Genomic DNA, 113,571 nt, shown 5'->3' on the forward strand with positions numbered 1-113,571 from the left:
TTCTTAACCCTCCCCACAAGGGGGAGGGTTAAGAATGCCGCACCGCCTCGCATCCCATCGGTGATCCCCCTTGGGGGGGGAGATGTCCGGCAGGACAGAGGGGGCGCCTCACCGCAGGCTCGGCCAGATCCAACCCCGCTTTTCGCGAAGGACCTGCCTTCCAACCCACCTCACATCACCCGATCGAGCCAGTCCATCGCATGGTCCTGCTGGTCAACCGGAAATGCATGAGCAGCACCGGGCCAAAGCCTCGTTTCGAGGCAGCGCTCCGCATCGGCGGCCGCCCAGATCGCATGAAGTTGCTCCTGCGCCGCCAAGGCGGCAGGCACCGGAAAATGCCGGTCTTCGGCGCCGCTGAAGATCAGCGCGGGTTTCGGCGCGGCGAGGCCTGCAAAATGCGGATAATCGATCTTCCCCGCAATCGGCGGATGCAGCATGGAAAAGGCCGACTGGCCGCGAAGCTGGTTGTTGCCCGGCTGCATGAGGCCTTGCAGCGTCCCCATCCAGCCGCCGGCGACGCAGGCGCTGGCATCGTCCGAAAGTGCGGCCGCCTGCCAGGCGCGCGAGCCGCCCATCGAATAGCCGAAGCTCGCCACACGGCTTCCATCGACGCCGGGCAGCGCGTGAAGCCATGCCATGGCTTCGAGGTCTTCGAGCAGGATGACGGAGGCGTAGGAAACCCCGAACTGCATGAGATTGGCGGCCAGCGCCTGCTGCGCTTCGTAACCGTTGCCTTTCCGGCTGCCCCAGCCGAGCGCGTCGGCGCAGAGCACGGTGTAACCGCGCCGGGCGAGTTCGTTGCCGACATGCCGGCCGCCATAAAGTTTCGCCGCCCATCGATCCGTGTCCGCTGCGACCTCGGAAACCTCGCCGGAGCGGCGGATCATCTTCTCCTTGCCGATCGAGAAGAACGAGCCGTGGTCGTGCAGGAGCAGCACGGCAGGCGTAACACCATTTGTATCCGGGCGAAGGAGATATGCTCTCGTCGTTTCGCCGTTCGAAAAGCCAAGTTCGAGCTCTTGGGCCCTGCATCCGTCTTCAGCCCACTCCGTGACGACGGACGCGCTTGCGGGCCCGATCCGCCCGACGCCGAGTGCCTGCCGCATCTTGGTCCGTGTGCGGTCCTTCCAGTCGGAAAAGCCTTCCGCCGCCGGCCGGAAATGCCAGTCGAACGAGAGGTTGTCGCGCAGCCTCGCTGCGAGGCTGGACATGTTCTCGCTGTCGATCATTTCTCCTGCCGCAGCCGTTCGAGCATCCGGTCGCGGCTGTCGCCCAGGTGCTTGCGCATCGCCCCGCGCGCGCCTTCCACGTCACGGGCTTCGATTGCCTTGAGGATGGCACGATGTTCTTCGTTGACGCGCGCGAGATGCACGGAGAGGCTCGCGTCATCGACCGCATGGGTCGAAAGCCGCATGCGGGGCATCAGGGTCTCGCCGAGATAGTTGAAGATACGGAAAAAATGCTCGTTATGGCTGGCGGTGGCAACGGCGCGGTGAAAATCGAAATCCGCTTGCGTATCCCGGCTTGCACGGCGGACGGCAGCATCCATCGCCTTGCAGGCCGCGGTCATGGCCTGGATATCCGCCTGGGTCCGCCGGTCGGAGGCAAGTGCTGCCGCTTCCGATTCGATGCCGATGCGCAGTTCGAGCCCCTTCACCAGGTTTTCGACCAGCATCAGGTTTTCGTCGCCAAGACGGAAAGGCGTCACACCCGCGTCCTGGCGAACGAAGACGCCGATACCGTGATGGATCGAGACGAGGCCGCTTGCCCGAAGATTGGCGATCGCCTCCCGGACGACCGTCCGGCTGACGCCCAGTTCGTCGATCAGCGCCTTTTCGGTCGGAAGCTTCGACCCGCGCGGATAGTCCCCAAGCTTGATACGCTCGGCGATCGTGCGCACGACCTGCGAACTCAGGGTCTCCCTGCGGCGCCAGGTAGCGGATGGGGCTTCGGCTGTCATCGGGCACTCCATGGCGTCTCGGATGTGAAACTCAGACAGCTTGGTCGTATTCGAGGCTCGCCTGGATCAGTTCCCGGGCATAGGGATCCTTGGCCTGACCTGTCGCCAGCACGTCTCGGCTCATCACCTCGACCACGCGACCATGCTGCATTACCGCCAGCCGCTCGCACATATGATCGATCACCGCAAGATCATGGGAAACGAAGAGATAGGTCAAGTTGCGTTTTGCACGCAGATCGGCGAGCAGATTGAGCACTTCCGCCTGCACCGAGACATCGAGCGCCGAGGTCGGCTCGTCGAGGAGCAGGATGCGCGGTTCGAGAATGAGCGCGCGCGCGATCGCCACGCGCTGGCGCTGGCCGCCGGAAAGCTCGTGCGGAAAACGCGACAGGAAGGCCGGATCGAGGCCGACATCGATCAGGGCCCGCTCCATGCGTTCGACCTGGCGGTCCATGCGATGGATGCGGAGCGGCTCCTGAAGCGCGGTGCGGATCGACTGGCGCGGATGGAGCGAACCGTAGGGATCCTGGAACACCATCTGGACCGTGCGGCAATATTCGACGAAGGGCATGTCGTTGACCGACCGCCCCTCGAGCTGGATATCGCCTTCCCAGACATTCAGAAGACGGGCGATGCAGCGCAGGATGGTCGATTTGCCGGAACCGGACTCGCCGACAAGCCCGAAGGATTCGCCAGCTTCGACCGAAAAGCAGACGTCGCCGAGAATTCGCTTCTTTGCGAGACCATAGCCGAGATCGATCGAGAGATTGCGGACGTCGATGGCGGTCATGCGCGCACCTCTTTGGTCTCTGGGGAGATGGTTTGGCGGTTCAGGACCGGAAGCGGCTTTCGGCTGCCGCCGATATGCGGCTGTGCGGCAAGCAATCCTTGGGTATAGGGATGCGTGCAGTTGCGCATGTCCCGGGCCGCCCGTTCCTCGACGACCTCGCCATGGCGCATGACCATAACCCGGTCGCAGAAATTGCGCACCAGGTTGAGGTCGTGACTGATCATGATGAGGCCGATGCCCTTGTTGGTCACCAGCTCGTTCAGGATGTTGAGGACCTGCATGCGTACCGTGACGTCGAGCGCGGAGGTCGGCTCGTCGGCGATGATGATCTGCGGCTCGGGGATCAGCATCATGGCGATCATGATGCGCTGGCCCATGCCGCCCGAGACTTCATGCGGATAAAGGCCGAACACCCGTTCCGGATCGCGGATCTTCACCGCTTCCAGCATTTCCAGCGTCTTCTGCTTCGCCGCCTGGGCCGATGCCCTGCTGTGGACGCGGTAGGCCTCGGCGATCTGATCGCCGACGCGGTGCACCGGGTTGAGCGAGAATTTCGGATCCTGGAGGATCATCGAAATGCGTCGGCCGCGGATCGTCAGCATCTGCTTTTCGCTGGCGGAGATGAGGTCGGTACCGCTGAAATCCATGCGGTCGGCCTCGATCTTCGCGGTCGGCAGCAACTTCAGCAGCGCGCGGCCGATGGTCGACTTGCCGGAGCCGGATTCGCCGACGATGCCGAGCCGCTCGCGGCCGAGATCGAAGGAGACGCCCTTGACGACGGTGTTGTAGGTCTTGCCGCTGCGATAGCTGACGCGGAGATTTTCGACCTTCAGGAGTGCCTGGCTGTTATCCATGGGGAAAATCCTAACGCTGTTTCGGATCCAGCGCGTCGCGCAGGCCGTCGCCGAGAAGGTTGAAGGCAAGGCTGACAAGCAGGATGGCGCCGCCCGGGAAGGCGACCAGCCACCAGCTGTCCAGCATGTAGCGCCGGCCGGTGGCGATCATCGCCCCCCATTCGGGCAGCGGCGGCTGGGCGCCGAGGCCGAGGAAGCCGAGGCCGGCCGCCGTCAGGATGACGGTCGCCATCGAAAGCGTGATGCGCACCAGAACAGAAGGCAGGCACATCGGCATGATCGACTTGATGATGATACGCAGTGATGACGCGCCCTGCATGCGCGAGGCCGAGATATAATCGGCGCCGCGGAAGGTCAGCGTTTCGGCGCGGGCGAGGCGGGCGATCGGCGGCCAGGTGGTCAGCCCGATGGCGATGATCGCATTTTCGAGGCCGGCACCGAGGGCCGCCACGAAGGCGAGCGACAGGATGAGGCTCGGGAAGGACAGGAAGATATCGGTGATCCGCATCATGATCGTGTCGTACCAGCCGCCGAAATAACCGGCCGTCGTGCCGACCAGCAGCCCGATCGGGCCGACGATGACCGACACGATGGTGATGATCGTCAGGCTGATGCGCGTTCCGTAGATGATGCGGCTCATGATGTCGCGGCCGAGCTCGTCGGTCCCGAACCAGTGCTCTGCGCTCGGCGGCTTCAGCGTGTTGCCGAGATCGATAACATTCGGGTCATAGGGCGCAATCAGCGGCGCGACGATCGCCGTCAGGACCAGGATGGTGATGACGACGAGGCCGAAGCCCGAAGACGGGTTGCCGAGAAGCTCGCGGATGACGGCGAGCAGCCGGCGGAAGGCCGAATTTGGGTTTGAGCGAGTACCGTTCATGGCCACGTCCTGCATGTCGAGAGATTGAGCTGCCATGTCACCGCGTCCTCGGATCGAAGATCTTGTAAAGCGCGTCGGAAAGCAGGTTGAGCGCAATGAAGATGATACCGACCAGCAGCACGCAGGTCATCACCGCGTTCATGTCGCCGATCAGCATGTTGTTGGTGATGTATTGGCCGAAGCCCGGCCAGGAAAACACGGTTTCGATGAGGACCGCTCCTTCCAGCAGGCTGCCGTAAGCGAGCGCCACGATCGTCACCAGCTGCACCCGGATATTCGCGAACGCGTGGTGCCAGATGGTGCGGCCCTTCGACAGCCCCTTCACCCGCGCCGTGGTCACGTATTCCTGGTTCAGCTGGTCCAGCATGAAACTGCGGGTCATGCGGGTGATATAGGCCATCGACGAATAGCCGAGGATGCTCGCCGGCAGCAGCAGATGGTTGACCGCATCCCGCAAGACCTCCCAGTCGCCGGCGATGATCGCGTCGATCAGCAGGAAGCCCGTCGTTTCCGGCACGAGGCCGATGTAATAATCCGACAGGCGGCCGCCGCCGCCGACCAGATCCAGCGCCGCATAAAAGATGATCAGGCCGATCATGCCGGTCCAGAAGATCGGCATGGAATGGCCGATCAGGGTGAGGAACCGGATGATGTGGTCGACCGGCCGGTTGCGGCGCACGGCTGCCAGAATGCCGAGCGGAATGCCCAGGCCCGCCCCGACGATGATCGCGAAGGTCGCAAGCTCGATCGTCGCCGGCATGACATGCAGGATGTCGTTGATGACCGGCTGCCCTGTCCGGATCGACGTCCCGAAATCGCCGTGAGCCAGGTCGCTCATATACCGAAAGAATTGCTGGTAGAGAGGAAGGTTGGCGCCGATCCGTTCCGCAACCGTGTCGTAGGTGGCCTGGTCGGCCTCTTCGCCGACAATGGCGCGGACCGGATCGACGGGCATCAGCCGTCCGATGCAGAAGGTCAGGATCAGCAACCCGAGAAGGGTTGCCAATATGGTGCCGGCCTGCCGCGTGAAAGCGGTGAGACGCTCGTTGTTCATGGGACTTCCTCAGAACCGTACCGGATGCCGCGGCGCTGCAAGACCAGGAGGCCTACGCCGCGGCAGCCGACGATTATCGTTCTTTCTTGACGGTGCGAAGCTGGGTCGACCAGGACGGGTTCAGTTCGAGACCCTTGATGTCGGCCCGGAAGCCGACGCTGTCGACCACTTCCGAGAAGGGCTGTATCGCCGGCACCATATCCGCGTAATAGGTCTGGATCTCCTGATACTGCTTGGTCTGCTTGTCCTTGTTGCCTTCGACGAGAGCATCATCGATCATCTTATTGATCTTCTCATCATAGAAGGACGTGCGCCAGCCCTGGAAATTCGTCAGCTTCGCCTCATCCGCATTGTTGGGATTGTAGACGATGGCGCGGAAGTTCGAGTCCGGATGCGGCAACTGGCCGCCACCGCCGCGGCCGACGAGAAGCTCATACTTGCGTTCGCGCATCGCGCCGTAGATCTGGTCGCCGGAGCCGGTGACGATCTCGGCCTTGATGCCGGCCTGCGCCAGCGTCGCCTGGATGGCCGTCGCAAGGCTCATGAACGGCACGTCGGAAATGGCGCGCAGCGTGGTCGGGAAGCCGTTCGGATAACCGGCCTCGGCAAGAAGCGCCTTGGCCTTTGCGACATCGAGCTTGTAGCCCGCATTCGGCAGGGCGCCGAAAATGCCCGCCGGAACCGGACGATCGCGCAGCTTGCCGAAATAGGGCAGCACGCTGTCGTTCAGGCCCTGGTAGTCGATAAGATAACGCAGCGCCTCGCGAACCTTCGGCTTCTGGAACTTCTCGTCCTTCATAGAGACGGCCAGATAATAGAAGCCGCTGCCGCCATTCGTCTGGATCTTGACGTCCTTGCTGCTCTCGAGCGCCTTCAGGTCAGCCGCCGACATGGAAAAGGCGATGTCGATATCGCCCTTTTCGAGCATCAGCCGCTGGCTCTGCGATTCAGCCAGATGACGCATCATGATCCGGCGCATGGCCGGCTTCTCGCCCCAGTATTTCGGGTTCTGCTCGAGCGTGACGCGCTCGTTCGACTGCCACTGGCCGAGCGTGAACGGACCGGAGCCGGCAGAGTTGTTGGTGAGCCAGGCGGCGCCCATGTCGCCGTTCTTGTCGTGCTCCACGACCGCCTTCATGTCGAGGATGGAGCCCGGCCCGACGATGCCGAGCGTCTGCACGATGACCTGCGGATCGACCTTCTTCGGCAGCTTGATGACGACCGTGCCGTCGTCCGGAGCGGTGAAGCTTGCATCGGCATTGGCGGCAGAGAAGCCGTGGGTCTTCAGGAATGATGCCTGCGCCAGGTTGAGCTTCATCAACCGCTTGAAGGACCAGACCACATCCGCCGAAGTGACCGGGTTTCCGGAGGCGAAGGTCGCCCCCTTGCGCAGCTTGAAGGTGATCGAGCCGTTGTCGTCGGCGATCGTCCAGCTTTCCGCCAGCTGCGGATTGACCTGGGCGCGATTGACGGCATCGAGCGCCACAAGGTTGTCATATATGTTTGTGAGAACCTGTACGGTCTCCTTGCCGGTGATGGCAGCGGGATCGAGCGTCAGGATATTGGTCATCGAGAAGCCGACGACCAGCATATTGGGTGGGGTTTCGGCATAAGCAGGCTGGAAAAACAGAGCGGAACCGAGCAATACCGGTCCCATTATTCTCGATAGCGGCGTCATGGCCGTCCTCCCTTGGATTGCCGGTCTCCTCCCGGCAGATAGATAATCGCAATCCAAGAGATATGATGTCTTACGACACCTGTCAATCCGAAATGCCGCCTTCCCCACTCGCTACGAAGTGGCTGGGGGCAGGCACCAGACATGTTTCCGAATCTGCTTTCTGAAGCAGAGGAGACAATCGCAGAGGATGTATGGCGGCGCGGCATTCGTAACCCTCCCCCTTGTGGGGAGGGTGGCCGGCAGGCAGGAGGGGTTTTTGCGGGGGCGAAGGCCCCTCCACAACCCCTGCCCCCAAGGGGGAGGGGCTCCTCGCGCCGCCGCACGTTCCATATGCGATCGCCTGCCGGTCGCCGGGCTGATCCGCGCTGTTGATCAGCCGGCTACGTCGAAGATCGATGCGCCGATGAAGCGCTCCTGATCGCTGCCGTAGTTGTAATAATAGACGCTCAGCAGCTTCCCGTCCGGCCTCACGACCGTACGCGGATAACCGAGATCGGACATGCCGCCGTCGTCACGGATGACGATGTCGTCGCTCCAGGTCTTGCCCTCGTCCGAACTGACCCGGGCGCGCAGGCCGTAGGGCGCGTCGCGATAACCGAACACAAGCACCAACCGATCATCCTTCAACCGGTTGAGGGTCGGCGGGTTGCCGGCGTAACCTGTATTCGGCACCGGCCGGCCGATCAATTCCCAGGTCCTGCCCTCGTCGCCGGAGGTATAGGCCTCGATCCAGGCCTTGCGGTCCGGGCCGCGGCTTGCCGTCGAGCAGCGCACCAGCGTCAGCACCTTGCCATCCTTCAGCCGGATCGACGCCGGCATGATCGCAAAACCCTCCGGTTCCTCTCCGACGAAGCTTTCGAAGCTGAAACTCTTGCCGCCGTCGCGGGTGCGGACGCAGAAGACCTGACCTTCCTTGCCGTTCGGCTTGGCGGCGCTCAACAGGAAGAGCGCGTCATGCTTGCCGAGCGGCACGATGTCGGTGCGCGCCGAAATGCCCGGCAGGCCGAAATCGCCGAGCCGGTAGGGACCACGCCAGGTCCTCGCCCGGTCGTTGCTGACATAGAACCAGCTGATAGCACCCCCCAGCAGGCCGGTGCGGGCGCACATGACGATCGTTTCCGGATCGGTGAAATCGATCGGCTGGTCGAGCTGGCGAAGGTCCCGGTCGATGTCGATCCTGGGCTGCGCTTCGAGTTCGGGCAGGACATGCTCGTCGCCGGAAAGCGTCTGGCTGCCGGGCACGAAGGCGTTGAACCGCTCGATCGTCCAGGTCTCGCCACCGTCGAGGCTGCGGGCCTGCACCGGAATGAACGGCCGGGTCTTGTCGCGCGCATGCAGGTTCTCGGCCTCGCCACGGAAACCCTGGACGAAAATCGTCACAGCCTCGTCACCCCAGAGCCACAGGCCGTAATTGGCAGGCCATGCGGCAAACTCGCCCGGTTTGCGGTAGACTTCCACATTCTTGATCGCATCTGACTTGACCACAGGCATCCTCCTTGCCGCCAAGGCGGCTCATTCATCTCTTGATTGATCGGTCAGCCCTTGACGCCGCTGGTCACCGCGCCGTCGATCACATGCCGCTGCGCCAGAAGGTAGACGATGATGACCGGCAGGGTGATGAGTGTCGCCATCGCCATGACGACGTTCCAGCGCGCATCCGGCCCGCTCTGCAGCAGTTGCAGGCCGATCTGCAGGGTCGCCATCTCCCGGTGCGAATTGAGAATGAGCGGCCAGACGAAGTCGTTCCAGGCACTCTGAAAGCTCAAGACGCCGAGCACAGCGAGCGACGGCCGGGCCAGCGGCAGCAGGATGCGCCGGAAGATCGTGAACGGCGACGCACCGTCGAGCTTGGCAGACTCCTCGTATTCCATCGGGATGCGGGTGAAGAACTGCCGCATCATGAAGATGCCGAAAGGTGTCGCCGCAGTCGGCAGGATCATGCCCCAATAGGTGTTGAGAAGGCCGGTGCCGCCATTGCCGAGCCAGTCGTTGCCGCCGGCGAAGGGGATCTTCTGGACGATCAGGAAGACGGGAACGATCTGGCTCTGCGCCGGCACCATCAGCAGGCCGACGACCAGCGCGAAGATCAGGTTGCGGCCGGAAAACTGCATGCGGGCAAGCGCGTAACCGGCCAGCGAGCAGAAGACGAGGTTCGAAACGGTCGAGCCCAGCGCGTAGATCAGGCTGTTCACCAGCTGCCGGCCGACATCCGGCGACGCCATGGCGTCAAGATAGTTCTGCCATCGCAGGCCGTCCGGAACGAAACTCGGCGGAAACCGGAAGATTTCCTGGTCGCCCTTGAACGAGGTCGAGACCATCCAGAGGAAAGGCATCACGGTGGCGAGCGCTGCAAACAGCAGCAGCAGGTACCCGATGACATTCATCACGTCGAAGCGCGGGAACTCCCGGCCGCGGCGGCGGGCCGTGATCTGTCGTTCCATCGCGGCAGGCTGCGCAAGGTCGGTCATGCGTCTTTCCTCCGCATGATCCGGGTCCCGATGATCGAGAACACCAGGATGGTCAGGAAGAGTATCGTCGACATGGCTGCGCTATAACCGAACTCGGTATAGCCGAAGGCCGTCTGATACATCTGGTAGACGACGGTTTCCGTGGAGCCGAGCGGCCCGCCCTGCGTCATCACGTAGATCGCGCCGAACACCTGGAAGGTCTGCACGATCAGGATGATCAGCAGGTAGAAGGTGACGGAACTCAGCATCGGCACGGTGATGCGCAGGAAGATATCCTTGCCCTTCGCCCCATCGAGGCGCGCTGCTTCGTAGAGGTCGTTCGGAATATCCTGGAGCCCCGCCAGATAGATGATCATCGCGGTGCCGAAATCGCGCCAGATCGCCATGATGATCAGCGAATTCATTGCAAGGCTGGGGTTCTGAAGCCAAGGCTGCGGCGGCAGGCCGACCCGGGTCAGGACACCGTTCAGCGGCCCGGCATAGGGCTCGTAGACATAGGCCCAGACGACGGCGGCCGCGATCAGCGAGGTGAGGACGGGCAGGTAGAAGATCGTCCGGAAGGCGATGCGCCCCGGCACGTTCTGATTGAGCGCGACCGCGGCCAGCAGGCCGAGCACCATGGTCGGAAAGGTCACGCCGATCGTATAATGGATCGTGTTGCCGACCGCTTGCTGGAAGCGCGTATCGTTGAAAAGCTTGATGTAATTGTCGAAGCCCACGAAATTCGTCGGCTTCAGGAACGAGACGTCCGTGAAGCTCATCAACAGCGTCGCCACCGCCGGCAGCAGCAGCGACAGGAACAGGATGACGAGCGCCGGTGCGAGGAATGCGTAGGCGCTCCAGTTCTGATGAAAACTGACCGTTTTGATCGGCCTGGATGTCGAGTTCTGAAGCGCCATCACCTGCTCCTCAGCTTTTTTTGAGCAATGTCTGCACTTCGTCGGCGGCAGTCTTCAGCGCCTTGTCGGGCGTGTTCTTCTGGAAGATGACTTCCTGAACGCCGCGCGCGACGAGTGACATCATGCGCGAGAATACGGGCGTCGCCGGCGCGGTCGGCGGGGCGTAGCTCGCGGTCTTGATGAACTTGGAAAGATAGGGGTCGGCCTGCACGTCCTTGTTCTGCTGGGCGGACTTCAGGGCCGGCACGTTCTTGCTGGCGACCGCAAAGGCGACCTGCTGTTCCGGCGACATCGCAAACTCGACAAGCTTGAGCGCCGCTTCCTGGTTCGGGGCGCCTGCCCGGACGGCGAAGCAGAAGGGATCGACAAGCGACGTGAAACCGCCGCTCTCCTTCGGGAAAGGCACGACGTCGAACTCGACGCCTGCCTTCAGCGCATTGTTGGTCGAGTAGTTGCCCGCGACCAGCATCGCAGCGCGTTGCTGGTTGAACGGGTTCGCCATGCCGCCAGGGCCGACGCCGAAGCCCGCATCGGTGATCTTGTCGGTGACGACGAGGTCTTGCAGGAAGGTCAATGCCTTGACGCCTTCCGGACCGGCAAAACCCGGCGCCGACAGATCCGCCGTCAGCAGCGAACCGCCCGCCCCCTGCAGCAGCAGCGTGAAGAGTTCGAAGGCCTCGAGGTCGTTCTGGTAAAGCTGGATGCCGGAGACCTGCAGCATGCCGCCGCCCGGGCGCTTGGTAACGGCCTTTGCCCATTCGCGAAGTTCGGCCCAGTTCTGCGGGCCCTTGTCCGGATTGAGGCCCGCTTCGCTGATGAGCTTGCGATTGATGCCAAGGCCGCGCGAGGTGCCGTAAAGCGGCATGGAATACTGACCGCCGTCGGCACGGCCGTAGGCGAGCAGGGACTGGTCGAGATCGGCCGTCTTCACATTCGGAAGCGCCTTGCCGAGTTCGACGAGCTTCTTGCCCGAAGCATAGGTGAGATTGTAGTCCCAATGCTGGACGATCAGGTCCGGGCCGGTATTGCCGTTGATCGCCGTCAGCATCTTTTCATTGAGCTGCGACGGCTCGGCATAGAGGCTGGACTGCAGCGCGACTTCCGGACGTGCGGTCTTGAAGGCGGCTTCGAGCGCTTCACCGGCGGCCTTCTTGCTGCCCGCGAGCTGAGACCAGAAAACCAGTTGCTGGTCCGCCGCAAGCGCGCGGCCGGACGCCGACATCAGGATCGGCAGGCCCGCGAGCCCGGCGGCAGCACCTGACAGAAATGCACGGCGTGTAGGCCTCATGGCATGCATGACATCGTTCTTCATCGCAAACTCCTCCCGATTTATCGACGATGATTCAGTTCCGGCCGACTGTGGTCCCGGCGGCATCAAAGACGTGGATGTTGGCCGCGTCGCAATAAACGTTGAGGTCCCTGCCCGGCTCGACGGCCTGGTCGCCGGCAAACACGCAGGTGAAATTCTGCCCCTCGATAGCGCTGTGAACGATCGTCTGGGCACCCAGCCTCTCGACCGATCGCGGCACGAGGCCGATCTTCACCAGCGGCTCGCTGCCGGCCGGATGCGGCGCCAGAAATTCCGGGCGAATGCCAAGGACGACCTCCTCGCCGACCTTGAGGCGCTTCGCCAGTCCGTCGATGACAATGGTCCCGATGCCGGCAGCCTCGAAGGAATAATATTCGCTTTCGATCGCCTTCACCCTGCTGCGCAACATGTTCATCGGCGGGCTGCCGATGAAGCCGGCGACGAAACGGTTTACCGGCTTGTGATATAGGTCCATCGGCTTGCCCACCTGCTCGACACGGCCGCCGTTCAGCACCACGATCCGGTCGGCCATGGTCATGGCCTCCAACTGGTCGTGGGTGACGTAGACCATGGTGGCACCGAGCTCCTTATGGAGCTGGGTGAGTTCGGTGCGCATCTCGATGCGCAACGCGGCGTCGAGATTGGAAAGCGGCTCGTCCATCAGAAAGATTTTCGGCTTGCGGACGATCGCTCGGGCGATCGCGACGCGCTGCCGCTGGCCGCCCGAAAGCTTCGACGGCTTGTCCTTCAGCCGGGTGGAAAGCTGCACCGTGCCGGCGGCCTTCTCGACCTGCTGGCGGATGTCGCCCTTCGAACGGCGCTCCATCTGCAGCGGAAAGGCGATGTTGTCGTAGACGCTCATATGCGGATAGAGCGCGTAGGACTGAAAGACCATCGCCACACTCCGCGTGCCGGCCGGCCGGCGGGTCACGTCGTCCGGGCCAATTCTGATCGCGCCGTCGCTGATCGGATCGAGCCCCGCGATCAGGCGCAGCAACGTGGACTTGCCGCAACCGGACGGGCCGACGAAAACCGCGAATTCCCCGTCCTCGATGGCAAGCGATACGTCCGTGATGGCGTCGAACGCCCCGTAGCTTTTCGAAACGTTGGATAGCTCCAGACGCGCCAAAGCTCGGTCCTCCCCTGAATTGCTTCTCCCAAAGCGTCAGATACCTGACAGCTTCACCATGCAACAAAAAACCGGACCTGTAAACATGTTGTTCGACAACTTCTATGCCAACTGATATGATCAGTCATTCATCAAGAACGCCGGCAGGGGGCCGGAGCCCTTGGAAACAATCGATAGGATTCAAATACCGGGCCGCCGCCCGTCAGAGCTCGATCGCCCGCTCGCGGGCATGCATGATGTGGCGGTCGATGGCGTCGCCTGCCGCATGCGGATCGCGGGATTTGATGGCGTCGATGATTGCCAGATGATCGGCGAAGGCCGGCGGCAGGACCTGCTCGGAAAGACTGATCCTGTCGAGCTTGATGAGCCGCATGCGGATCGCGTTGACCGCATAGGCCTGGATCAGCAGGTCGTTCTGGGTCGAGTCGACGAGAAGGTTGTGAAACCCGTCGTCGACCTTCTGGCCGCGCTCGAAGACATCCCGCGAGGGGGCATTGCGGACCTCGTCGAGGATCGACTGGTGAAGCCTGGCCTGCTCGTCGAGGATAACATCAGGCATCCGCCTGACGGCCGTCAGCACGGCCTCGCGCTCCAGCGCCATGCGCACCTGGAAAGCCTGGCGGATGATCGAGAGGTCGATCTGGGTAATCTGGATGCCCCGCTGCGGCATGACCACCAGCAGGCCTTCATATTGCAGACGCGGCAGCAGCTCGCGCAGAGCGCCGATCGACAGGCCAAGGAGAGCGACCAGCTCCCGCTGGGACACGAACTGGCCCGGCCGCAGCCGGCCATCGAACAGCGCCTCGCGAAACCGCTCGTAGGCGATCTGCTTGACCGAGCGGAGTTCTGGCTGTTCGGTGCCGGGCGGTGCAGTACGTGCGCGCATCTGTCTCCTATCGCCGGCGGTACCGGGCGGGTCAAGCAGCGGCGCGATAACCCGTCCGCTCAAACAATTCAATGAGCATAGCACGATCGCGCTGATTGAGAGCAACCAGAGGCGGCACCGCATATGCCAGACTTTCGTCGTTGCGATAATGGGCAAGAGCCGCCTTGAGGGCAACGAGCGATCCGTAGGCATCCACTGCCTCGATGCGCCGCGACTGCTTCTCCAGAAGGCCCGCATCGTCGGGACTGTCGTAAAGCGCCCTCAGATCATTGGCAAAGACGTTGGGCATGCCGCCGATCATGCCGGCGCCTCCAGCCTTGACGAGCGTCGGCAGAACCCGGTCGTCGCCCGTAAAGACGGCAAGCCCCGGGAAGGACTTCACCAGCATCAGGCCGTTTTCGAGATCCCCGGTCGAATCCTTGATCCCGGCGATGCGCCTGCCATGCTTGCGTATCAGGGCCGCGACCAGCGGCTGCGTGAAGCGGACGCGGCTGAGCTGCGGGATATTGTAGAGGACGAGATCGATTTCCGTATGCGCTCTGGTCCGCTCGATCAGCGTATCGAAGAAAGCCGCGATGCCGTCCTCGCTCGCTCCGTAATAGAAGGGCGGCAGGACGAGCGCGGCGCGACAGCCGAGCTCTCCATAGGCGATCAGCGAGGTTACGGCGTCGTCGAAACTCGCTGTCATGATCGCCGGCATCTGACGGCCCATATCCACCCCGCCCGCCTTCAGGGTTTTGAGAGCTTCGAGCTTCTGAACGGTCGAAAAGGATGCGCCCTCGCCCGTCGTGCCGAACGTGGAAATGAAACTGCAGCCATCTGCCAGGAGATGATCGATATGCGCCTTCAGCCGGAGGGTATCGATACGGAATTCGGCCGTCACCGGCGTGACGGAGGCGGCAACAATGCCCTTCAGCGCTGCATTCGACATGAACAGGTTCCTCGTTATAGGACTGATATAATCAGTGTGAGTATCAGTCGTCAAATATATATTTACATCAGCCGCCGGCTGCGGCATGTTGCGCCTGGGATTGGCGATGGAGGAACGGATGCGCGACTGCCGTCGGCATATTTTGAAGCGTGCAAAATCCATTGATTTTATTGGGATGCTTGAAAGCTCGGCTATTGGTACTAATTGCGAATGCCCCTGGGCTTCCACTTCAAACCAAGGAAACTGAACCTATGCCGGACATGCCTGCCGACACCCTCCCCGCCCGCCTCGCGAGTGCCATTCGCAATGCCATCCCGTCGAGGACCGTGCTTGATCCGGAGCCCTTTCTCGGGCTGCCGCTGGCGGATGCGTATGCGGTGCAGACGGACGTCTTTCGCGCGCTCGGCCAGCCGTTCAAGGGCGCCAAGCTGACCCTGAAGGGTGATTTCTGCCAGAGCGCACCGCTTCTGTCCGTCGATGAAGAAACCAGCCATGCCCATCAGCCGGGCATCTCGCTGGAAGTGGAACTGGCCTTCGTGCTCGACAAGGATGTCGTGGCCCGCGACGGCGAAGTGACCCGCAAGGATATCGTCGACGCGATCGGTTCGGTGCGGATTGGCGTGGAACTTCTTCGCAGCCGTTACCAGGGCGGTTCCCGGGGCGATCCGGCCCTCGCCGCCGCCGACATGATGAGCAATGTCGGGTATGTCCTCGGCCCGCCGCTGGACCGGAGCCTGCTCGACGAAGGCGCATCGATCGGTCAGCTGTCGGTTTTCATCGACGGTCAGTCCGGCTTCGACAAGCCGGCGGTGCACTCCGACGGCGACCCGCTGAAGACCATGGTCGTGCTGGCGAACCAGAAACAGCTCTCCTCCTTTTCCATGCTCAAGGCCGGACAGGTGATGACGACGGGCACGTTGTGCGGACTGATCCCGGTCGCGGAACCAGGCAGGATCGAAGTGAACATGGGCGGACAGCGGTTCGTCCTCGGCCTGAGCTGACGCGACCTCGAGGGATGTGGCGATGACCGAACGTCCCTCGAAACCCACCAACGAACAGTAGCCAGGGCTCACCCTTCAACTCCAAGCAAATTACTCACTTGATTTCTAACATGTCAGTATGCAAGCATTGGACCAACACTGGGAGGATAAATAAACCAATATGCGTTTCGGGCTCTCCGTCGCACTCGCGACCCCTTTTGACAAAGATGGCAAGATCGTGCTCGACGCGATGGTCACCCAAGCTCGCCGCAGCCTCGATGCCGGCTGCGACAGCGTCACGGTTTTCGGCACGACCGGTGAAGGCGCCTCGATCGGCAATAGCGAACGGGACAAGGTCCTCGCCGCCATGATTTCGGGCGGCATCGCGCCGCGCCAGATCGTTGCGGGTGTTCTCGTCGACGCAGCCGGGGACGCCGCAGAACAGGCCGCACACGCCCTGTCGGCGGGTGCGCGCAACATTCTTCTGGCCCCGCCCTCCTATTTCAAGAATGTCAGCGACGAAGGCCTGTTCGGCTGGTTCTCCACGGTCTTCGCCCTTTTGGGCGACAAGGCCCGCGACATCATCGTCTACCACATCCCGTCGGTCACGATGGTGCCGCTCAGCCACGCGCTGATTGGCCGGCTTCGCCAGGCATTTCCCGGCATTGTCACAGGGGTAAAGGATTCCGGGGGCGAGTGGGCCTTTACCGAAAAGCTCCTCAAGGAACATGGCGACCTCATCATCCTGATCGGCGATGAGCGGCATCTGGCCCAGGGCGTGCGTCTCGGCGGACAGGGTGCGATCTCCGGCGTCGCAAACTTCGCCCCGCGCGAAGTTCGGCGCATGGCCGTGGATGGCGAGGACGATCAGCGGGTCGTCGATCTCGTTGTGGAATTGCTGAAATATCCCGTCATTCCGGCCGTGAAGGTGATGATCGCCCATCTTTCGAACGAGCCGTCGTGGCTGACGGTGCGGCCGCCGCTTCTTTCGATCACCGACGAGGGTCAGCGCCTGTTGTCATCGGCCTTCGACACCCTGTTCCGTTCCAAGGCGGCCTGAAGACCATGGATCAGGCGCGCCCCACGGAAAGTCCGGTCGAGGAGCAGCCGACGCTGAGGGAGAAGGCTTACGAGAGCTTTACGCGCCATCTTCTGGCGCGCGACGTTCGCCCGGGCCAGTTCGTCTCCCAACGTCGGCTGGTGGAATTGACGGGCCTGACGCTTGGCGCAATCCGCGAACTCGTGCCGCGGCTGGAGGCGGAGGGACTGATCAAGACAGTACCGCAGCGCGGCCTGCAGATCGCCCATATCGACCTCAACCTCATCCGTGAAGCCTTCCAGCTTCGCCTGTTCCTGGAAAAGGAAGCCGTTGCACTGTTCACCCAATCGGCCCCGGACCAGGCGGTCGCCAGGCTTTTGAAAGAGCATCGCGAGATCGTTCAGGCGATCCAGGGCGGCAACGACAGCCGTGAGCTGGAACTCCATGCGCAGGCGGTCGACTGGGGCATGCACGACGCCTTTATCGACGCGCTCGGCAACACCATCATTTCGAACGTCTACCGGGTGAATTCCATCAAGATGCGGCTGATCAGGCAGGAGCGGTTCCGCATCGACGGCCGGGTCGGCCCCGTCATGAACGAGCATCTGAAAGTGCTCGAAGCGATCGAGCGACGCTCCGTGGAGGAAGCGGTCGCAGCACTCGTCGCCCATATCAATCACGCGAGGGATCGCGCGATCAGACTTTAGAAAAAGCAGCCGGAGACAAGGGTATCCGGCGCATTAGGAGGAGGAAATAGCATGTCATCTTCGTTCTGGAAGCCTACCCGCCGCAGTTTCCTGGCCGGTTCGGCCGCGCTCGGCGCCGCCGGTTTGGTCGGTTCGCATCCGGCCTCGGCCGCCGTCGACTGGAAGCGCTTCGCCGGCACCACACTGGAAGTGAACCTCGTCAAAAGCCCGCGCGGCGACACCATCATCAAATACCTGGCCGAGTTCGAGGCCCTGACCGGCATCAAGGTCAATGCCGAAGCGACCCCGGAACAGCAGCAGCGCCAGAAGGCGACGATCGAGCTCTCGTCCGGCAAGCCGAGCTTCGACGTCATCCACCTGAGCTACCACGTCCAGAAGCGCCAGTTCGAAAAGGGCGGCTGGCTTGCCGATATCAGCGGCTTCCTGAAGGATCCGACGCTCACCGACCCGTCGCTGAGCGAAAGCGATTTCGCCGAAGCCGGCCTCACCTTTGCCAAGGACAAGGACGGCAAGCTGCGCTCCCTGCCCTTCTCGGTCGACTACTGGATCGTCTACTGGAACAAGGAACTCTTCGAGAAGAAGGGCCTCGCCTATCCCAAGACCTTCGATGAAATGGCAGCGGCAGCGGAAGCGCTGACCGACAAGACCACCAATACCTACGGCTTCGTCGCCCGCGGCCTGAAGAACGCCAACGTTCCGGTGTGGACGGCGCTGATGCTCGGCTACGGCGCGACGGCGATCGGGCCTGACGGCAAGCTGCGCACGACCTCCGACGAGGCCGTCGAAGCCGCCAAGCTTTACCAGCGCCTGATGACCAAGTCGGCCCCGGCCGGCATCTCCGGCTTCAACTGGGCGGAAGCCCAGTCTGCCTTCCTGCAGGGCAAGGTCGGCATGTGGCTGGATGGCGTCGGATTTGCTCCGCCGCTCGAAGACCCGCAGAAGTCCCGTGTCGTCGGCAAGGTCGGCTACGGCGTCATGCCGAAGGGACCGAAGGCGCAGGCGGCCGCCACCTTCGGCGATGGCATCGGCGTCACCGCCGGCAGCCAGAAGAAGGAAGCCGCCTATCTGTTCTGCCAGTGGGTCATCTCGAAGGAGATGGGCGCACGCCTGCTGCAGGCCGGTGCCGGCGTTCCCTTCCGCCAATCCATCCTCGCCGACGCGGAAGTCCGCAAGGGCGTCACCATGCCGAGCGCATGGGTGGATGCGGTCGCTGCTTCCGGCAAGGTGTCGCAGCTTGCGCTGCCGGTCATCATCCCGGTCACGGAATTCCGCGACATCTACGGCGTCGGTCTCACCAACATGATCGGCGGTGCCGACCCGGCGACGGAGCTCAAGACGGCAACGGCGCAGTTCGAACCGGTACTTGCCAAGAGCGAGGGATAATGGCCTCCGTGAGCATCGAAACAGCACGGACGGAAACCGGTAACAAGAGGAGCAAGCCGAGCAGGCTTGCTCCCAATTACTGGCCTTTCGTCGTTCCCGCCCTCATCGTCATCGGCGCGGTCATCGTCTTCCCGTGGGTTTTCACCCTCTGGATGAGCGTGAACAGCTGGACGCTGGGACAGGAGCAGACCTTCGCCGGGCTGGACAATTACATCCGGCTGGCGACCGATTTCCGCTTCTGGGAATCGCTCTGGCACACGCTGATCTTCACGGTGCTGGCGGTCGTGGCACCGCTGTTTCTCGGCACGCTCGCAGCACTTATCTTCGATGCTCAATTTCCGGGGAGAGGCTTTCTGCGCGGCGTCTTCGTCATGCCGATGATGGCGACCCCGGTCGCCATCGCACTCGTCTGGACCATGATGTACCATCCGCAGCTTGGCGTCCTCAACTATCTGCTGTCGCTGGTCGGCATCGGCCCGCAGGAATGGATTTACAACCGCTACAGCGTCATTCCTTCGCTGGTCCTCGTCGAGACCTGGCAATGGACGCCGCTGATCATGCTGATCGTGCTCGGCGGCCTCGCCGCACTTCCCCGCGAACCCTATGAGAGCGCCGAGATCGACGGCGCCAACGCCTGGCAGAAATTCCGTTACCTGACGCTCCCGATGATCGCACCCTTCCTGATGATCGGCGTCATCATCCGCTCGATCGACGCAATCAAGAGCTTCGACATCATCTACGCGATGACGCAAGGGGGACCGGGTACGGCGTCCGAGACGATCAATATCTACCTCTACAACACCGCCTTCGCCTATTACGACATCGGCTACGGCTCGGCGATGGCGGTCGTCTTCTTCGTGATCATCGTCGCGCTCTCTTTCCTGCTGATGATGGTCCGCGCGCGGACGAACTGGTCGGACATGGAGACGCGCTGATGGAACACGCTCTCACCAAACGCCCCCTCATCAGACGCAAGACGCTCGATCGCATCGGCCTCCTGTTCGCGGCCCTCGTCATGGTGTCGCCGGTCGTGCTGTTCTTCCTCTGGATGATCTCGCTGTCGCTCAAGTACGAGATCGACAACGGTGCCTATCCACCGATCCTCATCCCAGAAAACTTCGCCTGGTCGAATTATGTGCAGGTGTTCCGCGAGAACAATTTCTTCCTGTATTTCTGGAATTCCGTGCTGGTGACGGGGGCCGCGACGCTGCTGGCGCTCATCATCGGCGTGCCGGCGGGATACGGCATCGCACGGTTGAAGGCGGACAAGGCAGCGATGGTCATCATGATCGCCCGCATGACGCCCGGCCTTTCCTTCCTCATTCCGCTTTTCCTGCTGTTCCAGTGGCTGAACCTGCTCGGCACGCTCTGGCCGCAAATCATCATCCACCTGGTCGTCACCGTGCCGATCGTCGTGTGGATCATGATCGGTTATTTCGAGACGACGCCGATGGAACTCGAGGAGGCTGCCAGCATCGACGGCGCGACGCCCTGGCAGGTATTCCGCCTCGTGGCCTTGCCGATTGCCAAGCCCGGCATCGTCGTCGCCTTCATCCTGGCGCTCATCTTCTCCTGGAACAACTTCGTCTTCGGCATCGTGCTTGCAAGCCGCACCACGCGGACGCTGCCCGTTGCCGTCTACAACATGCTTTCCTTCGAACAGGTCAGCTGGGGACCGCTCGCCGCGGCCGCGCTGATCGTCACCCTCCCCGTGCTGGTACTCACCCTGTTCGCCCAGAAGCAGATCGTCGCAGGCCTGACGGCCGGCGCGGTCAAGGGCGGCTGAGCAGGCTCACAAACAGGATCGAATTTCATGGCAACCGTCACCCTTCACAACATCCAGAAGCGCTTCGGCGCGGTCAACGTCATCCAGGACCTCAGCGTCGATATCGCCGACGGGGAGTTCGTGGTTCTCGTCGGTCCCTCGGGCTGCGGCAAGTCCACGCTGCTGCGCATGGTCGCCGGCCTCGAAGAGGTCAGCGGCGGCGAGATCCGCATCGGCGCCCGCGAAGTCAGCAACCTGCCGGCCCGCGACCGCGACATTGCCATGGTGTTCCAGAACTACGCGCTCTATCCGCATATGACGGTGGAAGACAACATGGGCTTCGCGCTGAAGCTCAAGCGTGCGAACCCCGCCGATACCGCAGAGCGTGTGAAGAAGGCGGCCGCGATCCTCGGCCTAGAAAACCTGCTTCAACGCTACCCCCGCCAGCTTTCCGGCGGCCAGCGCCAGCGCGTCGCCATGGGCCGGGCGATCGTCCGCAATCCGCAGGTGTTTCTCTTCGACGAGCCCCTCTCGAACCTCGACGCGAAACTGCGCGTTGTGATGCGCAGCGAGATCAAGGCCATGCACCAGCGCATCGGCACGACGACGATCTACGTGACGCACGACCAGATCGAAGCCATGACCATGGCCGACAAGATCGTCGTATTGCATGACGGCAATATCGAGCAGGTCGGCGCTCCGCTGGAACTGTACGACCGACCGGCCAATCTCTTCGTCGCTGGTTTCATCGGATCGCCGGCCATGAACTTTCTGGACGGCAAGATCGAGGAAGGCGTTTTCCGCGCCGAAAAGGGGCTGATCCTGCCGCTTCCGGCGGAAGTCTCGCCGGTCAACGCGGGTGGCCGCCCGCTCGTCTACGGCATCAGGCCGGAGCACATCCGCGCCAGCGATCAGGGCATCCAGGGCCGCGCGGCGATCGTCGAAGGCACCGGCTCGGAAATCTTTGCAAAGCTCGATTGCGGCGGCGAGCAGCTTTCCTGCCTTTTCCGCGAGCGCATCGATGTCAGGTTCGGCGACACGGTCTGTATCGCGATCGACGCGAAGCAGGTCCACCTCTTCGACAAGGTGACGGGCCACAGGCTCTGAGCGAGGTTGGCGGCGTCTAATCATTTGCGCAAGCGCAAAGACAGCCGCTTCTTTCTTCTCAATCTGGGGGCATGAAAGCAGATGCCACAATTCCCCGCCACTACGGCAATCTCCAGGATTTCGTAGCCCTTCTGGAAAGCAGGGGCGGCTGAAGCGGATATCGCGGCCCGTTTCGCTGGTCCATGAGATCACCGAGATCCACCGCAGGGTTCTTGTGGAAGAAGGGCCGGCGCTGCTCTTCGAAAAGCCGGTCGATGCCGGCGGCAATACCCTCGCAATCCCGCTCGTCGCCAACCTGTTTGGAACCCGCGAGAGAATAGAGTGGGGCCTTGGGCTCGGAGCTGGCGGCATAACGGGGCTTGCCGATTTCCTGAGCGAATTGCGCGAGCCGCGGCCGCCCAGATCGATGCTCGACGCATGGCGAAAACTTCCGCAGCTAAGGGCGGCGCTCTCGCTGAACCCTCGCTCGGTTTCGCACCCGTCGTGCCAGGAGATCATCTGGCAAGGCGCCGATATCGATCTCGACCGGCTGCCGATCCAGTCCTGCTGGCCCGGCGAGCCCGCCTCCCTCGTGACCTGGCCGCTGGCGATCACCCAGGCGCCGGACGATCCGGCAGATGTCAATGTCGGCGTCTACCGGATGCAGAGGCTCGGCAAGGACCGGCTGATCATCCGCTGGCTCGCTCATCGTGGCGGTGCAAGGCACCACAGGATGTGGCAGGCGCTCGGCCGCGACATGCCGGTGGCGGTCGTTGTCGGCGCCGACCCGGCGACAATCCTCGCGGCCGTCATGCCGCTGCCGGACAAAATGAGCGAACTGAATTTTGCTGGCGTCCTCAAAGACAGGCGTCAGGCGGTTGCGCCTGCGTTTTCCGTACCTCTCCCCGTCCCCGCGGAGGCCGAGATCGTCCTCGAGGGCACGGTTTCCGCTACGGAGATGGCGGACGAGGGACCTTATGGCGATCACACCGGCTATTACAACGCCGTCGAAAGCTTCCCGGTGCTTTCCCTTTCGGCGATCACGATGCGCCGCAATCCGGTTTATCTCTCCACCTATACCGGACGACCGCCGGACGAGCCGTCCAGGCTGGGCGAAGCCATGAACGAGATTTTCATCCCGCTGGTCAGGCGCCAGTTCCCGGAGATCCGGGATCTTTGGCTGCCACCGGAAGCCTGTTCCTATCGAACCATGGTGGTGTCGATCGACAAGCGTTATCCGGGCCATGCCCGACGCATCATGATGGGCCTCTAGTCCATGCTGCCGCAGTTCAGCTACACCAAGCTGATCATCGTGGTCGATCCGGATATCGATGTGCGAAGCTGGCCGGACATCATGTGGGCATTTCCACCCGTTTCGATGCCGGCCGCGACCTCATGGTCGCAGACACACGCCGATCGACTACCTCGACTTCGCCTCTCCACAGCCGGGCCTCGGCGGCAAGCTTGGGCTGGATGCCACGACCAAGATCGGCTCGGGAATGGGGCCGGATTCTCGAAATGTCCCCCGAAATCATCGAGAAGGTCGACCGGATATGGGCATCGCTCGGCCTCGACGGGACTTCGTCGTGACCGGCCGGACACTTGTGACAAAACCATTATCGGCAAACGGCTTTCCAAGGTTTCAACCAGTGTCGTAGAACGTAAAAAGGCGTTGAACCGGCAAACCTTGCCGCAACACCGTCGACCTGAGGAAGAGCGATGCATATCGAACGCGACCCTAACGGCGACTTCATCCTGGAATCCGGTGAGATTGCCGGTCGGTTCGGGCTGTCTCGCGACGATTTCCGGCAGAGAATCCGCCAGGGTCTCGTGACAAGCACGGTCGAGCGTGGCGAGGCCGAGGATATCGGAACGTCCCGCCTGAGCGTTCGTCTCGGAAACCGTGTCTGGCGCGCCGTCCTCAACAACGAAGGCGAGGTTCAGAACGAGGCCGTGACCTTCGTCCGCAGGAGAGGCCGATCCGGCGGATCCTGACACCTAGCGCGGGCGTGCTGCAATTGGCGCTCACGGGCCTTTCAAAGAACCATCGTTCCTCTTTGCGCTGGCTCAAGCACGGCCGCTCCCGCAACCGATAGCCTGCGCCTGCATTTCGGCAGGACGCATGAATATGGAATTTCCCCGCGCACTCGCCATCCCCTTGGCCCACATGCCACTTGCCGCGATCGAGCGGGCGACAGGACTGCTGTTTCAGCGCGTCCTGAAAGAACATCCTGACCTGTTCGAGCGGCTGGGCGAATACAAGGCGAAGCGCTTTGCTTTGCGCCTGCGTGGCCTGAGCGAAGGCCAGAAGACCACGTCGGGCGCCTATGAGAAGCGCTGGAGATGAGCATGCACCGCACCATTTCGCCCTCCCTGACGATGGGACCCGTCTATTATCTCTGGAACGGCCCCAAATGGCGCGATTTTCATTTCCGCATCGCCGACGAGGCGCCGATAGAACGCGTGGTGATCGGCGAAACCGTCTGTTCCAAGCGACAGCATTTCATCGAACCGCATATCGCCGAGGTGATCGAGAGACTGGAAGCTGCGGGCAAGACCGTGGCTCTTTCGACTTTGTCGCTCGTCACCCTGGAGCGCGAGAGCCGGCAGATCCGGGATCTCGTCGCCGACAGCGAATATATGATCGAAGCCAACGACCTCTCCGCCCTCGGACTGCTGAACGGCAAGCCCCACAGCATCGGCCCCCTGGTCAACGTCTACAACGCGCCGACGGCCAAGCTGCTCGCCGGCCGGGGAGCGACCAGCATCTGCCTGCCGCCGGAACTCCCCTTCACGTCGGTCGAGAAGATCGTCGCCGACGCGCCCGCAGTCGCATTCGAGGTCTTCGCCTTCGGCCGCATGCCGCTCGCCATCTCGGCGCGATGCGCTCATGCGAGATCCAAGGGCAAGATCAAGGACAATTGCCAGTTCGTCTGCGGCGAAGATCCGGACGGCCTGCCGGTGAAGAACCTTGACCGACAATCTTTCCTCGCGCTCAACGGTGTGCAGACCGTGTCCCACACCTGCCAGGCCCTGCTGGGCGAACTCGCCGGCCTCGCCGCATGCGGTAACTCGGCGATCCGCCTGTCGCCGCATGACTGCGACATGGTGGTGGTCGCAAAGCTCTACCGCGCCGTGCTCGATAACGCATTGGACGCGGACGAGGCGATCACGCTGCTGCGCGAGATCTATCCCACCGCCGCTTTGTCGAACGGCTTTCATCATGCCCGCGAAGGTGCTGCATGGGTCGCGCGTGCCCGCGATACGGCTCATAGTCGAGCTTGAGCACTTGCCTCGCGAGGCGATCAGGCGCCAAGAAACAGAAGCGGATCCGCGCCCACCAAAGCCGCATGCCCCCCGCCGAGAAGCCAGACGAGCAACGCTGCCGCGCAAAGCGCAGCGGCAGCCATCGGCACGTCTACTGTAATTAGAGACTTACCATTTATCGCAGCTGCGAACGGAATGACGGAAGTCTGCGACGAGGCCACCGGCCAAGCGGGGCCTAACGATCGGCGTGCCCTCTTTTCGAGCATGAACAAGCCGGCGGAGGAAAAGGCGGCGAAGCCGCCGAACAGAAGCAGCGAACGCAAATCTCCGTTCGCAGGAATGTGCCCGACCGACCAGCAGAGAAAACCCCAGAGAACCGGGTGGCGCGTGACGGACACGATTGCATCCGGCTCGCCTCCCTTGCGGAACGAGATCGAGAAGGGATTGCGGCTGAACAGACCGGCAAGAACCAGGAAAAGCCCGATCGGCGATAGCACGAAGGCAAGGCAGGCCTGCCACGACCTCGGTTGCCAGATTTCCACGTAATCCAGGCTCAGAGCGGACAGGAAGAGCCAGGCCAGGGCCGCTGTCGAGACGACGGAATAGGCGGCAATATAGCTCCCGTGCCCCATCCATCCGATCAGCGCGCCGCGGATTTTCGGGACTGCCGGAATCGAATGCAGGGTGATGAAGGCCACGAAAGCCAGCAGAAACTGCGTCATGGCACGGCCGCTACTGTTGCCAGAAGAGAACGCCCGCAATCGCCACGGAAAACACGACCGCCGCCAGCGAGCTGTAGCCCTGCAGGACACCCATCCGCTTCAGGGCGATGGCGAATATGACAATGATCGGGGCGGCCATCAGAAGGCCGACTTGTGCATCAGACATGGCAAATCCTTGGTTTGCCGTCATCCTACCCCCTCTATCTGCCGTTTCTTTGCGATATGACAAAGAGCCGGATCTGTATTGCCTCCATTTTCCGGGACGGAAGAATACCGGAGGTTTCGGAATGGCGGCAATCTCGACCAGCGAAGAGAGGGATGAAGGCGGCGACCTTCTTCTCTGGGTGCTCGTCTGGGGCGAGCTTGCGGCGTTCGGCATCCTGCTGACCGGCTATGTCGTCATGTCCATGCTGCACCCGGAAAGTTTTGCGCTCGCAAAGCTCCATCTCGCGCCGCGGCTGGCGGGGCTCAACACGGTCGTGCTGCTGGCGAGCAGCTGGCAGGCGGCGCTTGCCGCCAGCTCCCAGGGAAAACCTCGCCGGCAGCGCCTGTTCCTGCTCGGCGCGGCATTGTTGGGATTCCTCTTCGTCGCCCTCAAATTCGCCGAGTACAGTTCCGAATGGACGGCGGCAGGGGACGAGAACCTGCAGACCTTTTTCGAGCTCTACTTCCTCATCACCGGCTTCCACCTCGCCCATGTCGCGTTCGTGGCCACCCTCTTCGTATTGGCCGCGATCAGGCTCGAACGGTCGACGATCGTCACACTGACGACCATCTGGCACGTCATCGACATCGTCTGGCTGGTGATGTTCCCCCTGATCTATCCGAGCTAGGAGGCCGGAATGGACGATTCGAAACTCTTCGGCAGCGCCAACTGGATCATGATGCTCGGCATCGTCGGCGCATTGATCGCCGCGCAATGGAAGCATGAGGTGATACCGGCGGCGACACTTGCCGTCATCCTCGTCATGACCATCGCCAAGATACGGCTCATCGTGCTCGACTTCATGGACCTGCGGGGGATGCGGCCCAACCTGGCTCGCGCGCTGATGATTTGGCCGATCTTCTTCTCTGCCCTGTCGCTGAGCAAGGTCGTACTGGCCACCCTTCTCTAGGGCCGCGCCCGCCAGCGCAAGGAAAGCAGACGCTTACCCTCAGAAAAAATAGCGGACTTCGCGGAGCAACGCTTTTTTGTTTGGTAAATCGCAAAGAACGCTTCCGGAAAGCCGCTCATAGAAGCTTCACGGGTCATCGTCCGCGTTCGCGGATGTGGCCCCGCAGCAACCCGCAAGGCATCCGCACAAAGGGGACATGAGGATGGCAGAACGCCTCACAAAGACCGGGGCACGTAACGTCTTTTACGGCGGCTCCGCGTTCTTCTTCGCAATCTTTCTCGGGCTTACCGCCCACAGTCACTACTACATGCGAACCACGTCCACGGACGAAGCCACGCTTTCGGATTCCGTCGGGCGCGGCAAACACGTCTGGGAAAAGAACGCCTGTATCAACTGCCATACGATACTCGGGGAAGGCGCCTATTTCGCACCCGAGGTCGGCAATGTGTGGAAACGCTGGGGCGGCGATACCGATCCGGACACAGCCCGCGCGACGCTGAAGGCCTGGATGGCCGCGCAACCGAGCGGCATCGAAGGCAGGCGGCAGATGCCGCAGTTCAACCTGACGGAACGGGAACTCGAAGATCTGGCCAACTTCCTCGAATGGACGAGCAGGATCAAGACCCAGAACTGGCCGCCGAACGATGCCGGCTGATCTCACGGGAAGGGAAAAACACATGAAATATCAAACCCAGAAGGTCGCGATGCTGTATTTTTACGGCGCGCTCGGGCTGTTCATCGCCCAAGTCCTGTTCGGCGTCCTGGCGGGAACGATCTACGTCCTGCCGAACACGCTTTCGGAACTGCTGCCCTTCAACATCGTGCGGATGGTCCACACCAACGCGCTCATCGTCTGGCTGCTGATGGGCTTCATGGGCTCGACCTACTATCTCCTGCCCGAGGAGGCCGAAACGGAGCTGTTCAGCACCAGGATCGCGGTTGTGCAGTTCTGGCTTTTCCTCGTCGCGGCGGCGATCGCCGTGGTCGGTTATCTGTTCCACTATCATGAAGGCCGCGAGTTTCTGGAACAGCCGTTCCTCATCAAGGTCGGCATCGTCGTCGTCGCTCTGATGTTCCTGTTCAACATCACGCTCACGGTGCTCAAGGGCCGCAAGACAGTTGTCACCAACATCCTGATCTTCGGCCTCTGGGGCGTTGCGATCTTCTTCCTGTTTGCCTTCTACAACCCGGTCAATCTGGCGCTCGACAAGATGTACTGGTGGTATGTCGTCCATCTGTGGGTCGAGGGCGTCTGGGAACTGATCATGGCCTCGGTGCTGGCTTTCCTGATGATCAAGCTGAACGGCATCGACCGCGAAGTGGTCGAAAAATGGCTCTACGTGATCGTTGGCCTTGCCCTGTTCTCCGGCATTCTCGGCACCGGCCACCATTTCTACTGGATCGGCGCCCCCGGCTACTGGCAGTGGATCGGCTCGCTCTTCTCGACGCTGGAAGTGGCGCCCTTCTTCACCATGGTCGTCTTCACTTTCGTGATGACCTGGAAGGCCGGGCGCAAGCATCCGAACCGCGCCGCACTTCTCTGGTCGATCGGCTGCTCGGTCATGGCCTTTTTCGGCGCGGGCGTCTGGGGCTTCCTGCACACGCTGTCTTCGGTCAACTATTATACCCACGGCACCCAGCTCACCGCCGCCCACGGCCACCTCGCCTTCTTCGGCGCCTACGTCATGCTGAACCTTGCCGTCATGGCATACGCCGTGCCGGAACTTCGGGGCCGCAGCCCTTATAACCAGGTGCTTTCGATGGTCAGCTTCTGGATCATGTGCACCGCGATGTCGGTCATGACCTTCGCGCTGACCTTCGCCGGCGTCCTCCAGGTGCACCTGCAGCGCGTCCTTGGCGAAAGCTTCATGGATGTCCAGGATCAGCTGGCGATCTTCTATTGGGTCCGGCTCGGATCGGGCGTCTTCGTGCTCATCTCGGCGCTGATGTTCCTCTGGGCCCTGTTCGTCCCGGGCCGCGAACGGCACCCAGCCGGGACGCCAAGCATCCAGCCGGCCGAATGATGCAGCGCGGCTCCGTCTTCTCCACCGACGGAGCCGCGTTCCTCCATCCCTCCAAAGATCAGGACATTCCGATGACCATGATTTCTCCGATAAAGCCGGCCCAGGCCGGACCAATCCCGCACTACATTCCCGCGGGCAACGAATGCGAGTTGTTCGAAACGGCCTGGAAGCGGCAGCTTCCGCTTCTCTTGAAAGGTCCGACCGGATGCGGAAAGACCCGCTTCGTTTGCCACATGGCCGAGCGTCTCGGACTGCCGCTTGCGACCGTTTCCTGCCATGACGATCTGGCTGCCGCCGATCTGACCGGCCGGTTCCTCCTGAAGGGCGGCGAAACCATCTGGGTGGACGGCCCCCTGACGAAGGCGGTGCGCGGCGGCGGCATCTGCTATCTCGATGAAATCGTCGAAGCGCGGAAGGATGTCGCCGTCGTCATCCACCCCTTGACCGACGACCGCCGTATCCTGCCGCTCGAAAGAACCGGTGAGGTGCTGGAGGCACCGCCGGAGTTCATGCTGGTCGTCTCCTACAACCCCGGCTACCAGAACATCCTCAAGGCATTGAAGCCTTCGACCAAACAGCGCTTCGTCGCCATAGAGTTCGACTTCCTTCCCCGGGAGCAGGAAGTGGCGATCGTTGCCGCCGAAAGCGGCCTTTCCGAACGGCACGTCGTGCCGCTGGTAAGCCTTGCTCATCGCCTGCGAGCCTTGAAGGGACACGACCTGGAGGAGGGCGTTTCAACGCGCCTGCTCGTCTACTGCGCCACGCTGATCGAAAGCGGGCTCGATCCGCGCCGTGCGATACGGGCTGCCATGATCGAGCCGCTGACCGACGATCCGGACGTGCGTGCGGCGTTGATCGAAGTGGCGAATGCCGTCGTTGCCTGAGGTGCTATGATGCTGGACTTTCTCGAGCTGGAAGAAACCGTCGGCAAGGCCTGGCACCGCCTGGTCGGCCAGACACGAAGCCTGCCGCGCTATCCCGAGCAGGCGGTGACGCTGGACGAGATGAAACCCGTCCTCGCATCCTGCTTCCGCGGGTTCGGGGGCGATCACGCAATCCAGCTCGTGGCGGCCCACCAGCGCACGTCGAAACATCGCCTGAAGCTTCGCCAGCTTGTGGGGCTCGGCGAGGAGCGGATTGCCCGCTCCGGCCGGGATTTCGCCCGCGCAATGCTGCCCGAGGTCATCGACTTCTTTCCGGACCGCAGCCTGAACCGAGCATTGTACGTCTGGCTGACGGCGGCAATCGCTACATTACCCGAGACCCGCCCAGCCTCGTCGGATCTCCTCGCACGGGATCTTGAGCGGCTGCATATGGCAATCTCCAATGTGGACGACACGCTTGCCGCATTTCCCGGCCTGCGTCCGGTCTATCGAGATTTATGTCAGGCAACGCTTACTGAACGTCGTCGCGGCAGGCTTCCCTCGGTGGAACGGCTGCTGGAAAACAGGATCATCAGCCTGCTGCGGGCAGGCGCCGGCCTGCCGGACAACACGCCAAGCGCGATCTTCCCCCGCCATGCCCCGCCCGGCTACCAGCCGATGATGGATGTGCCGCTCTGGCCGGAATTCTTATCCCATGAGGAAAGTCGTTCTTCGGCGGAGGACTCGGAAACCCCGCTCGGCGATCCGCAGGGTTCGGCGGGAAAGAGAAGGTTCAGCGCGCAGCGCGAGCGGGAGGACGAGAAGCGCTCCGAACGAAGCCCGTTCATCCTCAACCGCTTCGAGAAAATCCTGGCGATGACGGAAATGGTCAATGTCGACCGGCCGACCGACGACAAGCCCGAGGAAGACGGCAAGGCCGCCGAGGATCTCGACGAGATGGTCCTCGGGCGCCGCAAGGAACGCCCCTCCTCGCGTTTCCACTTTGATCTCGACCTTCCGCCCGAAATGGTCGACCTGAAGGAAATCGCCGCCGAGCTGACCTATCCCGAATGGGATTACCGAAAGGCCACCTATCTGAAGAACCATTGCCGGGTCCTTGCCGTCCCGACCTCGGGTAGCGGCGACCGCCTCGAGATATCGGAGGATACGAAGGCGCTGGCGAGGAAGGTGCGCAAGCAGTTCGAGATCCTGCGGCCGCGCCAGGAAATGCTCAAATCGCAGCTCGACGGCGTGGAACTCGATCTCGACGCCGTCGTCCGGCGCCGGACCGACCTCCTGGCCGGAGGGCAGGCAACCGACCGTATCCATGTGGCAAGCCGGCAGCGCACGCCCGATCTTGCCGTCACCATTCTCGTCGACGTCTCCCTCTCGACCGACGCCTGGATCGACAACCGGCGGGTCCTGGATGTCGAGAAGGAGGCGCTGCTCGTCCTCGCGCAGGGCCTGGCCGCCTGCGGCACGGATCACTCCATCCTCACCTTCACCTCCCGGTGCCGCTCCTGGGTACGGGTCGAGACCGTGAAAGGCTTCGACGAGCGGCTTTCTCCGGTTGTCGAGGATCGGATCGCCGGCCTGAAACCCGGATATTACACCCGCCTCGGAGCCGCCCTGCGGCACGCCACGGCGGACCTCGCGAAACGCCCCAACCGGACCCGGCTGCTTCTCGTGCTGACCGACGGCAAGCCCAACGATATCGACCACTACGAGGGGCGTTTCGCGATGGAAGACAGCCGCCGCGCCGTGCAGGAAACAAGGCGCCTTGGCGTCAACGTCTTCGCCGTGACGGTGGACAAGGATGCGAAATCCTATCTCCCGACGATGTTCGGACGCAACGGTTATGCGGTTGTCGGAGATATTTCAAAGCTTCCGGCGGCTCTGCCCGCCATCTATCGCGGCCTGACGGGATAGGGGAGCCCGGCCGCATGGAGGTCCGGCTCGGCGGATGCCGGACCTCCATTTCCCGTTCTGAACCCTATGCCGCCTTGCTGAACGACCTGCCGCTTCTGTTTAGATAGGCATCGAATGCAGAGGCCGCGGCTCTGACGATGAACCGGTGATCCTCCGAGACGCGGATGACGCCGCCTCGGCGCTCGATCAGGCCGTCTCGTTCCAGCTCATCGAGCCGATCGTTGCCCTGCAGCAGAAGGTCGGCATCGAAGCCGTGCGCCGCCGCAAGCGCCGCAACATCCACCGCAAAGTCGCACATCAGCCTCTCGATCACCTCGCCGCGCAGACGATCCTCCGGTGTGAGGCGGTATCCCTTGGCGACCGGCAATTCGCCTTTCAACACCCGGGTCGCATAGAGACCCGGAGGAACCTCGTTCTGGATATACCCTTGCGGCAGCCGGCCGATCGACGACGCCCCGAGCCCGATCAGGGCCTCGCAGGCGTCCGTCGTGTACCCTTGGAAATTCCGGTGCAGCCGGCCTTCGGCCTGCGCAAGCGAGAGTTCGTCGCTTGGCAGCGCGAAATGGTCGAGACCGATCCTGACATATCCTGCCGCCCCCAGGGCCTCGGCGATCGCCGATGCCTGAAGCGCGCGCTCCCGTGCATCCGGAAGCGCCGCCTCGTCGATCAGGCGCTGGTGCTTCTTGAAGCTCGGGATATGGGCATAACCGAAGACGGCTAGGCGGTCCGGGCGCATGCGGACAGCCGCTTCGACCGTCTCGACGCAGGATTCGACCGTCTGAAACGGCAGCCCATAGATAAGGTCGAAGTTGATCGCGTTGATGTCGTTACGGCGAAGATGCTCGACCGCATCCATCGTCGTCTCGACACTCTGAATGCGGTTGATCGCCTTCTGGACCTTCGGATCGAAGCTCTGGACGCCAAGGCTTGCGCGGGTGACGCCCGACTGGCCGAGCGCAACCGCCATCTCCCCGGTCAAGGTTCGCGGATCGATCTCGACCGCGGCATTGACGCCGCCCGCAAAACCGAGGCGGTTGCGAAACGCGTCCATCAGCGCGATGAATTCCTCCGGCCTGATGATGGTCGGCGTGCCGCCGCCGAAGTGGATTTCCCCGACGCTGAAGCCATCGTCCCTGGCGGACGCCAGAAGCTCGATTTCCCGGTGAAGTATCTCGATATAGTCGAGAATGGGCCTGTCGCGCTCGGTGATCGTCGTGTGACAGCCGCAATACCAGCACATCGACCGACAGAAGGGGATGTGGATGTAGAGCGAGGTTGGTTGTCCTTCGGGCAACGCCTTCAGCCAGGCCGGATAGTCGAGGCCATCGAAATCCGGGCTGAAGTTCGGAGCCGTCGGATAACTTGTGTAGCGCGGCAGCCGTGCATCGCCATATTTCTCGATTATCGCTGCGGACATGTCGGGCTCCTTTCAGTTTTCTCCAAAGAGCATTAGCTGCCCGCCGCAGGCCTCTCTTTGTGCAAAATCAACGACAGCTCCCTCTTTCTGTAAAATATTTGTCCCGACGCAAATTCCGCCGATCACACCGCTGCTAAGCCATCGAGGCGGCCGGGATCGGCCAGGCCGCTGCACGAGCTTGAAAGGCCCAGAACAAACCATGTCGGATATTGAGATCCCCTCCATCGATGTCAGGACGCTCGCTCCCGCCGAACGTCACCCGAAGATTTTCGGAGTGCTGACGTCCCTCATCCCCGGCGGCGTCATGCATGTCACCAGCGACCATGATCCGCGGCCGCTGCACTACCAGATCGAGAGCCGGTATCCGGAAGAGTTCGACTGGCAATATCTCGAACAGGGTCCGGATGTCTGGCGCGTCGAAATCCAGCGGGCGCAAAGCTCCGGCTGCGACTGCTGCTGCGGTCATTGAAACACGAAACCCATGCCCGGCGCCACTCTCTCCCCCTGGACGATGTCCTATTTCGCGACGGCGCTGGTCTGTCTGGTCGCCGGGCTGGCCTTGACGATATCGGGGTTCGGGTATCCATCCGCTCCCATCGACGATCCGGTCTCGCTCGTGGTCGTCCACCTGATTGCGATCGGCTGGCTCGGTCTCCTGTTTGCGGGATCGCTGCTTCAATTCGTGCCGGTAATCGCCTCGCGACAGCTGCAATCCCCCCATCTCGCCCTGCCCGCCTTGCTGCTGACCATGCTCGGGCTCCTCCTGCTGCTCGGCGGGTTCCTGGGGCTCGCCGATCTCGTACCCTTCTGGACGTGGATGCTGCCGGCCGGAGGCCTTCTCCTGACCGTGGCATTCGCGGGCCTCTGCTGGATGGTCGCGGGGACGCTTGCGGCAGCCCGGCCGTACTCGCTGCCGGCAAAGTTCGTCGCGCTCGGCTGCGTGCCACTGATCATTACGGCGCTGGTCGGGCTGCTGTTTGCCCTTTCCCTCTCCGGCCTCACCGATGATCCGCGTCTCGTCGGGCTGCTGCTCTCGGCCGGACCGGCGCACGCCTATCTCGGATTGTTCGGATGGATGACCATCACCGCGATCGGCGTCAGCTACCGCCTCCTGACGATGTTCCTGCTGTCGCCCGAAAGGACGAGCGGGACAAGCCGGGCGATCGGCTGGCTATCGGCCGCCGCTCTCCTGGCCGCCGGCTATGGCATTTTCTCCGATGGCGCCGGCTTGCCCGCTGACTGGCCGCTTCACCTGACGATAGCGCTCTCGGGACTTGCCGCTCTTTTCTACGCCATCGATATCCACTCGATCTTCCGCGAGCGGAAACGGAAGTCCGTGGAACTGAACGTGATGGCGAGCCTGTTGGCGATCGGCATGCTAGTCCTCTGCTTCGTTCTTTTCGCCGCCTCGATCGTCATCGGCAACCCGGCCGGGATGGTGATGCCCGTCGCCTATCTCTTCACGTTCGGCTGGCTGACCGGGCTCGGCCTCGGGCAGCTCTATAAAATCGTGGCATTCATGACGTGGCTGGAGTTCTACGGCCCCTTGCTTGGCCGCACAGCCGTCCCGCGCGTCCAGGACCTCGTCAACGAGCGGCGGGCATCCTTGTGGTTCGGGCTCTATTTCACCGCGACGGCGACGGCGACCGCGGTCCTGATCCTCGACATGCCGGACATGTTCAGGGCGGCTACATTCGCTCAGCTCACGGCTGTCTGCGCTCTCGCCTTCGAGTTCATCCAGGCCCGCCGCCTCGCTATGGTCCCGGCCGCGACCCGGCTGCCATCGGCCGTCGCCGCACGGCGGCTCATCTTACCAAGCTTCAACGGGAGGTCACGATGACCCAGGAATTCAAGGAACTCGATGTCAGGCCGATCCTGAAGAACGGCGGCGAGCCTTTCGAAGCGATCATGACGGCGGTCGGGACGCTGCAGCCCGGTCAGGGACTGAGGCTGCTTGCGCCCTTCAAGCCGCAACCGCTCTATCGCGTCATGGATGCCAGGGGCTTCGATCACGCCGTTATCGAACTCGACGGCGGGGATTTCGAGGTCCGTTTCACGCCGCGCCAGCAAGAAGCGGTCGCGCTCTCTGAAAACGCGGTCTCGCCCGAACTGTGGGCGGAACCGTCCGTGCAGCTCGACCTTTCCGATCTCGATCCGCCGGAACCGATGCAGCGAATTCTCGGCGCGGCCGAAGCGCTCAACCCAGGCGAAGTGATCTTCGCGGTGCTGGCACGCGAGCCGGTCTTCCTGTTTCCGGAACTGACGCGCCGGGGCCACCAATGGGTGGGCAATTTCGATCGGGACGGCAGCGCCTACCGCATCATGATCCGCATCGGCAACGGGGTTGCCGATGCCTGACACGTCCGAGCAAGCCAGCTTGATCGAACAGGTCAGGCAACAACTCTCCATGGTCATCGATCCGGAGATGGGGCGCAGCGTCGTGGACATGGGCCTGATCTACCGCGTCGAGGCGGATCGGGCCGGCGACATGCACATATCGATGACCACCACGACGAAAGGCTGCCCCGCCTCGACCTTTCTGAAGGAAGCCATCCAGGCTTGCGCCGCATCGGTCGCCGGCGTGAAAAGCGTCGAGGTGGAACTGACCTACGACCCGCCGTGGAACCCTTCGATGATGACGCCATGAAGCTTCTAACGCTGATCAGGCGCTGGGGAGAGACATGGCACCACGAAAGGGCGCCGCTCGTTTCGCATGTGGGGAATGTCCGGGACAAGCGCCATGCGGTCTACGAGATGGTAGCATCCGGCGCTGCGGACGATCCGGCATTGTTCATCATCGAGGAAATCGAGCGCCTGAGCGATTCGATCATCCGGGAGATCTGAGGCATCTTTCCGGGTTGTCCGGCGCCCATTTCAGAACGCCTATCCCACCCGTTATCCCTTCGTGCGTTCGGCCAGCGCCAGCAGGCCTTCGGCATCCTTCACCAGCAGCTTCTGGCGTCCGCCTTCGACCAAGCCTTTCGCCTCCCATGCACTCATGATCCGCGAGACGGTATGCAGCGTCGTGCCGGTCATCTCGGCTATGTCCTGCCGGGAAATCGGGAAATCGATCCGCACCGCGTCGCCTTCCTTGCGGCCCGCGTGCTTGGCGAGCCTCAGAACCGCATGGGCGACCCGCTGCTCGACCTCCTGCGTCGACATTTCGCGGATACGGGCATGGGCTTCTTCCAGGCGCTGCCCGATCGTCTGCATGGCGGTGACCGCAAGCCGGGGATTTCGATCGACGAACTGGGGCCAGAGTTCCGTCGGCCAGCAGAGCGCGATGCTTTCCGCAACGGCCATCGCCGTGCCGGGATAGTCCGTGCGTTGAAGCGCCTTGGCAAAACCGAAGAGATCGCCTGGGTGGACGACGCGCACGATGATCTGCTGACCGTCTTCGGTGACCTGGGTGACTTTCAGCCTGCCGTGCAGAAGCAGATGGAAATGCGTCGCGGCCGCCCCCTGTTCGAAGACGGCTTCGCCAACCGGCACCCGACGAGATGTCGCGTGAGCAAGAAGTGCTTCCGTATCGGCATCCTCCATCCTTTCGAATAGGGGAAAACTTCTCACAAGGCTCTTATCGATCTTCAACGGCCTATGCTCCGCTACGGTCAGCGCGAACCTAGCACAGCCCGCGGCGAGATCGAAGATGCGCTGTTGCCGCGCCGGCAGCAAATATTCCCGCGTCTGCTTGCGACGCCGCAATGAAGGGCGCCGTCGCCGCCGCTACAAGGATGCCGAACAAGGAGTTCCGAAGATGACGACAATTCCGGCCGGGCGGCGACCTGGGAGCATCCCGAGGGGACTTTCCACAACCGCCCCGATCATATTCTCCTACGGCTTCCGGCCATTCTTTCTCTCGTCAGCCCTCTGGGCGGCTGCCGCGATGCTGTTGTGGATGGCAAGCCTGGCCGGACTGATCGACGTGGCGATTTCCTACGGCACCGTCCATTGGCATGCACACGAGATGCTGTTCGGTTATGCGAGCGCCGTGCTGGCGGGTTTCCTGCTCACCGCGGTCCCCAATTGGACCGGCAGGCTGCCGGTGTCCGGTTGGCCGCTGGTCTTCCTGTTTCTCGTCTGGGTCTCCGGCAGGCTGGCGCTGCTTCTGTCCGACTTTATCGGCACCATGGCCGCCATCCTGGCCGACAGCGCCTTTCTGCCCCTCCTCCTCTTCATCTGCGTGCGCGAAGTGGTCGCGGGACGGAAGTGGAAGGATTTGAAGGTCATCACCGGCCTGGTCGCCCTCTCCGCCGCCAACATCCTGTATCATCTGGCGGTGGCCGGCGGGCAGCACCCGTCCATCGGGATCAAGCTTGCCCTCTCGGCCTATATCGCAATGATCCTCGTTGTGGGCGGGCGAATCATCCCGAGCTTCACCCGCAACTGGATCAACAAGACCGGTCGGACGGATTTCCCCGCCGCCTATGACCGGTTTGATACGGCGGCCATCCTGTGCGGGGTCGCCGCCTTGGCCGCCTGGGTCATTCTGGACGACGGAAAGCTTGTTGCAGGGGCGGCAGGAGTGGCGGCAGCCATGCAGGCTATCCGGCTCGCACGCTGGCAGGGCTGGACCACGACCGCGGAAATGCTGGTGACGATCCTGCATATCGCCTACCTGTTCATACCGCTGGGGTTCCTTGCGATCGGCCTTGCCGCGGTGAACCTTTTCGACCAGACCTCCGCTATCCACGTCCTGAGCGTCGGAACCGTGACCACGATGATGCTCGCCGTCATGACACGGGCAAGCCTTGGCCATACCGGACGGGTCCTGACCGCGTCGCGAACAACCGTCGCTTCTTATGCGGCAATCGTGCTCTGCGCCCTTCTAAGGCCAAGCGCCGGCCTCTTTCCGGAATTTACCAGCCTGATCTATTCGCTTTCCGGCGCCGCATGGCTTGCCGCGTTCGGCCTCTTTGTCCTCGAATACGGACCGATGCTGAGCCGCGTGCGGCGGCGGGTGGTGGGAGGATGAAGGAATGTTGGGTTTGCGGACCCTGGAGGAGCGTCCGGCTGGGTCGAAGTCAAGGTGCGATTTCGATCTCGCCTTCCATCCTGGTGATCTCGAAATCGCTGATGATCACATCAAGGCGAAGTCGCCACCGCCCGGGTACGGGGAGCACGATATCGGGCACCGCCCAACCGTCCTTGCCTTTCTCGGCCCGGCGCCTTACCGGCTCGATCTCCGCCCCCGGGTTCGACAGCACAACCGTTACTTCCTGAGGATCGAGCGGCGACCGGTCGCTTTTGACGATGGCCGCGGAGATCGCGACCTCCCCTACCCTGTCCGGCGTGATCCTGACGTCAGCCACGGCCTTGCTGGTCTCCAGGTGAACGACGGCAGTCCTCTGGACTTCGGCGATCAAGGTGCGTGGAGGCGGCGTGAAGCGCCACGTCGCAGCCACAGCGAAGATGAGGAGCAGGATGACGGTCTCCGCAGCGATCGAGCGAACGAGCTGGCGGATCGCTAAAGGCTCCCCCTTCCTCGAACCGGAGGTGAGTTTCCACCGGTTGACGGCTGCCAGGGCAAACAGCAGGACGAGCAGCCCGAGCTTGACGAGGAATACGATCCCATACGCCGTCGTGACCAGCCCCTCCGGAGTGCGGACCTGGACGACGGCGAGCACGCATCCGGCCACGGCAAGAACCAGGACGGCCCATGGCATGAAGACCGAGAAGCGGTGCAATGCCGCGCCGGCCGCTTCTCCGCCTTTTCTGAACTCGGCCAGGAGCGGCAGCAGCGCGCCGGCCCAGACAGCTATGGCCGCGACATGCAGGAAAACGGCCGGGCGCATCAGCCATTGCGGGTCCGCCGCACTCGCGTGCCCGCTGAGGCAGAGGGCAAATGCCGCGGTTATGACGGCGGATATCGATATCCAGCGGGCATCCCTGCCCCGGCCGCTGGCCAGAGCGAGCCCCGCAAGCGCCAGGGCCGCGACCGCAAAGATGACGGTCGGCCCGAAGCTCGTGGCCATTCCCGCCTTCCAGACAGCCGGCACGAAGAGCCGCGAAACAGGCTCGCCCACCGTATCGAGGCCCTGGAAGCCTGCTGAAAGCAAGGCGCCCGCAAAGCCGGCGCCGAGGGTGGCAAGCACCTGCCTCAACGCATTCCGGGAACCGTCCGCGAACCAGTGGATGGCAAAAGCGCCGCCGACCCCGAAGAAGAGACCGACATAAAATGCGACCTTGCCGATCCAGAGACCGGCGCGGACCGGCCAGTCGATATCGACCATCGTGCCCCGGGCGTCGGCGTTCGGCCGCCCGATCGAGAAGACGACCGAGCCGCCGATCGGGTGGCCATCTTCTGAAACGACCCGCCAGGAGAGAAGATAGCTTCCGTCCGAAAGGTCGTCGGGCGGGATAATCTCGACCGTCCTGTCCTTCAGGACGAAGTTTTTGAGAGTGACTGAACTGCGGTCCGGCCGCGTGAGCTTCAGGCCGGTCGGCGAGACAGGCTCGCTGAACGTCAGAGCGATCACGCGCGGGGCCGTGGGTACGACCGAGCCATCGCGCGGCTCGGTCGTGTTGAGGGATGCATGGGCGGATGCCGCCGCCGTCAGGACCGACCACAGCAGGATAGCAAACAGGAACCGCTGCAGAGTGCCGGTCAGTGAAAATGCCTTGTAGCAAAGCGGCGTCATCGGCCTTCATGCTCCCGGATGGATCGATCGCTTAGTTGCCGGTCTTCTGAAGGAGCTTGACGCCCGGCGCCGGGAGTTCGAGGTCCGACGCCTTCTGGCCTGCGGCAGGCACTTCGATCCAGCGTTCCTTGAGGCCTTCCGGGCATTCCTGGATCACCGGGAAATAGAGCATGTCGCCGGCTTTCAGATCGGCGGCAATCGTGCCCCGCAGCACGAATTCCTCATACTCGTCGTCGCCGAGGTTGCCGCCGCTCCAGACCACTTCCTTGACCCCTTCGGTGACGGGTGAACCGTGATTGTCATAGGCCTTGGCATAGGCGCCCTTGACCTTGTCGAGCGTCCAGCCGGCCTTCGGCTGCGGCTTCACTGCGTAAAAGCCTTCCGGGATCTGGACGCGCACGATGTTCGTCGGCTTGCCCTCGCAACCGTGCGGCACGCGCAGCACCGCCTTGTAGGTCGAGCCTAGAGGAGCTTCTTTTCCTTCCAGGGTGACATGCGCCAAAACGGCGGTGCTGCCGACCACGAGGATGGCGGCGGTTGTGGTGATTTTCTTCAACATGTGAATCTCCATTTTGATCGTACGTTGGACGGCCTGATTTTGAGGTGACGGGCAGCCGAGGAGGCGCCGGTCCAGGGTGGATTGGGATTTGAAACGGTGTCCCGCCCTTGCTCCGATCCCTCCGGTCGCCGGGGCGATACGCGGCTTTCGCCGCGTCATTGCCGTTTGGCCGAAGCGAGTTTAGGAAACAGAGGGGTGCCCGACTTGGAGCGCCTGACGATCCTTGGGATTCACCAGCCGCGCTTCAAGTCTTTGGTTCGCATGCCGTGTCGCAAGACGATGTACGTTTTGCGCGGCACGCTTTCAGGCTGCCTGGGGCGGCGCGCGGGGATTTCCGGGAGAAGTCTCGGGCCGTTCGAAGGGACCTGTGTCCGCTTCGATCGGAACCGGTTTGGAGGTGGCCTCCAGCCGGTTGCTCAGAAAATTGTCGGAAAACTGCGGTGCGAGTATCGGCGCGAGAACGCTGCACGCCTGGGTGCAGCACTCGGGCAGTTTCGGGCCGTCCTTGTGATCGGATTGGCCGCTACCGCCGGCATGGGTAATGCAAAGCGGGTTTCCAAAATCATCGATGACAGGAGCTGCAACCGCTGAGCCGAGAAGGACGGAGCCAAGCACCATCTGCACGACGAGCGCGTAGGCCGCGATAGACGCGAACACAACACTCCAGCCAGGCGCTCTGCGGTTCTTCACGGTCCCCTCATCAGTTGCGGCCAACCGCCGATGTCCGATCTGGACATCCGTTATTGGCACGGCACAGTCAGGTCTGTCTATGCGCCCTTCCGCCACAGCGTTCTTTGATGCGCGTCAACTCCGGCTTATGTCGAGCGGCTGCATCGACTAGTGCCAGGTTCGGCCGCCGTACGATTGCGGCATGACGGCAGCTTCACCCACAGGGTCGCGGAGCGTATCTGTCGTTCAGGCCAGAGGCCGCGTCGTTGGAGATCCAGAATGGCTGTCCCCGCTTCCAAAGCCGAGCTTCTTGCCGCGATCGGCACGAGGTTCGACAAATCGATGGCCGACGGCGGCTCTCCCCGAAGATTGCCCCGGGCCATGGTCTACAGTTTCTTGATCCGTGAGGCGTAGACTACCACCGTGGCACTCGTCGCTCGTAGCCCGGATCGAACTGCCTCATATAGGCAGTGTCATCGCGCTCCTTCACACCCGCCTGTTCATAGAGGACCGCCAGTTCGGCCAGCCTGTCGCGATCAAGGGTAACGCCCAGACCCGGACCATCCGGCACGGCCAAGGCGCCATCGCAAAAAGTGAATGGCCCACCCTCGAGCACGTCTATACCGGTCCAGGGATAATGCGTGTCACAGTCGTAACTCAGGTTCGGCGTTGCCGCGGCGACATGAAGCATGGCCGCCAGCGTGATGCCGAGATGCGAATTCGAATGCATGGAGACGCCAAATCCCAAGGTCTCGCATATTTTGCCGAGATGCGTGGAAGCCCGTAGTCCGCCCCAATAATGGTGATCGGAAAGCACGATCTGCACCGCCTTCTTTCGGAAGGCTTCGGCGATCTGATCGAATTCCAGCACGATCATGTTGGTGGCAAGCGGGATCGAGGTAGCGGCAGCGACCTGCGCCATCGCATCCATGCCGATAACCGGATCCTCCAGATATTCGAGGACGTTCTCCAGCCTGCGGGCGATGTAAATGGCCGTTTCTACCGTCCAGCCGCCATTGGGATCGATCCGCAGCGGATGATCGGGAAAAGCCTCCCGCAGCTTCAACATCGTCTCGATCTCGAGATCGGGATGCAGCACACCGCCCTTGAGCTTGAGCGAGCGGAAGCCGTGCGTCTCGACCATGGTTCGCGCCTCGAAAACCATCTGGTCGGGCGTGAGCACCTCACCCCATGTGTCCGGTTCCTGCCCGACATGGGCGCCGAACTTGAAGAAAAGATAGGCACTGAAGGAGACGCTGCTGCGCACCGCGCCTCCGAGCAGGTCGGCTACGGGACGCCCGAGCAGTTTGCCCTGGATATCAAGACACGGAACCTCGAAGGCGGAAGCGACCACATCCGTCAGCTTGTGATCGGCGACGGCCGATTTTGCATTGATGCCGCCGCCTTCGGGCAACGCCGTCATGACGCGCGACTTCAGCTCGTGAAGATGGAAAGGATCGAGGCCGATCAAGGTTGGCGCCGCGCGCCGGAAACCTTCCAGCGCCTTGATGCTTCCGTAACTTTCACCCAGTCCGACCGTCCCGTCATCGCAGATGACCTCGATGACGGTGCGCAAGGCATAAGGCTGGTGGACGCCCTTGCAGTTCAACAGCGGTTTGTCGGGTATGGCGACAGGTGTGAGACGGATTTCGGCAATGCGCATCAGAAATCTCCCTGCCGCCACCAACCACGCGCTGCCGTCAGCGCGTCCTCCAGCGGCGGCAGTTCCGGATGCCAATGGCGCTCCCATTCCAGGCTGATCGGCACGCGGCGCTCGTCCGACGAAAGAAGCGCCATCAACCCTGCCATGGGAAAATCACCCTGTCCCGGCAGTACGTAGGTTCGACGCCCGTCACTGTCCGTCATGCTGTCCTTGACGTGCAGATGGACGACGCTCCCCGCGATGCGGCGCCAGAGAACCTCGATGCCCGTCCCCCTCGCCCATGTATGGTGCGTATCCCACAGGATCCGTGCTGCAGGCACTCGCTCGACAAACGCGACGAGTTGCTCGAAATCCGCCAGCGCATTGTGGGTCTCGATCATCACGTCGACCTTCAGGCCGCGGGACCGCCGCACCGCCTGCCAGGCATCCAGCATGTCCCCGGCGCGCACCAGATCGGCTCCGCTCAATCGGCTGCCGCCGTCGAAGATACGCAGATATCCGGCACCGGCCGCCTCGGCCCAGGCGATAAACGGCTCGACCGCGGACAGATCCGCCCCCTCGAACAAACGAACGGAAGTATTCAGCGCAGCAATCCGCACCTTCCGGCGGGACAGGAAAGCCGCCAGCCCGGAGGGCTCGCCGAATTCGGCGGCAAGTGCCGCCGGCAGATCGAGCGTTCCGGAAAGCGCACGCAGTTCCACGGCCTCGATGCCGTGGCGTTCCGCAAGATCGGCCACCTCGTGCAGGCTCAATTCCGAGCAGCCGAGCGTGGAGAAACAATATTCAAACCTGTTCATGCCATTCGCTCCAGATCACGCTTATGCACCGGGTGGAGTGGCGCAAGGCCACCGACAAATCTTTCGATCTCGGTAATGGCAAGATCGGAAAGCGCCTTCAATTCATTGCCCAGCGCACCGGCGATATGCGGGGTCAAAACAACATTGGGAAGATCGTAGAACAGGCTATCCTGCGGCAACGGCTCCGGATCGGGCGTATCGATCAGAATGCGCAGGCGACCCGACCGGGCTTCGCTGAGCAGCGCGTCATGATCGACAAGCCAGCCCCGCGCCGTGTTGATCAGCACCGCATGGTCCGCCATCAGTGCCAGTTCGCAGGCGCCGATCATATGGCGGGTCTCCGGCAAGACCGGCGCGTGGAGTGACACCGTATCGGACCACGCGAGCAGATCGTGCAGTTCCATCTTCCTCGCGCCGAGCGCAGCCGCCTCTTCCGCATTCAGGTACGGATCATAGACGGCGATCTGGAATTTGCTGCGCGCGAGCATCTCGATGACCAGGCGACCGATCCGCGAGGCGCCGACGATCCCGACACGACGGGAATGATTGCCGAGATAAGACCGGTTCAGGCCGCGCCGGCTGCCGAAATTGCCTGACCCACGCTCCGAGCGATGATCGTCGCGCAGGCGGAAGACATCCTTGCCGCACATGATGATCGCTGCAAACGTGAACTCGGCAACGGGAACGGCCATGGCCGACGCGGCCGTGGTGACGAGGATGCCGGGCGTCTCCCAGAATTCGGCCGGCGCGACCGTGCGCACGGAAGCCGCCGCGTAGGCGACCATCCTGAGCCGTGGCGCACGCCTGAGACGCACCTTCGTCAACGCCGGCGTGCCCCAGGCCGCCAGAAGAATATCCGCCTCGGCAAGCGCTTCGGCACCGGCTGGACTGTCGAAATCGGTAAACGGGAAACCCGGAATGACATCCGCTACCGCTTTCAGCCTTGCCCATTCGCGCGACCCGAAGAAACCTTCGGGAAGCTCGTCCCGCATGGCGATGAGCAGCCTTGGCTTGCGTTGGCTTCCTGTCATGCGCGTACCGGACTTGGAACAGGCCGGACGTCGATACGGGCGATCCCGATCTCGATCGGCATGGCGCCCGCACGCAAGATGACGTCGAGATACAGTTCGGGCGCCTTCGCGCCAGGCTTGAGTTTCAGCGGCGGGGTCCTCAACGCACCACGCCAGGACGTGCTCGGGAACGGAAAAAGCGAGCCGTCGTCGGCGTAGAAGGGCGCGAGCGCAATTGCCTCCTGCCCGTCGTCTGCGGCGTCCTTCAGTCTGAGCGAGATGCCGGAAACACCATCATGGGCAGGCACCTCCACGTCGCAGACCGCCTCCACCCAGACGCCGATACCGGGATGAATGATCTCGCCGCCCAGACGATGACTGGCTGCCCCTTTCTCCGTCATTGGCCGTGCGGACGACTTCGATGTCAGGTTGCCAAGGGGATTGTTCACCGGATCGAAGCGATCATCCTTCGACAGCACGCGGTCCGGTGTAAGCGGCACGATGTTTTCGAGATAGTCTGCCAGAAGGCTGCCAACCGCAAAGCCGCCAAGCACCGAGAAATGCGTCCCGTCATTGGAATAACCCGCATGCGGCTCGCCGAAATCGCTGTCGGTATCGACCCAGGTGGCATTCCAATCGAAGATATGGCAGTTGGCGTGGCCCGCGGCAAAATCGATGCTGTGCCGATTGATCCAATGCGCCTTCGCCCGCTCCGCGCCGCCTGCCGGCCACTTCTGGATACCGCGCGCCAGGATCGGAAGCAGGATGACGGTCTTTCCCGCCTCAAGCAGCGCAGAAGCGATCCGCGCACGCGTCTCCGCGATGGTTTGACGCGTCTCCACCATCATGTCGTTGGTGCCGGCATCAACGATGATCAGGTCGAAATCCGATTCCAGCAGCCGTGGCACCCGGCGTTCGATCTCGATCGCCTTCTGCCCCGAAACCCCGAAATTGAGGCCGGAGAAGAAACGGCTGACGCCTTCGCGATTGCTTGGCTCCCAACCGGGCACAACGCCTGGATCGTGATGGACGGGGCAGGAAAGCCGGCCGTGCGACAACACCTCGGCCCAGCTCATCCAACCGCGTGCCGAGGTCGCAAGCGACGTCGCATCGCCAAGGTGGTTCTGCTGGACGAGCGAGGTGCCGAGGATGGCAATTCGGCCTGCTCTCGGGAAAGACACGGACATTGGCTTTACCGGCACTTCACGAGAACAGGACGCCGCCGTTGATGTCGTAGCAGGCACCGGTGATGTAGGCCGCATCGTCCGACGCCAGGAAGGCTACCAGCCCGGCGACGTCTTCGCTCGATCCCTCCCGTTTCATCAGCGCGGCCCCAGCCACCCGCTCGCGAACTTCAGGCTTGGTGAAGGTATCATGAAAGGTCGTGGCAATCATGCCGGGGCATACGGCATTGACCCGAATACGAGGGCCAACTTCCTTCGCGAGGCCGCGGGTGAACGTCATGACCGCGCCTTTCGACGTGGCATAGGCGATGGCGCCCGGCCCGCCGCCGTCACGGCCGGCCTGCGAGGAGAAGGTCACGATCGCGCCCCCGTTGGCCATCCTGGGAAGAACGGCCTTTGTCGTCAGGAACAGGGACGTCAGGTTCACGTCGAGGACCTGACGCCAGAACAGCTCGTCCATTTCGGTCATGGTCTTGCGGGCGACCATGCCACCGGCGACATGGACGAGGCCATGAATGACACCGAACTTGTCTTCGGCTGCGGCGATCGCGGCTTCGGCCGCCGCACCGTTGGTCAGGTCGGCCTTGATTGCCACAGCCGAGCGCCCCAGCCGCTCGATCTCGGCAACCGCCTTGGCCGCCCCGTCCGCGGCACCATTGTAGGTAAGGACGACATTCGCCCCCTCCTCGGCAAACCGGATGGCGCATGCCCGCCCGATATCACGACCGGCACCGGCGACAACGATAGTCTTGTTGGTAAAACGCTGCATTGGAAACCTCACATGCGCTAGAATTGTTTTGGAAGCGACAGCTTGAAACGCTGGTCGTCGACATCACTGAAATAGATGTCGGTGGAGAAGCCCTGATCGTCGATGAAGCTGAAAATGCGCTTCGGCTCTTTCAGGCTGTAGGGAACGAGAAGGGTCACGAGACGGTGGCTCGTTGCCGGCGGCGCGGTGGCGCAGACGTGGTGGTGCAGCTCGAGACCCTCGAGTTCCGCCGGATCGATACCGGGAAATCCTTCGACGGCCGTGATTTGCGGCGTGCCGGCGGAGGAAAAGACGAACTGACCGTAAAAGCCCGCCTTGCGGCCATTGTAGCGGAAGCTCGATCGGCCGATCTGCGGCGCGCCGGCCGTGTGGCAAAGCCACTGCAGTTCCTGCGGTTCGGAGCACTCCACCTGATCAACAATCACGAAATAGCTGTCATTGACGAAGTGGATTTCGCGCTCGGCCTTTTGAACAAGCGGATTGGCGACCTGATAAGCGGCCGTCGCATCTCCGAGAATGCGAATATGGCCGGGCTTTTCCTCGACTTCGGGGATACGGCCGGCGGCGCGACGAGCAAGCGCCTTGTCCTTCTCCGCATATTGGCCCTTGCCGCCAATCAGGACCGCGTTCTTCGACCGGGTCTGCCGGCGCCAGTTGAGATGCATGCTGGAATTGAAGGCGATGTAATGGCCTGACTGGATCGCCAGATCTTCGCCGTAGGCATACAGGACGAACGCATTCTGATCGCCATGGCTGTGGCTGAGAGAACCGTAAGGGCTCGATTTGAAGACGAATTGCAGGTGCCGGTCGGGATCGTCCATATGCTTCTGGATTGCGGCCCAGCCGATATCGTGGAAAACCGCAAGTGCAGGAAGGTCGGCAGGCGAAGCCGCTGCTACCTCCCGATAATCGTGACGATAGACAAGGTCGTCGAAATTCAGGTCCCACCAGCCGTAGTTGTAGAAGGCCGCTTCGGTCCCGGCCGCATCCGCCTTGATGCGATCGAAGTACCATTGATAATGGCCGTCGCCGGTCACGCCGGCAAACTGGCGCACGTTGTACCCGACCTTCAACCCCGGTAGATCGCCCATGGTGGAATCGTCACCAAAGCCGGCACGCCGGGTTCCCGGCGCCTTGGTGTAAAGGGGAAACCTGCCGGTGTTCTGGAAGAACGGCCGCCGATAGAGATCGAAGCCGATATAGGATCGGATCAGATTGGCCGCCTCCACGAGATAGGCAATGCCGGTCATCCAGTAGTGAGGCCCTTCGGCCCATCCCCCATCCGTTCCGGCCCAGGGGGAATAGAGGGTCGCCAGGAATTCGACGGTATAGTCAAGCCATTCGACCGCCTCGTCGCTTTCGCCATAAAGCGCGATACAGGCCGGCGTCAGTACTGCCGAGAGCGAGCGCACAGCATGGCTGTCGTAAGGAAATACGTGAATGCGCGCGTGTGCGATGACATGATCGGCCACTTCGCGCGTCCGGCGCAGAAGAACGGTCCGCACGGTATCGCGCTGCTCTTCGCTCAGGTGATCATGAAGCCAGTCGTAACCCCAGGCCAATGCAACGACGACGCGGAAGGCCGCTTCGTCATTATAGGCACGCGAGGTTGCACCATCCATATCCCACGAGGCGACGGCGAGCAGCCAGTCGCGGGAGGCATCCAACAGGTCGTCGCGCCCCAGGACGCGGCCCGCGATGGCAAGATGCCGGATCGCATAGATGACCTCCTGGCAATCGATATACATCTGCCGCCAGAGTGTCGCGACGCGGGCATTGTTGGGATAGCGGCGGGGCTCCTCCACGATCGGCCGTTCAAGCCAGGGCTTCACGGATTTCTCGACGAAATCCGACCAGCCGCAGTGACCAGGGTCCTTCGCGACGGCTGCCGCAAAGGATTTGAGCTGGTCAGGATCGAGCCACAGCCGCGGGTGGCTGGTCTGTGAGGCGGCATGCCGGGCGGCTCTTCCGGGCAGCGGGGTTTGCGGCAATGCTTCACTAATTTCGAAACTGCGCACGGCGCTCCAGTTGGAACTGCATGTTGCCGTCTTCTGGTCCCATAACCCATAGGACCAGTGATAGCGGCCCTCTGCCAAAGCTTCGTCCGGAGTGAAAAAATTCCAGGCAAGATCAGGGAAGGTCCGGGTTTTTTCATCGGCGAAACCGGGATCCGTCGAGATGCGAAGGACGTACCGCGCGCCGTCGTCGATATCGGGCAGCCAGGAGAAGCGCGGCGGGTTTTCCTTGGGAAGGCTCTGCTCGTTCGGCACGTAGCCAATGGTCAATGAACCCGGACGGGGTTCATCGAGATGAGCTTGTTTGGCAAGGCCCGGGGCAGAGTGACGCATCGCGGCTCGAACTCCTTTGAAAAGCGGAAAGAGAGGGTGGCGGCGACCGGGCCGCCATCCCGATTGAGGAAGGGCTACTGGGCCGCCTTGTATTGACGGTCGTAGGCGGCCTGCATGATTTCGATGACCTTATCGTAGCCGAGGGTGGTCAGGCGCTTCTTGTAGCCGTCCCAACCGGTATTGATGTCCTGGGCGCCAAGCACCCATGTCTGCTGCATCTCGGTCATGTAGGTGAGGATGCTCGGCCAATAGCGGTCGAAGACTGCCTTCTCCTCGGCATTGAGCGACACGCCAAGGAACTCGTCCTTGAGGCAGTTGCACTGCTCGTACAGGTCAATGCCTTCAAGCGCGATCTTGTTGGTCCATTGGCGCTCGTATTCGTAAGTCATCCAGAACCCGCGCGGGACCTGGGCGCCGATGGCCCAGAGCTGTGCGTTGACCGGGTCCTTGTTCGCGAGGACCTCCTTCTTGAACTGCGGCTTGCCATTGACCATTTCGTAGGTCAGGCCTTCCACACCGAAATTCGATAATGTGCGGCCCTGATCGGAGAACCAGAAGTCGAAATACTTGATGGTTTCGACAGGGTGCTCGTTGGTTGCCGAAATCGCCCATCCCACCGGTTGAACCTGCAGCCGGCGGGCATCTTCAAATCGCTTGCCGGACACGGTCTTGGGCGGCAGCATCGGTTTCAAGGCAAACCCCTTGATCTTCGGCGACAACGCGTCGTTGTAGGTCGAGGTGCTGGCGAACCAGTCATGCGTCATGCCGCCGAGATTATTGCCGAGCAGATATTCTCGCGAGCGAGCGCCACGCGTGAAGATCTCCTTGTCGATCAGCCCTTCCTTGTACCACTGGGCAACATGCGAAACCCCGGTCTTGTAGTTTTCCTCGGCCCAGGGATGGCGAAGCTTGCCGTCATAGACGGCAAAATCGCCGTAGCGCTCGGAACCCGAAACACGCGCGTCCCAGAGATTGATGAGCCGGACCGCATCCACTTCCTCTCGGGCGAAATAGGGTACTTCGTCCTTGACGCCGTTGCCGTTGGGGTCCTTGTCCCGGAAGGCCTTGAGGACTTCATGGACTTCTTCCGGGGTCTCCGGCCGCTTCAGGCCGAGCTTGTCGAGCCAGTCCTGGCGGATAAACCAGCCGCGTGAAAATTTCCCGTCCGGCACATAGGGAATGAAATAGATCTTGCCGTCCGGCCCGGAAATCGCGCTGCGGATTTTAGGGTGGCTGTCGAAGAACGCCTTCAGATGAGGCGCATGTTTCTCGATCAGATCATCCAGCGGGACGAAGGCGCCTTCCAACCCGTAGCGGATAAAGTCCTCCTTCAACCCTCCGGTCGCGTCGCCCCCGACGATATCGGGAAGATCGCCGGAGGCGATCAGAAGATTGAACGCGTCGCGGCTGCTGCTCGTTGCAAGCGATGCCACGTTGCGGACATGGACGTTGGTGATTTCCGCCGCCTTCTGCTCCACCGGCCACTTTTCCGAATAGACGTACTTGTCGCGGAAGTGGAAGTGGATCGTCAGTTCGAGCGGATCCTTGGTTATCTTGCCCGCATCTTGCGCCAGGCCGGACGATGCCATCGTGACGGCCGTCATCAGCGCCAGTAGGGGCGCTCCTTTGTGTAGTGCTCTCACAGGTTCTCCTCCCTTGTGTTGCTACTCTTTGACCCCGCCCAGCAGGATTCCCTTTGTGAAATATTTCTGCGCATAGGGATAAATGATGAGGACGGGGATGATGGAGGCGATCATGATCGCCGAGGTGATTGTCTCGAACGAATACTGGGCCGTCAGCAGGCTCGAGGCGAACTCGTCGTTCGAGTTGAGGTCGACGATCACGCGCTTCAGGTAGACCTGCAGCGGGATCTTCTCTTCGCCGCGCAGCAGCACCATGGCCCAGAAGTATCCGTTCCAGCGCGAGACGATGCAGAAGAGCGCAACGGTAACGATCGCCGGCTTGGAAAGTGGAATGAAGACCTTCCAAAGGAGCTGCAATTCGCTCGCACCGTCCATCTTGGCGGCTTCCTCAAAGGACTTCGGAACGGCTTCGAAGAAATTGCGCAGCAGGATGACGTTGAAGGCGTTGGCCGCAAAGCCGATGATGATGCCGAAACGGCTGTCCAGGAGCCCGAGATCCCGCATGTTCAGGAAGAACGGGATCATGCCGGCGTGGAACCAAAGGGTGAAGGCGATTGCGATGTTGAAGAAGGTGCGGCCGCGCAGGCGCTTGCGCGACAGCGCGTATGCCCCCGGGATCATGATCGCCAGGCTCATCAGCGTGCCGCCGAAGGTGTAGATGAAGGTGTTGCCGTAGGCGATCCAGAACATCCTGTCCGAAAGCACGCGATCGTAGGCCGCAAGCGTAAGATCGACCGGCCAGAGCGTCACGCGGCCTGCGGTGACAGCCGCTCCGGACGAAAGCGAGGCAGCAAGGACGTAGATGAACGGATAGAGGGTCGACAGAACGAACAGACCAAGAAGAATGGTATTGGCCCAGCCGAAAATTTTGTCGCCGCGGGAATAAAGGTTGAAACTTGCCATCTTCAGCTCCTCACCAAAGCGATGTCGAAGAGACTCTTCGGCTGATACGATTTGCCGAATAGACAAGGACGAAGGCGATGACCGCGTTGAACAGACCGGCGGCGGTGGCAAGGTCGTACTGGGTTCCCTGCAGACCTGTCCGGAAAATGAAGGTCGAGACGACGTCGGCCGTTTCATAGGTCGAGGGACGGTAGAGCAGAATGATGTACTCGAAACCGACTTCGACCAGGTTGCCGATCCGTATGATCAGCATGATGATGATCGTCGGCAGGATGCAGGGAAGCGTGATGCGCCATATCATCTGCCAGCGTGACGCGCCGTCCACCCGCGCGGACTCGTAGAGGGTTGGGCTCACACCCGCGATCGCCGCAAGATAGACGATCGATTCGAACCCCGCTTCCTTCCAGATCGACGAACCGATGAAAACGGGCCGGAACCACTCGGGCTGGGTCAGGAAATAGACCGGCTCCAGTCCGAGGCTTTTCATCAAGAGATTGACGACTCCGGTCGACGGCGACAGGAAATTGATGACGATGCCCGCAACGATCACAACCGAAATGAAGTGCGGCAGATAGACGACCGTCTGAGCCCAGCGGCGCGCCGTCGCACTCTGAACTTCGTTGAACATCAGCGCCAGGATGATAGGCACCGGAAACGCGAATATCAGTCCCAGGCCGCTGATCGTGATCGTGTTCCAGAAGGCTCGGACGAACATGTCGTTCTGGAAGAGTTCCGCGAAGTTCGCAAAACCCACCCATGGGCTTCCTTCGATGCCACGGAAAATCGAAAAATCCTTGAATGCGATCAGAAGCCCGTACATGGGCTTATAGAGAAACAACGCAAACCACAGGATCATCGGCGTCAACAGCAGGTAGAGCTGCCAATCCCGGCGCAGATCCTCCCAAAAATCGTGCAGGCTTTCGCGGGGAAGATGCTTCATGGCCGCAACGCGCTCCCTGTTTTGAGAGAACGGCCGGTCCCTGCATCGAAAACATGAATGCGCGTCGTATCGATGCCAAGCCGCGCCACGCCGTTCAGTTCGTGATGGGAGTAGAGCGTTTCCGCCTTCGCGACGAAGGAATGTCCGTCTGCCTTGCCGTGAAGCAGCGCTTCGGCGCCGAGCGGCTCCACAAGCTCGATGGCGCAATCCAGCGTTTCGCGTCCGTCGCCGGTCCGGATGGACATGATTTCCGGCCGGAGACCCAGCTTGACCGGCTGACCTTCCGTTGCGGCCTTCGCAAAGGCGTCCGGAATGCTGAGGCTCTGGCCGGCATCACCCGTCAGCACCGCCTTTACGCCGCCGTCGCGTTTCGCAATCACCGCGTCCAGAAGGTTCATGGGCGGTGAGCCGATAAAGCCGGCAACGAAGGTGTTCGCAGGCTCAAGAAACACCTCCATCGGCGAGCCGACCTGTTCGATATTTCCGCCGTTCATGATGACGATACGGTCTGCCAAGGTCATCGCCTCGACCTGGTCATGCGTCACATAGATGCTGGTTGCCTGCATGCGCTTGTGCAGATGCTTGATCTCGGCGCGCATATGGGTGCGCAGCTTGGCATCGAGGTTCGAGAGCGGCTCGTCGAACAGGAAGACCTTGGGCCTGCGAACGATGGCGCGGCCCATGGCAACGCGCTGGCGCTGGCCGCCGGAGAGATCGGCAGGTTTACGGGCGAGATAATCCGTCAACCCCAGGATTTGCGCGGCCTCCGCAACCGCCTTGTCGATCACGTCGCGCTTTTCGCCCCTGACGCGAAGGCCGAAGGCGATATTCTCCGCCACATTCAGGTGCGGATAGAGCGCGTAGTTCTGGAACACCATCGCGACGTCCCGGTCCTTCGGCGCGACCTTGTTGACCACCCGCCCGCCGATCGAAACCGTGCCGCCGGAGATCTCCTCCAACCCAGCGACCATGCGAAGCGTCGTCGACTTGCCGCATCCCGAGGGCCCGACCAGGACAACGAATTCCTGGGGCTGGATCGCCAGACTGATGCCGTGGACGACTTCGAGAGCGCCATATCGCTTGACGACGTCGTTGATTTGAACTGCAGACATGAAAGGCCCCTCCTCAAAAGCCTTGGATGTTCAGGCAGGCAATTGGGAGCCTCTTGAGACGCGTTTCTTGATGACGCGCGTATTGATCTGTTCGATGTAGGTCCAGATTTTCGGGTTCTTGGAGAGTTCCAGGATCTTGGACTCGAGTGATCCGAGATGGGACTGCACCGCCTCGCGCGCCCGATCGACATCGCCGGATTCGATGGCCGCTACGATGTTCTCGTGCTCCTCGATCACCTTCTCGGTCCGCCGAACCGCGAACACGCGCTTCAGATGCCGCATCCGGTCCATCTCGCCCTTTGCCTGGTTGACGACGCTCCACGCGCCGGGAAGGCGGGCCGCCGCAAAGATCGTGCGATGGAATTCCTCATCCAGCAGAAAAAAGTCGGTGAATTGCTCGCCTTCGGCAGCGGCGCGCTGCTGGGCAAGACTGGTCTTCAAGCGTGCGATGTCTTCGAGCGAATGCCTCTTGGCGGCCTCGACAACCGCCCCCTCCTCCAGCTTGAAGCGGATGAAGCAGGCTTCCATGTAGCGCTGCACATCGATCGGCGCGATATAGGTGCCGCCCTGCGGGACAACGGTAACGAACCCTTCCTCCGCAAGCCGAATGATGGCCTCCCGAACGGGAGTCTTGCTCACGTGGAGTAGCGCCGCAATTTCCTTTTCGGAAAGGGCACGGCCCGGCAAGAGCCTTACCTCGACGATCAGCTTGCGCAACAGCGCGTGGATGCGGTTGGTCATATTCCCGCCCACCGGCAAATCCTGCGGAGATACCAGATCGGAGAGCGGCAGCGACGGGAACTCGGTCATTTCAGACATATCAATTTCATAACTAAGATATTAGTTGTGTAATTGATATATCGCCCTGTAGTCTCGCTGTCAACGCCTGAAATGCCGGATGCGGAGCGACAGGGCGCTACGCTGGTCTGCGATCAGCATGGCGAGGCGGGTTCAGAACGGTCGCGATGGGGACGATCAGGAGGGTCGAGACCTGGAAGCACGCAGGGATGCCGCCCGCGCCGGCTTTGCCGGGACGGGAGGCTAACGGAGGCGCGACCCCTCCCTATTGCTAGATCGTTTCGGTCGTCTCGACCCGGGCAGCCTGGCGGGTAGCGTGGATGAAGGCGAGCACGAAACCGATCGCCAGCACGAGCACGATGGTCGGGGCCGGGGCACTGTCGATGAAGAAGGACAGGTAGACGCCGGCGAACGAACCGGTCACGGCAATGGCAATCGACAGGATCAGCATGGTGCTGAACTTGCGGGTCAGCAGGAAGGCGGTGGCTCCCGGCGCGATCAGCATGGCGATCGAAAGGATGATGCCGACTGCCTGCAGGGCACCGACGATCGTCAGCGAAATGAGAGCGAGAAGACCGTAGTGCAGAAAATTGACCCTCAGTCCCACGGCCCGTGCCTGCACCGGATCGAAGGCGTGCAGCAGGAAATCCTTCCATTTCACGCCGAGAATGCCGGCCGTGATCGTCGCGATGACGGCCGCCTCGCCGATGTCACGCCAGGAGATGCCGAGCATGTCGCCGAACAGGATATGATCGAGATGCACGTCGGACTGGATCTTCACATAAAGGACGAGGCCGAGCCCGAACATGCCGGCGAACACGATGCCCATCACCGTGTCCTGCTTGATGCGGCTGTTTTCCTTCAGGAAGCCGGTGGCGATGGCGCAGAACATGCCCGCTGCGAAAGCACCGATCGCAAGAGGCATGCCGATGATATAGGCGATCACCACGCCGGGAAACACCGCATGGCTGATCGCATCGCCCATCAGCGACCAGCCCTTCAGGACAAGGAAGCAGGACAGGAGCGCCATCGGCACGGCCATCAGCACCGAGATCAGCAGCGCGTTGACCATGAAGCCGAACTGGAAGGGTGAAAGAAGCGTATCAACGATGGTCATGGGGCCTCCTCCAGCGCCTGGGCTGCCCGCCTGCGTGCCGCCAGCATCCCGTGCTTCGGCGCCAGGAAGAATGCGATCAGGAAGATTGCCGTCTGCAGCACCACGATGATGCCGCCGGTCGCCCCGTCTAGGAAATAACTCGCATAGGCGCCGACAAAGCTGGTGATCGACCCGATGATCACCGCCAGAACAAGGAGGCGCGGGAAACGATCGGTCAGGAGGTAGGCGGTCGCCCCGGGCGTGACCACCATGCAGACGACCAGGAAGGCCCCCACCGTCTGAAGCGCAGCGACCGTCGAAGCCGACAGAAGAGTGAAGAAGACGATCTTGAGCGCGGTCGGATTGAGGCCGATCGACCGGGCGTGGCTCTCGTCAAAGAAGGTTACCATCAGGTCCTTCCATTTGACGAGCAGAACAGCCAGCGACACGAAGCCGATGATGGCGAGTTGCAACGTGTCCTCGGGTGTGATGGCGAGAATGTTGCCGAGCACGATCGTCTGGATGTTCACCGCCATGGGCCTCAGCGAGATCATGAACAGCCCCAGCCCGAAGAAGGAGGAGAAGATGAGGCCGATGATGGCATCTTCCTTCAGCTTGGTGCGCTGGTTGAGGAAAAGCATCGTGGCCGCGGCAAGCCCTCCGGAGAAAAAGGCGCCTATCGAAAAGGGAAGCCCGAGCATATAGGCGCCTGCCACGCCGGGAACGATCGAATGCGAGAGCGCATCGCCGATCAGCGACCAGCCTTTCAGCATCAGATAACAGGAAAGGAAGGCGCAGACGCCGCCGACAAGGGCCGAGACCCACATGGCATTCAGCATATAGTTGTAGGTGAAGGGCTCGATAAGAACGGCGATCATTCGCGGCCTCCGCCTTCCTCGTCGGATGCGCGGTTGGTCGCCTTCCCGCCCCGAAGCACCAAGGGCCGCTCGTCGTCGCTGATCAGGCCGATCGACGTCGGACTTCCGTTCCGCGCCTCGCTGAGCACAAAATGACGCAGCACGCCGCCGAAGGTCTTTTCCAGGTTTTCCTGGGTGAAGGTCTCGACCGTCGGCCCGTAGGCGAGCACCGTCCCCTTGATCAGGATGGTCCGGTCGCAGAATTCCGGTACCGAGCCCAGATTGTGCGTCGAGACCAGCATGACCCGGCCCTCGTCGCGCAGCTCGCGAAGCAAGCTGATGATCTGGTCCTCCGTCTTGACGTCGACGCCGGTGAAGGGCTCATCGAGCATGATGACGCGGCCGTCCTGCGCCAGTGCGCGCGCGAGGAAAATCCGCTTCTTCTGCCCGCCCGACAGTTCTCCGATCTGGCGCTTGCGGAACTCGCTCATGCTGACACGGGCCAGCGCCGTCGCCACCGCCTCGTGATCGGCGGCTTTCGGAATGCGCATCATGCCCATATGGCCGTAGCGGCCCATCATGACGACATCCTCGACCAACACCGGAAAGTTCCAGTCGACCTCTTCCGACTGCGGCACATAGGCGACGAGGTTCTTGCGCAGCGCCTCCTTGACCGACATGCCGAGCACCCGGATGTCGCCTTTCGCCAGACGCACAAAACCCATGATCGCCTTGAACAGCGTGGACTTGCCCGAACCGTTGACCCCCACCAGCGCGGTAATCGTTCCCTGAGGAATACTGAAGCTCGCATCCCTCAGCGCCGTATGGCCATTGCGGTAGGTCACGGTCGCGCCGTCGACCATGATTCCGTCAGAGCCGGAAGGAGCATGGTTCGGCCAACGGGGTTGAGCATTCATTGGAAACGTCCTCTTGAAAACGGCAAATGCACGCACCCCCCCCGCCGGATCGCGAATGGGCGCACGACAGATATCAGGGCGAGGCGGCCAGGCCCTTGGCGATGGTATCCGAAGTCACCTTCAGCAGATCGAGATATGTCGGAACCGGGCCATCGGCCTCGCTCAGCGAGTCCACATAAAGAACGCCGCCGTATTTGGCCCCGGTTTCCCGCGCCACCTGTTCGGCTGGCTTCGGCGAGATCGTACTTTCCGAGAAAACGACACCGATCCGGTTCTTGCGAACGGCGTCGATCACCTTGCGAACCTGCTGCGGCGTGCCCTGCTGGTCGGCATTGATCGGCCACAGATAAAACTCCTTCAAGCCGAAATCGCGGGCGAGATAGGAAAAGGCGCCTTCGCTCGTCACAAGCCACCGCTTGTCTTCCGGCACCCTGGCGAGTTCGGCCTTGATAGGATCTATGGCCGCCTTGATCTTCTCCTTGTAGGCTTCCGCATTGGCCTTGTAGGTCGCGGCATTCTTCGGATCGTGCTTCACGAAGGCATCGCGGATGTTGTCGACATAGATCAGCGCCGCGGTGGGAGACATCCAGGCATGCGGGTTGGGTTTGCCCACATACGGGCCTTCGACGATGCCCATCGGCTCGACGCCTGTCGAGACTACGACGCCCGGCACGTCCTTCAGGTTCTGAAAGAACTTCTCGAACCAGAGCTCGAGATTGAGCCCGTTCCAGAAGACGAGCCTGGCGCCCTGCGCCCGCTGGATGTCGCCGGGTGTCGGCTGGTAGTTATGGATTTCCGCGCCGGGCTTGGTGATGGATTCGACGACCGCGGCGTCGCCGGCGACGTTTTTCGCGATGTCCGCGATCACCGTGAAAGTCGTCACCGCCTTGAACTTGTCCTGAGCCGATGCCGGCATGACCGACAGAGCGGCGGCGAACGCCGTTCCCACCATTCCGGTCAGGACCAGCCATCGTATCTTGTCAAGCATGCACGCCTCCCTTTGCGAATAGGACTTAGTTGCAATCAGTGTTCGAAATGGCCTCGTCGCAGCTCGGAGATCGTCTGCAACGACGACGGGCACTCTCGTTACATTCATATTCTGCAATTGCGAATGAATTGCAACAAGGATTCGCAGCGAGGGACCAAATGATTGCAACCTCCCTGACAAGAAGACGTGACGGTACCGGCAAGAGACCGCGACAACCTCGCTGGCTATGATGCCGGCGCCCCCTGCGCCACGGCCCAGGATTCATATAAAACATCGGAACAAATGGCTCCGGCCGCAGTTCCGTCAATTGTCATGTCAGGAGGCCCCATGGCAGTCGATAATTCCATTTCTCATATTCGCTCCGATGTCGTGGATCTGATACCTGCGCTCAGATCCTTCGCGCGGCGGTTTCACCGGACGCCGAGCGACGTGGATGATCTCGTGCAGGAGACGCTTCTCAGAGCGCTGGCGAATCTCGACAAGTTCCAGCCGGGTACCAGCCTGAAATCCTGGCTCTTCACGATCATGCGCAACACGTTCTGCACCAAATTCGGCCTTGCCAAGCGAGAGGTGATCGGTCTGGGAGAAGGCATTTCGGCACAGCCGTCGGTCCAGGCACCCCAGGAATGGTCGGTTCGCGTCCGGGAACTGGAAAAGGCATTTTCGGAACTGCCCGCTCACTATCGCCAGGCCCTGGATATCGTCCTGATCCAGGGAGAGAGCTACGAGGTTGCGGCACAACGTTGCGACTGCCCGCTCGGCACCATCAAGAGCCGGGTCAACCGTGCCCGAATTCACCTTGCGGCTCAGCTCGGCGATAACAACTAATCACAGCGGACCGCACGACCTCTTGAATCCCAGCGGCCAATAACCAAATCGATTCTGCTTCTTTTTCATCCGGCATGTGAAAGGAGGAGATCATGAACATCCCGGAAATGCCGTTCCGCGCGCCGGTAAACATCCGGCTGCCGAACGGTCTCAACCATACTTTCAACAACGTCTACGACGCGTTGGACTTTCTTGAGAACGAGTGGCCGCTCAGGCATGGGGAGCGTTATGACCGCGCCGTCCAGAGATGCCGGGCGGCATTGAAGAGGATAGCGCCAGTCGAGATCGCCCGCGAAGCCTTCATCGCGGCATGCCTGGAAGCCGGCATGCCCATGGTGGCGGTTGCAACGGGAAGGTCCTCATCGGCCACAGCGCTTCCGTTGGCTGCTCCCGCCTAACCAGTCCCGTTGGGTGGGGAGGCTGAATTTAACAGCCTCCCCACTTCGAGCCTGACCCATTATCCGATATCCTCAATCAGGCCCGGTTCAGTAACCGCTGGTTGACGTCGAGCGGCCAAAGGAACCATCCTGCGGCCCGCAGGTTCGAGCATGAAAGGAGACTGAAAATGCTCAATCGAACCGTTGCCACCGCCCTCGCCATTTTCACGCTTGCCATGCCTGCATTTGCTCAACAGGGCGGCACATTCACGCCCGATACAACGCCGGCGCAAGGCACAAACGCAGGCGGACCCTTAGGCACCCAGGCGATCGAGCGACCCCGGAATGCAATGCCGAACGACGTGGGCAAGTCCGGCCAGGACTGCGAAAAGATGTCCGGCACCGTCTCAGGCGAACGGCCCGCAACAGCAGGGGCGGCCAACCCGCAGCCGCAGGCCAAGTGCGCGCAACAGTGAGAATCGCAACCTGATCGCAAGGCACGGACGAGGTCCGACACCGGCCACCTCTCATGGGAAGGTGTTGTCTACCGGTGGTGGCACTGCTCCTGGTATTGGGGGCCCGAGGCGGCGGGCGCTGGTTCCCTTCGGCTGGGCACACACTCTTTCACGGCCTTCACGAATTCATCCGGATCGCACGGTTTGTCGATCCACTTGCATTTCGTGCCCATGTACGGGTGATTTCCACTGCCGTCCCGTTCTACCGAGTGGACGATATACGGAACGCCGCGCTGGTTGAGAACGGCGGCGATGGCGTCGCATGGCTCGTCTCTGAGCCTGGTTTCTATCACGGCAAGCTCGGGTGTGTTCTTCTGAAGCCACTCGGCCGCGGCAGCGCAGGATGAGAGTGTGCTGATATTGTCAAATCCGGCTTCATGAAGCAGCTCCTCCATGTAAATGGCAATAAGAGCCTGATCCTCCAGCAGCAAGACAGGTTCGTGGTTCTCCATTTTACGCCCTCCTGAAATGAAGAACCATGAGATTACTCCTCATGGAAGAAAACGGGCGAAGCGTCTGCCAGCGTACGCAAAAACACCTGGAACAACAGGATGCTATAGAATCGACAACCGTCCGTCAGTTCTGGGCATGGCGGCCGGAAGCTCTCGGCTCCCGCCCGACCTCAGCGAGAGCCATGTCCGCCGCAGAACCCCCAGAGAAGCGAAACCGACTGCTAGGCTTGTTGCCGGACGACGAGTTCCATAGCGTCGCCGCCGCGCTTGAGCCCGTCGATCTCGACAGAGGTTTTATCATCGTCAAGGCAGACAGGCCTATCGACTATGTCTACTTCCTCTGCAACGGGATCGGATCGGTCGTCACCGTTTCGTCGGACGGCCAGCGGGCCGAGGCGGGGATGTTCGGCCGCGAGGGTTTTTCGCCGACCTCGGCCGGTGTCGGCGGCACGATCAGCGTCCATGAGGTGCTTATGCAGGTGGAAGGGCATGGGTATCGCATGCCGCTGGACGCCGTCATTCGAGCCCTCTCGCAGCATCCCGTTTTTGCCAATCTCCTCGCCAGATTTATCCAGACCTTTGCCTCGCAGATATCCTATACGGCGCTTTGCAACGTTACCTATCAGGTCGATGAACGTCTCGCCCGTTGGCTGCTGATGTGCCACGACCGTGTGGACGGCGACGAGATCGCGCTGACGCACGATTTCATCTCGTTGATGCTGGGCGTTCGCAGACCGAGCGTCACCACAGCCCTGCATGTGCTTGAAGGCAAGAAACTCATCCGTGCAGAACGCGGCCGCATCACCATCCGGGACCGGAAGGGCATGGAGGAATTCGCGGGCAATGCCTACGGCAAGCCGGAAGAGGAATTACGTCGCCTCATCGGCGAATTCTGAACCGCTTTCAGCGTTTGAGCTGGCCTTCGATCACCTCGTGGAACGAGATGACCAGGTGCAGCGCGTCTGATTCGTCGCGCACTTCCATATGCTCGTTCAGGATCATCAGGCCTCTCTTGATCTTCGCCGCCACCAGTTCCCGGACGGCATTGACGGCGCTGATGCGTGCCTCGTCGAGGCTGGCGAATTCGTCGCCTTCCTCATCGAGGACTGTCTCGTCATTCCGCCGGATATGGAAGAAGTAGCGTGTCATGTCGGTCCGCCCGGTGAGTGACTGCCTGCCCTGCTTCGAAAAGCTCGATCAACGGCAATCTAACGCATCTGATGCGTCAGAAAAGGTCTCTCATCAGACGCCGGTATTCCTCTTCCGGCCTTCCATACGCGTCATGCGCAAATTCTTCGAGAGCGGCCCGGTTGCGAATGGTAATGTGACCTCTCTCGGACTTGATGAATCCATTGCCCTCAAGCACATGCAGAGCCGTCGTCACGCTCGGCCGGCGGACGGCCAGCATCAACGAAATGAACTCGTGAGTGAGGTTGATTTCATTGCCGGCAACCCGGTCATGACACATCAGCAGCCAGCGAGCCAATCGTTCGGTGACGTCATGAAGAGCGTTCGATGCGGCCGTATAGGCCAGCTGGATCGAAAACGCCTCCAGCGAGCGGATCATCACCTTGGAAAGGCTCCTGTTCCGCTCCATCCAGCCGCGGAACGCATCGTAGTCCATCCTGTAGCCATCGCCCTCCAGCTGGATGCCGACGTCGTGCGCGTTGATCTCCGCGCCCGCGACGGCCGAGGTGGGGACATAACCATCAAGACCAAACAGACCAGCTTCGGCGCGATGACCTTCAGGCGTCGTTGCGACGACGGAACCTATCCCGGAGGTGAGAAAATAGACGTATTTGATGGGCTTTCCCATTTCGCCGAGCAAGCTTCCTCTCGGAAGGACGACATGGGCCAGGTCCGGCGCGATCTGGTCGTAGTCGGCTCGAGGAAGCAACGCCAGAAGCTTGTTCGGCATATTGAATTGCAGAGGCGCGGCCATGTGTGCTTCCCACGATTGGGGGCAAGAGCACACTGTAACCCTCAGCCGTTCGCGCCCTGTTTAGTCTGCGAACGATAAGATGAAGTCTACTCCTTTGGATCTTCACCAGCAAGCTTCGCACGCTGGCGTCAGGTAGGGATGCACCGAGCGGCCAGCACTTCGACTGTCCGCTAGCGTACCGGAACGACATAACAGCCTGCTGGATTATCTGGCGTAAGGAGGGAGCTACGAATGACCGTCGTCCCGGGTACGCCAAGTCCCAACAGCCAGGAAGACGTGAACCCCCGGATCGACGATCTCATCCCCTGGGTTCACCGCATGGCGCGTCGTTTTGTCCGCTCCGACAGGGAAGCCGGTGCACTTGCCGATCGAACGATCATGGAGGCGAAACTTCAACTTCCCCTGGGGCAAACGAGCCAGGCTCTTCGCCTCCAGCTGTTCAGGCTGATGCTAAAGAATTTCGCGGCACATTCGTCCACCGAACGAAACCAATCCTAGTGCCGGACGCCGCTGTCGTATTGTTCAAGCAGCTCTTCGACAATGTCCTTGATATCTTCTGGCCGAACTCCGAGCACGTAAGGGCCCTTATGTCCGAGAACCCGCTCTTCACGGACCACGAAGACAAAGGGAACCGAAGCGGCCTCAAGCTGCTCGGATATCCGAAACATGAAATTGGCATCCTCCGTGGCATCGATCAGCACGCCATGGGCGGCCCGCACGAGACCCATTTCGAAAGCCGACGGCAAGACGGGGCCTCGCAACCCGATCCCTGCTTGCTTCCAGGCATCGCGAATTTCGGAAGAAACGATGTTCTTGTTCCCGATGACGATCATTCGGTACGGCTTCACCTGTCATCCTGCTGAACGCGCGGTTTCTAGTCATCCATCACCTTCCTACCGTAAACTGCGGTGGAAGTCGGAAGTTCGCTGACAGGTCCACAATTTTCGCAAGCGCCGCAATGGCCGCAGAGCAGGGTTGATCGCCTGTAGCTCGATCAGCCGTTGATCATGTTGCGGAAGCGGGCGAGTTCCTGGCTCGCCACGCCGACATTGTGCGGCTCCGCCGGATAGGCTCCGCTCTCGACGTCCTGGCGGAACTCCCGGAAGGCCGCGATGCGCTCGTGCTGCAGGCGGTCGAACTCTGCGGCAAAGTTGCGATAGGTCTTCGCATGTCGGGGCACGTGCCCGCGGTTCTGTCCGAGCACGTCATCAGCAAAGAGATATTGCGCATCGCAACCAGCGCCCGCCCCCATCGAGATCATGAAGAGAGACGTCTGGCCGCTGATCAGCGAGGCAATCTCGGCCGGAACCACCTCGATTTCGGCGGCGAAGGCACCAGCCTCCTCGAGGGCCTTGACGGCATTCCAGATCGCCATCGCGCTGTCGGCCGTCTTGCCGACCGCCTTGAAGCCACCGGTCCAGGTTGCCTTCGAGGGAATGAGGCCGACATGGCTGCAGACGGGAATGCCCTCGTCCCTGAGTTCGCGGATGATCCGGAGGCTTGCCGCGCAATAGACGGCGTCGCCACCGGCGCGCATCGCTTTGAAGGCCGCCCGCAGATATTCCTCCGTCGTGACGAAGTCGCCATATTCGAGTCCCGGCACGGCAAAGACGCTTGGCGCCACCTCCCGGAACGCGGGGCCCAGGAGCGCCGGCGGCACGGAGACCATTTCAATCCCGGCCTTGTCGGCGGCTTCCGCCTCCTCGAGCGTGGCGACACGAAGCATGCTGAGCTGGCGCTTGCGCTTGAGCCCCAGGATATCGGCAACGGTGGGACGGTTGGATTTCATCGGTGCATCCTTTGGCGCCACGCGCTCACAGAAGGGATTTCAGTTTGACGGAAGGATCGGCGAGTGCAGCGGGATCGGGACGCGTGCCCCTGGCGATCAGCATCTCGGCAAGCCGAATGTCGCGGGCAACGGCACCGCCGGGGCCAAGTCCGCTGGCTGCCAGCAATCGCCCGTCCGCGTCGAGGTGAAACAGGATCTCGGCCTCCGGCGACAGCGTCCGGCCGATGGTCGATGTCGCGCCGTCGGACAGGCCGGCTACCTGCAGCGTCAGGTCGTATTGGTCCGACCAGAACCAGGGCACCGCATCGAAGGATGCGGCCTCTCCCAGCATGTTGGCCGCCGCGACGCTGCCCTGTTCCTGCGCGTTGCGCCAGGATTCGAGCCGGACGCGCCGGCCGCCATAGGCGGTGACGGGAAAGGAGCAGCAGTCGCCGGCCGCGAAGACGTGCGGATCGCTGGTCGCCAGATGGCGGTCAACGGCGATGCCGTTGTCGATCGCAAGTCCTGCTTCTGCGGCAAGACGGGTGTTGGGCTGGGCACCGATCCCGACCACGAGCGCATCGACCTTGATCTGGCGACCATCGGCGAACCCGATGGTAACGCCGCTCTCGCCATCGGCGATGGTCTCGATCCCCACGCCGCAGAGGAGTTCCACGCCTTCTGCCGCGTGCCGTGCCTGCAAGGCGAGCGCGAGCTTTTCGGGAACGCCGCGCATCAACACGCGCGGTTGCGCCTCAAACAAGGTGACGGCCGTCCCGAGTTTCCGGCCCATCGCGGCCAGTTCGAGCCCGACGAAGCCACCGCCGAGAATGGCCAGGCGGCCATCCTTCCGCATGTGGCGACGAATGGCTGATGCGTCCTCGACGGTCCGCAGCACATGGATGCGATCGCTGATGGCAAGGCCTGGAAACGGGCGCGGCGCCGCGCCGGTTGCGAGCAGCAGCCGCTCGTAGGACAACGTTTCGCCGGCTTCCAATAGCAGCGCATGGCGCGCCGGGTCGAGCGAGATAGCCCGCCGCCCTCGCAGGAAGGTGATCCCCGCCTCGGCAAAACGTTCGTTTGCGACGATCGCCCGGACGGTCCCGGCTTCCTCGCCCCCCTTCGACAGGGGTGGACGCTCGTAGGGGAGATGCGGCTCGTCGCCGATCAGCGTGACGGTCCCCTGGTAACCCCGCTCCCGCAGGGCAAAGGCCGCCCGCACGCCCGCTTCTCCGGCGCCGACGATCACCATGCCTTTGTCACCCATCTCAGCCGACCTGGATGAAGACGCGGCCACCATCGACCTTGACCGCATAGGTCTTGAGGTTGACGCAGACGGGGGCGCCCTTGGCTTGGCCGGTCTTGTAGTTGAAGCGGCCGTTGTGCTTCGGACATTCGATAATGTCGTCCATCACCAGACCATCGGCCAGATGGACATTCTCGTGCGTGCAATGTCCGTCGGTCGCGTGGAAACTGTCTTCCGGGCTGCGATAGACGGCGTAGCTCTTGCCGCCGTGATCGAAGCGGATGACATCCTCTTCGTCGATCTCGTCCTTGTCGCAGACGTCGATCCAGGTGCTCATCGGGCTCTCCTCCCCTTTATGGCTTGTTTTTGTCGGACGCCGGCGTCACTCCGCCGCTGGCGCCATGGCGTCGCTGTGGAAGTCTTCGCGATAGGGCTTTGCCGTCGGTGGCAACTCGCGCTTCAGGAAGTAATCCTCGTTCCGGAGCTGGCGCAGGAAGGCCGGGATCATCTCGCGATAACCGTGGAGGATCGAGGGATTCGGTGCTGGCAGATCGTCCTTGATCATCGCGTGCAGCTTCGGCAGCGCGTGATAGGGCACCATCGGGAACATGTGATGCTCCACGTGATAGTTCATGTTCCAGTAGATGAAGCGGCTGATCGGGTTCATGTAGACCGTGCGGCTGTTTAGCCGGTGGTCGGTGACGTTGTCGGCAAGGCCGCCATGCTGCAACAGGCCGGTCATGACATGGTGCCAGGCACCATAAAGGCGCGGCATGCCGATCAGCATCAGAGGCAGGATCGAATGCAGGGCGATCGCAAGCGCAACGGTCGCCACATAGATCGCGAGCCAGATGCGCGCGACGCGGATCGCCTTCGGCTGCTCCGTCTCCGGAATGATGATCTTCTCTTCGGCGCTGATGACGCCAAACGCATTGCGGACCATGTCGATCACCGCATGCCAGGCATCCAGCAGGCCGAACGAATTGAGGATCAGCCGCAGGAGATCCGGCGGACGCATCACCGCGATTTCCGGATCCCGGCCGACAATGACCGTATCGGTGTGGTGCCGGGTATGGCTCCAGCGCCAGGTCACCGGATTGCGCATGATCATGAAACAGGCGATCTGGTAGACAAAGTTGTTCATCCACATCGTCTTGAATGCCGTGCCATGACCGCATTCATGCCAGCGGCTGTCCGAGGCGGATCCGTAGAACACGCCGTAGGCGAGGAAGAAAGGGATCGCCCAGAGGCTGCCCCAGAAATAGATGCCAAGCCCTGCAAAGACGGCCATGCAACCGAGCCAGATCGCCGTGTCCCGAAGGGCTGGCCCATCCTCCCGCTTCATCAATTCCTTCATCTGCTTGCGCGGAACCTCGGTATGATACCACTGCGCCGCCGCGAGCCCATTGGCGACCGCTGCCTGGGCATCGCGCCCAAGCAGGCTGTAGTCACGCTTTGCCGCTATCCTCGCCATCGATCTCCTCCATCGGTTTCGATACGGTCGCCATCAAAGGCGCCGCATGGAATCTGATCTTGAGGATTATCGTTGTTCTGACAGATCACAATCCATGCATGATATATTCTATCAAAGTCTATCATTCTTGACTTATTCCATGATAGAAACGTCTCACTTAAGGGAGGAACAGATGGGATCAAGACCGACGATCGCGGATCTGGCCAAGACTGCGGGAGTGAGTGTCGCAACCGTGGACCGTGTGCTGAACGGGCGGCACAAGGTGCGCGAGGACACGGCGCGGCGCGTCTATGACGCGGCAAACGAGATTGGCTTCCATGCCGTAGGATTGCTGCGGCAGCGAGTGTTCGAGGGGCTGCCGCAATACCGGCTGGGCTTCATCCTGCAGAAGCCCAATCACCATTTTTACCAGAGCTTCAAGCGGGAGCTGGAGGTCGCCGTCCAGAATCATCCCGGCATTCGCGGCGTGGCCCAGATCGAATTCTGCGCCAACCAGACACCGAGCGAACTGGCCGACAAGCTGAAAGAGGTAGGCGCCAGGAATCAGGCGGTCGCCATGACATCCCCGGACTACCCGGCCCTGACGGTGGCAACGGAGGAACTGAAGGCAAGGGGCATCCCCGTATTCTCACTCCTGTCTGATTTCGCCTCCGGCATCCGCGAGGGCTATGTCGGGCTCAACAACCGCAAGGCCGGCCGGACGGCAGCCTGGGTGATCACGAAGGCTGCGAAAAACCCTGGGAAAGTGGCTGTTTTCGTCGGCAGTCACCGCTTTCACGGTCACGAATTGCGCGAGATCGGCTTTCGGTCCTACTTCCGCGAACACGCCCCCGATTTCGAGGTTCTGGACACGCTGGTGAACCTGGAAACGGTCGAAATCACCCACGAAGCAACGCTGGATCTGCTGCACCGCCATCCGGATCTTGTGGGTTTCTATGTTGCCGGCGGCGGAATGGAAGGCGCCATTTCCGCCATCCGGGAGGAAAAGCTCGGCGGCAAGCACGTTATCGTCGTCAACGAACTGACGCCAATTTCCCGCGCAGCGCTGGCCGATGAGATCGTGACCATGGCAATTGCGACACCGCTTGCCAATCTGTGCCGCGAACTCGTCCAGCTAATGGTCGAGGCGGTGGATACCGGTCCCGCGACGGCGCCAGGCCAGACTTTCCTGCCGCTCGAAATTTACGTGCCGGAAAACATCTGAGCCGTGATGATGGAAAACCATCATAAGAATCCTCAAATTCTTTCATAAATGAAATAGAATATTGCTATTTCCTCTTTGACCAACGCCACGAAACCTGATGACTTCGTTCGGCGGGACGGAGGAGGAAAGCCGGCCGCGCCAAACTTCGGGAGAACTCATGGCCGCGCTTACCTTCGCGCTCAACCACATGGTTGCGCCACACATGCCGCTCGGCGCTTTTTTTGAACTGGGCATATCGCTCGGTGTTCGGCAATTCGAAATCCGCAACGATCTTGCGGGTAATGCCATGCTCGACGGGACTTCACCTGAGACGGTCGGCGACCTGGCAAAGGCGCACGGAGCCGAAATCATTTCGATCAATGCCCTGCAGCGCTTCAACGAATGGACACCGGAGCGGGAAGCGGAAGCCAGGGAACTGGCCGCCTATGCTGCTGCCTGCGGCGCAAAAGCTCTGGTTCTCGTGCCCGTCAACGATGGAAGTGGCAGGCTGGAGGGAGAGCGTCAGGGGAATTTGCGCGTTGCGCTCAAGGCACTGAAACCTATCCTGCGGGACAATAACCTCATCGGACTCGTGGAGCCGCTCGGTTTTCAGATCTGCTCGCTTCGCTCCAAAAAAGAAGCAGCGGAAGCGATTGCCGCGATCGATGGCCGCCAGAGCTTCAAGCTGGTTCATGACACTTTCCACCACGTGCTGGCTGGCGAGCCGGATATATTTCCGGATTTGACGGGGCTGGTGCACATTTCCGGCGTCGATGACCAGGACGTCAGCATCGACGCCATGCGCGACCCGCATCGCGTGATGGTGACGGCACGAGACCGGCTGGACAATATCGGTCAAGTCCGTGCGCTCGCCGACGCTGGTTATCCCGGCCCGTTCTCGTTCGAACCGTTCGCGTCATCCGTTCACGCATCGAGCGATCCGCAAGCGATGATCCGCAATAGCATGGAGCTGATCCGGGACAGACTTTGACGTCTTCACCGATCCGGTGGAGTGACCGGACCGGTTCGTGAGATTGCCTTCGGGGAGGAGGCGACCGGCTTTTTGAGGTGTTCGCCGGGCACCGTTTCAGAGGAGGAAGAGATGAAGAAATTTTTAGCGGGTGCCGTGCTCGGCGTTCTGATGGCATCGAGCGCCTATGCAGGCAATATTGGCGTGTCCATGGCCAATTCCGACACGTTCCTGACCGTTCTGCGCAAGGGTATCGAGAAGTCTGCGGCCGATGCAAAGCAGCCGGTACAGATCGAAATCGCGGATGATGACGTTCAGAAGCAGCTTTCCCAGATCCAGAACTTCATCGCCTCGAAGGTCGATGCGATCATCGTCAATGCCGTCGACACCACGGCAACGGCGCCGATGACGAAGCTGGCGAACGATGCCGGCATCCCGATCGTCTACGTCAACCGGATGCCGGCAGACGTCGACAAGCTTGGCCCCAAGGGGGCATTCGTCGCCTCCGACGAAGTTCAGTCCGGCACGCTGCAGACCAAGGAAGTATGTCGCATCCTGGGCGGCAAGGGCGATATCCTTGTCATGGTCGGCGATCTTGCCAACCAGGCTGCCGTCCAGCGCACCAAGGACATCCACGACGTGATCGCGACGCCGGACTGCAAGGGCATCAAGATCCTCGACCAGCAGACCGCCGTGTGGGATCCGGTCAAGGCGCAGGACCTGATGACCAACTGGATCGCGGCCGGTCACAAGCCGGTAGCTGTCATCGCCAACAACGATGACATGGCAATCGGTGCGATCAACGCCATGAAATCCGCCGGCTGGAATATGAAGGACGTGGTCGTTGCGGGCATCGATGCCACACAGGAAGCACTTGCCTACATGAAGGCGGGCAATCTGGATGTATCCGTGTTCCAGGATGCCTTCGGCCAGGGCTCGGGTGCGGTCGCCGCGGCCATAAAGCTCGCCAAGGGTGAGAAAGTGGACGCCAAGGTCTGGATCCCGTTCCAGCTCGTGACGCCTGAAAACATGACCAAGTTCACGACGAAGAATTGACCGAGGATGGGCCGATCCGCTGCCTTGCGAGGCAGCGGATCACTCTCGTGGAGGAGGACCACCATGTCGGCTGAACGCATCATCAGTCCGCAGACCATGGAGGCCGTTCGCAGGAGCGGCGCTGTCCCGGGCAGCAAATATCTTCTGGAAGTCGAGGACGTGCGCAAGGAATTTCCAGGTGTCGTTGCCCTGGACAACGTGCAGCTGAAGCTGAAACGCGGGACGGTGCACGCCCTCATGGGCGAGAACGGCGCCGGCAAGTCGACGCTGATGAAAATCCTCGCGGGCATCTACACGCCCGACAGCGGCTCATTCAAACTGCGTGGCGTCGATATCCGCCTCAAGAATCCGCTCGACGCGCTTCAGAACGGAATCGCGATGATCCATCAGGAACTGAACCTGATGGCGCCCATGACCGTATCGGAAAACATCTGGATCGGTCGTGAACCGCTCGGGCGTTTCGGTATCGTGGACCACGCCGAAATGAACCGTCGAACGGACGCGCTGTTTGAGCGCCTCGGGATCGAAATCGATCCGGAAATCAAGGTCGGCAAGCTCAGCGTGGCCAACCGCCAGATGGTCGAGATCGCCAAGGCCGTATCCTTCGATTCCGATGTCCTCATCATGGACGAACCGACATCGGCCCTCACCGAGAGGGAGGTGAACCACCTCTTCCGGATCATCCGCTCCCTCCGTGAGGAAGGAAAGGGCATCATCTACATCACCCACAAGATGAACGAGCTCTTCGAGATCGCTGACGAGGTCTCCGTCTTTCGTGACGGCAAGTACGTTGCAACCTGCAATTCCTCGGAGGTGACCCGCGAAGACATCATCCGCATGATGGTCGGGCGCGAGATCACCCAGATGTTCCCAAAAGAACCGGCGCAGATCGGCGACGTCGTGCTGTCGGTAAAAGGGCTGACGCTGAACGGCGTCTTCCGCGACGTGTCCTTCGATCTCCGCGCCGGCGAGATTCTCGGCTTTGCCGGCCTCGTCGGCTCGGGCCGGTCCAACGTCGCGGAGACGATCTTCGGCGTGACGCCCGCAAGTTCCGGGACGATCGAGCTCTTCGGCAAGCAATTGACGGTCTCCTCGCCGTCCGTCGCCATGGCGCACGGCATGGCGTTTCTGACGGAGGATCGAAAGGAGACCGGCTGTTTCCTGCTGCTCGACATCCAGGAAAACGCGCAGATGGCGGTGCTGCAACAGCGCTATGTGCAGCTCGGTTTCGTACAGCAGGAGAAGCTGCGGAAGGCGGCCACCGACATGGCCAACCGCCTCAGGGTCCGCACGCCCGACATGCGGGAGCCGATCATCAACCTGTCGGGTGGCAACCAGCAGAAGGTGCTGATCTGTCGCTGGCTGATGACCAATCCGAAGATCCTGATCCTCGACGAACCCACCCGCGGCATAGATGTCGGCGCCAAGGCCGAGATCCACCGGCTGATCTCGCAGCTCGCGGGCCAAGGTGTGGCGATCATCATGATCTCGTCGGAGATGCCGGAGGTGCTGGGCATGAGCGATCGCATCGTCGTGCTGCATGAGGGGCGGGTCACAGGCATCCTGGACAGGGCCGAAGCCGATCAAGTCAAGATAATGGAGCTGGCGTCGCGCTGACGGCACAGCCGGGAGGATATCATGTCTGATGCCATCAACGAACTGGGGGAGACCTCCAAGACCGGCTTGAAGAAAATTCGGCGACTTCCGCCGGAATTCTCGATCCTCGCTGTCCTGATCGGGATCGCCCTTATCTTCGAAGTGATCGGCTGGTACGTCGTGGGCGAAAGCTTTCTGGCGAACAAGCAGCGCCTATCCATCATCGTCCTGCAGGTCGCCGTCACGGGGATCATCGCCGTCGGCGTGACGCAGGTCATCATCACCGGCGGGGTCGATCTCTCGTCCGGCTCCATGGTCGGGTTTATCGCCATGGTGGCTGCGAGCTTCGCCCAGACTTCGCTGAATGCTCGTGCCGTTTTCCTGCAACCGGAATACGCCGCTTTCGGCCTGGACTGGTTCATTGATTCAAGCCCGTTCTGGCCGCTTCTGGTCGGCGTGCTGCTCGGCGCATTCCTGGGTTATCTGAACGGCCTTCTCATCGCCAAGACAGGCATTCCGCCCTTCATTGCCACTCTTGGCATGATGGTTTCAGTCCGCGGCCTGGCCAAATGGTATACCGAAGGCCAGCCAGTTGCTTTGCTCAACGAAAACTTCGCCTGGCTCGGCCAAAGCTTCAGTCTCTGGGGCTTTCCCGTCCCGCGAACGGTCATCGTCTTCTTCGTCGTGGCAATCATCTTCCACGTCGCATTGTCCTATACCCGCTACGGCAAGTTCACCTATGCCATCGGCGCCAACAGCCAGGCTGCACGCGTCTCGGGGATCGATATCGGCAAGCACCTGATCAAGGTCTATGCGGTCGCCGGCCTTCTATCCGGCCTCGCCGGCGTCATGCTCGCTGCCCGCGCCCAGTCCGGCCAGCCGAACATGGGCGTCTCCTTCGAACTCGACGCCATCGCGGCGGCCGTCATCGGCGGCGCTTCGCTCTCCGGCGGCGTCGGCCGGATCACCGGGACGGTAATCGGTACGATTATTCTCGGCGTGGTGACCTCCGGCTTCACCTTCCTCAAGGTCGGCGCCTATTACCAGGAGATCGTCAAGGGCGCGATCATCGTCGCGGCGGTCGTCATCGACGTGCACCGCCAACGCAAGAGATCCCGCGCCTGAATAACCTCCCCAGGCGCCGAGGCGGTGCTGGTTGCGAGCGACCTGCACCGCCTCCCCCTATGCACCCGTCTTACAATTGAGATGACGCCGTCACAGGCCATTCACGAGATGACCATGAAGACCTATGTTTTGACCATTTCCTGTCAGTCGACCCGCGGCATCGTCGCTGCAGTCTCCGGCTATCTCGCCGATCAGGGCTGCAACATCGTGGATTCATCCCAGTTCGATGACCTCGGCACCTGTCGGTTCTTCATGCGCGTCTCCTTCATCTCCGAGGAAGAGGCCGATGAAGCGACGCTCGCACAGGGCTTCCCCGCTATCGCCGAGCGTTTCGGCATGAACTGGAGCCTGCATGATGCCGCCAAGCGGGAGAAGGCCCTGCTGATGGTATCCCGCTTCGGCCACTGCCTGAACGACCTGCTCTACCGCTGGAAGATCGGCGCACTCCCGGTCGAGATCGTCGGCGTCGTCTCCAACCACTTCGACTACCAGAAGGTCGTGGTCAATCACGACATCCCCTTCCATCATATTCCAGTGACCGAGGCCAACAAGCCTGAGGCCGAAGCGCGCATCATGGACCTCGTCAGGCAGACCGGCACCGAACTCATCGTGCTTGCCCGCTACATGCAGATCCTGTCCGACCAGATGTGCCAGAAGATGTCCGGCCGGATCATCAACATCCACCATTCCTTCCTGCCGTCGTTCAAGGGCGCCAATCCCTACAAGCAAGCATTCGAACGAGGCGTGAAGCTGATCGGCGCCACGGCCCATTACGTCACCGCCGATCTCGACGAAGGTCCGATCATCGAACAGGACACGGTGCGCGTCACCCATGCGCAGTCACCGGAAGACTATGTCTCTCTCGGCCGCGACGTCGAAAGCCAGGTGCTGGCGCGCGCCATCCACGCCCATATCCATCACCGCACCTTCATCAACGGACATCGCACCGTCGTCTTCCCGGCAAGCCCGGGTTCCTATGCCTCCGAGCGGATGGGGTAAACGTGACCATTGTCATCGACCGACTGAGGCTGGTTCTGCAAACTTTGAGTTGACCGTTTTCGATGGCGAGGCGACAGTTCAACTTGCAGCAAGGCAGGAGGAAAAACGATGGACGAGACAGATCGCTGGCGCCATATGGCAAGCGCACCGAAGGACGGTAGTCGGATCTTGGTCACCATCCGGCCGTCCGAACAGGGACCGGCAGAAGTTGACCTCGCGTACTGGTCGAATGGCGATCAGTTCGGTGGAGAAGGTTGGCGCGCCTCTGATTCCTCGCCCGGCCACATCATCGAATATGCCGAGCCGGAATTGAAGTGTTGGATGCCGATGCCCTCGGCCAGCCTCAATCGCCTTTCGATGCCCTCACCGTGGGAGGGCCGCGACACTCAGCAGTTCGACGGGTCAGGGATTTAGGAAATCCCGCCGATTTCGCTTCGACGGTGAGACGACCGACTTTCTGGAAGACGGTTCGCCTGCTGGCTTGCGATCTTGGGTCATACAAGTGCTTTCGATCGATGCAGCGCATCCAATGGAGCTCCGTGTACCGGCCTCCAACCCAGCGCAGGCGCTATTTTTCGGGCGAAATCAGTGATGATCTGGACGTATTCCTCCAGCGCGAATTCGTAGGGGAGCTCCAGGCGAAGTTCGCCGACCTGCGGCAGGACGCCGTCGGCATGCAGCCTTTCGATGATCTCGTCGGAACTGCCGACAAGATCACGGCTGAACAGGGTGCGTCGCGGCCCCTGCGGAGAAAGCGTCCGCTCATGCCGGCTGGCGGCATATTCACGGTATTTTTCCCTGGTCCGGTGATCGGCACTGTCGGTCGGCACGATGACCCGCCCCGCAGCGACACGCGGATTGCGGCCGAAAGGCAGAGCGGCTCGGTAGGCGGCCAGCTGCCTTGCCTGGGTCTCGAAAAAGTCGTCGGACACATCGCCGGAGGTCAGGCTGCCGATCATCAGGTTAAGGCCTGTCTTTCCTGCCCATTCTGATGACCGAAGCGATCCGCCGCCATACCAGACGCGGTCGCGCAGTCCTTTCGCAAAGGGCTGAAGGCGAGCCTGCTGGCGGCTGCCGGGCGAGATCACATAGGTTTCGCCGTTGCCGAGGTAACTGCCTTCGAGATTGGCGAGCAGGCGTTCGACCCGTGCATGGGAGAAATCGAAGCTCTGCCAGTCGCCGTCGAAGACGAGCGGCGCCACGAGTTCGGCATGCAGCGGCGGTCCGGCGCTGACGCCGATATTCAGGCGTCCGCCGGACAATGCATCCGCCATGGATATGTCCTCGGCAAGCCGGAACGGGCTTTCATAACCGAGTTGGATGACGGCCGACCCGAGCTCTATCCGTCTCGTGCGCTGGCTGGCGGCAGCAAGGAATACCGCCGCGGAAGAAACGCCGTGTTCCAGATGCCGCTGGCGCACCCAGGCGCTGTCGTAGCCTAGCGCCTCCCCCGCTTCGAAGAGCTTGAGCGAGGCTTCAAGCCCGGCGGCGGGGTCGTCGTCGGGATAATTGCCGGGCGTGAGAAAACCGATATGGCCTATATTGAGCGAGGATGCTGTCATGGTTTCGTGGGTGTCATGAGGAGAAGGGCAAAACCGCAGCCATCGCCGCGGTCCCGCAAGTGGAGCTATCAGCTCTTCGGCAGGCCGGGCGGATTGGTGCGGGATTCCGGCAGGGCTTCTTCGGAAAGTTGCCAGCGGGCGAGCACTTTGGCGTAAGTCCCGTTCCTGATCAGGTCATTGGTGGCAAGCGTCAGCGCATCCGCCAGGCCGGATCCCTTGCGGGTGGTGATCGCGACGTCGGAGCGTTCCGGCCAGCCCGCCGAAAGCGTGCCGACGCGCTTGATGTTCTTGTCGCGGGCGGCGATGTAGACGAGCTGGGCATGCGGCTGGACGATGACATCCACCCGGCCGGAGCGCAGCGCAACCAGCCGGGCCGCGTCGTCGTCATGATAGACGAGCTCGATCGGCTTCAGCCCCGCCTTGACGTTCTCATCGCTCCACTTCAAGAGAATGCGCTCCTGATTGGTGCTGGCACCGACCGTTATGCGGAGACCCGCCGCATCCTTCGGCTGCTTGATCTCCTTGATGCTGCTATCGGCCTTGACGAAGAACCCGTGCAGGCCCTGGCGGTAGGTGGAGAAGTCGAACTTCTCCTTGCGCTGCTCTGTAACGCCGACATTGGAGATGACGGCATCGTATTTGCCGGACACGAGCCCGAGCGGCCAATCGGGCCAGGCAACCGGCACCAGTTCCAGTTCGAGGCCTAGGCTGTCGGCAATCGCCAGCGCATAGTCTGGATCGGCGCCGACCACGGTCTTGGCATCTGTCGCATATGTCGCGAGCGGCGGTCCGCCCGGCGACACGGCGACCGTGAATTTCCCGGACGTCACGAACTTGAATCCCGGGGGAATGGCAGCGATTGCCGCTGGATCCTTCTCGGCGCGCACGCGACCCGACTGGTCTGGAGACAGGTCGAATATGTCCGTGGCAGCAGCGGTGAAGTTGATGGCGGAGGCCATCAGGCTTGCGGCCAGAAGGCCTGCGGTTTTTCTGAAGAAGGTCATGATGGGCTTCCGTGGGTTGAAAAAAAGGGCGCGGCCGAGAGGGAGAGACCGCGCCAAACGGGTCACTTCCTAGGGAGACCAGGAGGATTGGTGCGCGCCTCCTTCACCGCCTCGGCGGAGAGGTTCCAGCGGGAGAGCACCTTGGCGTAGCTGCCGTTCTTGATCTGCTCGTTGAGCGCAACGGTGACTGCATCCGCAATCCCTGAGCCCTTCTTCGTGGCGACGGCAATCTCGGCGGTCTCCGGCCAGCCGCCGGAAAAGCCGCCGACGAATTTCGTGGTCTTCTCCTTGGCCGCCTTGAAGGCTGATGTCGCATTCGGACCGAGATAGGCATCGGCGCGACCCGACTGCAGCGCCACGGCCAGCACCGCTTCGTCGTCATAATACTGAACCTCACTGGCAGGGAGCCCCTTGGCCTTGTTCGCCTCTATCCAGCGCAGCAGGATCTGTTCCTGGTTGGTGCCGGACGAGACGATGACCCTGAGGCCTGCGACATCCTCTGGCTTGGCGATGCTCGCCACCTTGCTGTTCAGCGGCACGTAAAAGCCGAGGAGGTCGTTGCGGTAAGTCGAGAAATCGAACTTCTCCTTGCGCTCCTCGGTCACCGTGATGTTGTGGATCGCCGCATCGAACCGGCCCGAGACCACGCCGAGCGGCCAGTCGGCCCAGGCGATCGGTATCAGTTCCAGCTGCAGGCCGAGGCCATCGGCCACCAGTTGTGCGATGTCCGGCTCGCTGCCGACCGGCGTCTTGTTGTCGGTGGCGTAAGCGGCGAAAGGTAGGCGGCCGGGAACGGAAGCGACCGTAAGCTTGCCGGGCGTGACGAACTTGTAGCCGGCAGGGATGAGCTTGATCGCGGCCTCGACCTTCTCCGCTCGCACCCTCCCCTTCTGTTCGGGCGAAAGATCGGCTTCCTGCGCCTGGGCAAGAGTGCTGAGAAGGCCGGAGAGCGAGAGAAGACCGCCGACCGCGAGACCCAGAATTTTCGATTTGTACGACATGCAGGATGTTTCCTTGTAATCTTTTGATTGTTCAGAGAACTTTGGCGAGAAACTCGGCGGTGCGCGGATGCTCCGGATGGCTGAAGACCTTGTCCGGCGTGCCCGTCTCCAGGATCCGCCCCTGTTCCATGAAGACGACAAGGTTGGAGACTTCACGGGCAAAGCCGATTTCATGGGTGACGATGATCAGCGTCGTGCCGGAGCGGGCAAGTTCCTTGATGACATCGAGGACTTCCCCCACCAGTTCCGGGTCGAGCGCTGACGTCGGCTCGTCGAAGAGCAGAACCTTCGGCTTGAGCGCCAGCGCCCGGGCGATCGCGACCCGCTGCTGCTGGCCGCCGGAAAGCTGGCGGGGATAGGCATTGGCCTTGTCGGAAAGGCCGACCCGGGCGAGAAGATCGAGCGCCTCGGTTTCCGCCTGCTCCCGAGCGATACGGCGCACGGTGACAGGTGCCTCGATGACGTTTTCGAGCACTGTCAGATGCGGGAAGAGGTTGAAGTTCTGGAACACCATGCCAACTTCGACACGACGCTTCAGGATGTCCTTCTCCTTGAGTTCGTAGAGTGTCTCCCCATCCTGCCGGTAGCCGATCAGCTCGCCGTCGATGGCGATGAAACCGTCATCGACCCGCTCCAGATGGTTGATCGACCGCAGCAGGGTCGACTTTCCTGAGCCGGACTGGCCGAGAATGGTGGTGACGCTGCCAGCCGGGACTGAGAGGGTCACCCCGTCGAGCACTTTCAGCTGGCCGAAACTTTTCGAAACGCCATGGATCGTCACCTCGCCGCCTCTGCTTCTGAGCGGTGCGGCTTCGGTGCGACGCTGAACGGCCTTCACCGCGGTTTCCGCCGCCTGCGGTGCTGCAGCCACCTGAGGCATGAAGCGGCGATAGAGACTGGAGAAGATCGATGGCGGCGGATTGCGCAGCGCGCCACGCGCATAATGCCGTTCGATATGGTGCTGGATGATCGAGAGCACCGTCAGGATGACGAGATACCAAACCGTCGCCACCATCAGGAGGGGGATGACTTCGAGATTGCGGCGATAGATGATCTGGATCGTGTAGAACAGTTCCGGCAGCGCCAGGATGTAGACCTGCGACGTCCCCTTCGCGAGACCGATGATGTCGTTGAAGGCGGTCGGCAGAATAGAGCGCATCGCCTGCGGCAGGATGATCCTGGATGCCTGACGGGAACGTGGCAGGCCAAGTGCCGAGGCCGCTTCGAGCTGACCCTGATCGACGGAGAGGATGCCGCCGCGGATGATCTCGGAGGCAAAGGCCGCCTGGTTGAGTGTCAGGCCGAGAACCGCCGCGGCAAACGGGGTAATGAGCTGGGTGGTATTCCAGCTGAAGAAGTTGATCCCGGTATAGGGCACGCCGACCGTGATCGTTTCGTAGAGATAGCCGAGATTGTTGAGAACCAGCAGCAGCACGATCAGCGGGATCGAGCGAAAGATCCAGATATAGGTCCAGGAAACCCCCACCAGCAGCGGCGAGCGGGAAACGCGCGCCAGCGCAAGGCCTGTGCCGAGGATGAACCCGAACAGCGCCCCGAGGACGGTCAGAAGCAGGGTGCGACCGAGCCCCACCAATACGGGCTCGGCAAAAAACCATTCTGCGAAGACATCCCATCCCCAACGCGGATTGCCGAGAACCGAGTGCAGGGTCGCGACGATGACCAGCAGAGCGAAAACGGTGCCGGCGGCCCGCGCCGGATATCGCGCGGGGACGATACGATAGTGGGAATAATCCCCCTTGACCGCTGTGGGTCTTCGAGGAGCCGTCTGGATATCATTGAACTCGGTGGTGATCGTCATGGCCGTCCCTCAAGCCGCGCCGTGCAGCGTCGCCGCCACGATCGTCCTGCGGGCCGCATATGTGCCGAAACCAAGCGATTTCTCGAACGGCAGCTTGCGGATGGTCTCCGGGTCCGCCGTCGTGTCGAAAAGCGCGGAGTAACCGTTCGTGAGGTACAGGCCGACGGCTTCCGGCTGGCGGAAACCTGTCGTCAGGTAGACGCGGGAATATCCCTGCCGCACCGCCTGCTCTTCCAACTCGACCAGAACCTTGCGGGCAAGTCCCTGTCGGCGATGTGCCGAATGGGTCCAGACGCGTTTGAACTCGACCGTTCCTTCATCCGCATGCTTGATGAAAGCGCCGCCAGCGATCGCCTCGCCATCGCGCAAAAGCAGGAGGAAATTGCCATGCGGCGGAGCGAAAGCGTCCGGCGCATAACGGTTCATCTCCTTCGTCGCGCCTTCGGCGTCGTAGAACGCGCCGTAGCGGCTGTCATATTCGAAGGTCAGTTCGTCGATCAGCGGCTTCGCCAGCGGATCAAGCGGGGTGGTGTAGAGGAAACGTTCGCTCACGGTGCGCTCCTTTGGCTGATCAGGACAGGAAAGTTTCAGCGAGATGCACCCAGAGCCGCGCTGCGGGGGCGATGATCTCGTCGTTAAAATTGTATTGGGGGCTGTGGAGAGGGGTGCTGTCGCCGTTGCCGACGAAAAGATAGGATCCCGGCCGCTCCTGCAGCATGTAGGCGAAATCCTCGCTCGCCGTGCGCGGCCGGAAGTCCCGGGCGACCTGTTCCGCCGGGAAGATTTGTTCGGCAACACGGCGCGCGAAACGCGTCTCGTCCACATGGTTGACCACCGCCGGGAAACCGCGTCGGTAGTTTACTTCGGCGTGCGCCCCAAAACTTTCCGCCTGCGCGCGCGCCAGAGCCGGCACGCGCTCCTCCAGTCTGTCGCGGACGGCTTCCGAATACGCGCGTGCCGTCAGCTTCAGCTCGACGCTTTCCGGGATGACGTTGGAGGCGGAACCGCCATGGATCGACCCCACCGTCAGGACGGCCATTTCCAGGGGATCGACATTTCGGGCGACGATGCTCTGCAATGCGGTGATGAAGGAGGCCGAGGCGAGCACCGGATCGACAGCCTCATGCGGTGCCGCCCCGTGCCCGCCCCGTCCGACGACGCGGATCAGCGCCTGGTCCACTGACGCCATCGCCGGTCCCTCGACGAAGCCGAACTGCCCAGACGCGACGCCCGGCCAGTTGTGCAGACCGAAGATCGCATCGACGGGAAACCGCTCGAACAGCCGGTCTTCGATCATCTTGCGGGCACCGGCACCGACTTCTTCCGCCGGCTGGAAAATCAGCGTCAGCGTACCAGAGAACACGCCGTGCTCGGCGAGATAGCGGGCGGCGGTGAGCAGGATCGTTGTGTGGCCGTCATGCCCGCAGGCATGCATCACCCCGGGATTATGACTGGCATAGGTAAGATCCGTCGCCTCGGTGATGGGCAGCGCATCGATATCCGCGCGGATGCCGATGCGCCTGTCGCCCTGCCCCCGTTTGAGCGTCGCGACGACCCCGTAGCCGCCGACACCCTCCGTCACCTCGTAGCCATAGGAGAGAAGGTATTTGGCTATGAGCCCGGACGTCCGCCGCTCCTGGAAGGAAAGTTCCGGATATTGATGCAGGTCACGCCTGATGGCGACGAACTCGTCGATCAAGGCAAGGATCGCCCGTTCGGCGTCGTCGCGATGACGCGCGCCGTCAATATGGATATTCATCGTTTTTGCTTTCCGAAGGTTGGAGCCGCGCGATCTGCACGGCCATTTACCCTTTCAGAGACTCAGGCGCGGGCCTTTGCCACCGACTGCTGTCCGGCTGTGTAGACGCTCTCGCGCCGTGGCAGCCCGAGATGATCGCGGAGTGTCCGGCCTTCGAGATGCGGATCGAAATAACCGCGCTCCTGAAGGATCGGGATAACCAGCCGGATGAAGTCATCAAGCCCTTCCGCGATGACAGGGAAGCCAAGAATGAAACCGTCCGCCGCATCGTTTTCGACCCAGTCAATGATCTTGCCGGCGATGGCTTCCGCAGTGCCGACAAAACCTTCGCGCGGGGTTGCCGCCTCGAGTGCCGCCTCACGCAGCGTCTGGCCCTTCTCCCTGGCGACGCGCTTGATGCGATCCGTGGTCGAGCGGAAGCTGTTCTTGCCGATGTCGCCCAGTTCGGGGAACGGCTCGTCCAGCGGATAGGCGCTGAAATCGTGGTGGTCGAAGAAGCGGCCGAGATAGGCAAGCGCATCGTCGATCGAAATGAGGTTGCGGATGATCTGATACTTCTCTTCCGCCTCCGCCTGTGTTTCACCGACGACCGGGCCGATGCCCGGGAAAATCTTCACGTCATCCGCGGAGCGCCCCTGCGCCACCGCCGCCTGCTTTACTCGCCGCGCGAATGTCTGATTGTCTTCGAGGGAGACCGCGTTGGTGAAGACCGCGTCCGCGTGCTTGCCCGCAAGCCCGATCCCGGCATCGGAGGAACCCGCCTGGAAGATGACCGGCTGGCCCTGCGCCGAGCGCTGGATGTTGAGCGGACCTTCCACCTGGAAAAAGCGGCCCTTGTGGTCCAGCCGGTGCAGTTTGTCGCGGTCAAAAAATTTCCCGCTATCCCGGTCGCGCACGAAGGCATCGTCGTCCCAGCTGTCCCAGAGACCCTTGACGATCTCCAGATATTCCTGCGCCATCTCATACCGTAGCGCATGTTCAGGATGCGCGCGGCTGTAGTTCTTCGCGGTGCCTTCGAGCGGCGTGGTGACCGCGTTCCAGCCGGCGCGGCCACCGCTCAAGAGATCGAGCGAGGCAAACTGGCGAGCGACCGTGAAGGGATCGCTGTAGGAGGTCGATACAGTGCCGGCAAGGCCGATCTTCGATGTGACGGTCGCAAGCGCCGAGAGGATCGTCAGCGGCTCGAACCGGTTGAGGAAGTGCGGGATCGACTTTTCGTTGATGTAGAGGCCGTCGGCCACGAAAGCGAAGGCAATGCCTGCCGCTTCGGCCTTCAAAGCCGTCGTCTTGAAGAAATCGAGGTTGACGCTGGCGTCGACGGGGCTCTTCGGATGGCGCCAGGAATTCATGTGCCCGCCCGCGCCCTGAAGCATGATGCCAAAACGGATTTTCTTGCTCATCTTGTAACCCTCCTTGGGGAAAATCATGCGGCCGCGGAAAGTGGCTTGCGGGCCAGAAGCTCGACCGAGGCCAGCCTCTCATCGGTGCTGACGGCCGGCGGCTCCAGAATGAATTCCTCGATGCCGTGCAGGCTCGACAGGCGCGACAGTTCCTCATGGATGTTTTCCGGCATCCCGTACAGCACGCTCGGCTTGCGCTCCTCGATGCGGTATTCCTTGGCGCCGGCCTGCCTGGCGAATTCCTCCGCCTGTTCCCGGCGCCCGAGGCTCACGGACTGGCCGTTGTCGAGAAACACCTTGAAGACTTTCAATTCAGATATCTGTGCCGCGGCGTGCGCCGCATTTTCCGACGCGTAAGCCGCAAGCGCCAGAATGGCCGGCCTGCCGCCGCTCTCCTTCCGAAAAGTATCGAGGCTGAGCCGCAGGTTTTCCGGATCTCCGTTGAGATGTCCCGCAAAGACGAAATTCCATCCGTGCGCGGCGGCAAGCCGCGCGCTGTCGGGGCTCGCGCCCAGAACGAAACGGTCGGCGGTTACCGGCGGTTTCGGCCCCGAAAAAGCCAAAGCCTCGTCAGGCTCTCCGGCGACGGCGTTGTCGAGAAACGCCGTGAGCTCCGACAGTTGGGCCTCGAAATCAGGTTTGGCGGCGCGATAGGCCTGGAGAGCGGCCGTCGCCCTTGGCAACCCGCCCGGTGTCTTGCCAATGCCGAGATCGACGCGTCCCGGCGCCAGAGACGACAGGACGTTGAAGACCTCAGCCACCTTGTAGGGACTGTAATGCTGCAGCATTACCCCGCCCGAGCCAACCCGGATGCGGGACGTGTGGGCGAGAATCCACGAAACCAGCACTTCCGGCGCTGAACTGGCGAGCTCCGCACCGCCGTGGTGTTCCGCAACCCAGAAGCGGCGATAGCCAAGCTCCTCTGCCCTTTTCGCCAGGTTCACTGTGTTGGAGAGCGCCGAAACGGCGCTTTCTCCGGCCGGAACGGGACTTTTGTCGAGAAGGCTCAGAGCGTACATCGGGGACCCCACGGATCATCACTAAACGTACCGCTATTTGTCTATTGATTTAGTAGATAATGAAGGTCGATATTTCTGATTGTAGCGACAAAAGCGGAAAATCGTTTTCCGCCGCGGCGAGTCCGGCTGCCGCCTCGCAAGCTCGTCCGGTGGCTGCGGGAATACTGACCAGCGTCCCGCGCCGGCGTTCTACGAGCAACGCCGGAAATGCCGTTCGCTTTATGCTCTGGGGGATGAACATCCTGTGGCCGAACGGCGAAGAGAAGAGAATAATCTTCCTTCTCTATCGAATGAGTCGTCATTAGCCTCGGAGTTCTGAGAGGTTAGGAGAAATCGATGACGAATGCCGCAAGCTTGGAACCGCGGCTGGTTCATTTTCCGCAATCGAAACGAACTCTTCACCGACAAGGTCTTCGCCGGCCTCGCCATGGTGATCATCATCGGCCTTTTGGTCGAAGGGATCGTCTTCCGCATCATTGAAAACGTCACCGTACGCCGCTGGGGCATGCAGCGATAACGGCTTCATCAGGCGAAAGCGGATCGTCTCCTCCTCCGGGCCTGGAACATCCGCCACGCCCGCCCAGGGCGTGGCTACGTCCAGACGGCCAGCACCTTCGCATCGGAGCCTTCCCAACAGTCAGTGCCCGGCAATTTCCCCGGCAAGTCTGAAAGGACTTGCGGCAACCGCGCCTGCCGCATCGAAGACCAGTAGGCCAACATTTCCGCTGCTTCGCGCATGGGCTTCCGCCTTGACAAGCTCGCCACCAAATCGGGCAAGCGCGGCATAGCGATCGTGACCAAGGCCGTCGGATGAACTGAGGGACGATACGTCGATGACGCTGACATGAGCGGCCTTTATTTCACTGCGAACCAAGGATCATCGATATCAATGCGGCCGACGCGTGGACGTTCGCCACCAAGGAAGCTGGACACTTCCAGAGCTCGGTCGGTCTTTGACACGAGCAATGTAATCGGGTTCCGCAGCGTGCCGATGTCACGCAAATGGGACCTGAACACGTCGACGTCTATGTCCGGCGCGGCGAGAATGATCTGCAGCTTGCCGACGACGTCGTCACGCGCTTGAAGCTTCAGCTGCCTTGCCGCCTCCATGGACAATATGCGCGGTGCAACTTTTCCACTCCTTTGGCGAGTTGATCGACAGACATGGAGGCATAACCAAAGATATATCCGGCCCGCTCATCGGTCGGCGATGAGAACAGGCGAGCGATGGGATAGATTCCAATGTCGTGGCTTCGAGCGATATCCGCGAAACGCGCCTCTTGTCGGCAGGAAATAGTGTTGAACCACACGACGACGTGAAGTCCCGCAGTCGTGCCGACGATCTCGATGTCGTCCACAAAAGCGCTCGTCATCGACGCCAAGAATACGGCGCGCCGCTCAGCGTTAAGCCTCCTCATTTTGCGGACATGCCGCTCGTAGGTACCGGTCTCGATAAGCGCGGCGAGAGCTTCCTGCTCGAACGTGGATGTGTGCCGGTCGGCAATCCGCTTGCATTCGATAAAGGCCTCGACGAGTGGATGCGGAACTATGACGTATCCGAGCCTGAGCGTCGGCGACAGGGTCTTTGAGACCGTTCCGACATAGATGACGCGGCCTTGCCCAGAGAGATAAAGGGGCGGAATGGGGCTGACATCGTACCGATACTCGCTGTCGTAGTCGTCCTCGATGACATAGGCGTTCGCCGACATGGACCACTCCATCAAGGCTTGGCGATGCGCAGCAGGTAAGACTCCTCCCAGGGGAAACTGGTGGCTAGGCGTCACATATGCCACTGCGATGTCGCCAACCTCGGGAAGCTTCGTGGTGTCTATGCCATGAGCGCCACAAGGTACGGCAACGATGTTTGCTCCGACGGCATGCATCACGTTCTTGGCCATGGCATAGCACGGGTCTTCGACCACGACACGGTCGCCGGGATTGACAAGAACCCGAGCGCATAGGTCCAGCGCCTGCTGCGATCCGTTGACGACGATGATCTGGCCGAGATCGCAGCTGATGCCCCTTGACCGCCAGACATAGCCCTGCAACGCCTCCCGCAAGGATCGGCTTCCTGCTGGATCATCGTATCCCAATCTGTCGCGATGCCTGAGGAAGGCGGTATTCAGCGCTTTTCGCCAGGGGGCCTTGGGAAAATCCTCTGCCGCAATATCGCCGTAGCGGAAATCGAATTTCAGCGACGGCCTCCCGGCGATGCTGTTCGGCGGCAGAGCCATCGCACGAGTTGCATAGGCGGAAAGCCGGCGAGCGGGGATCGCCGAACGGTCGGGCGGAGCAACCTGGCTCAGCCGCCCTGCTGAAGCGACACACGCTTTCCGTCCCTGCTGTACCCGGACATACCCCTCCGAAACAAGCTGATCGAATGCGGCGGTCACCGTCGTCCTCGAAACACCCAGTTCTTCCGCAAGCAAGCGACTTGAAGGCAGAGCCTCGCCGACACCATAGACGCCAGCCTCGATCTGGTTGAGCAGGGAATGATAGATACGGCGCGTCGCTCCGGTCCTGGGAGACCCTTGCCTGTACTGGACCAATGAAAATCTCCAAAACTGGCAGTTTAGTTTGTACCAATGAACTGCAATAGGTCGCTCGCAGTCAAGACAATCGTCACCGGTCCGATGCGTCTGGATCGCGTCTGCTTCGAGCTGATGGAGTCGCCTGGATGTTTGAGACACCCGTCATCGACGGTCGAATTCGCAGTATTGCACCGGGTTTCAGAGCAGTGAGCGTCCACGTCGACGCCACTTCGGCCGGAGAAGGAATCCTGGATCCTTCATTGCTGGCGGAAGCCTGTGCTTGTGTTTTGGCCGGCGAACCGGCTTGGGCAGAATCGCATCTAGCAAGTTGGTCCGACGCCTACGTCCGCTTTGGCGCGAAGCCGAACCGCACGCCCTGCTCAGCCCAGGCCCTTAGAAAGCGGGTTCTGAAGGACGGCGCCATTCCGCCGATCAACCCCATCGTCGATCTCTACAACGCCATCAGCTTGAAATACGCGATCCCGGTCGGCGGAGAGAACCATGACGCCTATGTGGGGCGACCGTTTCTGACGATCGCGGACGGGACGGAAACGTTCGACACCGTCATGAACGGGGAGGAAGTCAACGATCCTCCTCTATTGGGCGAGGCCATCTGGCGCGACGACGTCGGCGTCACTTGCAGACGCTGGAATTGGCGACAAGGAACTCGCACTCGCCTGGCGGCCGCAACGGGCCGGATGTGGTTCGTACTGGAGGCCTTGGAAACCATGCCGGACGTAGCGCTGGCTGAAGCAACCGACGCCCTGGTCGAGGGCCTGAAGGCGCTGATGCCGGGCAGCATGATCGTCAGCCGGGCGATCCACATCGCCGAATAACTTTTCGGTAGAGATTGCATCTTTCGATGCTTGATAAGGTTCAAAGGGCTTCAAGGAATGGATTCCGACCTGCATCAGTTGCTCATAGTCTATGCAGCATATGTCATCGCCGCTGGTAGCCCCGGCCCGAGCAACATGCGCATCATGGGCGTGGCGATGGCGCGCGGCAGAGGCGCTGCTCTCATGCTTGCCTCCGGCGTTGTCAGCGGCTCTATCTTCTGGGGTCTGATGGCCTCAACGGGTATCTCCGCCTTGTTGGCCAGATACGCCGAGGCTCTGATCGCTCTCCAGATTTTCGGGGGCTTGTATCTGCTGTTCCTCGCCTTCAAGGCGGGACGTTCGGCGCTGATGTCGAACGAGAAGCTGGCGGCGCGCGTCTCGGCGGATGAAGCTGCTCTTTCTCGGGCCGCGCTCTACCGGCGGGGCCTTTTGATGCATCTGGCGAACCCGAAATCCGTGCTGGCATGGATCGCGCTGGTCACGTTGGGCATCGGCCCGAGTTCTTCGTGGGAAAGCATCGCCGCTATATTGGGTGGCTGCGCCGTCTTGAGCGTCGCGATCTTCTGTGGCTACGCCATTGTCTTCTCCACAGCGCCGATGGTGGCACTGTACCGCCGCTGCCGCCGTTGGATCGAAAGCCTGCTGTCGCTGTTCTTTGCGTTCGCGGGGCTGCGCATGCTGCTCTCCCGTATTTAGTTTGAAAAGGTTGGATCATGACTTTGTTCAATGGCCTGTCTGCGTTCCCCCTGACCCCGACCGATGACGAAGGGCGCGTCGACGCCGAGGTGCTGGCCCGTTTTCTCGAGCGTATCCATCACGCGGGAGCAGATTCCATCGGGCTGCTCGGCAGCACGGGTGGCTATGCATACCTCACCAAGGAAGAGCGCAAGCGTACCGTCGCGGTTGCCGTTGAATGTATTGGCGGCAAGACTCCCCTTGTGGTGGGTGTAGGAGCGTTGCGCACCGACGAAGCTCAGGCTTTGGCGCGCGACGCCAAAGCCGCCGGCGCCGACGGCCTGCTCCTGGCGCCGATGTCATACGTTCCCCTCAACGAGGACGAAGTCTTTCAGCACTTCGTCGCCGTGGCCGAGGCGGGGGAATTGCCTTTATGCATCTACAACAATCCCAGCACCACGCGCTTCACGTTCAGCGATGCGCTGATCGCCCGGCTGTCGGCGGTGTCCAACATCGTCGCCGTGAAAATGCCTCTGGCGGCAGGTGGCGATTACGCGGGGGAACTCGCCCGCCTGCGACAGATCACCCCTGACAGGTTCACGATTGGATATAGCGGCGATTGGGGGGCGGCCGATGCCTTGCTTGCCGGATGTGACACCTGGTACAGCGTCGCGGCAGGCCTGCTGCCGGGCCCGGCGCTTGCGCTGACGCGTGCTGCGCGGGCCGGCGACATTGTCGAGACCGCGCGTTTGAACAAGGCCTTCGAACCGCTCTGGACCTTGTTCAAGCGCTACGGCAGCTTCCGCGTCATGTTCGCCATTGCTGGCTTCCTGGATCTGGCACACCTCCAGCCGCCGCGTCCGGTCTTGCCCTTGCCGAAAGACGCCGAAGATGACGTCAGGCTGGCATTGGATATCCTCGAGATTGCGGTCCCGCCGCCGCTCTGCCCGACCGCTCGGACATAGCGCACGAAGGAGGCAAAGTTCTCAATCGTAAACAGTTAGGCCGGTCAGGACTCGTAGATCGTCTCGCCCCGGCCAAAGCAGCGCTCATTCTCAGAGTACCCTCAATGAACTGGGTGCGACGAATGGCGATTCCTCCTAAACCTTTTGATGCTGTTGCCACGACGGTTCAAAGCGATACGATCCACTTGCGATAAGGAGATAACCTAGGGCTCGGCTCGGAAAACGACCGCCCTTGGGTTTTGTCGTAACTTACGAAGCACGGCGAAGGCTCGAGCCTTGGGACGGAATGAGGGCGTGCTTTCGAACAGGTCGATCGGCTCGCGTTCCATGTCTTGCGGCCCATAGCGACCATACACAGTCCCCAATGCGTCCTGATGTGAAGCACGTTCGATCCACGGAACGAGTGAAAAGGATCAAGATGGAAGATCTACAGGGCGCCTATCTCGATCCGGTCCTGAGGAGGTGGAAGGCGATCTTCACGCAAGTGCGCCCCGATGCCCGTCCCAAGCCTGGGGCCAAGCCTGGGGGCAAGCCTGGGGGCAAGCGGAACCCGCCGACTTTCATTGCGGAAACACAGAGGAGGACGGAGCAAGGCGCCGAAACGGCCGGTTCAGCTCCGGCTGCCATCGGCCCGCGATCTCCTTTGCCGGCATCAAATACCGGACCAATTGGCTGATGGGTGCCGGCAACGACAGGCATCGCGCATGAGTTTGGAGCCTATCGGAATATTTACGCTCGTTCTGGGGGTCTATTGCCTGTTCGCGGGATACCATGCGAGCATCGTCGTGTTCATCGGCCTTTCCGTTTTCGGTGCTGCAGCCGCGATCCTGATGGGTTCCGCAAACATCCAGCCGGCACACCTCTTTCTCGCATTCCTTGCCCTTGGCGTCCTGACATATCGAGACAAGTTCAGTATCGCGCTGAAGGCACTGTATTTCCCTAAGCCCGGGTTCTGGCTGGCCTGCCTGCTGATCTACGGAACAGTGCTGGGTTTCTTCGCGCCGCGCCTGCTTGCCCGCATGACGGACATCATCCCGCTCGGCTCTTCCGAATATCCATCCACCGGCAGCACCGTGCCTTTGGGGCCGGTCTCCAGCAATTTTACCCAGGCAGTCTACGTTTCCGCAGATCTTCTCGCCTATGTGCTGATCCTGGCGATCGGATCCACCATGGCCGGTTTCAGGGCAATCACCGTCGGGGTTCTGGTATTCGCGGGCGCGAATGCCTTTTTTGCTCTGCTCGACATCGCGACCTATGGCACTGGGGCTCAAGACCTTTTTCTCTACATCCGCAACGCCCAATACACATTTCACGATGATGACGTCGTCGCCGGCGTCAAGCGTATCGTCGGCTCATGGCCGGAGGCGTCGGCATTCGCCGGCATCAGCCTCGCCGCCGTCGGGTTTACCGGCACGCTGTGGCTCTGCGGGCGCGACCTGAGATGGAGCGGCGCATTTTTCCTTGTCACGACCCTGCTGGTGATACGGTCAACGTCGTCGGCTGGCCTGTTGGCTTTGCCGCTTTGCTTCGTGATCTTGTATATCACCGCCTTCTTCCGCTGTGGCGGGCCGTCCGGAACCCGGAACAGCTCGGCGATCGTGCTGTTTGCACCGCCGCTGATTTGTCTCATCGCATTGGTGATTGCCCTCAACGAGACGCTTTTCCGGCAACTCTACGACTATTTTGACCTGCTCATCTTCAGCAAGTCCACATCGGCTTCCGCAGTGGAACGCGGTTCCTGGAACACCTATGGATACCAGAATTTCCTCGATTCCTACGGTCTCGGGGTTGGCCTCGGTACCTCCCGCACATCGAGCTTCCTGTTCGCCCTGCTCTCCAACGTTGGGATACCAGGAACGATCATGTTTTTGCTCTTTGCGATCTCAGCATTCTCGAAACGGCGCGGGATGCCTCGCACCTTCACCTCGGATATCCGGCTGGCCGCGCGCAACGGCTGCGCATGCCTGATGATCGGCGCCATGGTTGCGGGGCCGACCGTCGATCTCGGCCTTGTGTTCTTCATCCTGGCCGGCCTTTCAAGCGCCGAGCCGGAGCACGAAACGCTGACAGCTCCGTCGGCCCGCTACATGACCGTAAAGGTGAGTTGATTGCGCGCCTTAAGCTTGTCCGTCAGGCATAGACCCGGAAATAATCGACCCGCATGCGTGTGAGCGTGTCCGCGGGCAAGAGTGGCTGCGGATAAGGGACATCCGAACGCAGGGCAAGCGTGAGGACCGGCCAGAACACATCCTGATCAGCATCGAGTTGTCCGGAGCGGGTGATCGTCCAGACCGCCGGCATTCCGGTCCTGGTATCGATGATGGGCTGCCGTTCGAAATAGATCGTGCATTCGGTGTCGGTGACCAGCACCCCGTATCGGCAATAACCGGCGGTCATGTCGATCGGCGTGGGCACGCCGGTTCCTTCATTGTGCTCGCCGGGTTGCCCCCATTCGTGCAGATAGGCCCCGTAGAGCGTGGGTTCCCAGCCCTTGTGCTCGACGACGTCGATTTCGATGCTGGTCTGAGGACGCAGGATGCTGCGTCCGTTCATCATCCAGAAAGCCGGCCAGGTCAGCGGATGTCTTGGAAACAGCATCCGCGCCTCGAAATAGCCGCGCCGCCAACCTTTCATGATCGTGCCATCGCGCTTGGCCGTCTGAATATTGCCCGATACCCACTGAAACTCGGCGAGCTCATTGCCGTAATAATGGGGGACCTTCATCGGCCGTCCGATGTGTTTTGCGGCCACTTCCAACGCCTTGCCATCGCTCGCGTTCGGGTCGTCGACAATTGCATAGGGATTGAACCCCTCTTCGCCGCTGTCTCTCGCGAAGGCCGAGCGGCCGTAAAAGCCCGGATCGGAGGTAGTCGGCTTTGGACCGGCACTCCAGGTCGACCAATCGAGCCTGGTGAAATTGTCCTCAAATATCAAGGCTCGCCCGCTGGTCGGGTCCTCCAGGCGACCTGATGCCTTCGATCGCCAAACGAGACCGCCGGCGAGGCCTGCCGAGGCCAGGGCGCCGACCGCGAATGAGCGGCGGGACAATAACGTCGTCATGATCCACCTCACGTCGTTTCATTCAGGCTGGCCCGCAGAGATCTATGCCGCTGCCGCACTCCGTAACGCGCTGGCATGCACCTCAAGCACCCGCTCTGGGCTGTAACAGTCAATGAACTCCTGCCGAAAGCTGGCATGGGCCTGCTCGGCGCGCAGATTGTCGCAATAATAAATCATTGCGTTCACGAGCTCTTCGCTCCGATCTACCGGCACGAGCAGGCCGAGCCTGCTGTCGACGAGGATATCGCTCGGGCCGAATTCGCAATCGGTCGCGATGACGGGCAGACCAAACCGCAGCGCTTCGCAGATCGCCAGCGACCACCCTTCCCATCGGGACGTGGAGACATAGACGTCACTTGCCGCCAGCGCGGGCTGGGGATTTTCAGGATGATGCTCCAGGCTTACCACGTCCGCAAGGCCACGGCGGTCGATCTCTGCCCGCAAGGCCGCCTCCCCGTCGCCATAACCGACGATTTTCAGCAGGACGTTGCTGCGTTTTTTCCGCAGCTCGGAAAACGCGGCCAAAAGAATGTCCTGGCCTTTCTGAAACGAGAAGCGACCGATATTGATGAAAGTGACACTATCGCCGGCGCGCGCCTGGCCGGCATCGGAAAGGTCAAACTTTCGCACGGGGTTCGGCACCCAATAATGCGGGCGCTTGCTCTTGAACATCGCGTTGAATGAGGTGAGCTGCCGCGGCGAGGTTCCGAAAACCGAGGCGATCCTCGGCAGGAAAAGCGTCTTCATCAACAGGAAGAGGATCTTGGCCTTGATATGGCTGCGCTCCAGCTTTGGATTGCCGTGAAGATGGACGGCAAACCGGCGCCGGATGCCGATGCAGGAGGCCATGCAGATCACCGTCGGCTCGATCTGCGGCACGACGACCAGGTCATAATCCTTGCCTGCAATGACCTCCCGGAAGTTGCGCATCAGCTCGATCCGGCTGGAAGCCACGCGGTCGATAATGGTGTAATTCCTGCCCTCCGTCGGGCGATTTTTGTGAACCGATGTGTAGAGGACGTCCACCTCGAACTCGCTCCCATACCTATCCATCAGACCGGAGCAGATCGTATCCACGACCCTCTCGATACCGGCGAAAGCGCTCGTACCCGGCTGGACATAGAGGATCTTCAAAGGTGTAGGGGGGCTAAGTCTTTCGGAGTAGGGCATGGTTGCTATTTGCATATACCTAACCTCTTTGAATTCTCCGAAGACACTGTATAGTAAGGAAAATCCCCCATAAAAACATCGGAAACATCCCTGCTGAAACACCAAGTCAAACCTGGCGGAAAACAAGAAATTATTCACCGCCCAGAGCGATAACATTGATGCAATGTCGATGAGATTGCAACAGCAAAGGTTTTCTGAATGTCCCTCATCGGGTTAAACGTGAATTTTGGAGAAACTGTACTTCCGTTGCCATCCTGCGACATCTGCATTGTCGGGTCAGGACCAGCTGGCACGACGCTTGCGCAGGAATTGTCGAATACGAACTTGCGCGTCACTCTTCTGGAGAGCGGCGGCATGGCCCGCGATCCCCTGATGGATGCGCTTGACGAGATCGACAATGTCGGCCGCCCGCGTGCCAGTGACCAGTGGTCCGTTCGCAATCGTATCGTTGGCGGAAGCTCCCACACCTGGGGTGGACGTTGCGGCCCCTTCGACGCCATCGATTATGAAGAACGGCCTTGGGTTCCGTATTCCGGCTGGCCGATCGACGGCGCGGATCTCGAACCCTATCTGGCGCGCACCGCCTCCCATCTCGGCCTGGCTTTCGGCAATGGCTACAATGACGAACGGTTCTGGGCGATTGCCAATCGCCAGCGGCCGGCGCCCGATCTCGACCCTGAAATCCTGATCCCTGTCTTCTGGCAGTTCAGCCGGGATACGGAAGAAGCCTACCCGTACGAATATATGCGCTTCGGTCGTCACGTGGCCAAGCGGATCGGCCTCAACGTGACGCTCGTCACCGGGGCGACGGTGCAGAGCGTCCAGCTATCGGAATCGGGGGATGCCATCCGCGGCGTGCGATTTGCGGCAGCCGACGGCGGTCAGCAGGTGTTGACCGCATCCGTCGTGATCCTGTGCTGCGGCGGTATAGAAAACGCTCGCATACTGATGAACTCCAATGAGACTAAACCTCATGGCGTTGGGAACGACCATGACCAGGTGGGACGTTATCTCATGGACCATCTGAGGGGTTCGGTGGCGACCTTTTCGCTGCCGGGTTCCGATGCTCTTCAAAAGCGCTTTGGCCGATACAATGTCAGCCGCCATTTCTTTCGTGCCGGATTTCGGCTGAGCCCCGATATCCAACGGCGCGAGCAGTTGCTCAACTGCGCCGGGTGGCTCGGCGAGGTGTTGGCGAAGGATGATCCCTGGGATGCCTTGCGACGCCTGGCGGGGCGCACCCCAAAGCTACCGCAGGACCTGTTCAATATCATTGCGAACAGCAATCTGCTCGCCAGAGGCCTGAAGGACTTTTTAGGTGCGCGCAACGGTGTTCCGCGCAAGCTGACCGAACTCGACCTGCAATGCATGTGCGAACAGGTGCCCAATCCCGATAGCCGCGTGACCTTGTCGGAACGACGCGATCGTCTGGACATGCGCTTGCCGCGAGTGGACTGGCGCAGCCACAGCGACGAGTCCCGCACGATGCGCAAAATGGCGGAATTGGCTGTCCAGGAGCTGCCGAAAGCCGGCCTGCCCGCGCCGAAGCTGGAGGAATGGGTCAAGGACGGCGCCGAAATTCCCTCGACATTCGTCGATGTCGCCCATCCGACCGGAACGACGCGCATGTCCACGGAGCCCGGCCGTGGCGTCGTCGATGCCAACTGCGAAGTGCACGGCGTCAGCGGTCTCTTCGTCCAAGGCAGTTCGGTCTTCCCGACGGCAGGGCACTGCAATCCGACCCAGATGATCGTCGCACTGGCTGTTCGCCTCGCCGACCACATCAAGATGAAACACCAATATCGAGAACCAGTTCCGGTGACGACCCATGCCAGATGTGCTTAAGGCAAAGCCAGTTCTGGTGACTGGCGCGACCGGCAGGATCGGCAGGATCGTCGTCGCCGATTTGATCGAACGCGGTTATGCCGTACGCGCCACCACATCGAAGCCCTTGGCGGCGGATGGAGGCAAGGTTGACGATCTCCTGGAGTGGCGGCGGTTCGACTTCATGACGGACGACGATTGGGATGGGCTCGTCAAGGGCTGCTGCGCCGTCCTGCACCTTGCGGCCGAGCTCGGCAAGATGGAGCGCATGCAGCGGGTCAATGTCGAGGCCACCCGACAACTTGCGCAAGCCTGCGAGCGTGAGGGCATTACCGCCTTCTGTTATGCAAGCACCGTTTCGGTTTACGGGAGCGGACGAAAGCGCCTGATCGATGAGGCCTCGCCGGTGTTGACCGCCGATCGGGATATCCCCTCGCAATACTGGGCTCTCGACTATGTTCGAATGTATGGGCGGACCAAGCTGGCAGGCGAGCTCGCATTGCGCGCCGTTGCACGACAGACCCGCTTCACGATCGTGCGGCCCGCCGTGGTCGTCGATATCAACCAGATCATCGGCATCCGGGACTGGAATCCGATCAAGCGGCTGCTCGGCGCACATCGCCATGCACATCACGTCTATGTTCGCGACGTCTCCGACGCGATGATCTGGCTTATCGTGCGTGGCCTGGCCGGACACGGCCTGCCGGGTCAGGTCGAGGTCTATAACCTCGCGGAGGACGATTGCCCTGATCCACGGCACATCGATTTCATGCGGAAGGCTTTCGCCACCAGCCATGACCGACGCTATAGAAGCCTGCCGATACCGGCAGTCGCCGACTGGCTTCACGATTTCCTGAGATTTAGAACGCTGCCTTTGAGAAACCCTCTGTGGCGAATGCGCTTTTCCAACCAGCGCCTGAAGGAGGCTGGCTATCGCTTTCGTTACGGCATGGCAGATGCCCAACGCCTTGCGCTTTCCACCCTTAGGAAAACCGCCGGAAATACGGAAGCCGAGTGACGAAGCATCGCGTGACTGCGCTCATTTGCGGGGCCTTGAGCTTCTCATTCTCCGGTGTATTTCGAATTCGCACCCAGCGAGGATCGTTCTCGCTCGTTTACCCGCCTCCGGACATAGAGCAGATAAAAGATTCCATTCATGGCGACACAACCCGCCTCAAGCGCCACCGCCACCAGGAACGCCAAGGTCACTGCATCGGATATCGAATAATCGAGAACAATTGCGGTCGTCGCCAAAACGATGACGACTGCCAGAACGAAAAGCGTGAAGATCAAAATTGGTAATCGGGCTGCGCAAAGCAAGCCGATGATGAATGCAATGACCAAGACCCAAGTCATCAGCGTCCTTTGACCAATTTCGTCTCCGGTATTTGAGAATTTTATTCTAACATGTGCTGAATGTCCCTAGCAAGCGGGAATCGGCCAGCTTCCAGCTTCGAGCCGGATGGCGATTTTGTGCTGTCGGCTCCGGCTGCGGATTAGAAATTCTTCGGCCGAATATCTCTTGCCCGTCTTTCCACCCGCACGACGTCGCCCGGCCCCACCTCATCATTGTCACTGACGACCAGGGTCTGCATCGCTCCATTGATTGTCCGATTGACCTTGATGACGAACGCTGGCTCGCCGTCGGCTTCCAGAGCGGCAAGGGCGGCGGGAGCGCGCAATTCGATATTTGCCAGAAGGGCACGCGCCGTTTTCGCCTTTTCGGAATTGGCGGCCAGCCGATCCCGCAGGTCCACGGCCTCGGTAAGCGCGTCACCTCTGTATTTCTGGTGAAAATCGCCGATTTCCTGATCAAGCTTGGCGAGATCCTGCTGCGTCTTGAGAATTGCCAGCGAGACATCCAGGCTGCGGCTTTCTAGATCCGCGAGGCTTTGGTTTGCGCCCAGCTGCCGAGACGATACCGTCAGCCCCTGGGACACCATCTTGTTGACGGCACTCAGATCCTTGGCCGCCATTTCGGTCTGCCTGGCGAGCGAGCTTTCCTTGAGCCGCAGGGTTTCGAGCTGGTTCGTGGCCAGGATCTTGGCCTGGCCAAGCCTGTCGAGTTCCGTGTTCATCAGGTGCCGCCGGGTCTCGAACAATGCCTGCTCATCCTGCATCACGCGCGCCAGCGCCGGTCGGGAGGCTTGCGATGTCAGATCCTGCGGGAACGAGATCGTGGCCGCGCCGGCCAAAAGCGCCTCGACACGCGCTTGACGCGCCAGAAGGCCGTAATGTTCGAACTCCAGTTGGCCGAGATCCCCATGACTGACCAGCGCCTCGCGCTGGAGAGCGAGCATTTCGGGATCGCCCTGCCCGAGTCCACCAGCCATACTGATTGCCTGGATCACCGTCAGGCCAGGCACATAGCCGTATTTCCCCGGCTTGGACACCAAGCCGGTCACAAAGAATGGCCGATAGACCGAGACCTCCACGGAAGCATTCGGCCGCTTCTGCAAGCCGACCTGTTTCTGAAGCTGCTCCCCGATCAGGCCGGATACGTCATCCAGCGTCTTGCCGGCGACCGAAACGGTGCCGATGATCGGAAGCGACAACGTGCCTGCCGCGGAAACGGCGAATTCACCTGTCAACGGCACCCATTCGAACGCCACTCCGGCATTCGGCCGCCATTCGAAAACGCGAATTTTAAGAACGTCCTGCGGCCCGAGCGTATAGTCGGCCGCACCTGCCGGAATGCCCGGAGAAAAAACCGCAAACCAGGCGATCAGCGCCAGGAGAAACCTGGCCAGGTAACACAGCCGGGAGGCTGACGCGGCCGATGCCCCGGCATGCATCGCAAACAGGCGCTGCAAGAAGCTCAGTTGCTGCATCCGGTCACTCCCGCTCTCCAGTTGGCTTAAGCTATTCGCACGTCATCCCAGATCGGTCCCTGTCCGGTGAGATGATTGGCGTAGGACCTGAATTTGTCGATGAAAACCGAGGTCCTGAAATCCTGCGCCCGCGCCACGGCATCGGCGGGGTTGAGATCCATTTTGTCGAGGCGCTCCACGGCATCGATGACGGCCTCGATCGATTGGATGGGGAAAAATACACCGGTCTTGCCGGCGACGACGGTTTCCGTCGCTCCGCCCCGTCCATAGGCGATGACAGGGCGCCCGCTTGCCATCGCTTCAACGGGCACGATGCCGAAATCTTCCTCGCCCGGAAATACCAGTGCCCTGCAGCGTGCGTAGTGGTGCTGAAGGACGTCGAATGGCTGGGCACCCATGATCGTCACGGTCGGCCCGGCGATCTTGCGCAGGCGAGCCAACATTTCGCCGCCGCCGATGACCACCAGCTTCGCCTTCATCCGGTTGAACGCTTCCACGGCGAGATCCGGGCGTTTGTAGCTCACCAGTTCCCCAGCCATCAGATAATAATCCTCGAGGTCGCCGGCGGCGACCGGTCGAAAAGCCTGGGTATCGACGGGCGGATGGATGATATGCGCATCCCTGCGGTAATAGCTCTTCACCCGCTGTGCCACCGTCGTGGAATTGGCGATGAATTCATCGACGCGGCTGGCCGCCGCGACATCCCAGGTCCGCAAATAATGCGCCAGCGGCGGCATCATTATCCGCGTCAACCTGCCGGAGGTTTCATAGTACTTATTGTACATGTTCCAAATGTATCGCATGGGCGAATGACAGTAACAAATATGGATGGCCGGCGAGGTAGGTATTACTCCTTTTGAAGGTCCCGACTCACTACTAATGACGAGGTCGTACCCGCTGAGGTCCAGTTGCTCCAAGGCCATGGGCATCAGCGGCAGATATTTTTTGTACATCCGCTTCGCGTAGGGCAAGGAATCGATGAAGGTCGTTTGGATGCGGTGCTTCCGGATTTCCGCTGAAATTACAGAGGGATCATACACATGGGTAAAGATATCGGCGCTCGGATAAATCCGGCAGAGCGCCTCCAGAACCTTTTCCCCGCCCCGCATTCCGACCAGCCAGTAATGGACGATTGCCACCCGCATGAAGTCTCCCCATGACCGAACAACAGCCAAATTCATCAGCCATTGCAGCAATTTGACCCGCGTTCTAGATCGAAAGAAGTAGATATGATTATCTACCCCGGAATGGGCAGTTTAATTCGCACCTATATCGGTAAATAGTGCCGATACATTTCATGAATGCCTAAATAGTGCGCCGCAATAAAAGTATTGTCAAATGAAATACCAGGCGCTAACGTGGGTGTGGATGCCGCTATAGATTGTCTGCCCATACCCTTTCGTCTTTTATCTAGAGTACGGAGCACGCAGATGAATGACATCAATGTCAGTAGTAATTTGAATGCGATGAACGGCTCCCATCTTCAGGCACCCGAACAATTCGCTTTCCCGAGGATCGGAAACGAGGCGTCCCATCGCCTTTCGGTCTATCTGAAACGGGCTCTCGACACGGTTATTTCCCTTGTTGCTCTTATCGTTCTCATGCCGATGATCGTGATGCTGATCGCCCTGCTTTATGCCGTTCAGGGCCGTCCGATCTTCGTTGGGCACCGCCGGATCGGCAAGAATGGGGTGATGTTCCCTTGTCTCAAGTTCAGGACAATGGTCCCCAATGCCGATGAAGCTCTGCTTCGGCATCTCTCCGCCAATCCGTCTGACAGGGCGGAATGGGCCGCCACGCGCAAACTGAAGAACGACCCCAGGATTACGCCGCTCGGCGCCTTGCTGCGCGAGAGCAGCGCCGATGAGATACCACAGCTCCTGAACGTCATACTGGGACAAATGAGCATCGTCGGCCCTCGCCCGATCGTATCCAGCGAGGCGGAGTTCTATGGCCGCTACTTTGTGGATTACATCCGGGTTCGGCCGGGCCTGACTGGGCTTTGGCAGATCAGCGGTCGCAACGACATCAGCTACAACGCACGCGTCGAACTCGACATGCGTTATGTCCGGGAACAAAGCATCTGGGGAGATATCGTCATCATGGCCAAGACCGTCCCGGCGGTCCTGCGCGCGCACGGCAGCTATTGATTATTGAGCCCGCCCCCGCGGGGGCGGCCAAGAAACGGCGGACGTTCCGTGGGAGGGGCGCAATACGGCAAACGCAATGCAATAGCATCGGGGATCAGCACATCTTGCAAGCCAGTTTTGAGATCGTCAGCAGACATTTTCAGCAAGAAGAGACCGCCATCTGCTTGTCGCCGCGGTGTTGTATTTTGCAAACCGGAAAATTCGCAAATGAGCGGGGCTCCCTCGTTCACCGCCCTTGGTACCCGCACATTGCCCCCCTTTTCCGCTCGAACGGTGATGGAGGGCGGTCATGAGTTCAACCGAGCACTGCGCCATCAACGGGCGGTTCCTGACGCAAGATGCGACGGGCGTGCAACGCTATGCGATGAATGTCGTCAAGGCTCTCGACCGCACCTTCGGTCATGGTGAGCGCTTGCCGATAATCGCGCCCGTCGGCACGCCGGACCCGGGTTTTGCCCGACTTCCGCTGGTCACCGCCGGTGATTTCGGCGGGCACGCGTGGGAGCAGACCGTTCTTGCCCGAACTTGCCGTGGGCCGCTGCTCAATCTTTGCAATTCGGCACCCGTTCTCAAGAAGGATCAGATCGTCTGCATCCATGACGCCAACATTTTTGCCGCCCCCGAAAGTTATAGCCGCGCCTTCCGTATGGCCTACTCCCGGCTGCATCCGCTCCTGGTTCGACGTTCCGCCCGCATCGCCACCGTCTCTCACGCATCGGCCCGGCAACTCGCACGCTACCTGCCTGTCCGGCAGGAGGACATTGCCGTCCTTCCCAATGGCCATGAACATGCTCTCGAGTGGGACGCCGGGCTGGCGAAGGTCGCGCCGCAAGTGGTCAGTGCCATAGGCGCAAGAGGCCGCCAATTCGTTCTGGCGCTTGCCTCTCGTGCCCAGCACAAGAACCTTGGCTTGCTGATGAAGGCTGCAGCGGCTCTTGAGGAGCTGGATATCGACATCGTCGTCGCCGGTGGAAGTGCCGGTATTTTTGCCTCCGACCTTCTCGAAAAAAGGCCCAACCTCCTTCTCGTGGGGCGGGTGTCGGACGACGATCTTGCCTATTTTCTGAAACACGCACTCTGTCTGGCGTTCCCCTCCATCACTGAGGGCTTTGGGCTGCCGATTGTCGAAGCCATGGCCTTGGGTTGCCCCGTCGTGGCGTCCGATTGCGCAAGCATGCCTGAAGTATGCGGAGCGGCGGCGCTGATGGCCTCTCCCTTCCAGCCGGAGGAGTGGATCAGGCATATCGCGACCCTGAAAGGGTCCGACCTGCTCAAAGGCGAGCTGCGCAGTCGGGGCTTGGAGCAGGTGCGCAACTTTTCTTGGACGAACACCGCGGCGGGTTATCGGGAACTGCTTCAGAACCCCGCGAAAGGCCTTGTTCCGCATAAATCGCCAAGGTCGACAGAGCTTAGCCTGGCGGTTGTCATCGCCACCCGCGGTCGCCCGGCCGTCGTCAGCGCGACGGTGCGCCATCTTTTCGCAACCCAGACGGTTCAGCCGGATACGTTGCTGGTGTCCTGCGTCGATCCGTCCGACGTCGGCGATCTGGTTTCCGATCCCAAGGTGACGATCGTCACGGGAAAGGCCGGCCTTGCGGCCCAACGCAACAGAGCGCTCGCCAACCTGCCCGCCGGCACGGACGTGGTCGTCTTTTTCGACGATGATTTCGTCGCCGATGCAAATTGGCTGGCATCCGCCGTCTGCGCGTTTCGCGATGAAAGCCGCCTCGTTGGGTTGACGGGGCACGTGATCGCCGACGGAATCAAAGGCCCCGGTATCCCCTTCGATGAGGCCCTTCGCCTTCTGGAGCGCGCGCCATCCCCTGGTTCGAGGTGGCATGAACCCTACAGTCCCTATGGCTGCAACATGGCCTTCCGCATGTCCGCCATCGGCGACGCAAGGTTCGACGAACGGCTGGTCCTGTACGGCTGGCTGGAGGATCGTGATTTCGCGGCCGCGCTTGCCAGGCAGGGTGGACGCTTCGTCAAATCGGACGAGGCCTGCGGCGTACATATGGGCGTCAAGAGCGGCCGCGTGAGCGGTGAGCGGCTTGGATATTCGCAGATCGTCAACCCGCTTTACATGATGCGCAAGGGCACCATGACGCTTGCGCAGGTTGCCGACCAGGTTCTGCGCAACATCGCCAGCAATTTCGGCCGGCTGTTATGGGCGGAACCGTTTATCGATCGACGCGGGAGGGTCAAAGGCAATCTCTTAGGCTTTGCGGATGTTCTGCGGGGACGCCTGGAGCCTGAGCGCGCTGCTCGATTGCCAGTCTTCAGCGCTCGTCCGCTGCGAGCCGGAGGGAAGGCCAAATGACTTTCAACAGGCCTGGCCCTCTGGAGGAAGCTTCCCGCATGTGGCGCACGGATCGCGCACCGCCAGGCGATTCCGGCGAAGGTCCTCTCGCGCTGCTGCGCCTGATGGTCGCGCTTGCGTGGCGTAACAAGATACGGCTTGTCGCGTGCACGACGGCGGGGTTCCTGCTGGCCTTTCTTTATGCGAACTCTCTCCCCAAGGTGTACAATGCCACGGCAACGCTTCTGCTGGAGCCGCGGCAATTTGCTTCCGCCGGCCGCGACATCAGCGGGCAACAGAACTTTGACCTGAACAGCGCCGAAAGCGAATTGCAGATCATCCGTTCGGAGCGGCTTCTATCCGCCGTCTTCGACAGCCTTGTCCTTCAGGGCGACGCCGAACTCGGTCCCCGGCCGCCGAAGGAATTTACCGGGCTGGCGGTTCAGGTGCAGGACACGATGTCGACGCTCGTGGACAACGGGTTGACGACGCTTGGCAAGACATCAAGGCGGGCCGAGGATGTTCTGGACCCGACCGCGGATTCCCGCGAAAACGCCCGCCGCATTGCCTTCGCGAATTTCGTCAAACGGCTGAGTGCGCGGCGGGTGGGGCAATCTTACGTCGTCGAAATCGAATTCTGGTCATACAATCAGAACCTTCCTGCCCGTGTCGCAAACGCCATGGCGTCGGGATACATCCTCCAATCGATTGCCTCAAAAGAACAGATGGCGCGCGCTGGCACGGACACGCTGCAAGGACGACTGGACGCGCTGGCTACCCAGGTCAACGCTGCCCGGGAGGCGATGAGGAACGGCACGTTACCCGGGCTGGCCACACCGGATGCCGATGCTCGGATCATCGGCGCCGCACTTCCGCCACTCGATCCCTCCGGCCCGCGCAAGACACTGATCGCCGCATTGGGTGGGATGCTGGGGTTTCTGATCGGTATGTCGACCATAGCCATCAACGTGGCCTTTGATCGCCGGGTGCGCGATACGAAGGAGCTCTCGCAGGAAGCCGGCATTCCGTGCCTGGCAACGGTTCCGGACACCGGCAAGACGGCAGGCATCGGCTGGCGCTTCGATAGCCCGGCGCTCCAACGATACGCCAGCGTCATTCGCGACTTGAAAACCTCCGTCGATGTCGCCTGCGCATCACAACGGCGGGAAAGAAACATCGTGATTGCGTTCATCGGGGCAACGGCCGCGACCGGCGTTTCGACCCTCTCTCTCAGCATGGCGCAGCTTCTGAGCCGAAGCGGCCACCATGTGACGTTCTTCTATTCGGGGCTGGCGTCCATGGTCGAGGAAACATCCAGTTCCTCAACCTCCCTAGCCGACGTGGCAATCTCAGGTCTGAAGGCGGATCAACTGTCCTTCGGCAATCTCGATGGCATTGCCACTCTGCCGATCCATTCGATAGACCCGCATATCGACATTTTTGCGGATTTCCGCCATCCCAGCGTATTGCGGATTCTGGAAACGGCCCGAGTGAAGGGAGATGTCATTTTCGACCTTCCTGCCCTTGACACCTCCCTGGATGCGCTGGCGCTGGCATTTCATGCCGATGCCGTCTTGATCGTCGCAAAGAGCGGGCGCACGACAATTGACGAGGTGAAGGACGTTCACAACCAGCTGCGGCGTGCTGGCGCGCCGGTGATCGGCACCGTAGTCAACAGGGTCAGGTCATGATCGCAGGCCCCGTGGCCTCCCCGCAAACACCCCCACAGGTGCAGGATTCCTGCGGATCTGAACAATCCGCGGATGATCCGGAGGGCCGTATCTGCAAGCTCGCGATCATCATCACCTGCTTCAACTATTCGCAATTCATCAGGCGCGCGGTTGAAAGCGTCCTTTCGCAAAAGTGCAGGCAGTGCCAGATCCTCGTGATCGACGACGGCTCCACCGATGGTTCGTGGGAGGTGATCCGCGAACTGAGGGTGCGTGCGTTTCGGCTTGCAAATGGCGGTCAGCGCAGGGCCTGTCTTTTTGGCCTTGAGCAGACACAGGCACCCTTCGTCCTATTTCTGGATGCCGATGATGAGCTTCTCCCCGGGGCATTGGAGGTGATCCTCACTAACCTGGACGACGGCGTTGCGAAACTTCAGTTTCCGTTGAAGCGGATCGACGGCGACGGCAATGTCATCAGCGGCCCGATACCCGAACTCCAGGCGTTCAGAGGACGTGAACTCGCCGGGCGGGTCTTGCGTACCGGTGTCTATGCGACACCTCCGACCTCCGGCAATGTTTTCAGACGCGACGTGTGCGAGCTCCTGAAGGACGCAGACTATGACAGGGCTGTCGATGGCATTATCCTGTTCGCAGCTCCGTTCATCGGCGACGTGGTGAGCCTGGCGCAGCCCCTCGGTCTTTACCGGATCCATGACCGCAACGATTCCGGCTTCGGTGACCAATTGAATACACAGGCTTTGCATCGGGATCTTCAGAGATTCGTCGCCAGGACGGAGCATCTACGCCGGATCCTGCCAGGCTATGGCTATCGGTCAGCTCTCGTATCCGCCGAGCATGCCTATTTCTATCGTGAGCGACGCTTTTATCTTGCGGTGGCGGAGGACGAACGGATTTCCTTCGCCAGCCTGTCTGGGCTTGTGGGGCGGTTGTGGCGGGACAAAAACCCGCTGCGGATGAAGGTTTCCATGACACTGTTTTTCACGGCCATCAGTCTGCTTCCCAGAGATCGCGCCCGAAAGGCGCTTGCCTATCGTCTGGGCGCGGGGACCCGCTCGACGCGCGGGCTCATTCGGGCGCTGATCTGACCGGATTACCGATCGACCAGATCAGGTCTTCCGGCTATCAGGGTAATCCGCATGCCAAGCCCGAACAGTGTGGCGAGATAGGCGGCTGCGCCCGCGCTCGCGACCGCGATAAGCTGGATCACGACGGGCAGACCGGATGCCGGCATTTCCGTTCGCAACCAGATGACGGCAATTGCCATGACAGCGGCGGAAGTCAGAACTTTCCAAAGGTTCCGGAGCTGCTGCCATGGCCCCAGCCCGAACAGCCGCCGTGCCTCGACGACGTAGAAAACAGCCATGACGGAAGCGACCAGGATTCGGCCAATGCTCGCTCCATGGGCTGCAAGAAGATAGAAGCCGACGGAGATCAGAACGACCCGGAAGCACAGGTCGATCGCATTGAGCCTGAAAATGACGGAGGGACGATCGAGAGCGAGGCTCGCCGAATAGAGCGTCTGGAAATAGGGTATCGGAATGACTGAGAGGGCGATTAGGCTGAGATAAGGAGCCGCGTCGCTCCATTGCGCTCCGAGCAGGATAGCGGTCACGAGATCTGCCGTCAGGGAGAGGCCGATGCAAACAGGAAGCGAAATCAGCATCGCGAAACGGCTTGCCTTGAGGAACGCCGTCCTCATTCGGTCCGCATTCGAACTGATCTGCGAAAACGCTGCCATGACCGGCTGCAGCGCCGGGCCGATTATGCTCTGGGTCGGGATGACGGCGATGTCGCTTGCAACGGCGTAGCGGCCGAGCATGGCGCTGTTTCCGGCAGAGCCGATCAGGAAACGATCAAACTGCCAATTCAAGGCGGACACCAACTGCGCCGAACTGAACCAGCCGATAAAGCCCGCAAAATCCGAGAACCGGTTCAGCGAGAACGCAGGTCTGTAAGGGGCCACGGCATAAGAAGCGACGGTGGCGACAAATGCGGTGGTCACGAAATTGACGACGATCGCCCAATAGCCGCCTCCGGCAGCCACGGTGGCGACTGCGGCCGCAAAAGCGCAGAGCTTGCTAATCGTTTCGATCCCGAATGTCGGGCGGAATTCGAGCGCGCGGGCAAAATGCACCATTGCGGGGCTCATGAACCCCTTCGCGATAGGGCCGAGCGCCATGGCGGCGATCACAGGAACGAGCAGGGGATTTGCGTTCATCAGCGAATACGGCCAGGTCGCGACAAGGAAGATCACGGCGATCGCAAAACTTCTCAACACACCGAGTGTGAAGCCGGTATCAAGGTGGCTCTTATCGAGCACCGGCAGTCGGACCAGTGCCTGAGTGACCGGAACCTCCAGAACCGTATCGATGACCACGACCAGCGCCATTGCGAGCGCCGCCAATCCGAACTCCGCCGGGGACAACAGGCGAGCCAGAATGAGTACGTTGAAAAAGTCGATGAACCGCCCAATAAAGCGGGAGAAGACGACCCAACTGGCTCCTTTGAGAGCTGCGAACGCAAGCATTCTTCACACGCCTCTGTCTCACTACCGGGCTCCATGAACAAGGAAGCCTGCTTCGTCGTTGGTGTCCTCGAATGCTCTTCAACGGTTCAGTTTGGACGAGAAGCCCCGAAGGACATGCGCCATTCCAACGGCGCGGAGCAAGGCCGGCTTCAATCGCGGAAATTCCTGCGCAATCGCTCCTTCGCGCCACAGCTGAGACTTCACGGCCATCAATTTGCGTGCCATCCCGGCTCGTGTCGCCGGGGTAACCGTCGCAATGAATTCGCCTCGCCCGAAATCAACCGATCGAGGGGCGACGCCCAAGGCGACCATATCCGCCTCGGACGGATTTATGATCGCTTGTTTAAGTCTCAGCCACGCCCGATCCGCATCGCGTAGAACCTGCGCGCCGCTGGAGAGACCATCGATGTAGCGCAGCGCGCCGGTGAGAAGCGGATTGCCAGTGGCTGGATCGAGCCTGCCGAAGCGAATCTCTCCCGAATTGCCGATCACCATGCCGTCATGTCCCATGCTGAGCGTTTTGACGGAAGGTATGGCCGGCTCAAAAAGACTCTCGATGATGTGCCAGTACCGCAGGACCACTGTCCTCGTCTTGAAGGGATTGTAGAAGCGATCCTCCACCACGAGACCCGCCACATTGGGAAAATGGTCTTCGCTAAGCCCCTTGTAATTGCATCGCGCAAACTGCACCGTTTCGAAACGATGCTCCGGTAGCCCGGCGGACAGAAGCCTTTGGGTGCTGCCGTAGAGCCCGGTGTCGCAGAGAATGATGCGTTTGGCATCACCTGCGATTTGCCCGATATGGATCTTGAAGCAGTCATTCTGACGGTCGATGTCTTGTGCGACAGCGCTGCCGGCAGCCGTATCGAGCATGCCGAAAAAGCGGCTCGCATCGAAAACCTGCTGCCACTCGTCGGGTAGATCATAAGAACCCTTGCCGAGCGCATGTGCAACGGCGGCGAAACTTGCGGATTCGAATTCGCGCCCAAGCTCATCGAGAACAGCCGGGCTTCTGGCCGCCACCGCTGAGCGGGCAGCAATCAGGCGCGAAATCAGGATATTCTCGCGTTTTAGCGAAAGAGGCAGGTCGAGCACGGATTGGAGACGTTCGAAAGCTTCCCGTATGCCAAGTCCCCCGCGCGCGCAAAACAGCATCGTCGCATCACGGTCCGAACTCACCTGCTGCCCATATAGCCATAAAAAGATACAGAATTCTGCGACGATCGGACCGAATACATGCTCTCCGAAGTGAACCTGATCGCCGATCGGCGGTATGACCTCGCGGGAGCCCGATCCACTTCTGACTTGCCGCAGCCCTTCCGCCAGGGCTCCATTGCCTTTTGAAACGAGCCGCTTGAGGCGGTTCTTCGGCATATGGATGGTCTGTATCCCCATGCTCTTTGGTACGAGGCAATCGGCAAGGAGGTCATCGCCGATATGCAGGGTGCACGAAGCATCCACGCCTTCAGTCTTTAGAACCAGAGAAAACAGATCGCCTTGTCGCTTGCTGGCCTTCAGGTCCGCGCTTGAGTAGATCTCGTCCACAAGGCCGGGGCCGTGAAAATGGTCGATGAGTTCGCCGACCTTTTCACCGGACAGCCCTGTATCGGTGATCGCCACGACCCTCACACCGGCTTGACGATGGCGCCTCAACAGCATGGCAAAATCGCCATTTGCAAAAAGCGCCCGCTTCTCGATTTCAATCTCGATAGCGATCCGTTTCTCTACTACGGAACGCGGCAGCCCGAGAATGGCAACTTGGCGGCAGATGACATCGGAAAGGCACACCTCGCCCCGTCCGCCTCCCATGTTCAGGGCACGATAAGCCATTTTTTCGGCAAGCAGTCTGGCCCGGATCAGTTCATCAGGGCACATGGGCGAACCCTGGCCTTGCAGAAAGCGGGCAAACATCTTCTCACCCGCAATGATGCGCGACCGGCGGGACAGGCCATTGCGCAACAAGAGCGTATCGAACACGTCTGTCGCGATCAGATCTATGGAATGAAGGGGTCGATTGAGATCATCGAGGCTCCAGCGCGGCATCCAGCATTCCCCTCGCAAGCTACCAGAACCAGCGCGCCTTGACGGGCCAGCGCCAATCCAAAATCTCTGACAGAAATTCCCCCCGAACGCATCCGCAGAAGAAGGAGGCATCCGTGCCGAAGGCAGAGTATAACAGACATAGACAAATGCCTTCAAGTTAAATTACTATACATCAATTAGTATATCTGCAAAAAATATAATCATTCCGGTACTTATTTGAGCAGAGACGAGAAGTTAATGATATGTATTGAAGACCTCGTGACATGTTAATTCGGAAGTACTAGATCAAACGATGGAGACTCGCATGCAAGAGACGAAGTTTCCTACCCCGCAAAAGGCAGCGGACCTTGAGTATGATGCCATTGTTTTGGGAGCGGGGGTTAGCGGTCTCGTTTCGGCTGCCGTGCTGGCCAACCAAGGATGTCAGCAAATCCTGATTGTCGATGAATACAGCCACATCGGCGGGAACCACATGGACTGGTCGGAGAATGGATATACATTCGACATCGGAAGCCTGATTTTTCAGGACGATTCCCCCCTTCTGACGCATTTTCCCGAACTCCTCCCTCTCTATGTGCCGATTGAGCCTCGCTGGGGTCGGTTGAACCCCCAGAAAATGGTCACGGACTATCCGATTTCGCTGCGGGACGATATTTTGCGGGCCGGCGTCAAGGGGATGATGCGCATCTTCGGGTCGGTGTTCTATGCACGCCTGTTCCAACGCGAAATGCACAACGCAAGAGACTTTTCACGCTACTGGATCGGCGCCGAGCTTCTCCGGCGGTCCGGCCTGGAATCCTATATGGGAAGGTTTTACGGGATCGCGCTCGATCAGATCGACATCGATCTGGCGAAAAAAAGGATGCTGTGGATCAGCGAACATGCCTCGCTGGGGAACCTTGCTCGTCGCCTTTTTCGTCGCAGGCGCCAGGGCCCGACCAACAAGCAGCTTGCCCGCCCCAAATCCGGATTTGCGCCTCTTTACCGGCTCGCTCAACAAAACCTGGAGAAACGAGGGGTGCAATTCGCGCTGGGCGTCAAACCGATCGCAATCGATCGGTTGGAGAACGGCTTCCAATTGAGGCTGGAGGACCGGGTGATTACCGCAGATCGGCTGTTTTCGACGATCCCGATCGAGCGGGTGCAAGCCCTGTGCGCCATCGAGCGACGGCACGTTCTCAATACCACCACCCTGATCAGCCTCTATTTCAGCTTCAGCGGAGAGCGTGGCTTTCAGCAGCCGATCGTCTACAATTTCTCGCACGACGGCGCATGGAAGCGCTTGACGGTCTATTCTGATTTCTACGGCAAGGTTCACGGGCGGGAATATTTCGCCGTCGAAGTCGTGGCCGATCGACCGGACCGCCCGATTGAGATGGCCGAATTGGACTTTCGCGCGCACGTTTCGGCGAACGGGCTGTTTCGAGGGGATCTGAAACTCGAAGGCGCCCAGATCCTGACCAATGCCTATCCCGTCTACAGCCGGGACGCCGCCCGCCAGGCGGAAGAGGCCATCGCTGCGCTGCGTGCGTTTGGAATACAGTCCTACGGACGCCACGGCGGGTTCAACTATCAGCCGACAGCACGTGTCTCCACCCTCGATGCGGAAGCCGCTCTCGGTTTCGAACGGAAGGCCTCTCAGCCGCCGGGAGCGATCGAAGCTTCTCCTCAGATGGAGGTGGCACCGTCGCCGCTTCTGATATCCTCTCCCACAACTCCGTGAGCCCACCATGCGGATCATGCATGTTCTGAACCACACCAGGCGATTGAACGGCAATGTGCATGCGGCTGTCGACCTCGCCTGCGCTCAGGCAAAGCTCGGCCACACTGTCTGCATGGCCAGCGGTGGAGGCGATTTCGACGGATTGCTTGCACGCAACAGGGTAGAAACGGTCTTCGTCGATCAGCAGAGAAAGCCTGTTACCGTACTCAAGTCACTTTGGGCGCTGCGACGCCTCATCCGCGACTGGAAGCCGGATATCGTGCATGCGCATATGATGACGAGCGCTGTTCTTTCGGTCCCCGCCTGTCGTTTATCGTCGACGCCGCTCATTACCACCGTTCACAATGCGTTTGAAAAAAGCGCCGTGCTGATGGGGCTTGGCACATGCGTGATTGCCGTTAGCGAAGCCGTCGGAAAATCGATGCAGGAGCGCGGTATAGCGGCATCGAAACTGCAGGTCGTCCTCAACGGCACAATCGGATCAGCTCGGTTCGAAGGGCGCGACAGGACGCCGGCGTCGCTTCGCAGTCCAAGCATACTTTTCGTCGGAGGGCTGCATCCCAGAAAAGGATTGCCTGATCTCCTGGAAGCCTTCCGCCTGGCGCACAAGGAATATCCCGGCAGCCACCTTTATATCGTCGGCGGCGGCCCCTTCGAAGCCGCCTATCGGCAATTGGCCGGCGAAACGGGTTGCGCCAGCGCCATCACATTTGTCGGCGCCATCGACGAACCCTTTCCCTACATGTTAGCCGCCGACATCTTCGTCCTTCCCTCCCATGCCGATCCTGCTCCGCTCGTTCTGTCGGAAGCGCGTGAGGCGGCCTGTGCGGTGATCGGCACGGATGTGGATGGCATCCCGCAGCTGCTCGGTTTCGGCGAGGCCGGCATCCTTGTCCCACCGCGCGAGCCGCAAGCCCTGGCAGCCGTTCTTTGCGATCTGCTGGCGGATCCCGAACGGCTGGATATGTGGAAGGCAAGGAGTCAGCTGCATATCAACAACCTGGCGATCGAGCGCGTCGCCCGCGAGACGCTCGGCGTCTACAGGTCCGCCCTGTCGGCTGGAGCCGAGGTTGTCCCGGCCTAGTCGGCGACGGGAAGTATCGGATTAACCGCGGCCGAGCTGCCGCTTCAGGTAACTGCCGGCGTGCGGATCGGCATAATGAAACAGCGCCGTCGCCCGCACAGCGCCTTCGTCAACAGGCTCATTCGTGTGAATGCTGCGATAGCCCCAGAAGAGATAGAGATTGCCCGGAACCAACGACACATGCTTCATGCCCTTTCCACCCGATGCACGACTGCGCAGGATGCGTTGAGTGAGCGCATTGTCGAGGATCGCTTTGTCGGCGAGATTGAAGAGGTAATTCGATCGGATGCCGCGAGTATTGGGAATAATCAAGAAGTCGCCACGCCTGCCGAATTTCGGGATTTCGATCGGTAGCAGTGCCGTAATGGCGTAGGAATCATAGTGAAATATCAAGGAATGTTCCGTCACGCTTTTACCCGTAAGGCAGCGAAGGATCTGATAGAATTTAACGTCGGGCGCCGGCCGGCCTAGACCGATGGAATAGAGGCGGGAAAAGAGAGCCTTGAATTCCGTGGAATTGCCGAGGTCGTCGAGGCCCGATCCCGCGAGTTCATCGCTTTTCAGCGAAATCGTCTGCCGGCCCTCGCGCGTGATCGCGGAGGCGACAAAATTTTGCATCTGGCTGAGATCCTCGGCCGCCAAGAAGTTGGGAGAGCAAAAAATTCCGTCTTTGTCGATCTGCTGGGCGATGCCACGAACGTCCCCATTCGATAGCGCAGACAGCCAGTATTTGGCATTGCTGAGATAAGACATGGCGGGCTCCGTATCAGCGCGTGGTTCTGTTCCTGGACCGCATCAGAAAACACCAAGGTCAGGCGATCAACAGGATCATCCGGAAAACCGAGCCGACTTGGCGCGGCGGCTGAAACTGCACTGCTCCCTGCTGTCGATGCCGTCCGGCAACAACGGGGCGGACCGGCGGTCGAGGCTCAATCGACCCTTCCTATGCGCAGCCGCCGCCTGGGCAAAGCCGGCACGTGATCGTCCTGGTTTCCTTCCAACAGCGGCGAAGTCATCCGCTCCGGATCAAGCAACCGCCATTCTCTTTCAAGCCGCAGCCTGATGGATACCCAGATATCGTTCGTCATAACTCACCCTTCGATCAGGATAAAAATCCGTCATTCCCAAGGAATCAAACTACGATGATTTCCGCTTGAACTCGGACCAGACCGTGTAAAAGATACCCACGAAATAGCCTGCCTGCATTAAGACAAAACAAGCAGAAGTATAGGCAAAGGAATCTAGAAAATTCCTCTGGTAATTATATGTAATTATACCGAAGGCAATCGAAGCAATGGTCATCTGCGCCAACGCTGCTGGCGCCAGCAATTTCATCGATTTTCTCAAGAGCAAGCTCATGTGCGCCACTCGCTTCGCTGGCCTTCCTAATGCACCAACCCGCTATTCAGGCCATTGACGGTTCAAGACTTCACCGCTTCCGCCCTTCGATGAGAAAAGACGAGAATGCGGCTCCGCTTCGGAATTCGAAGCGAACAGCAAATCCCACCGGGAAGGAAGAAACTCTTTGTGATGATGCACTACGCCCAATGACGTAGATCCAGGCCGGGGCCTGGACCGTGCCGGGCAAGCGAGACGCCGACAGGACCCAGTTTTTTTCATGGCCACTGATTTGCCTGCTTTGCCGGATCAGTCGAGATCGCCACGGATGCCTGCTTCAGCAGGAACGCGATTGCGCTTCCGAAAACTTCGAGGCCTCATCGAATTCTTCTCTTCTTCCCAGCAGGGGTCATAAGTGGAAAATTCCAGTTCCAAATGGCCCAATTTAACGGGGCAAGGCCATAGAGGCACAAGGGTATGGGTGAGACTGGATTTAGTTGCGGGGGCCTGAGCGCACAGAGACTTGTAAATTTGCCGGTCTTGATTGGATCTAACCTATGCCCCATTCCGAAATAGACGTTTGGAATCCGGGTTCCTGACCGTGCTGAACCTCAGCACGTTATCAGTTTCAAGCTGAGCTGCCGGACCAGGCCGTGCAATATAATATCCCTGAAGCTGGTTGATTCCGTACTGCTGCATCAGCCGCAGATGTTCAATGGTCTCGACGCCTTCAACGAGGATACTAACGCCGCGATTACGCAACAGGCTGATGATGTCAAGCAACATCCTCTTCCCCCTCTCCGTGTTGCAGTCATGGAGGAAGGATCGATCGATCTTGACGGTGTCGAATTCTATCAGGCGAAGCCACGAGAGCCCCGCAAACCCTGTGCCAAAGTCGTCGAGCCAGACTTGAGCGCCCAGCTTTCTCAGGTCGCTAATGCAACGAACCACATCCTTGTCGATTTCCAGCTCCACGCCTTCGGTAATTTCGAAAGCAAGGCGAGCGCCCGTCACGCCGAATTCTGCTAGCGTTGCGGCGACATAACTGGAGAACCCTGGCTTCTTAAGTTCAATCGGCGAGACGTTGATGCTGACAACCTGCACCAGGTCGGTTGCCAACAGGTCTCGGCAAACAGTACGAACTGCCCACCGGCCGAGTTCGATGATCGAACCTGTCCTTTCCGCAACCGGGATGAATTTACCGGGCGATACGGACGTTCCGTCCAGCATGTTCAAACGCATCAAGGCTTCAACAGCGTCCGTCTTGCCTGTCTGGACGTTGCGGATCGGCTGATAGACGAGGGAGACAAGGCCGTGTTCAAGTGCGATCTTCAGGGTCGCAGCTATATCCTCGCTGTCATCGCTGCTCTGCGGGTCTTCAGGATCGAAGACCACGAGGGTGTTGCGGCCATTTGCCTTGGCCGCGTAAAGCGCGCGATCAGCTTCGTGAATGACCTTGTCGACCTGCTTGGTCTGGTCTCGCGTATAGGACACGCCGACACTTACGGTAATGACACTGGTCCCATCTCGCCTGTGTTCGTGTGGCCAAGCCAACGCTCGCACGGCAGCACACATTACTTCGGCGAGTTCGGCCGCTCTTTCCGAATTTTGCATTGGTGTGATGACGATGAATTCCTCACCCCCGTATCGCCCGATGACAGAGCCGAAGGACGAAGCCACGCTTTGGAGACGCCGGGATA

Annotated in this window: 110 protein-coding genes and 3 pseudogenes (1 of these 113 only partly in view); 49 read left to right on the forward strand and 64 right to left on the reverse strand. The window is 61.0% G+C overall.

The window, feature by feature from the left end; translation table 11 throughout:
* Positions 1–170: 170 nt before the first annotated feature.
* From C5L10_RS21055 to C5L10_RS21120, 14 genes are all read right to left on the reverse strand, one after another.
* Positions 171–1,229 (reverse strand): dienelactone hydrolase family protein, encoded by a 1,059-nt coding sequence (locus C5L10_RS21055; protein ID WP_105431241.1) that lies wholly within the window; start codon positions 1,227–1,229, stop codon positions 171–173.
* The gene (locus tag C5L10_RS21060) at positions 1,226–1,960 is read right to left on the reverse strand and encodes a FadR/GntR family transcriptional regulator (protein ID WP_105431242.1); all 735 of its coding nucleotides are present in this window, start codon (positions 1,958–1,960) and stop codon (positions 1,226–1,228) included. Before C5L10_RS21060 ends, C5L10_RS21055 begins: the two co-directional genes overlap by 4 nt.
* 31 nt (positions 1,961–1,991) lie before the next feature.
* A complete protein-coding gene (locus C5L10_RS21065) occupies positions 1,992–2,750 on the reverse strand; it encodes an ABC transporter ATP-binding protein (RefSeq protein ID WP_046666297.1) in 759 nt (252 codons plus the stop codon).
* A complete protein-coding gene (locus C5L10_RS21070) occupies positions 2,747–3,604 on the reverse strand; it encodes an ABC transporter ATP-binding protein (protein WP_105423697.1) in 858 nt (285 codons plus the stop codon). Before C5L10_RS21070 ends, C5L10_RS21065 begins: the two co-directional genes overlap by 4 nt.
* Before the next feature lie 10 nt (positions 3,605–3,614).
* On the reverse strand, positions 3,615–4,499 hold the full coding sequence (locus tag C5L10_RS21075) for an ABC transporter permease (RefSeq protein WP_371411964.1): 885 nt from the start codon (positions 4,497–4,499) through the stop codon (positions 3,615–3,617).
* A 22-nt stretch (positions 4,500–4,521) separates the two neighbouring features.
* A complete protein-coding gene (locus tag C5L10_RS21080) occupies positions 4,522–5,538 on the reverse strand; it encodes an ABC transporter permease (protein ID WP_105431243.1) in 1,017 nt (338 codons plus the stop codon).
* A 73-nt stretch (positions 5,539–5,611) separates the two neighbouring features.
* Entirely contained in the window at positions 5,612–7,216 is a 1,605-nt protein-coding gene (locus tag C5L10_RS21085) for an ABC transporter substrate-binding protein (protein WP_172717091.1), read from the reverse strand.
* A gap of 372 nt (positions 7,217–7,588) precedes the next feature.
* Entirely contained in the window at positions 7,589–8,707 is a 1,119-nt protein-coding gene (locus C5L10_RS21090; protein WP_172717092.1) for a sialidase family protein, read from the reverse strand.
* A 44-nt stretch (positions 8,708–8,751) separates the two neighbouring features.
* Positions 8,752–9,684, reverse strand: a complete 933-nt coding sequence (locus tag C5L10_RS21095; protein ID WP_105431246.1) for a carbohydrate ABC transporter permease — start codon at positions 9,682–9,684, stop codon at positions 8,752–8,754.
* The gene (locus C5L10_RS21100) at positions 9,681–10,583 is read right to left on the reverse strand and encodes a carbohydrate ABC transporter permease (RefSeq protein WP_105431247.1); all 903 of its coding nucleotides are present in this window, start codon (positions 10,581–10,583) and stop codon (positions 9,681–9,683) included. Before C5L10_RS21100 ends, C5L10_RS21095 begins: the two co-directional genes overlap by 4 nt.
* 10 nt (positions 10,584–10,593) lie before the next feature.
* Positions 10,594–11,895: an extracellular solute-binding protein gene (locus tag C5L10_RS21105; protein WP_172717093.1), complete on the reverse strand. Its 1,302-nt coding sequence runs from the start codon at positions 11,893–11,895 to the stop codon at positions 10,594–10,596.
* A gap of 31 nt (positions 11,896–11,926) precedes the next feature.
* On the reverse strand, positions 11,927–13,021 hold the full coding sequence (locus tag C5L10_RS21110; RefSeq protein WP_105431248.1) for an ABC transporter ATP-binding protein: 1,095 nt from the start codon (positions 13,019–13,021) through the stop codon (positions 11,927–11,929).
* Between the two features lie 202 nt (positions 13,022–13,223).
* Entirely contained in the window at positions 13,224–13,907 is a 684-nt protein-coding gene (locus C5L10_RS21115) for a GntR family transcriptional regulator (RefSeq protein WP_105431249.1), read from the reverse strand.
* 31 nt (positions 13,908–13,938) lie between these two features.
* Entirely contained in the window at positions 13,939–14,838 is a 900-nt protein-coding gene (locus tag C5L10_RS21120) for a dihydrodipicolinate synthase family protein (RefSeq protein WP_172717094.1), read from the reverse strand.
* Between the two features lie 251 nt (positions 14,839–15,089).
* On the opposite strand from C5L10_RS21120, the gene C5L10_RS21125 reads away from it, so the two are divergent.
* The 11 genes and pseudogenes from C5L10_RS21125 (at position 15,090) to C5L10_RS21175 (ending at position 25,083) form a co-directional block, all read left to right on the forward strand.
* On the forward strand, positions 15,090–15,839 hold the full coding sequence (locus C5L10_RS21125) for a hypothetical protein (RefSeq protein WP_105431251.1): 750 nt from the start codon (positions 15,090–15,092) through the stop codon (positions 15,837–15,839).
* Between the two features lie 160 nt (positions 15,840–15,999).
* Complete coding sequence (locus C5L10_RS21130; protein WP_105431252.1) at positions 16,000–16,878, forward strand: dihydrodipicolinate synthase family protein; 879 nt, start codon at positions 16,000–16,002, stop codon at positions 16,876–16,878.
* Between the two features lie 5 nt (positions 16,879–16,883).
* The gene (locus C5L10_RS21135; RefSeq protein ID WP_105431253.1) at positions 16,884–17,564 is read left to right on the forward strand and encodes a GntR family transcriptional regulator; all 681 of its coding nucleotides are present in this window, start codon (positions 16,884–16,886) and stop codon (positions 17,562–17,564) included.
* Between the two features lie 51 nt (positions 17,565–17,615).
* Complete coding sequence (locus C5L10_RS21140; protein ID WP_105431254.1) at positions 17,616–18,947, forward strand: ABC transporter substrate-binding protein; 1,332 nt, start codon at positions 17,616–17,618, stop codon at positions 18,945–18,947.
* Complete coding sequence (locus C5L10_RS21145; RefSeq protein ID WP_105422838.1) at positions 18,947–19,882, forward strand: carbohydrate ABC transporter permease; 936 nt, start codon at positions 18,947–18,949, stop codon at positions 19,880–19,882. Before C5L10_RS21140 ends, C5L10_RS21145 begins: the two co-directional genes overlap by 1 nt.
* Before the next feature lie 29 nt (positions 19,883–19,911).
* Positions 19,912–20,733 (forward strand): carbohydrate ABC transporter permease, encoded by an 822-nt coding sequence (locus C5L10_RS21150; RefSeq protein ID WP_046634738.1) that lies wholly within the window; start codon positions 19,912–19,914, stop codon positions 20,731–20,733.
* 27 nt (positions 20,734–20,760) lie between these two features.
* Positions 20,761–21,819 carry an ABC transporter ATP-binding protein gene (locus tag C5L10_RS21155; protein WP_105431255.1) on the forward strand — a complete coding sequence of 353 codons (1,059 nt, stop codon included), beginning with the start codon at positions 20,761–20,763 and terminating at the stop codon, positions 21,817–21,819.
* A gap of 71 nt (positions 21,820–21,890) precedes the next feature.
* Positions 21,891–23,388, forward strand: a pseudogene (locus C5L10_RS21160) (UbiD family decarboxylase).
* 129 nt (positions 23,389–23,517) lie between these two features.
* The gene (locus C5L10_RS21165) at positions 23,518–23,793 is read left to right on the forward strand and encodes a DUF6522 family protein (protein ID WP_105431256.1); all 276 of its coding nucleotides are present in this window, start codon (positions 23,518–23,520) and stop codon (positions 23,791–23,793) included.
* Positions 23,794–23,926: 133 nt separating this feature from the next.
* Positions 23,927–24,145 (forward strand): hypothetical protein, encoded by a 219-nt coding sequence (locus C5L10_RS21170; RefSeq protein WP_172717090.1) that lies wholly within the window; start codon positions 23,927–23,929, stop codon positions 24,143–24,145.
* A gap of 2 nt (positions 24,146–24,147) precedes the next feature.
* Entirely contained in the window at positions 24,148–25,083 is a 936-nt protein-coding gene (locus C5L10_RS21175) for a U32 family peptidase (protein WP_105431258.1), read from the forward strand.
* Positions 25,084–25,103: 20 nt separating this feature from the next.
* Here C5L10_RS21175 and C5L10_RS21180 read toward each other — a convergent pair whose 3' ends face one another.
* Both C5L10_RS21180 and C5L10_RS33745 read right to left on the reverse strand, forming a co-directional pair.
* Positions 25,104–25,787: an NnrU family protein gene (locus C5L10_RS21180; RefSeq protein ID WP_105431259.1), complete on the reverse strand. Its 684-nt coding sequence runs from the start codon at positions 25,785–25,787 to the stop codon at positions 25,104–25,106.
* Positions 25,788–25,797: 10 nt separating this feature from the next.
* Complete coding sequence (locus tag C5L10_RS33745; RefSeq protein WP_167551678.1) at positions 25,798–25,953, reverse strand: hypothetical protein; 156 nt, start codon at positions 25,951–25,953, stop codon at positions 25,798–25,800.
* Positions 25,954–26,074: 121 nt separating this feature from the next.
* Here C5L10_RS33745 and C5L10_RS21185 point away from each other — a divergent pair, with 121 nt between their 5' ends.
* From C5L10_RS21185 to C5L10_RS21210, 6 genes are all read left to right on the forward strand, one after another.
* On the forward strand, positions 26,075–26,620 hold the full coding sequence (locus tag C5L10_RS21185) for a cytochrome c oxidase subunit 3 (protein ID WP_105431260.1): 546 nt from the start codon (positions 26,075–26,077) through the stop codon (positions 26,618–26,620).
* Between the two features lie 9 nt (positions 26,621–26,629).
* On the forward strand, positions 26,630–26,902 hold the full coding sequence (locus C5L10_RS21190) for a cytochrome C oxidase subunit IV family protein (RefSeq protein ID WP_105431261.1): 273 nt from the start codon (positions 26,630–26,632) through the stop codon (positions 26,900–26,902).
* Positions 26,903–27,104: 202 nt separating this feature from the next.
* Entirely contained in the window at positions 27,105–27,557 is a 453-nt protein-coding gene (locus C5L10_RS21195; RefSeq protein WP_105404461.1) for a c-type cytochrome, read from the forward strand.
* Between the two features lie 22 nt (positions 27,558–27,579).
* Positions 27,580–28,926 carry a nitric-oxide reductase large subunit gene (locus C5L10_RS21200; protein WP_105431262.1) on the forward strand — a complete coding sequence of 449 codons (1,347 nt, stop codon included), beginning with the start codon at positions 27,580–27,582 and terminating at the stop codon, positions 28,924–28,926.
* 71 nt (positions 28,927–28,997) lie between these two features.
* A complete protein-coding gene (locus C5L10_RS21205) occupies positions 28,998–29,810 on the forward strand; it encodes a CbbQ/NirQ/NorQ/GpvN family protein (RefSeq protein ID WP_371411963.1) in 813 nt (270 codons plus the stop codon).
* Positions 29,811–29,819: 9 nt separating this feature from the next.
* Positions 29,820–31,718: a nitric oxide reductase activation protein NorD gene (locus C5L10_RS21210; RefSeq protein WP_105431346.1), complete on the forward strand. Its 1,899-nt coding sequence runs from the start codon at positions 29,820–29,822 to the stop codon at positions 31,716–31,718.
* Positions 31,719–31,782: 64 nt separating this feature from the next.
* On the opposite strand, the gene hemN is transcribed toward C5L10_RS21210, so the two are convergent.
* Complete coding sequence (gene hemN, locus C5L10_RS21215; RefSeq protein ID WP_105431263.1) at positions 31,783–33,135, reverse strand: oxygen-independent coproporphyrinogen III oxidase; 1,353 nt, start codon at positions 33,133–33,135, stop codon at positions 31,783–31,785.
* 199 nt (positions 33,136–33,334) lie between these two features.
* Between hemN and C5L10_RS21220 the strand changes: the two genes are divergently transcribed.
* The 5 genes from C5L10_RS21220 to C5L10_RS21240 are packed head-to-tail and all read left to right on the forward strand — an operon-like array spanning position 33,335 to position 35,979.
* On the forward strand, positions 33,335–33,604 hold the full coding sequence (locus C5L10_RS21220; RefSeq protein ID WP_038546255.1) for a DUF2249 domain-containing protein: 270 nt from the start codon (positions 33,335–33,337) through the stop codon (positions 33,602–33,604).
* Between the two features lie 12 nt (positions 33,605–33,616).
* Positions 33,617–34,975 (forward strand): hypothetical protein, encoded by a 1,359-nt coding sequence (locus tag C5L10_RS21225; protein WP_105431264.1) that lies wholly within the window; start codon positions 33,617–33,619, stop codon positions 34,973–34,975.
* Positions 34,972–35,493: a DUF2249 domain-containing protein gene (locus tag C5L10_RS21230; RefSeq protein ID WP_105431265.1), complete on the forward strand. Its 522-nt coding sequence runs from the start codon at positions 34,972–34,974 to the stop codon at positions 35,491–35,493. The genes C5L10_RS21225 and C5L10_RS21230 overlap by 4 nt, the downstream gene beginning before the upstream one ends.
* Positions 35,486–35,782 carry a metal-sulfur cluster assembly factor gene (locus tag C5L10_RS21235; RefSeq protein WP_105431266.1) on the forward strand — a complete coding sequence of 99 codons (297 nt, stop codon included), beginning with the start codon at positions 35,486–35,488 and terminating at the stop codon, positions 35,780–35,782. The genes C5L10_RS21230 and C5L10_RS21235 overlap by 8 nt, the downstream gene beginning before the upstream one ends.
* Positions 35,779–35,979: a hypothetical protein gene (locus C5L10_RS21240; protein ID WP_105431267.1), complete on the forward strand. Its 201-nt coding sequence runs from the start codon at positions 35,779–35,781 to the stop codon at positions 35,977–35,979. Before C5L10_RS21235 ends, C5L10_RS21240 begins: the two co-directional genes overlap by 4 nt.
* A 51-nt stretch (positions 35,980–36,030) precedes the next feature.
* Here the strand turns inward: C5L10_RS21240 and C5L10_RS21245 are convergent, their stop codons facing one another.
* Positions 36,031–36,726, reverse strand: a complete 696-nt coding sequence (locus tag C5L10_RS21245) for a Crp/Fnr family transcriptional regulator (RefSeq protein ID WP_105431268.1) — start codon at positions 36,724–36,726, stop codon at positions 36,031–36,033.
* 166 nt (positions 36,727–36,892) lie between these two features.
* On the opposite strand from C5L10_RS21245, the gene C5L10_RS21250 reads away from it, so the two are divergent.
* A complete protein-coding gene (locus tag C5L10_RS21250; protein ID WP_105431347.1) occupies positions 36,893–38,110 on the forward strand; it encodes an NnrS family protein in 1,218 nt (405 codons plus the stop codon).
* A 49-nt stretch (positions 38,111–38,159) separates the two neighbouring features.
* On the opposite strand, the gene C5L10_RS21255 is transcribed toward C5L10_RS21250, so the two are convergent.
* From C5L10_RS21255 to C5L10_RS21265, 3 genes are all read right to left on the reverse strand, one after another.
* Positions 38,160–39,776, reverse strand: coding sequence for a copper resistance CopC/CopD family protein (locus tag C5L10_RS21255; RefSeq protein ID WP_105431269.1), 1,617 nt, complete (start codon positions 39,774–39,776; stop codon positions 38,160–38,162).
* 31 nt (positions 39,777–39,807) lie between these two features.
* Entirely contained in the window at positions 39,808–40,335 is a 528-nt protein-coding gene (locus C5L10_RS21260; RefSeq protein ID WP_105431270.1) for a YcnI family protein, read from the reverse strand.
* A gap of 303 nt (positions 40,336–40,638) precedes the next feature.
* Positions 40,639–41,025 (reverse strand): hypothetical protein, encoded by a 387-nt coding sequence (locus C5L10_RS21265; protein ID WP_172717095.1) that lies wholly within the window; start codon positions 41,023–41,025, stop codon positions 40,639–40,641.
* A 258-nt stretch (positions 41,026–41,283) separates the two neighbouring features.
* Between C5L10_RS21265 and C5L10_RS34740 the strand changes: the two genes are divergently transcribed.
* The gene (locus C5L10_RS34740; RefSeq protein ID WP_172717096.1) at positions 41,284–41,418 is read left to right on the forward strand and encodes a ClbS/DfsB family four-helix bundle protein; all 135 of its coding nucleotides are present in this window, start codon (positions 41,284–41,286) and stop codon (positions 41,416–41,418) included.
* Between the two features lies 1 nt (position 41,419).
* On the opposite strand, the gene C5L10_RS21270 is transcribed toward C5L10_RS34740, so the two are convergent.
* The 15 genes from C5L10_RS21270 to C5L10_RS21340 form a co-directional block, all read right to left on the reverse strand.
* The gene (locus C5L10_RS21270; protein ID WP_105431272.1) at positions 41,420–42,667 is read right to left on the reverse strand and encodes a glucarate dehydratase family protein; all 1,248 of its coding nucleotides are present in this window, start codon (positions 42,665–42,667) and stop codon (positions 41,420–41,422) included.
* Positions 42,667–43,464: a sugar phosphate isomerase/epimerase gene (locus C5L10_RS21275; protein WP_105431273.1), complete on the reverse strand. Its 798-nt coding sequence runs from the start codon at positions 43,462–43,464 to the stop codon at positions 42,667–42,669. Before C5L10_RS21275 ends, C5L10_RS21270 begins: the two co-directional genes overlap by 1 nt.
* Positions 43,461–44,495, reverse strand: a complete 1,035-nt coding sequence (locus C5L10_RS21280; protein WP_172717097.1) for a hydroxyacid dehydrogenase — start codon at positions 44,493–44,495, stop codon at positions 43,461–43,463. The genes C5L10_RS21275 and C5L10_RS21280 overlap by 4 nt, the downstream gene beginning before the upstream one ends.
* The gene (locus tag C5L10_RS21285; protein WP_105431275.1) at positions 44,492–45,661 is read right to left on the reverse strand and encodes an SGNH/GDSL hydrolase family protein; all 1,170 of its coding nucleotides are present in this window, start codon (positions 45,659–45,661) and stop codon (positions 44,492–44,494) included. Before C5L10_RS21285 ends, C5L10_RS21280 begins: the two co-directional genes overlap by 4 nt.
* A gap of 16 nt (positions 45,662–45,677) precedes the next feature.
* Positions 45,678–46,427 carry an SDR family NAD(P)-dependent oxidoreductase gene (locus C5L10_RS21290; protein WP_105431276.1) on the reverse strand — a complete coding sequence of 250 codons (750 nt, stop codon included), beginning with the start codon at positions 46,425–46,427 and terminating at the stop codon, positions 45,678–45,680.
* 17 nt (positions 46,428–46,444) lie between these two features.
* A complete protein-coding gene (locus C5L10_RS21295) occupies positions 46,445–48,775 on the reverse strand; it encodes an alginate lyase (RefSeq protein WP_105431277.1) in 2,331 nt (776 codons plus the stop codon).
* A gap of 74 nt (positions 48,776–48,849) precedes the next feature.
* On the reverse strand, positions 48,850–50,379 hold the full coding sequence (locus tag C5L10_RS21300; RefSeq protein WP_105431278.1) for an extracellular solute-binding protein: 1,530 nt from the start codon (positions 50,377–50,379) through the stop codon (positions 48,850–48,852).
* 60 nt (positions 50,380–50,439) lie between these two features.
* Positions 50,440–51,321: a carbohydrate ABC transporter permease gene (locus C5L10_RS21305; RefSeq protein WP_105431279.1), complete on the reverse strand. Its 882-nt coding sequence runs from the start codon at positions 51,319–51,321 to the stop codon at positions 50,440–50,442.
* A 10-nt stretch (positions 51,322–51,331) separates the two neighbouring features.
* Complete coding sequence (locus C5L10_RS21310; protein WP_105431280.1) at positions 51,332–52,261, reverse strand: sugar ABC transporter permease; 930 nt, start codon at positions 52,259–52,261, stop codon at positions 51,332–51,334.
* Complete coding sequence (locus C5L10_RS21315) at positions 52,258–53,373, reverse strand: ABC transporter ATP-binding protein (RefSeq protein ID WP_105431281.1); 1,116 nt, start codon at positions 53,371–53,373, stop codon at positions 52,258–52,260. Before C5L10_RS21315 ends, C5L10_RS21310 begins: the two co-directional genes overlap by 4 nt.
* 30 nt (positions 53,374–53,403) lie before the next feature.
* On the reverse strand, positions 53,404–54,192 hold the full coding sequence (locus C5L10_RS21320; protein WP_172717098.1) for a GntR family transcriptional regulator: 789 nt from the start codon (positions 54,190–54,192) through the stop codon (positions 53,404–53,406).
* A gap of 250 nt (positions 54,193–54,442) precedes the next feature.
* On the reverse strand, positions 54,443–55,288 hold the full coding sequence (locus C5L10_RS21325) for a metal ABC transporter permease (RefSeq protein ID WP_105431282.1): 846 nt from the start codon (positions 55,286–55,288) through the stop codon (positions 54,443–54,445).
* Positions 55,285–56,145, reverse strand: a complete 861-nt coding sequence (locus tag C5L10_RS21330; RefSeq protein WP_105404471.1) for a metal ABC transporter permease — start codon at positions 56,143–56,145, stop codon at positions 55,285–55,287. The genes C5L10_RS21325 and C5L10_RS21330 overlap by 4 nt, the downstream gene beginning before the upstream one ends.
* Positions 56,142–57,041, reverse strand: coding sequence for a manganese/iron ABC transporter ATP-binding protein (locus C5L10_RS21335; protein ID WP_105431283.1), 900 nt, complete (start codon positions 57,039–57,041; stop codon positions 56,142–56,144). The genes C5L10_RS21330 and C5L10_RS21335 overlap by 4 nt, the downstream gene beginning before the upstream one ends.
* A 73-nt stretch (positions 57,042–57,114) precedes the next feature.
* Positions 57,115–57,993, reverse strand: coding sequence for a metal ABC transporter substrate-binding protein (locus C5L10_RS21340; RefSeq protein WP_245448084.1), 879 nt, complete (start codon positions 57,991–57,993; stop codon positions 57,115–57,117).
* Positions 57,994–58,356: 363 nt separating this feature from the next.
* Between C5L10_RS21340 and C5L10_RS21345 the strand changes: the two genes are divergently transcribed.
* The 3 genes from C5L10_RS21345 to C5L10_RS21355 all read left to right on the forward strand — a co-directional run bounded on the left by C5L10_RS21345 (position 58,357) and on the right by C5L10_RS21355 (position 59,710).
* Positions 58,357–58,857, forward strand: coding sequence for a sigma-70 family RNA polymerase sigma factor (locus tag C5L10_RS21345; RefSeq protein WP_046666265.1), 501 nt, complete (start codon positions 58,357–58,359; stop codon positions 58,855–58,857).
* A 92-nt stretch (positions 58,858–58,949) separates the two neighbouring features.
* A complete protein-coding gene (locus C5L10_RS21350) occupies positions 58,950–59,255 on the forward strand; it encodes a DUF982 domain-containing protein (RefSeq protein WP_105431285.1) in 306 nt (101 codons plus the stop codon).
* Between the two features lie 167 nt (positions 59,256–59,422).
* Positions 59,423–59,710, forward strand: coding sequence for a hypothetical protein (locus tag C5L10_RS21355; protein WP_105431286.1), 288 nt, complete (start codon positions 59,423–59,425; stop codon positions 59,708–59,710).
* Positions 59,711–59,778: 68 nt separating this feature from the next.
* Here the strand turns inward: C5L10_RS21355 and C5L10_RS21360 are convergent, their stop codons facing one another.
* Entirely contained in the window at positions 59,779–60,201 is a 423-nt protein-coding gene (locus tag C5L10_RS21360; protein WP_105431287.1) for a response regulator, read from the reverse strand.
* 182 nt (positions 60,202–60,383) lie between these two features.
* On the opposite strand from C5L10_RS21360, the gene C5L10_RS21365 reads away from it, so the two are divergent.
* Positions 60,384–61,097: a Crp/Fnr family transcriptional regulator gene (locus C5L10_RS21365; protein ID WP_105431288.1), complete on the forward strand. Its 714-nt coding sequence runs from the start codon at positions 60,384–60,386 to the stop codon at positions 61,095–61,097.
* A gap of 7 nt (positions 61,098–61,104) precedes the next feature.
* Here the strand turns inward: C5L10_RS21365 and C5L10_RS21370 are convergent, their stop codons facing one another.
* Together C5L10_RS21370 and C5L10_RS21375 are read right to left on the reverse strand one after the other, a co-directional pair.
* Positions 61,105–61,350: a hypothetical protein gene (locus C5L10_RS21370; RefSeq protein ID WP_105431289.1), complete on the reverse strand. Its 246-nt coding sequence runs from the start codon at positions 61,348–61,350 to the stop codon at positions 61,105–61,107.
* A gap of 76 nt (positions 61,351–61,426) precedes the next feature.
* A complete protein-coding gene (locus C5L10_RS21375; protein WP_046633964.1) occupies positions 61,427–62,143 on the reverse strand; it encodes a Crp/Fnr family transcriptional regulator in 717 nt (238 codons plus the stop codon).
* A gap of 231 nt (positions 62,144–62,374) precedes the next feature.
* On the opposite strand from C5L10_RS21375, the gene C5L10_RS21380 reads away from it, so the two are divergent.
* Complete coding sequence (locus C5L10_RS21380; RefSeq protein ID WP_105431290.1) at positions 62,375–62,641, forward strand: hypothetical protein; 267 nt, start codon at positions 62,375–62,377, stop codon at positions 62,639–62,641.
* Here the strand turns inward: C5L10_RS21380 and C5L10_RS21385 are convergent.
* From C5L10_RS21385 to C5L10_RS21405, 5 genes are all read right to left on the reverse strand, one after another.
* A complete protein-coding gene (locus C5L10_RS21385; RefSeq protein WP_172717099.1) occupies positions 62,638–62,991 on the reverse strand; it encodes a hypothetical protein in 354 nt (117 codons plus the stop codon). The genes C5L10_RS21380 and C5L10_RS21385 overlap by 4 nt on opposite strands.
* A gap of 146 nt (positions 62,992–63,137) precedes the next feature.
* A complete protein-coding gene (locus tag C5L10_RS21390; protein WP_105431292.1) occupies positions 63,138–63,932 on the reverse strand; it encodes a 3-methyl-2-oxobutanoate hydroxymethyltransferase in 795 nt (264 codons plus the stop codon).
* Between the two features lie 25 nt (positions 63,933–63,957).
* Positions 63,958–65,178, reverse strand: a complete 1,221-nt coding sequence (locus C5L10_RS21395) for an NAD(P)/FAD-dependent oxidoreductase (RefSeq protein WP_105431293.1) — start codon at positions 65,176–65,178, stop codon at positions 63,958–63,960.
* 1 nt (position 65,179) lies between these two features.
* Positions 65,180–65,494: a MocE family 2Fe-2S type ferredoxin gene (locus C5L10_RS21400; RefSeq protein ID WP_105431294.1), complete on the reverse strand. Its 315-nt coding sequence runs from the start codon at positions 65,492–65,494 to the stop codon at positions 65,180–65,182.
* A 45-nt stretch (positions 65,495–65,539) separates the two neighbouring features.
* Positions 65,540–66,631, reverse strand: a complete 1,092-nt coding sequence (locus C5L10_RS21405; RefSeq protein ID WP_105431295.1) for a fatty acid desaturase family protein — start codon at positions 66,629–66,631, stop codon at positions 65,540–65,542.
* Positions 66,632–66,803: 172 nt separating this feature from the next.
* On the opposite strand from C5L10_RS21405, the gene C5L10_RS21410 reads away from it, so the two are divergent.
* From C5L10_RS21410 to C5L10_RS21440, 7 genes are all read left to right on the forward strand, one after another.
* The gene (locus C5L10_RS21410) at positions 66,804–67,835 is read left to right on the forward strand and encodes a LacI family DNA-binding transcriptional regulator (protein ID WP_105431296.1); all 1,032 of its coding nucleotides are present in this window, start codon (positions 66,804–66,806) and stop codon (positions 67,833–67,835) included.
* 157 nt (positions 67,836–67,992) lie between these two features.
* The gene (locus C5L10_RS21415; protein WP_105431297.1) at positions 67,993–68,805 is read left to right on the forward strand and encodes a TIM barrel protein; all 813 of its coding nucleotides are present in this window, start codon (positions 67,993–67,995) and stop codon (positions 68,803–68,805) included.
* A 111-nt stretch (positions 68,806–68,916) separates the two neighbouring features.
* Positions 68,917–69,840: a sugar ABC transporter substrate-binding protein gene (locus C5L10_RS21420; protein ID WP_105431298.1), complete on the forward strand. Its 924-nt coding sequence runs from the start codon at positions 68,917–68,919 to the stop codon at positions 69,838–69,840.
* A 63-nt stretch (positions 69,841–69,903) separates the two neighbouring features.
* Positions 69,904–71,457, forward strand: coding sequence for a sugar ABC transporter ATP-binding protein (locus C5L10_RS21425; RefSeq protein ID WP_105431299.1), 1,554 nt, complete (start codon positions 69,904–69,906; stop codon positions 71,455–71,457).
* Between the two features lie 21 nt (positions 71,458–71,478).
* Positions 71,479–72,561: an ABC transporter permease gene (locus tag C5L10_RS21430; protein WP_105431300.1), complete on the forward strand. Its 1,083-nt coding sequence runs from the start codon at positions 71,479–71,481 to the stop codon at positions 72,559–72,561.
* 114 nt (positions 72,562–72,675) lie between these two features.
* Positions 72,676–73,560 (forward strand): formyltetrahydrofolate deformylase, encoded by an 885-nt coding sequence (gene purU / locus C5L10_RS21435; protein WP_105431348.1) that lies wholly within the window; start codon positions 72,676–72,678, stop codon positions 73,558–73,560.
* A 108-nt stretch (positions 73,561–73,668) separates the two neighbouring features.
* Complete coding sequence (locus C5L10_RS21440; protein WP_046637964.1) at positions 73,669–73,974, forward strand: hypothetical protein; 306 nt, start codon at positions 73,669–73,671, stop codon at positions 73,972–73,974.
* Positions 73,975–74,054: 80 nt separating this feature from the next.
* On the opposite strand, the gene C5L10_RS21445 is transcribed toward C5L10_RS21440, so the two are convergent.
* The 8 genes from C5L10_RS21445 to C5L10_RS21480 all read right to left on the reverse strand — a co-directional run bounded on the left by C5L10_RS21445 (position 74,055) and on the right by C5L10_RS21480 (position 83,124).
* Entirely contained in the window at positions 74,055–75,122 is a 1,068-nt protein-coding gene (locus tag C5L10_RS21445) for an LLM class flavin-dependent oxidoreductase (protein WP_105431301.1), read from the reverse strand.
* A gap of 68 nt (positions 75,123–75,190) precedes the next feature.
* On the reverse strand, positions 75,191–76,081 hold the full coding sequence (locus tag C5L10_RS21450) for an ABC transporter substrate-binding protein (RefSeq protein WP_245448086.1): 891 nt from the start codon (positions 76,079–76,081) through the stop codon (positions 75,191–75,193).
* A 107-nt stretch (positions 76,082–76,188) separates the two neighbouring features.
* Positions 76,189–77,127 carry an ABC transporter substrate-binding protein gene (locus C5L10_RS21455; protein WP_105431303.1) on the reverse strand — a complete coding sequence of 313 codons (939 nt, stop codon included), beginning with the start codon at positions 77,125–77,127 and terminating at the stop codon, positions 76,189–76,191.
* A 31-nt stretch (positions 77,128–77,158) separates the two neighbouring features.
* A complete protein-coding gene (locus C5L10_RS34830; protein WP_105431304.1) occupies positions 77,159–78,946 on the reverse strand; it encodes an amino acid ABC transporter permease/ATP-binding protein in 1,788 nt (595 codons plus the stop codon).
* Between the two features lie 9 nt (positions 78,947–78,955).
* Positions 78,956–79,498: a GNAT family N-acetyltransferase gene (locus tag C5L10_RS21465; RefSeq protein ID WP_105431305.1), complete on the reverse strand. Its 543-nt coding sequence runs from the start codon at positions 79,496–79,498 to the stop codon at positions 78,956–78,958.
* A 19-nt stretch (positions 79,499–79,517) separates the two neighbouring features.
* Positions 79,518–80,705, reverse strand: a complete 1,188-nt coding sequence (locus tag C5L10_RS21470; RefSeq protein ID WP_105431306.1) for a M20 aminoacylase family protein — start codon at positions 80,703–80,705, stop codon at positions 79,518–79,520.
* A 62-nt stretch (positions 80,706–80,767) separates the two neighbouring features.
* Positions 80,768–82,105, reverse strand: coding sequence for an LLM class flavin-dependent oxidoreductase (locus C5L10_RS21475; protein WP_105431349.1), 1,338 nt, complete (start codon positions 82,103–82,105; stop codon positions 80,768–80,770).
* Between the two features lie 23 nt (positions 82,106–82,128).
* The gene (locus C5L10_RS21480) at positions 82,129–83,124 is read right to left on the reverse strand and encodes an MsnO8 family LLM class oxidoreductase (protein WP_105431307.1); all 996 of its coding nucleotides are present in this window, start codon (positions 83,122–83,124) and stop codon (positions 82,129–82,131) included.
* A gap of 364 nt (positions 83,125–83,488) precedes the next feature.
* Between C5L10_RS21480 and C5L10_RS21490 the strand changes: the two are divergent.
* A pseudogene (locus C5L10_RS21490) lies at positions 83,489–83,641 on the forward strand (ABC transporter permease); the annotation flags it as partial.
* A 120-nt stretch (positions 83,642–83,761) separates the two neighbouring features.
* On the opposite strand, the pseudogene C5L10_RS21495 reads toward C5L10_RS21490, so the two are convergent.
* A pseudogene (locus tag C5L10_RS21495) lies at positions 83,762–84,240 on the reverse strand (alpha/beta hydrolase); the annotation flags it as partial.
* Positions 84,213–85,673: a PLP-dependent aminotransferase family protein gene (locus C5L10_RS21500; protein ID WP_105431309.1), complete on the reverse strand. Its 1,461-nt coding sequence runs from the start codon at positions 85,671–85,673 to the stop codon at positions 84,213–84,215. The pseudogene C5L10_RS21495 and the gene C5L10_RS21500, both read right to left, overlap by 28 nt.
* A 128-nt stretch (positions 85,674–85,801) precedes the next feature.
* On the opposite strand from C5L10_RS21500, the gene C5L10_RS21505 reads away from it, so the two are divergent.
* From C5L10_RS21505 to C5L10_RS21520, 4 genes are all read left to right on the forward strand, one after another.
* Positions 85,802–86,491: a B3/4 domain-containing protein gene (locus tag C5L10_RS21505; RefSeq protein ID WP_105431310.1), complete on the forward strand. Its 690-nt coding sequence runs from the start codon at positions 85,802–85,804 to the stop codon at positions 86,489–86,491.
* 57 nt (positions 86,492–86,548) lie between these two features.
* A complete protein-coding gene (locus C5L10_RS21510; protein WP_105431311.1) occupies positions 86,549–87,187 on the forward strand; it encodes a LysE family translocator in 639 nt (212 codons plus the stop codon).
* 17 nt (positions 87,188–87,204) lie between these two features.
* Entirely contained in the window at positions 87,205–88,131 is a 927-nt protein-coding gene (locus C5L10_RS21515; protein ID WP_105431312.1) for a dihydrodipicolinate synthase family protein, read from the forward strand.
* A 704-nt stretch (positions 88,132–88,835) separates the two neighbouring features.
* Entirely contained in the window at positions 88,836–90,239 is a 1,404-nt protein-coding gene (locus C5L10_RS21520) for a hypothetical protein (RefSeq protein WP_105431313.1), read from the forward strand.
* Positions 90,240–90,261: 22 nt separating this feature from the next.
* On the opposite strand, the gene C5L10_RS21525 is transcribed toward C5L10_RS21520, so the two are convergent.
* Both C5L10_RS21525 and C5L10_RS21530 read right to left on the reverse strand, forming a co-directional pair.
* Positions 90,262–91,191, reverse strand: coding sequence for a family 16 glycosylhydrolase (locus tag C5L10_RS21525; RefSeq protein WP_105431314.1), 930 nt, complete (start codon positions 91,189–91,191; stop codon positions 90,262–90,264).
* 42 nt (positions 91,192–91,233) lie between these two features.
* The gene (locus tag C5L10_RS21530) at positions 91,234–92,376 is read right to left on the reverse strand and encodes a glycosyltransferase (RefSeq protein ID WP_105431315.1); all 1,143 of its coding nucleotides are present in this window, start codon (positions 92,374–92,376) and stop codon (positions 91,234–91,236) included.
* A 183-nt stretch (positions 92,377–92,559) separates the two neighbouring features.
* Between C5L10_RS21530 and C5L10_RS21535 the strand changes: the two genes are divergently transcribed.
* Together C5L10_RS21535 and C5L10_RS21540 are read left to right on the forward strand one after the other, a co-directional pair.
* Positions 92,560–94,206 (forward strand): GMC family oxidoreductase, encoded by a 1,647-nt coding sequence (locus C5L10_RS21535; protein ID WP_105431316.1) that lies wholly within the window; start codon positions 92,560–92,562, stop codon positions 94,204–94,206.
* Positions 94,190–95,203, forward strand: coding sequence for an NAD(P)-dependent oxidoreductase (locus C5L10_RS21540; RefSeq protein ID WP_105431317.1), 1,014 nt, complete (start codon positions 94,190–94,192; stop codon positions 95,201–95,203). The genes C5L10_RS21535 and C5L10_RS21540 overlap by 17 nt, the downstream gene beginning before the upstream one ends.
* 44 nt (positions 95,204–95,247) lie before the next feature.
* Here C5L10_RS21540 and C5L10_RS21545 read toward each other — a convergent pair whose 3' ends face one another.
* The 3 genes from C5L10_RS21545 to C5L10_RS21555 all read right to left on the reverse strand — a co-directional run bounded on the left by C5L10_RS21545 (position 95,248) and on the right by C5L10_RS21555 (position 98,125).
* Positions 95,248–95,541: a hypothetical protein gene (locus C5L10_RS21545; RefSeq protein ID WP_105431318.1), complete on the reverse strand. Its 294-nt coding sequence runs from the start codon at positions 95,539–95,541 to the stop codon at positions 95,248–95,250.
* Positions 95,542–95,681: 140 nt separating this feature from the next.
* Entirely contained in the window at positions 95,682–97,016 is a 1,335-nt protein-coding gene (locus C5L10_RS21550) for a polysaccharide biosynthesis/export family protein (protein ID WP_245448077.1), read from the reverse strand.
* 26 nt (positions 97,017–97,042) lie between these two features.
* Positions 97,043–98,125, reverse strand: a complete 1,083-nt coding sequence (locus tag C5L10_RS21555; RefSeq protein WP_105431351.1) for a glycosyltransferase — start codon at positions 98,123–98,125, stop codon at positions 97,043–97,045.
* Positions 98,126–98,482: 357 nt separating this feature from the next.
* Here C5L10_RS21555 and C5L10_RS21560 point away from each other — a divergent pair, with 357 nt between their 5' ends.
* The 4 genes from C5L10_RS21560 (at position 98,483) to C5L10_RS21575 (ending at position 104,241) form a co-directional block, all read left to right on the forward strand.
* On the forward strand, positions 98,483–99,166 hold the full coding sequence (locus tag C5L10_RS21560; protein WP_371411965.1) for a sugar transferase: 684 nt from the start codon (positions 98,483–98,485) through the stop codon (positions 99,164–99,166).
* A 289-nt stretch (positions 99,167–99,455) separates the two neighbouring features.
* Positions 99,456–101,486 carry a glycosyltransferase family 1 protein gene (locus C5L10_RS21565; protein ID WP_105431320.1) on the forward strand — a complete coding sequence of 677 codons (2,031 nt, stop codon included), beginning with the start codon at positions 99,456–99,458 and terminating at the stop codon, positions 101,484–101,486.
* A 38-nt stretch (positions 101,487–101,524) separates the two neighbouring features.
* Positions 101,525–103,156, forward strand: coding sequence for a Wzz/FepE/Etk N-terminal domain-containing protein (locus C5L10_RS21570; RefSeq protein WP_245448079.1), 1,632 nt, complete (start codon positions 101,525–101,527; stop codon positions 103,154–103,156).
* Positions 103,153–104,241, forward strand: coding sequence for a glycosyltransferase family 2 protein (locus C5L10_RS21575; RefSeq protein WP_105431321.1), 1,089 nt, complete (start codon positions 103,153–103,155; stop codon positions 104,239–104,241). The genes C5L10_RS21570 and C5L10_RS21575 overlap by 4 nt, the downstream gene beginning before the upstream one ends.
* Positions 104,242–104,246: 5 nt before the next feature.
* Here C5L10_RS21575 and C5L10_RS21580 read toward each other — a convergent pair whose 3' ends face one another.
* Both C5L10_RS21580 and C5L10_RS21585 read right to left on the reverse strand, forming a co-directional pair.
* On the reverse strand, positions 104,247–105,683 hold the full coding sequence (locus C5L10_RS21580) for an oligosaccharide flippase family protein (protein ID WP_105431322.1): 1,437 nt from the start codon (positions 105,681–105,683) through the stop codon (positions 104,247–104,249).
* Between the two features lie 78 nt (positions 105,684–105,761).
* Positions 105,762–107,726, reverse strand: coding sequence for a hydrolase (locus C5L10_RS21585; protein ID WP_105431323.1), 1,965 nt, complete (start codon positions 107,724–107,726; stop codon positions 105,762–105,764).
* A gap of 304 nt (positions 107,727–108,030) precedes the next feature.
* Between C5L10_RS21585 and C5L10_RS21590 the strand changes: the two genes are divergently transcribed.
* Positions 108,031–109,449 carry an NAD(P)-binding protein gene (locus C5L10_RS21590; RefSeq protein ID WP_105431324.1) on the forward strand — a complete coding sequence of 473 codons (1,419 nt, stop codon included), beginning with the start codon at positions 108,031–108,033 and terminating at the stop codon, positions 109,447–109,449.
* A 7-nt stretch (positions 109,450–109,456) separates the two neighbouring features.
* Complete coding sequence (locus C5L10_RS21595) at positions 109,457–110,533, forward strand: glycosyltransferase family 4 protein (RefSeq protein WP_105431325.1); 1,077 nt, start codon at positions 109,457–109,459, stop codon at positions 110,531–110,533.
* 21 nt (positions 110,534–110,554) lie between these two features.
* On the opposite strand, the gene C5L10_RS21600 is transcribed toward C5L10_RS21595, so the two are convergent.
* The 3 genes from C5L10_RS21600 to C5L10_RS21610 form a co-directional block, all read right to left on the reverse strand.
* Positions 110,555–111,286 (reverse strand): hypothetical protein, encoded by a 732-nt coding sequence (locus C5L10_RS21600; RefSeq protein ID WP_046669343.1) that lies wholly within the window; start codon positions 111,284–111,286, stop codon positions 110,555–110,557.
* 176 nt (positions 111,287–111,462) lie between these two features.
* Positions 111,463–111,621 carry a hypothetical protein gene (locus C5L10_RS33755; protein WP_172717100.1) on the reverse strand — a complete coding sequence of 53 codons (159 nt, stop codon included), beginning with the start codon at positions 111,619–111,621 and terminating at the stop codon, positions 111,463–111,465.
* Positions 111,622–112,426: 805 nt separating this feature from the next.
* Positions 112,427–113,571, reverse strand: the 3' portion of a protein-coding gene (locus tag C5L10_RS21610) for an EAL domain-containing protein (protein WP_046665335.1). 862 nt of this gene lie beyond the right edge of the window; only the last 1,145 of its 2,007 coding nucleotides appear in the window; its start codon lies off the right edge, out of view — the gene reads right to left on this strand; its stop codon occupies positions 112,427–112,429.

The sequence above is a fragment of the Neorhizobium sp. T6_25 genome (assembly GCF_002968555.1).
Taxonomy (GTDB): domain Bacteria; phylum Pseudomonadota; class Alphaproteobacteria; order Rhizobiales; family Rhizobiaceae; genus Neorhizobium.

Bases quoted from the DNA above. Each gene is read 5' to 3' on its own strand.
- C5L10_RS21055 (WP_105431241.1), bottom strand. From the start codon at position 1,229: ATGATCGACAGCGAGAACATGTCCAGCCTCGCAGCGAGGCTGCGCGAC.
- C5L10_RS21060 (WP_105431242.1), bottom strand. From the start codon at position 1,960: ATGACAGCCGAAGCCCCATCCGCTACCTGGCGCCGCAGGGAGACCCTG.
- C5L10_RS21065 (WP_046666297.1), bottom strand. From the start codon at position 2,750: ATGACCGCCATCGACGTCCGCAATCTCTCGATCGATCTCGGCTATGGT.
- C5L10_RS21070 (WP_105423697.1), bottom strand. From the start codon at position 3,604: ATGGATAACAGCCAGGCACTCCTGAAGGTCGAAAATCTCCGCGTCAGC.
- C5L10_RS21075 (WP_371411964.1), bottom strand. From the start codon at position 4,499: ATGCAGGACGTGGCCATGAACGGTACTCGCTCAAACCCAAATTCGGCC.
- C5L10_RS21080 (WP_105431243.1), bottom strand. From the start codon at position 5,538: ATGAACAACGAGCGTCTCACCGCTTTCACGCGGCAGGCCGGCACCATA.
- C5L10_RS21085 (WP_172717091.1), bottom strand. From the start codon at position 7,216: ATGACGCCGCTATCGAGAATAATGGGACCGGTATTGCTCGGTTCCGCT.
- C5L10_RS21090 (WP_172717092.1), bottom strand. From the start codon at position 8,707: ATGCCTGTGGTCAAGTCAGATGCGATCAAGAATGTGGAAGTCTACCGC.
- C5L10_RS21095 (WP_105431246.1), bottom strand. From the start codon at position 9,684: ATGACCGACCTTGCGCAGCCTGCCGCGATGGAACGACAGATCACGGCC.
- C5L10_RS21100 (WP_105431247.1), bottom strand. From the start codon at position 10,583: ATGGCGCTTCAGAACTCGACATCCAGGCCGATCAAAACGGTCAGTTTT.
- C5L10_RS21105 (WP_172717093.1), bottom strand. From the start codon at position 11,895: ATGAAGAACGATGTCATGCATGCCATGAGGCCTACACGCCGTGCATTT.
- C5L10_RS21115 (WP_105431249.1), bottom strand. From the start codon at position 13,907: ATGCGCGCACGTACTGCACCGCCCGGCACCGAACAGCCAGAACTCCGC.
- C5L10_RS21120 (WP_172717094.1), bottom strand. From the start codon at position 14,838: ATGTCGAATGCAGCGCTGAAGGGCATTGTTGCCGCCTCCGTCACGCCG.
- C5L10_RS21125 (WP_105431251.1), top strand. From the start codon at position 15,090: ATGCCGGACATGCCTGCCGACACCCTCCCCGCCCGCCTCGCGAGTGCC.
- C5L10_RS21130 (WP_105431252.1), top strand. From the start codon at position 16,000: ATGCGTTTCGGGCTCTCCGTCGCACTCGCGACCCCTTTTGACAAAGAT.
- C5L10_RS21135 (WP_105431253.1), top strand. From the start codon at position 16,884: ATGGATCAGGCGCGCCCCACGGAAAGTCCGGTCGAGGAGCAGCCGACG.
- C5L10_RS21140 (WP_105431254.1), top strand. From the start codon at position 17,616: ATGTCATCTTCGTTCTGGAAGCCTACCCGCCGCAGTTTCCTGGCCGGT.
- C5L10_RS21145 (WP_105422838.1), top strand. From the start codon at position 18,947: ATGGCCTCCGTGAGCATCGAAACAGCACGGACGGAAACCGGTAACAAG.
- C5L10_RS21155 (WP_105431255.1), top strand. From the start codon at position 20,761: ATGGCAACCGTCACCCTTCACAACATCCAGAAGCGCTTCGGCGCGGTC.
- C5L10_RS21165 (WP_105431256.1), top strand. From the start codon at position 23,518: ATGCATATCGAACGCGACCCTAACGGCGACTTCATCCTGGAATCCGGT.
- C5L10_RS21170 (WP_172717090.1), top strand. From the start codon at position 23,927: ATGGAATTTCCCCGCGCACTCGCCATCCCCTTGGCCCACATGCCACTT.
- C5L10_RS21175 (WP_105431258.1), top strand. From the start codon at position 24,148: ATGCACCGCACCATTTCGCCCTCCCTGACGATGGGACCCGTCTATTAT.
- C5L10_RS21180 (WP_105431259.1), bottom strand. From the start codon at position 25,787: ATGACGCAGTTTCTGCTGGCTTTCGTGGCCTTCATCACCCTGCATTCG.
- C5L10_RS33745 (WP_167551678.1), bottom strand. From the start codon at position 25,953: ATGTCTGATGCACAAGTCGGCCTTCTGATGGCCGCCCCGATCATTGTC.
- C5L10_RS21185 (WP_105431260.1), top strand. From the start codon at position 26,075: ATGGCGGCAATCTCGACCAGCGAAGAGAGGGATGAAGGCGGCGACCTT.
- C5L10_RS21190 (WP_105431261.1), top strand. From the start codon at position 26,630: ATGGACGATTCGAAACTCTTCGGCAGCGCCAACTGGATCATGATGCTC.
- C5L10_RS21195 (WP_105404461.1), top strand. From the start codon at position 27,105: ATGGCAGAACGCCTCACAAAGACCGGGGCACGTAACGTCTTTTACGGC.
- C5L10_RS21200 (WP_105431262.1), top strand. From the start codon at position 27,580: ATGAAATATCAAACCCAGAAGGTCGCGATGCTGTATTTTTACGGCGCG.
- C5L10_RS21205 (WP_371411963.1), top strand. From the start codon at position 28,998: ATGACCATGATTTCTCCGATAAAGCCGGCCCAGGCCGGACCAATCCCG.
- C5L10_RS21210 (WP_105431346.1), top strand. From the start codon at position 29,820: ATGCTGGACTTTCTCGAGCTGGAAGAAACCGTCGGCAAGGCCTGGCAC.
- hemN (WP_105431263.1), bottom strand. From the start codon at position 33,135: ATGTCCGCAGCGATAATCGAGAAATATGGCGATGCACGGCTGCCGCGC.
- C5L10_RS21220 (WP_038546255.1), top strand. From the start codon at position 33,335: ATGTCGGATATTGAGATCCCCTCCATCGATGTCAGGACGCTCGCTCCC.
- C5L10_RS21225 (WP_105431264.1), top strand. From the start codon at position 33,617: ATGCCCGGCGCCACTCTCTCCCCCTGGACGATGTCCTATTTCGCGACG.
- C5L10_RS21230 (WP_105431265.1), top strand. From the start codon at position 34,972: ATGACCCAGGAATTCAAGGAACTCGATGTCAGGCCGATCCTGAAGAAC.
- C5L10_RS21235 (WP_105431266.1), top strand. From the start codon at position 35,486: ATGCCTGACACGTCCGAGCAAGCCAGCTTGATCGAACAGGTCAGGCAA.
- C5L10_RS21240 (WP_105431267.1), top strand. From the start codon at position 35,779: ATGAAGCTTCTAACGCTGATCAGGCGCTGGGGAGAGACATGGCACCAC.
- C5L10_RS21250 (WP_105431347.1), top strand. From the start codon at position 36,893: ATGACGACAATTCCGGCCGGGCGGCGACCTGGGAGCATCCCGAGGGGA.
- C5L10_RS21255 (WP_105431269.1), bottom strand. From the start codon at position 39,776: ATGACGCCGCTTTGCTACAAGGCATTTTCACTGACCGGCACTCTGCAG.
- C5L10_RS21260 (WP_105431270.1), bottom strand. From the start codon at position 40,335: ATGTTGAAGAAAATCACCACAACCGCCGCCATCCTCGTGGTCGGCAGC.
- C5L10_RS34740 (WP_172717096.1), top strand. From the start codon at position 41,284: ATGGCTGTCCCCGCTTCCAAAGCCGAGCTTCTTGCCGCGATCGGCACG.
- C5L10_RS21270 (WP_105431272.1), bottom strand. From the start codon at position 42,667: ATGCGCATTGCCGAAATCCGTCTCACACCTGTCGCCATACCCGACAAA.
- C5L10_RS21275 (WP_105431273.1), bottom strand. From the start codon at position 43,464: ATGAACAGGTTTGAATATTGTTTCTCCACGCTCGGCTGCTCGGAATTG.
- C5L10_RS21280 (WP_172717097.1), bottom strand. From the start codon at position 44,495: ATGACAGGAAGCCAACGCAAGCCAAGGCTGCTCATCGCCATGCGGGAC.
- C5L10_RS21285 (WP_105431275.1), bottom strand. From the start codon at position 45,661: ATGTCCGTGTCTTTCCCGAGAGCAGGCCGAATTGCCATCCTCGGCACC.
- C5L10_RS21290 (WP_105431276.1), bottom strand. From the start codon at position 46,427: ATGCAGCGTTTTACCAACAAGACTATCGTTGTCGCCGGTGCCGGTCGT.
- C5L10_RS21295 (WP_105431277.1), bottom strand. From the start codon at position 48,775: ATGCGTCACTCTGCCCCGGGCCTTGCCAAACAAGCTCATCTCGATGAA.
- C5L10_RS21300 (WP_105431278.1), bottom strand. From the start codon at position 50,379: ATGACGGCCGTCACGATGGCATCGTCCGGCCTGGCGCAAGATGCGGGC.
- C5L10_RS21305 (WP_105431279.1), bottom strand. From the start codon at position 51,321: ATGGCAAGTTTCAACCTTTATTCCCGCGGCGACAAAATTTTCGGCTGG.
- C5L10_RS21310 (WP_105431280.1), bottom strand. From the start codon at position 52,261: ATGAAGCATCTTCCCCGCGAAAGCCTGCACGATTTTTGGGAGGATCTG.
- C5L10_RS21315 (WP_105431281.1), bottom strand. From the start codon at position 53,373: ATGTCTGCAGTTCAAATCAACGACGTCGTCAAGCGATATGGCGCTCTC.
- C5L10_RS21320 (WP_172717098.1), bottom strand. From the start codon at position 54,192: ATGTCTGAAATGACCGAGTTCCCGTCGCTGCCGCTCTCCGATCTGGTA.
- C5L10_RS21325 (WP_105431282.1), bottom strand. From the start codon at position 55,288: ATGACCATCGTTGATACGCTTCTTTCACCCTTCCAGTTCGGCTTCATG.
- C5L10_RS21330 (WP_105404471.1), bottom strand. From the start codon at position 56,145: ATGATCGCCGTTCTTATCGAGCCCTTCACCTACAACTATATGCTGAAT.
- C5L10_RS21335 (WP_105431283.1), bottom strand. From the start codon at position 57,041: ATGAATGCTCAACCCCGTTGGCCGAACCATGCTCCTTCCGGCTCTGAC.
- C5L10_RS21340 (WP_245448084.1), bottom strand. From the start codon at position 57,993: ATGGTGGGAACGGCGTTCGCCGCCGCTCTGTCGGTCATGCCGGCATCG.
- C5L10_RS21345 (WP_046666265.1), top strand. From the start codon at position 58,357: ATGGCAGTCGATAATTCCATTTCTCATATTCGCTCCGATGTCGTGGAT.
- C5L10_RS21350 (WP_105431285.1), top strand. From the start codon at position 58,950: ATGAACATCCCGGAAATGCCGTTCCGCGCGCCGGTAAACATCCGGCTG.
- C5L10_RS21355 (WP_105431286.1), top strand. From the start codon at position 59,423: ATGCTCAATCGAACCGTTGCCACCGCCCTCGCCATTTTCACGCTTGCC.
- C5L10_RS21360 (WP_105431287.1), bottom strand. From the start codon at position 60,201: ATGGAGAACCACGAACCTGTCTTGCTGCTGGAGGATCAGGCTCTTATT.
- C5L10_RS21365 (WP_105431288.1), top strand. From the start codon at position 60,384: ATGTCCGCCGCAGAACCCCCAGAGAAGCGAAACCGACTGCTAGGCTTG.
- C5L10_RS21370 (WP_105431289.1), bottom strand. From the start codon at position 61,350: ATGACACGCTACTTCTTCCATATCCGGCGGAATGACGAGACAGTCCTC.
- C5L10_RS21375 (WP_046633964.1), bottom strand. From the start codon at position 62,143: ATGGCCGCGCCTCTGCAATTCAATATGCCGAACAAGCTTCTGGCGTTG.
- C5L10_RS21380 (WP_105431290.1), top strand. From the start codon at position 62,375: ATGACCGTCGTCCCGGGTACGCCAAGTCCCAACAGCCAGGAAGACGTG.
- C5L10_RS21390 (WP_105431292.1), bottom strand. From the start codon at position 63,932: ATGAAATCCAACCGTCCCACCGTTGCCGATATCCTGGGGCTCAAGCGC.
- C5L10_RS21395 (WP_105431293.1), bottom strand. From the start codon at position 65,178: ATGGGTGACAAAGGCATGGTGATCGTCGGCGCCGGAGAAGCGGGCGTG.
- C5L10_RS21400 (WP_105431294.1), bottom strand. From the start codon at position 65,494: ATGAGCACCTGGATCGACGTCTGCGACAAGGACGAGATCGACGAAGAG.
- C5L10_RS21405 (WP_105431295.1), bottom strand. From the start codon at position 66,631: ATGGCGAGGATAGCGGCAAAGCGTGACTACAGCCTGCTTGGGCGCGAT.
- C5L10_RS21410 (WP_105431296.1), top strand. From the start codon at position 66,804: ATGGGATCAAGACCGACGATCGCGGATCTGGCCAAGACTGCGGGAGTG.
- C5L10_RS21415 (WP_105431297.1), top strand. From the start codon at position 67,993: ATGGCCGCGCTTACCTTCGCGCTCAACCACATGGTTGCGCCACACATG.
- C5L10_RS21420 (WP_105431298.1), top strand. From the start codon at position 68,917: ATGAAGAAATTTTTAGCGGGTGCCGTGCTCGGCGTTCTGATGGCATCG.
- C5L10_RS21425 (WP_105431299.1), top strand. From the start codon at position 69,904: ATGTCGGCTGAACGCATCATCAGTCCGCAGACCATGGAGGCCGTTCGC.
- C5L10_RS21430 (WP_105431300.1), top strand. From the start codon at position 71,479: ATGTCTGATGCCATCAACGAACTGGGGGAGACCTCCAAGACCGGCTTG.
- purU (WP_105431348.1), top strand. From the start codon at position 72,676: ATGAAGACCTATGTTTTGACCATTTCCTGTCAGTCGACCCGCGGCATC.
- C5L10_RS21440 (WP_046637964.1), top strand. From the start codon at position 73,669: ATGGACGAGACAGATCGCTGGCGCCATATGGCAAGCGCACCGAAGGAC.
- C5L10_RS21445 (WP_105431301.1), bottom strand. From the start codon at position 75,122: ATGACAGCATCCTCGCTCAATATAGGCCATATCGGTTTTCTCACGCCC.
- C5L10_RS21450 (WP_245448086.1), bottom strand. From the start codon at position 76,081: ATGGCCTCCGCCATCAACTTCACCGCTGCTGCCACGGACATATTCGAC.
- C5L10_RS21455 (WP_105431303.1), bottom strand. From the start codon at position 77,127: ATGTCGTACAAATCGAAAATTCTGGGTCTCGCGGTCGGCGGTCTTCTC.
- C5L10_RS34830 (WP_105431304.1), bottom strand. From the start codon at position 78,946: ATGACGATCACCACCGAGTTCAATGATATCCAGACGGCTCCTCGAAGA.
- C5L10_RS21470 (WP_105431306.1), bottom strand. From the start codon at position 80,705: ATGAATATCCATATTGACGGCGCGCGTCATCGCGACGACGCCGAACGG.
- C5L10_RS21475 (WP_105431349.1), bottom strand. From the start codon at position 82,105: ATGAGCAAGAAAATCCGTTTTGGCATCATGCTTCAGGGCGCGGGCGGG.
- C5L10_RS21480 (WP_105431307.1), bottom strand. From the start codon at position 83,124: ATGTACGCTCTGAGCCTTCTCGACAAAAGTCCCGTTCCGGCCGGAGAA.
- C5L10_RS21505 (WP_105431310.1), top strand. From the start codon at position 85,802: ATGTTTGAGACACCCGTCATCGACGGTCGAATTCGCAGTATTGCACCG.
- C5L10_RS21510 (WP_105431311.1), top strand. From the start codon at position 86,549: ATGGATTCCGACCTGCATCAGTTGCTCATAGTCTATGCAGCATATGTC.
- C5L10_RS21515 (WP_105431312.1), top strand. From the start codon at position 87,205: ATGACTTTGTTCAATGGCCTGTCTGCGTTCCCCCTGACCCCGACCGAT.
- C5L10_RS21520 (WP_105431313.1), top strand. From the start codon at position 88,836: ATGAGTTTGGAGCCTATCGGAATATTTACGCTCGTTCTGGGGGTCTAT.
- C5L10_RS21525 (WP_105431314.1), bottom strand. From the start codon at position 91,191: ATGACGACGTTATTGTCCCGCCGCTCATTCGCGGTCGGCGCCCTGGCC.
- C5L10_RS21530 (WP_105431315.1), bottom strand. From the start codon at position 92,376: ATGCAAATAGCAACCATGCCCTACTCCGAAAGACTTAGCCCCCCTACA.
- C5L10_RS21535 (WP_105431316.1), top strand. From the start codon at position 92,560: ATGTCCCTCATCGGGTTAAACGTGAATTTTGGAGAAACTGTACTTCCG.
- C5L10_RS21540 (WP_105431317.1), top strand. From the start codon at position 94,190: ATGCCAGATGTGCTTAAGGCAAAGCCAGTTCTGGTGACTGGCGCGACC.
- C5L10_RS21545 (WP_105431318.1), bottom strand. From the start codon at position 95,541: ATGACTTGGGTCTTGGTCATTGCATTCATCATCGGCTTGCTTTGCGCA.
- C5L10_RS21550 (WP_245448077.1), bottom strand. From the start codon at position 97,016: ATGCAGCAACTGAGCTTCTTGCAGCGCCTGTTTGCGATGCATGCCGGG.
- C5L10_RS21555 (WP_105431351.1), bottom strand. From the start codon at position 98,125: ATGCGGGGCGGGGAAAAGGTTCTGGAGGCGCTCTGCCGGATTTATCCG.
- C5L10_RS21560 (WP_371411965.1), top strand. From the start codon at position 98,483: ATGAACGGCTCCCATCTTCAGGCACCCGAACAATTCGCTTTCCCGAGG.
- C5L10_RS21565 (WP_105431320.1), top strand. From the start codon at position 99,456: ATGAGTTCAACCGAGCACTGCGCCATCAACGGGCGGTTCCTGACGCAA.
- C5L10_RS21570 (WP_245448079.1), top strand. From the start codon at position 101,525: ATGTGGCGCACGGATCGCGCACCGCCAGGCGATTCCGGCGAAGGTCCT.
- C5L10_RS21575 (WP_105431321.1), top strand. From the start codon at position 103,153: ATGATCGCAGGCCCCGTGGCCTCCCCGCAAACACCCCCACAGGTGCAG.
- C5L10_RS21580 (WP_105431322.1), bottom strand. From the start codon at position 105,683: ATGCTTGCGTTCGCAGCTCTCAAAGGAGCCAGTTGGGTCGTCTTCTCC.
- C5L10_RS21585 (WP_105431323.1), bottom strand. From the start codon at position 107,726: ATGCCGCGCTGGAGCCTCGATGATCTCAATCGACCCCTTCATTCCATA.
- C5L10_RS21590 (WP_105431324.1), top strand. From the start codon at position 108,031: ATGCAAGAGACGAAGTTTCCTACCCCGCAAAAGGCAGCGGACCTTGAG.
- C5L10_RS21595 (WP_105431325.1), top strand. From the start codon at position 109,457: ATGCGGATCATGCATGTTCTGAACCACACCAGGCGATTGAACGGCAAT.
- C5L10_RS21600 (WP_046669343.1), bottom strand. From the start codon at position 111,286: ATGTCTTATCTCAGCAATGCCAAATACTGGCTGTCTGCGCTATCGAAT.
- C5L10_RS33755 (WP_172717100.1), bottom strand. From the start codon at position 111,621: ATGACGAACGATATCTGGGTATCCATCAGGCTGCGGCTTGAAAGAGAA.